The organism is Pseudomonas sp. NPDC098740, from assembly GCF_044760065.1.
Lineage (GTDB): Bacteria > Pseudomonadota > Gammaproteobacteria > Pseudomonadales > Pseudomonadaceae > Aquipseudomonas > Aquipseudomonas rossensis.
Map to the genome: position 1 here is coordinate 2,362 of NZ_JBIWAM010000001.1, position 113,428 is coordinate 115,789.

At 59.0% G+C, this 113,428-nt stretch carries 102 protein-coding genes and 6 pseudogenes (1 of these 108 cut by a window edge); 46 read left to right on the plus strand and 62 right to left on the minus strand.

Going from position 1 to position 113,428, the window contains the following annotated elements; genetic code table 11:
* The 10 genes from ACIQU2_RS00015 to ACIQU2_RS00060 all read right to left on the minus strand — a co-directional run.
* A partial coding sequence (locus ACIQU2_RS00015; protein ID WP_403137492.1) for an NADH-quinone oxidoreductase subunit A occupies positions 1 to 386 on the minus strand: 386 nt, incomplete at its 3' end.
* Between the two features lie 649 nt (positions 387 to 1,035).
* Complete coding sequence (gene aceA / locus ACIQU2_RS00020) at positions 1,036 to 2,361, minus strand: isocitrate lyase (RefSeq protein ID WP_282377694.1); 1,326 nt, start codon at positions 2,359 to 2,361, stop codon at positions 1,036 to 1,038.
* 475 nt (positions 2,362 to 2,836) lie between these two features.
* Complete coding sequence (locus ACIQU2_RS00025) at positions 2,837 to 3,598, minus strand: secretin N-terminal domain-containing protein (protein WP_403137494.1); 762 nt, start codon at positions 3,596 to 3,598, stop codon at positions 2,837 to 2,839.
* 163 nt (positions 3,599 to 3,761) lie between these two features.
* Complete coding sequence (locus tag ACIQU2_RS00030) at positions 3,762 to 4,187, minus strand: GNAT family N-acetyltransferase (RefSeq protein WP_017339601.1); 426 nt, start codon at positions 4,185 to 4,187, stop codon at positions 3,762 to 3,764.
* Complete coding sequence (locus tag ACIQU2_RS00035) at positions 4,180 to 5,349, minus strand: JmjC domain-containing protein (RefSeq protein ID WP_403137498.1); 1,170 nt, start codon at positions 5,347 to 5,349, stop codon at positions 4,180 to 4,182. The genes ACIQU2_RS00030 and ACIQU2_RS00035 overlap by 8 nt, the downstream gene beginning before the upstream one ends.
* An 86-nt stretch (positions 5,350 to 5,435) precedes the next feature.
* Positions 5,436 to 6,806, minus strand: coding sequence for an adenylosuccinate lyase (gene purB / locus ACIQU2_RS00040; RefSeq protein WP_027925117.1), 1,371 nt, complete (start codon positions 6,804 to 6,806; stop codon positions 5,436 to 5,438).
* 126 nt (positions 6,807 to 6,932) lie between these two features.
* Positions 6,933 to 7,556, minus strand: coding sequence for a high frequency lysogenization protein HflD (gene hflD / locus ACIQU2_RS00045; protein WP_347805483.1), 624 nt, complete (start codon positions 7,554 to 7,556; stop codon positions 6,933 to 6,935).
* On the minus strand, positions 7,553 to 8,698 hold the full coding sequence (gene mnmA, locus ACIQU2_RS00050) for a tRNA 2-thiouridine(34) synthase MnmA (protein ID WP_403137501.1): 1,146 nt from the start codon (positions 8,696 to 8,698) through the stop codon (positions 7,553 to 7,555). The genes hflD and mnmA overlap by 4 nt, the downstream gene beginning before the upstream one ends.
* A 59-nt stretch (positions 8,699 to 8,757) precedes the next feature.
* Positions 8,758 to 9,204, minus strand: coding sequence for an NUDIX hydrolase (locus tag ACIQU2_RS00055; protein ID WP_347805481.1), 447 nt, complete (start codon positions 9,202 to 9,204; stop codon positions 8,758 to 8,760).
* A gap of 212 nt (positions 9,205 to 9,416) precedes the next feature.
* Positions 9,417 to 11,642: an NADP-dependent isocitrate dehydrogenase gene (locus tag ACIQU2_RS00060; RefSeq protein WP_403137502.1), complete on the minus strand. Its 2,226-nt coding sequence runs from the start codon at positions 11,640 to 11,642 to the stop codon at positions 9,417 to 9,419.
* Positions 11,643 to 12,138: 496 nt separating this feature from the next.
* On the opposite strand from ACIQU2_RS00060, the gene icd reads away from it, so the two are divergent.
* Positions 12,139 to 13,395, plus strand: a complete 1,257-nt coding sequence (gene icd / locus ACIQU2_RS00065; protein WP_008146904.1) for an NADP-dependent isocitrate dehydrogenase — start codon at positions 12,139 to 12,141, stop codon at positions 13,393 to 13,395.
* Positions 13,396 to 13,456: 61 nt separating this feature from the next.
* On the opposite strand, the gene ACIQU2_RS00070 is transcribed toward icd, so the two are convergent.
* Positions 13,457 to 13,738 (minus strand): cold shock domain-containing protein, encoded by a 282-nt coding sequence (locus tag ACIQU2_RS00070; protein WP_403137503.1) that lies wholly within the window; start codon positions 13,736 to 13,738, stop codon positions 13,457 to 13,459.
* Between the two features lie 225 nt (positions 13,739 to 13,963).
* Here ACIQU2_RS00070 and clpS point away from each other — a divergent pair, with 225 nt between their 5' ends.
* Entirely contained in the window at positions 13,964 to 14,326 is a 363-nt protein-coding gene (clpS, locus tag ACIQU2_RS00075) for an ATP-dependent Clp protease adapter ClpS (protein ID WP_046032480.1), read from the plus strand.
* A 30-nt stretch (positions 14,327 to 14,356) separates the two neighbouring features.
* On the plus strand, positions 14,357 to 16,627 hold the full coding sequence (clpA, locus tag ACIQU2_RS00080; RefSeq protein WP_347805478.1) for an ATP-dependent Clp protease ATP-binding subunit ClpA: 2,271 nt from the start codon (positions 14,357 to 14,359) through the stop codon (positions 16,625 to 16,627).
* 182 nt (positions 16,628 to 16,809) lie between these two features.
* Here the strand turns inward: clpA and infA are convergent.
* The 4 genes and pseudogenes from infA to trxB all read right to left on the minus strand — a co-directional run bounded on the left by infA (position 16,810) and on the right by trxB (position 19,607).
* A pseudogene (infA, locus tag ACIQU2_RS00085) lies at positions 16,810 to 17,027 on the minus strand (translation initiation factor IF-1).
* Between the two features lie 111 nt (positions 17,028 to 17,138).
* Entirely contained in the window at positions 17,139 to 17,846 is a 708-nt protein-coding gene (locus ACIQU2_RS00090) for an arginyltransferase (RefSeq protein WP_347805477.1), read from the minus strand.
* Between the two features lie 56 nt (positions 17,847 to 17,902).
* The gene (aat, locus tag ACIQU2_RS00095) at positions 17,903 to 18,583 is read right to left on the minus strand and encodes a leucyl/phenylalanyl-tRNA--protein transferase (protein WP_403137506.1); all 681 of its coding nucleotides are present in this window, start codon (positions 18,581 to 18,583) and stop codon (positions 17,903 to 17,905) included.
* Positions 18,584 to 18,647: 64 nt separating this feature from the next.
* Positions 18,648 to 19,607: a thioredoxin-disulfide reductase gene (gene trxB, locus ACIQU2_RS00100; RefSeq protein WP_403137509.1), complete on the minus strand. Its 960-nt coding sequence runs from the start codon at positions 19,605 to 19,607 to the stop codon at positions 18,648 to 18,650.
* A gap of 38 nt (positions 19,608 to 19,645) precedes the next feature.
* Between trxB and ACIQU2_RS00105 the strand changes: the two genes are divergently transcribed.
* The 7 genes from ACIQU2_RS00105 to cysG all read left to right on the plus strand — a co-directional run bounded on the left by ACIQU2_RS00105 (position 19,646) and on the right by cysG (position 27,566).
* Entirely contained in the window at positions 19,646 to 19,918 is a 273-nt protein-coding gene (locus tag ACIQU2_RS00105; protein ID WP_347803457.1) for a hypothetical protein, read from the plus strand.
* Positions 19,915 to 22,317, plus strand: coding sequence for a DNA translocase FtsK (locus tag ACIQU2_RS00110; RefSeq protein ID WP_403137512.1), 2,403 nt, complete (start codon positions 19,915 to 19,917; stop codon positions 22,315 to 22,317). Before ACIQU2_RS00105 ends, ACIQU2_RS00110 begins: the two co-directional genes overlap by 4 nt.
* Before the next feature lie 65 nt (positions 22,318 to 22,382).
* A complete protein-coding gene (gene lolA / locus ACIQU2_RS00115; protein ID WP_008154853.1) occupies positions 22,383 to 23,006 on the plus strand; it encodes an outer membrane lipoprotein chaperone LolA in 624 nt (207 codons plus the stop codon).
* Positions 23,007 to 23,178: 172 nt separating this feature from the next.
* Positions 23,179 to 24,501 carry a replication-associated recombination protein A gene (locus tag ACIQU2_RS00120; protein WP_403137516.1) on the plus strand — a complete coding sequence of 441 codons (1,323 nt, stop codon included), beginning with the start codon at positions 23,179 to 23,181 and terminating at the stop codon, positions 24,499 to 24,501.
* A complete protein-coding gene (gene crcB, locus ACIQU2_RS00125; protein ID WP_403137518.1) occupies positions 24,501 to 24,875 on the plus strand; it encodes a fluoride efflux transporter CrcB in 375 nt (124 codons plus the stop codon). The genes ACIQU2_RS00120 and crcB overlap by 1 nt, the downstream gene beginning before the upstream one ends.
* Before the next feature lie 15 nt (positions 24,876 to 24,890).
* The gene (gene serS, locus ACIQU2_RS00130; RefSeq protein ID WP_347803454.1) at positions 24,891 to 26,171 is read left to right on the plus strand and encodes a serine--tRNA ligase; all 1,281 of its coding nucleotides are present in this window, start codon (positions 24,891 to 24,893) and stop codon (positions 26,169 to 26,171) included.
* The gene (gene cysG / locus ACIQU2_RS00135; RefSeq protein ID WP_347803453.1) at positions 26,172 to 27,566 is read left to right on the plus strand and encodes a siroheme synthase CysG; all 1,395 of its coding nucleotides are present in this window, start codon (positions 26,172 to 26,174) and stop codon (positions 27,564 to 27,566) included.
* Between the two features lie 121 nt (positions 27,567 to 27,687).
* On the opposite strand, the gene ACIQU2_RS00140 is transcribed toward cysG, so the two are convergent.
* The 9 genes from ACIQU2_RS00140 to ACIQU2_RS00180 all read right to left on the minus strand — a co-directional run bounded on the left by ACIQU2_RS00140 (position 27,688) and on the right by ACIQU2_RS00180 (position 32,702).
* Entirely contained in the window at positions 27,688 to 28,695 is a 1,008-nt protein-coding gene (locus ACIQU2_RS00140) for a glutathione S-transferase family protein (protein ID WP_403137522.1), read from the minus strand.
* A 90-nt stretch (positions 28,696 to 28,785) separates the two neighbouring features.
* Positions 28,786 to 29,787 carry a glycosyl transferase family protein gene (locus tag ACIQU2_RS00145; protein ID WP_403137524.1) on the minus strand — a complete coding sequence of 334 codons (1,002 nt, stop codon included), beginning with the start codon at positions 29,785 to 29,787 and terminating at the stop codon, positions 28,786 to 28,788.
* A complete protein-coding gene (locus ACIQU2_RS00150; protein ID WP_347803450.1) occupies positions 29,784 to 30,119 on the minus strand; it encodes a TusE/DsrC/DsvC family sulfur relay protein in 336 nt (111 codons plus the stop codon). The genes ACIQU2_RS00145 and ACIQU2_RS00150 overlap by 4 nt, the downstream gene beginning before the upstream one ends.
* The gene (tusB, locus tag ACIQU2_RS00155) at positions 30,116 to 30,409 is read right to left on the minus strand and encodes a sulfurtransferase complex subunit TusB (RefSeq protein WP_403137528.1); all 294 of its coding nucleotides are present in this window, start codon (positions 30,407 to 30,409) and stop codon (positions 30,116 to 30,118) included. The genes ACIQU2_RS00150 and tusB overlap by 4 nt, the downstream gene beginning before the upstream one ends.
* Positions 30,409 to 30,771 (minus strand): sulfurtransferase complex subunit TusC, encoded by a 363-nt coding sequence (tusC, locus tag ACIQU2_RS00160; protein ID WP_403137530.1) that lies wholly within the window; start codon positions 30,769 to 30,771, stop codon positions 30,409 to 30,411. Before tusC ends, tusB begins: the two co-directional genes overlap by 1 nt.
* Position 30,772: 1 nt before the next feature.
* Positions 30,773 to 31,165: a sulfurtransferase complex subunit TusD gene (gene tusD / locus ACIQU2_RS00165; RefSeq protein WP_223430577.1), complete on the minus strand. Its 393-nt coding sequence runs from the start codon at positions 31,163 to 31,165 to the stop codon at positions 30,773 to 30,775.
* A gap of 198 nt (positions 31,166 to 31,363) precedes the next feature.
* Positions 31,364 to 32,068, minus strand: a complete 705-nt coding sequence (locus ACIQU2_RS00170; RefSeq protein ID WP_403137532.1) for a YoaK family protein — start codon at positions 32,066 to 32,068, stop codon at positions 31,364 to 31,366.
* A gap of 35 nt (positions 32,069 to 32,103) precedes the next feature.
* Complete coding sequence (locus ACIQU2_RS00175) at positions 32,104 to 32,433, minus strand: DUF6388 family protein (protein WP_403137533.1); 330 nt, start codon at positions 32,431 to 32,433, stop codon at positions 32,104 to 32,106.
* A gap of 20 nt (positions 32,434 to 32,453) precedes the next feature.
* Positions 32,454 to 32,702: a hypothetical protein gene (locus ACIQU2_RS00180; RefSeq protein ID WP_008154823.1), complete on the minus strand. Its 249-nt coding sequence runs from the start codon at positions 32,700 to 32,702 to the stop codon at positions 32,454 to 32,456.
* A gap of 160 nt (positions 32,703 to 32,862) precedes the next feature.
* Here ACIQU2_RS00180 and ACIQU2_RS00185 point away from each other — a divergent pair, with 160 nt between their 5' ends.
* Positions 32,863 to 33,213: a hypothetical protein gene (locus tag ACIQU2_RS00185; protein ID WP_403137535.1), complete on the plus strand. Its 351-nt coding sequence runs from the start codon at positions 32,863 to 32,865 to the stop codon at positions 33,211 to 33,213.
* Between the two features lie 156 nt (positions 33,214 to 33,369).
* Here ACIQU2_RS00185 and ACIQU2_RS00190 read toward each other — a convergent pair whose 3' ends face one another.
* Positions 33,370 to 33,801: a GNAT family N-acetyltransferase gene (locus ACIQU2_RS00190; RefSeq protein ID WP_347803444.1), complete on the minus strand. Its 432-nt coding sequence runs from the start codon at positions 33,799 to 33,801 to the stop codon at positions 33,370 to 33,372.
* A 150-nt stretch (positions 33,802 to 33,951) separates the two neighbouring features.
* Here ACIQU2_RS00190 and ACIQU2_RS00195 point away from each other — a divergent pair, with 150 nt between their 5' ends.
* Both ACIQU2_RS00195 and ACIQU2_RS00200 read left to right on the plus strand, forming a co-directional pair.
* Positions 33,952 to 34,389, plus strand: a complete 438-nt coding sequence (locus ACIQU2_RS00195; protein ID WP_403137538.1) for a hemerythrin domain-containing protein — start codon at positions 33,952 to 33,954, stop codon at positions 34,387 to 34,389.
* A 61-nt stretch (positions 34,390 to 34,450) separates the two neighbouring features.
* Positions 34,451 to 35,044: an NUDIX domain-containing protein gene (locus ACIQU2_RS00200; RefSeq protein ID WP_403137541.1), complete on the plus strand. Its 594-nt coding sequence runs from the start codon at positions 34,451 to 34,453 to the stop codon at positions 35,042 to 35,044.
* A gap of 182 nt (positions 35,045 to 35,226) precedes the next feature.
* Here the strand turns inward: ACIQU2_RS00200 and ACIQU2_RS00205 are convergent, their stop codons facing one another.
* Positions 35,227 to 35,742 (minus strand): methylated-DNA--[protein]-cysteine S-methyltransferase, encoded by a 516-nt coding sequence (locus ACIQU2_RS00205; protein WP_403137543.1) that lies wholly within the window; start codon positions 35,740 to 35,742, stop codon positions 35,227 to 35,229.
* Positions 35,743 to 35,892: 150 nt separating this feature from the next.
* Here ACIQU2_RS00205 and ggt point away from each other — a divergent pair, with 150 nt between their 5' ends.
* Together ggt and ACIQU2_RS00215 are read left to right on the plus strand one after the other, a co-directional pair.
* The gene (gene ggt, locus ACIQU2_RS00210) at positions 35,893 to 37,620 is read left to right on the plus strand and encodes a gamma-glutamyltransferase (protein ID WP_347803440.1); all 1,728 of its coding nucleotides are present in this window, start codon (positions 35,893 to 35,895) and stop codon (positions 37,618 to 37,620) included.
* 255 nt (positions 37,621 to 37,875) lie between these two features.
* Positions 37,876 to 38,409, plus strand: coding sequence for a cysteine hydrolase family protein (locus ACIQU2_RS00215; protein WP_347803439.1), 534 nt, complete (start codon positions 37,876 to 37,878; stop codon positions 38,407 to 38,409).
* 30 nt (positions 38,410 to 38,439) lie between these two features.
* On the opposite strand, the gene ACIQU2_RS00220 is transcribed toward ACIQU2_RS00215, so the two are convergent.
* Complete coding sequence (locus ACIQU2_RS00220; protein ID WP_140894216.1) at positions 38,440 to 39,342, minus strand: LysR family transcriptional regulator; 903 nt, start codon at positions 39,340 to 39,342, stop codon at positions 38,440 to 38,442.
* Between the two features lie 147 nt (positions 39,343 to 39,489).
* Here ACIQU2_RS00220 and ACIQU2_RS00225 point away from each other — a divergent pair, with 147 nt between their 5' ends.
* Positions 39,490 to 40,989, plus strand: a complete 1,500-nt coding sequence (locus tag ACIQU2_RS00225; RefSeq protein WP_347803438.1) for a cytosine permease — start codon at positions 39,490 to 39,492, stop codon at positions 40,987 to 40,989.
* On the plus strand, positions 40,986 to 41,831 hold the full coding sequence (locus ACIQU2_RS00230; protein WP_403137547.1) for a nitrilase family protein: 846 nt from the start codon (positions 40,986 to 40,988) through the stop codon (positions 41,829 to 41,831). The genes ACIQU2_RS00225 and ACIQU2_RS00230 overlap by 4 nt, the downstream gene beginning before the upstream one ends.
* Positions 41,832 to 42,008: 177 nt before the next feature.
* Here ACIQU2_RS00230 and ACIQU2_RS00235 read toward each other — a convergent pair whose 3' ends face one another.
* The 3 genes from ACIQU2_RS00235 to ACIQU2_RS00245 are packed head-to-tail and all read right to left on the minus strand — an operon-like array spanning position 42,009 to position 46,422.
* Positions 42,009 to 43,337, minus strand: coding sequence for a TolC family outer membrane protein (locus ACIQU2_RS00235; RefSeq protein WP_403137550.1), 1,329 nt, complete (start codon positions 43,335 to 43,337; stop codon positions 42,009 to 42,011).
* Position 43,338: 1 nt separating this feature from the next.
* A complete protein-coding gene (locus tag ACIQU2_RS00240) occupies positions 43,339 to 44,679 on the minus strand; it encodes an HlyD family type I secretion periplasmic adaptor subunit (RefSeq protein ID WP_347803435.1) in 1,341 nt (446 codons plus the stop codon).
* 6 nt (positions 44,680 to 44,685) lie between these two features.
* Positions 44,686 to 46,422, minus strand: a complete 1,737-nt coding sequence (locus tag ACIQU2_RS00245) for a type I secretion system permease/ATPase (RefSeq protein ID WP_403137554.1) — start codon at positions 46,420 to 46,422, stop codon at positions 44,686 to 44,688.
* Between the two features lie 682 nt (positions 46,423 to 47,104).
* Here ACIQU2_RS00245 and ACIQU2_RS00250 point away from each other — a divergent pair.
* Positions 47,105 to 57,982 carry a peroxidase family protein gene (locus ACIQU2_RS00250; protein ID WP_403137556.1) on the plus strand — a complete coding sequence of 3,626 codons (10,878 nt, stop codon included), beginning with the start codon at positions 47,105 to 47,107 and terminating at the stop codon, positions 57,980 to 57,982.
* A 741-nt stretch (positions 57,983 to 58,723) separates the two neighbouring features.
* Entirely contained in the window at positions 58,724 to 59,419 is a 696-nt protein-coding gene (locus ACIQU2_RS00255; RefSeq protein ID WP_403137558.1) for a tRNA (adenine(22)-N(1))-methyltransferase, read from the plus strand.
* 488 nt (positions 59,420 to 59,907) lie between these two features.
* Here ACIQU2_RS00255 and ACIQU2_RS00260 read toward each other — a convergent pair whose 3' ends face one another.
* Positions 59,908 to 60,576 carry a polysaccharide lyase family 7 protein gene (locus tag ACIQU2_RS00260; RefSeq protein WP_347803432.1) on the minus strand — a complete coding sequence of 223 codons (669 nt, stop codon included), beginning with the start codon at positions 60,574 to 60,576 and terminating at the stop codon, positions 59,908 to 59,910.
* A 338-nt stretch (positions 60,577 to 60,914) separates the two neighbouring features.
* Between ACIQU2_RS00260 and ACIQU2_RS00265 the strand changes: the two genes are divergently transcribed.
* Entirely contained in the window at positions 60,915 to 62,006 is a 1,092-nt protein-coding gene (locus tag ACIQU2_RS00265) for a DUF3616 domain-containing protein (RefSeq protein ID WP_347803431.1), read from the plus strand.
* A gap of 28 nt (positions 62,007 to 62,034) precedes the next feature.
* The gene (locus tag ACIQU2_RS00270) at positions 62,035 to 62,319 is read left to right on the plus strand and encodes a LysE family transporter (RefSeq protein WP_403137560.1); all 285 of its coding nucleotides are present in this window, start codon (positions 62,035 to 62,037) and stop codon (positions 62,317 to 62,319) included.
* 341 nt (positions 62,320 to 62,660) lie between these two features.
* Here ACIQU2_RS00270 and ACIQU2_RS00275 read toward each other — a convergent pair whose 3' ends face one another.
* Positions 62,661 to 63,083, minus strand: a complete 423-nt coding sequence (locus tag ACIQU2_RS00275) for an MAPEG family protein (protein ID WP_403137562.1) — start codon at positions 63,081 to 63,083, stop codon at positions 62,661 to 62,663.
* Positions 63,084 to 63,164: 81 nt separating this feature from the next.
* Positions 63,165 to 64,118 (minus strand): diiron oxygenase, encoded by a 954-nt coding sequence (locus ACIQU2_RS00280; RefSeq protein WP_403137565.1) that lies wholly within the window; start codon positions 64,116 to 64,118, stop codon positions 63,165 to 63,167.
* 199 nt (positions 64,119 to 64,317) lie between these two features.
* Here ACIQU2_RS00280 and ACIQU2_RS00285 point away from each other — a divergent pair, with 199 nt between their 5' ends.
* The 5 genes from ACIQU2_RS00285 to ACIQU2_RS00305 all read left to right on the plus strand — a co-directional run bounded on the left by ACIQU2_RS00285 (position 64,318) and on the right by ACIQU2_RS00305 (position 68,545).
* Positions 64,318 to 65,043: an AraC family transcriptional regulator gene (locus ACIQU2_RS00285; RefSeq protein WP_403137568.1), complete on the plus strand. Its 726-nt coding sequence runs from the start codon at positions 64,318 to 64,320 to the stop codon at positions 65,041 to 65,043.
* Between the two features lie 156 nt (positions 65,044 to 65,199).
* Positions 65,200 to 65,946 (plus strand): tetratricopeptide repeat protein, encoded by a 747-nt coding sequence (locus ACIQU2_RS00290; protein ID WP_403137570.1) that lies wholly within the window; start codon positions 65,200 to 65,202, stop codon positions 65,944 to 65,946.
* A gap of 279 nt (positions 65,947 to 66,225) precedes the next feature.
* Positions 66,226 to 67,374, plus strand: a complete 1,149-nt coding sequence (yiaY, locus tag ACIQU2_RS00295) for an L-threonine dehydrogenase (RefSeq protein ID WP_403137573.1) — start codon at positions 66,226 to 66,228, stop codon at positions 67,372 to 67,374.
* A 180-nt stretch (positions 67,375 to 67,554) separates the two neighbouring features.
* Positions 67,555 to 67,884 carry a DHCW motif cupin fold protein gene (locus tag ACIQU2_RS00300; protein ID WP_403137574.1) on the plus strand — a complete coding sequence of 110 codons (330 nt, stop codon included), beginning with the start codon at positions 67,555 to 67,557 and terminating at the stop codon, positions 67,882 to 67,884.
* An 82-nt stretch (positions 67,885 to 67,966) separates the two neighbouring features.
* Complete coding sequence (locus ACIQU2_RS00305; RefSeq protein ID WP_403137576.1) at positions 67,967 to 68,545, plus strand: DUF4157 domain-containing protein; 579 nt, start codon at positions 67,967 to 67,969, stop codon at positions 68,543 to 68,545.
* Here the strand turns inward: ACIQU2_RS00305 and ACIQU2_RS00310 are convergent.
* Together ACIQU2_RS00310 and ACIQU2_RS00315 are read right to left on the minus strand one after the other, a co-directional pair.
* A complete protein-coding gene (locus tag ACIQU2_RS00310; protein ID WP_403137578.1) occupies positions 68,514 to 69,224 on the minus strand; it encodes a class I SAM-dependent methyltransferase in 711 nt (236 codons plus the stop codon). The genes ACIQU2_RS00305 and ACIQU2_RS00310 overlap by 32 nt on opposite strands.
* 177 nt (positions 69,225 to 69,401) lie before the next feature.
* Positions 69,402 to 69,701 carry a hypothetical protein gene (locus ACIQU2_RS00315; protein WP_403137580.1) on the minus strand — a complete coding sequence of 100 codons (300 nt, stop codon included), beginning with the start codon at positions 69,699 to 69,701 and terminating at the stop codon, positions 69,402 to 69,404.
* Positions 69,702 to 70,009: 308 nt separating this feature from the next.
* Between ACIQU2_RS00315 and ACIQU2_RS00320 the strand changes: the two genes are divergently transcribed.
* The 6 genes from ACIQU2_RS00320 (at position 70,010) to ACIQU2_RS00345 (ending at position 77,886) form a co-directional block, all read left to right on the plus strand.
* The gene (locus ACIQU2_RS00320) at positions 70,010 to 71,032 is read left to right on the plus strand and encodes a helix-turn-helix transcriptional regulator (protein ID WP_347806540.1); all 1,023 of its coding nucleotides are present in this window, start codon (positions 70,010 to 70,012) and stop codon (positions 71,030 to 71,032) included.
* A 315-nt stretch (positions 71,033 to 71,347) separates the two neighbouring features.
* The gene (locus tag ACIQU2_RS00325; protein WP_403137583.1) at positions 71,348 to 73,216 is read left to right on the plus strand and encodes an amidohydrolase; all 1,869 of its coding nucleotides are present in this window, start codon (positions 71,348 to 71,350) and stop codon (positions 73,214 to 73,216) included.
* 18 nt (positions 73,217 to 73,234) lie between these two features.
* Positions 73,235 to 74,977: an amidohydrolase gene (locus ACIQU2_RS00330; RefSeq protein ID WP_403137586.1), complete on the plus strand. Its 1,743-nt coding sequence runs from the start codon at positions 73,235 to 73,237 to the stop codon at positions 74,975 to 74,977.
* A gap of 110 nt (positions 74,978 to 75,087) precedes the next feature.
* Positions 75,088 to 75,828 carry a TorF family putative porin gene (locus ACIQU2_RS00335; RefSeq protein WP_403137590.1) on the plus strand — a complete coding sequence of 247 codons (741 nt, stop codon included), beginning with the start codon at positions 75,088 to 75,090 and terminating at the stop codon, positions 75,826 to 75,828.
* 50 nt (positions 75,829 to 75,878) lie between these two features.
* Entirely contained in the window at positions 75,879 to 77,282 is a 1,404-nt protein-coding gene (locus ACIQU2_RS00340) for a purine-cytosine permease family protein (protein WP_403137593.1), read from the plus strand.
* A 145-nt stretch (positions 77,283 to 77,427) separates the two neighbouring features.
* A complete protein-coding gene (locus ACIQU2_RS00345) occupies positions 77,428 to 77,886 on the plus strand; it encodes a GNAT family N-acetyltransferase (protein WP_403137596.1) in 459 nt (152 codons plus the stop codon).
* Positions 77,887 to 77,901: 15 nt separating this feature from the next.
* Here the strand turns inward: ACIQU2_RS00345 and ACIQU2_RS00350 are convergent, their stop codons facing one another.
* From ACIQU2_RS00350 to ACIQU2_RS00360, 3 genes are all read right to left on the minus strand, one after another.
* Positions 77,902 to 78,762: a phosphotransferase gene (locus ACIQU2_RS00350; RefSeq protein ID WP_403137599.1), complete on the minus strand. Its 861-nt coding sequence runs from the start codon at positions 78,760 to 78,762 to the stop codon at positions 77,902 to 77,904.
* A 218-nt stretch (positions 78,763 to 78,980) separates the two neighbouring features.
* Positions 78,981 to 79,322 carry a hypothetical protein gene (locus ACIQU2_RS00355; protein WP_403137601.1) on the minus strand — a complete coding sequence of 114 codons (342 nt, stop codon included), beginning with the start codon at positions 79,320 to 79,322 and terminating at the stop codon, positions 78,981 to 78,983.
* A gap of 1,012 nt (positions 79,323 to 80,334) precedes the next feature.
* Positions 80,335 to 81,243 carry an MBL fold metallo-hydrolase gene (locus tag ACIQU2_RS00360; protein ID WP_403137603.1) on the minus strand — a complete coding sequence of 303 codons (909 nt, stop codon included), beginning with the start codon at positions 81,241 to 81,243 and terminating at the stop codon, positions 80,335 to 80,337.
* A 159-nt stretch (positions 81,244 to 81,402) separates the two neighbouring features.
* On the opposite strand from ACIQU2_RS00360, the gene ACIQU2_RS00365 reads away from it, so the two are divergent.
* Positions 81,403 to 82,398 carry a GlxA family transcriptional regulator gene (locus tag ACIQU2_RS00365; protein ID WP_403137605.1) on the plus strand — a complete coding sequence of 332 codons (996 nt, stop codon included), beginning with the start codon at positions 81,403 to 81,405 and terminating at the stop codon, positions 82,396 to 82,398.
* Positions 82,399 to 82,566: 168 nt separating this feature from the next.
* Here ACIQU2_RS00365 and ACIQU2_RS00370 read toward each other — a convergent pair whose 3' ends face one another.
* From ACIQU2_RS00370 to ACIQU2_RS00385, 4 genes and pseudogenes are all read right to left on the minus strand, one after another.
* Positions 82,567 to 83,043, minus strand: coding sequence for a hypothetical protein (locus ACIQU2_RS00370; RefSeq protein ID WP_403137608.1), 477 nt, complete (start codon positions 83,041 to 83,043; stop codon positions 82,567 to 82,569).
* Between the two features lie 75 nt (positions 83,044 to 83,118).
* Complete coding sequence (locus ACIQU2_RS00375) at positions 83,119 to 83,466, minus strand: DUF6572 domain-containing protein (RefSeq protein ID WP_403137609.1); 348 nt, start codon at positions 83,464 to 83,466, stop codon at positions 83,119 to 83,121.
* A 27-nt stretch (positions 83,467 to 83,493) separates the two neighbouring features.
* The gene (locus tag ACIQU2_RS00380) at positions 83,494 to 83,886 is read right to left on the minus strand and encodes a hypothetical protein (protein WP_129436842.1); all 393 of its coding nucleotides are present in this window, start codon (positions 83,884 to 83,886) and stop codon (positions 83,494 to 83,496) included.
* Positions 83,873 to 85,007: pseudogene (locus ACIQU2_RS00385) on the minus strand (polymorphic toxin type 44 domain-containing protein). Before ACIQU2_RS00385 ends, ACIQU2_RS00380 begins: the two are co-directional and overlap by 14 nt.
* 702 nt (positions 85,008 to 85,709) lie before the next feature.
* On the opposite strand from ACIQU2_RS00385, the gene ACIQU2_RS00390 reads away from it, so the two are divergent.
* Both ACIQU2_RS00390 and ACIQU2_RS00395 read left to right on the plus strand, forming a co-directional pair.
* Positions 85,710 to 86,069, plus strand: coding sequence for a DUF6124 family protein (locus ACIQU2_RS00390; protein WP_403137611.1), 360 nt, complete (start codon positions 85,710 to 85,712; stop codon positions 86,067 to 86,069).
* A gap of 212 nt (positions 86,070 to 86,281) precedes the next feature.
* A pseudogene (locus tag ACIQU2_RS00395) lies at positions 86,282 to 86,437 on the plus strand (cysteine hydrolase); the annotation flags it as partial.
* 298 nt (positions 86,438 to 86,735) lie between these two features.
* Here the strand turns inward: ACIQU2_RS00395 and cls are convergent.
* Together cls and ACIQU2_RS00405 are read right to left on the minus strand one after the other, a co-directional pair.
* Positions 86,736 to 88,031 carry a cardiolipin synthase gene (gene cls / locus ACIQU2_RS00400; protein WP_347805670.1) on the minus strand — a complete coding sequence of 432 codons (1,296 nt, stop codon included), beginning with the start codon at positions 88,029 to 88,031 and terminating at the stop codon, positions 86,736 to 86,738.
* Positions 88,032 to 88,224: 193 nt separating this feature from the next.
* Positions 88,225 to 88,785, minus strand: a complete 561-nt coding sequence (locus ACIQU2_RS00405; RefSeq protein ID WP_403137614.1) for a YSC84-related protein — start codon at positions 88,783 to 88,785, stop codon at positions 88,225 to 88,227.
* 325 nt (positions 88,786 to 89,110) lie between these two features.
* On the opposite strand from ACIQU2_RS00405, the gene ACIQU2_RS00410 reads away from it, so the two are divergent.
* The gene (locus ACIQU2_RS00410) at positions 89,111 to 89,680 is read left to right on the plus strand and encodes a DJ-1/PfpI family protein (protein WP_403137616.1); all 570 of its coding nucleotides are present in this window, start codon (positions 89,111 to 89,113) and stop codon (positions 89,678 to 89,680) included.
* A 340-nt stretch (positions 89,681 to 90,020) separates the two neighbouring features.
* Here ACIQU2_RS00410 and ACIQU2_RS00415 read toward each other — a convergent pair.
* Positions 90,021 to 90,182 (minus strand): annotated as a pseudogene (locus ACIQU2_RS00415) (alanine--glyoxylate aminotransferase family protein); the annotation flags it as partial.
* A gap of 88 nt (positions 90,183 to 90,270) precedes the next feature.
* Between ACIQU2_RS00415 and solA the strand changes: the two are divergent.
* Positions 90,271 to 91,449 carry an N-methyl-L-tryptophan oxidase gene (gene solA / locus ACIQU2_RS00420; protein ID WP_403137619.1) on the plus strand — a complete coding sequence of 393 codons (1,179 nt, stop codon included), beginning with the start codon at positions 90,271 to 90,273 and terminating at the stop codon, positions 91,447 to 91,449.
* Here the strand turns inward: solA and ACIQU2_RS00425 are convergent.
* Entirely contained in the window at positions 91,439 to 91,741 is a 303-nt protein-coding gene (locus ACIQU2_RS00425) for a hypothetical protein (RefSeq protein WP_347806118.1), read from the minus strand. The genes solA and ACIQU2_RS00425 overlap by 11 nt on opposite strands.
* Before the next feature lie 113 nt (positions 91,742 to 91,854).
* On the opposite strand from ACIQU2_RS00425, the gene ACIQU2_RS00430 reads away from it, so the two are divergent.
* Positions 91,855 to 92,244 carry a c-type cytochrome gene (locus ACIQU2_RS00430; RefSeq protein ID WP_403137622.1) on the plus strand — a complete coding sequence of 130 codons (390 nt, stop codon included), beginning with the start codon at positions 91,855 to 91,857 and terminating at the stop codon, positions 92,242 to 92,244.
* A gap of 96 nt (positions 92,245 to 92,340) precedes the next feature.
* Complete coding sequence (locus ACIQU2_RS00435) at positions 92,341 to 93,402, plus strand: sterol desaturase family protein (protein WP_347806116.1); 1,062 nt, start codon at positions 92,341 to 92,343, stop codon at positions 93,400 to 93,402.
* A 64-nt stretch (positions 93,403 to 93,466) separates the two neighbouring features.
* Here the strand turns inward: ACIQU2_RS00435 and ACIQU2_RS00440 are convergent, their stop codons facing one another.
* The 4 genes from ACIQU2_RS00440 to ACIQU2_RS00455 all read right to left on the minus strand — a co-directional run bounded on the left by ACIQU2_RS00440 (position 93,467) and on the right by ACIQU2_RS00455 (position 97,065).
* Complete coding sequence (locus tag ACIQU2_RS00440) at positions 93,467 to 95,182, minus strand: amidase (RefSeq protein ID WP_403137625.1); 1,716 nt, start codon at positions 95,180 to 95,182, stop codon at positions 93,467 to 93,469.
* A 181-nt stretch (positions 95,183 to 95,363) separates the two neighbouring features.
* Positions 95,364 to 95,792: a nuclear transport factor 2 family protein gene (locus tag ACIQU2_RS00445; RefSeq protein WP_403137627.1), complete on the minus strand. Its 429-nt coding sequence runs from the start codon at positions 95,790 to 95,792 to the stop codon at positions 95,364 to 95,366.
* A 145-nt stretch (positions 95,793 to 95,937) separates the two neighbouring features.
* A complete protein-coding gene (locus tag ACIQU2_RS00450; protein ID WP_403137630.1) occupies positions 95,938 to 96,510 on the minus strand; it encodes a chorismate mutase in 573 nt (190 codons plus the stop codon).
* Positions 96,511 to 96,663: 153 nt separating this feature from the next.
* Positions 96,664 to 97,065, minus strand: a complete 402-nt coding sequence (locus ACIQU2_RS00455) for a hypothetical protein (protein ID WP_403137632.1) — start codon at positions 97,063 to 97,065, stop codon at positions 96,664 to 96,666.
* Positions 97,066 to 97,302: 237 nt separating this feature from the next.
* Between ACIQU2_RS00455 and ACIQU2_RS00460 the strand changes: the two genes are divergently transcribed.
* Together ACIQU2_RS00460 and ACIQU2_RS00465 are read left to right on the plus strand one after the other, a co-directional pair.
* Positions 97,303 to 98,976 (plus strand): tetratricopeptide repeat protein, encoded by a 1,674-nt coding sequence (locus ACIQU2_RS00460; protein WP_403137634.1) that lies wholly within the window; start codon positions 97,303 to 97,305, stop codon positions 98,974 to 98,976.
* Between the two features lie 25 nt (positions 98,977 to 99,001).
* Positions 99,002 to 99,267 (plus strand): annotated as a pseudogene (locus ACIQU2_RS00465) (cupin domain-containing protein); the annotation flags it as partial.
* Between the two features lie 90 nt (positions 99,268 to 99,357).
* Here ACIQU2_RS00465 and ACIQU2_RS00470 read toward each other — a convergent pair.
* The 4 genes from ACIQU2_RS00470 to ACIQU2_RS00485 form a co-directional block, all read right to left on the minus strand.
* Positions 99,358 to 99,708, minus strand: a complete 351-nt coding sequence (locus tag ACIQU2_RS00470; RefSeq protein ID WP_403137636.1) for a DUF6966 domain-containing protein — start codon at positions 99,706 to 99,708, stop codon at positions 99,358 to 99,360.
* 724 nt (positions 99,709 to 100,432) lie between these two features.
* Entirely contained in the window at positions 100,433 to 101,602 is a 1,170-nt protein-coding gene (locus tag ACIQU2_RS00475; protein WP_403137639.1) for an aminotransferase class V-fold PLP-dependent enzyme, read from the minus strand.
* Between the two features lie 332 nt (positions 101,603 to 101,934).
* Positions 101,935 to 103,401, minus strand: coding sequence for an FAD-binding oxidoreductase (locus ACIQU2_RS00480; RefSeq protein ID WP_403137641.1), 1,467 nt, complete (start codon positions 103,399 to 103,401; stop codon positions 101,935 to 101,937).
* On the minus strand, positions 103,398 to 104,066 hold the full coding sequence (locus tag ACIQU2_RS00485; RefSeq protein ID WP_347805259.1) for a YebB family permuted papain-like enzyme: 669 nt from the start codon (positions 104,064 to 104,066) through the stop codon (positions 103,398 to 103,400). The genes ACIQU2_RS00480 and ACIQU2_RS00485 overlap by 4 nt, the downstream gene beginning before the upstream one ends.
* A 115-nt stretch (positions 104,067 to 104,181) precedes the next feature.
* On the opposite strand from ACIQU2_RS00485, the gene ACIQU2_RS00490 reads away from it, so the two are divergent.
* On the plus strand, positions 104,182 to 104,916 hold the full coding sequence (locus ACIQU2_RS00490) for a helix-turn-helix transcriptional regulator (protein WP_347805260.1): 735 nt from the start codon (positions 104,182 to 104,184) through the stop codon (positions 104,914 to 104,916).
* Between the two features lie 149 nt (positions 104,917 to 105,065).
* Here the strand turns inward: ACIQU2_RS00490 and ACIQU2_RS00495 are convergent, their stop codons facing one another.
* From ACIQU2_RS00495 to ACIQU2_RS00505, 3 genes are all read right to left on the minus strand, one after another.
* Positions 105,066 to 105,443, minus strand: a complete 378-nt coding sequence (locus tag ACIQU2_RS00495; RefSeq protein WP_347805262.1) for a DUF6678 family protein — start codon at positions 105,441 to 105,443, stop codon at positions 105,066 to 105,068.
* 106 nt (positions 105,444 to 105,549) lie between these two features.
* On the minus strand, positions 105,550 to 105,768 hold the full coding sequence (locus tag ACIQU2_RS00500; protein WP_403137644.1) for a hypothetical protein: 219 nt from the start codon (positions 105,766 to 105,768) through the stop codon (positions 105,550 to 105,552).
* Positions 105,769 to 105,842: 74 nt separating this feature from the next.
* Complete coding sequence (locus ACIQU2_RS00505) at positions 105,843 to 106,337, minus strand: PaaI family thioesterase (RefSeq protein ID WP_150656206.1); 495 nt, start codon at positions 106,335 to 106,337, stop codon at positions 105,843 to 105,845.
* Between the two features lie 191 nt (positions 106,338 to 106,528).
* Between ACIQU2_RS00505 and ACIQU2_RS00510 the strand changes: the two are divergent.
* Positions 106,529 to 106,880 (plus strand): annotated as a pseudogene (locus ACIQU2_RS00510) (MFS transporter); the annotation flags it as partial.
* Positions 106,881 to 106,888: 8 nt separating this feature from the next.
* Here ACIQU2_RS00510 and ACIQU2_RS00515 read toward each other — a convergent pair.
* Entirely contained in the window at positions 106,889 to 107,743 is an 855-nt protein-coding gene (locus ACIQU2_RS00515) for a LysR substrate-binding domain-containing protein (RefSeq protein ID WP_403137646.1), read from the minus strand.
* A gap of 147 nt (positions 107,744 to 107,890) precedes the next feature.
* On the opposite strand from ACIQU2_RS00515, the gene ACIQU2_RS00520 reads away from it, so the two are divergent.
* The 3 genes from ACIQU2_RS00520 to ACIQU2_RS00530 are packed head-to-tail and all read left to right on the plus strand — an operon-like array spanning position 107,891 to position 110,961.
* Positions 107,891 to 108,943 carry an agmatine/peptidylarginine deiminase gene (locus tag ACIQU2_RS00520; protein WP_403137648.1) on the plus strand — a complete coding sequence of 351 codons (1,053 nt, stop codon included), beginning with the start codon at positions 107,891 to 107,893 and terminating at the stop codon, positions 108,941 to 108,943.
* A gap of 4 nt (positions 108,944 to 108,947) precedes the next feature.
* A complete protein-coding gene (aguB, locus tag ACIQU2_RS00525; RefSeq protein ID WP_403137650.1) occupies positions 108,948 to 109,856 on the plus strand; it encodes an N-carbamoylputrescine amidase in 909 nt (302 codons plus the stop codon).
* A gap of 1 nt (position 109,857) precedes the next feature.
* A complete protein-coding gene (locus ACIQU2_RS00530; protein WP_403137652.1) occupies positions 109,858 to 110,961 on the plus strand; it encodes an extracellular solute-binding protein in 1,104 nt (367 codons plus the stop codon).
* A 2-nt stretch (positions 110,962 to 110,963) separates the two neighbouring features.
* Here the strand turns inward: ACIQU2_RS00530 and phnE are convergent, their stop codons facing one another.
* The 4 genes in view from phnE to ACIQU2_RS00550 are tightly spaced (each overlapping or abutting the next) and all read right to left on the minus strand, a layout consistent with a single transcriptional unit that may run on beyond the window.
* On the minus strand, positions 110,964 to 111,731 hold the full coding sequence (phnE, locus tag ACIQU2_RS00535) for a phosphonate ABC transporter, permease protein PhnE (RefSeq protein ID WP_347805269.1): 768 nt from the start codon (positions 111,729 to 111,731) through the stop codon (positions 110,964 to 110,966).
* Positions 111,728 to 112,555 carry an ABC transporter permease subunit gene (locus ACIQU2_RS00540; RefSeq protein ID WP_347805270.1) on the minus strand — a complete coding sequence of 276 codons (828 nt, stop codon included), beginning with the start codon at positions 112,553 to 112,555 and terminating at the stop codon, positions 111,728 to 111,730. Before ACIQU2_RS00540 ends, phnE begins: the two co-directional genes overlap by 4 nt.
* Positions 112,549 to 113,346: a phosphonate ABC transporter ATP-binding protein gene (locus ACIQU2_RS00545; RefSeq protein WP_403137655.1), complete on the minus strand. Its 798-nt coding sequence runs from the start codon at positions 113,344 to 113,346 to the stop codon at positions 112,549 to 112,551. Before ACIQU2_RS00545 ends, ACIQU2_RS00540 begins: the two co-directional genes overlap by 7 nt.
* Positions 113,343 to 113,428, minus strand: partial view of a putative selenate ABC transporter substrate-binding protein gene (locus tag ACIQU2_RS00550; protein WP_347805272.1) — the end only. The gene runs 766 nt beyond the window's last position; 86 of the gene's 852 nt are visible here — the last part of the coding sequence; its start codon lies off the right edge, out of view; its stop codon occupies positions 113,343 to 113,345. The genes ACIQU2_RS00545 and ACIQU2_RS00550 overlap by 4 nt, the downstream gene beginning before the upstream one ends.

Here is a 113,428-nt window from a genome sequence, read left to right on the forward strand (position 1 = left end):
CGACGAGCTTCCTGAGCCCAGTGAAGGGCGCCGACTCGGAATAGGTAGACAAGGCCTGCCAACAGAATTGCTATGAAAACGAGAGCTTCGACGAATCCGGTCCAGCCGCTTTCGCGGACGGACACAGACCATGCAAAGAGAAAAAGGGCTTCGATATCGAAGATCACGAAGAGCATCGCGACCAGATAGAATTTTGCAGAGAGCCGCAGACGGGCGCCACCTGTAGGCAGCATGCCGGATTCGAACGGTTCGTTTTTGCTGCGGCCCCAGGCTTTTGACCCGAGGAGGCTGGAGACGCCGAGCATGAAGGCACAAAGGCCGACGACGCCCAGAAGGAAAATGGCAAAGCCCCAGTTGTGGGCCATGAGTCCTGTCGCTTCGGGCATGCTGGTAATCCTTAACAGAGAGCAAAGGTCTCTGAGCTTGAAAAGAAACAAAGCAGTGACGATATGTCGCAGCAATCAATCCCGCTGATTTTATGGCACAACACCGTGCAAGTAAAATTCCTATAGCGAAATTATTTATAGGAATAAGGACATAGCGCACCTCCAAAGCCCCGCAGCCCATGCGGTTCGGGCATTAGCCGGCATTTCATCAATTATGTTTTGTAGGGAATGTAACGAACATAGTTGTGGCTAAATGATAATCAATATTGTTTGGAGTGGTTTTTAAACTGTTCAACGGGGTGAGAGTCGGGAAGTTGTCTTATATGCGCGTAACAACAAGTAGCGAGCGGGGTCGTTTTACCTTCTTTTCATGATCGAGAAATTGCTCCGGATCAATGATTTTCGCGGGATTTTGAGGTCCATACAGTCCTTGTGGGAGCCGGGCTTGCCCGCGATTGCGGTGTGTCAGGCGCTGCAGATGTCGGTTGGAAGACCGCCATCGCGGGCAAGCCCGCTCCCACAGGGATTGATGGTGTTTGTGAAATCACAGGCAAAAAAAACGCCCCGAACCAGTCGGGGCGTCAGATGTGCGACGTTGCGGTTAGCTTTCTATTCGGTCCGCAACGGCCGTTTGCTCAGGCGAATCGGATCAGTGGAACTGTTCTTCTTCAGTCGAACCGGTCAGTGCGGTTACCGAAGACGAGCCACCTTGAATCACAGTGGTCATGTCGTCGAAGTAGCCGGTGCCCACTTCCTGCTGGTGAGCCACGAAGGTGTAACCCTTGGCAGCGTCAGCGAACTCTTGCTCTTGCAGCTTCACGTAGGCAGTCATGTCGTTACGGGCGTAGTCGTGCGCCAGGTTGAACATGCTGTGCCACATGTTGTGAATGCCGGCCAGGGTGATGAACTGGTGCTTGTAACCCATGGCAGACAGTTCGCGCTGGAACTTGGCGATGGTCGCGTCGTCCAGGTTTTTCTTCCAGTTGAAGGAAGGCGAGCAGTTGTACGACAGCAGTTGGTCCGGGTATTCCTTTTTGATCGCTTCAGCGAAGCGACGAGCCTCGTCCAGATCCGGCTTGGCGGTTTCGCACCAGATCAGGTCGGCGTACGGCGCGTAGGCCAGGCCGCGGGAGATTGCCTGGTCGAGACCAGCGCGCACTTTGTAGAAACCTTCCTGAGTACGTTCGCCAGTCACGAACTCTTTGTCGTACGGGTCGCAATCGGAAGTCAGCAGGTCGGCCGCGTTAGCGTCGGTACGGGCCAGAATGATGGTCGGAGTACCGGCAACGTCAGCAGCCAGGCGAGCAGCGGTCAGCTTCTGTACAGCTTCCTGGGTAGGAACCAGTACCTTGCCGCCCATGTGGCCGCATTTTTTCACGGAAGCCAGTTGGTCTTCGAAGTGAACGCCGGCAGCGCCTGCTTCGATCATGCTCTTCATCAGTTCGTAAGCGTTCAGTACGCCGCCGAAACCGGCTTCGGCGTCCGCCACGATTGGAGCGAAGTAGTCGATGTAGCCTTCGTCACCCGGGCCTTTGCCGGCTTTCCACTGGATCTGGTCAGCACGACGGAACGAGTTGTTGATGCGCTTGACCACGGTTGGAACCGAATCCACCGGGTACAGCGACTGGTCCGGGTACATCGATTCGGCGGAGTTGTTGTCCGCAGCGACTTGCCAGCCCGACAGGTAGATCGCCTGGATACCGGCTTTAACTTGTTGTACAGCCTGGCCGCCGGTCAGGGCGCCCATGCAGTTGACGAAATCTTTCTCAGGACGGAAGGACGGCTTGGCGCCCTGGGTCACCAGGTTCCAAAGCTTCTCGGCGCCCAATTTTGCAAAGGTGTGCTCAGGTTGAACCGAGCCACGCAGGCGGACGACGTCAGCAGCGGAGTAAGCGCGTGTCACGCCTTTCCAGCGTGGGTTTTCAGCCCAATCTTTTTCGAGGGCTGCAATTTGCTGTTCGCGTGTCAGTGCCATGGAGATAAACCTCGTCGCGTCTTTTACGGAAAGTTGTTCTGCGGTGGAAAATTCATGCGCTCGCTGACCAGAAGCTTAGATGGTCAAGTCGGATTCGGCGGGGATGGCGACGGGATGAACGATGGGCTCGAGGGGAAGTGAGCAGGTAAGGGCGAACTGGCGAGCGCATTCGGGCGTCGTGGGCCTTGGTGCGAACTTCAGTGTGGAGCCGGGTTACCTAATTACGCTTCCGTCCCTCGGGACAACTTCGTTCCAGTCGGCAACCTCGTCAAACACACCTTGTGGGCGGTACAGACACGAAGCGGCTCGCGGGGTAGATGCGAACGGCGCTTCGAAGGCCCTTGCCAGGACCCCTGATTAGCGGGAGCGAGGCCATCATGCCTTCGCTTTTTTGTATCGTCAAACGTTTTGTAGTGCTTATTTTTAAGCACTACATCTTTGGTCTAATACGACTAATCAGTCAGTTTTCGGTGGTTTAGTCCAAAGTATCGACTTTCACCCGCAGGGTCATGTCGTCACGGCCCTGAGTCGAGTAGCTGCGGGTCTGGCCCTGTTTGTCGGCCTGAGTCTGGCGGTTTACGCCAGCCAGGGTGATCCATTCACCCAGTCGCCCCGTGACAGTTGTGTCGGTACTTTGCACATTCACTACATCGGGACGTTCCTGGCTCACGCGGTCACGATTGGCACTGATCGCCAGGTGAACGATGTCGCCGGTGACGCTGGCGGTGACGTAGAAACCCTGGGTGACGTTGCGGTATTCGGTCTGGCTTCGCAGATCGCCGTAGGAATCGGTCTGAGTGCTGGTGAGCGGGACGCTCTGGCCGACCTGGATCAGTGCCGGCGCCCCTTCGCTGGCCTGGATCTGCTGAATCCCGCCGTCACGGCTGTCGGTGCTGCGATTGATGATGCGAGTCTGGCTCGGTTTGGCGCCATTTACCGAGTAACCCTGATCGCCCTGGAAGTTGTTTCCGTTAGTGTCGACGGTGATCAGCAGGCGCTTGGGTTGGGTATCGAGTTGGGCGATAAGGGCTTTAAGTTCGTCGATCTTGCGCTGATCGGCATTGACAATTAGCTGGTTGCCGTAGGAGCTGACCTGGCCATCCTTGCCGATGAAATCCTGGGCCATCGGCAGCATGTCGGCACTGGTGTGGTAGTTCAGTGGCACGATCTCGGTGGCGGCCATGACCGACAAGCTGCAGCTCAGCAGCAGCGTGGTGAGTAGGGTGCGTAGGGACATATCCGTTATCTCCGACATCTTGAAGTGTTGATATTGCCAGTTTGTCGGCCCGGCGTGGGGCAAGTTGAATCGTAGACAGCAAAACGCCCCGGCATCCGAAGGCGGCGGGGCGTTTTGTGGTGTTCTTTGTGGCGAGGGGGGCAAGCCCCCTCGCCACAGGGTGTCAGGCCGAGTGCCGTACCATGTCCACATGCGGAATGCCTGCTTCCAGGAATTCCTCACTGACCAGGCTGAAGCCCAGGCGCTCATAGAACGCCGTGGCTTGTACCTGTGCGCTGAGCATCTGCTGCTTGAGCCCGCGCTTTTCGGCTTCACCGATCACCGCTTGCATCAGCGCATCGCCGACTTTCAATCCGCGCCAGTCTTTCAGTACCGATACCCGGCCGACGTGGCCGTCGGGCAGCAGGCGAGCGGTGCCAATCGGAAAGTCGCCTTCGAAGGCCAGAAAATGCACCGCAGTTGCGTCATCAGCATCCCATTCCAGCTCAGGCGGAACGGATTGCTCGGCGATGAACACCGTCTCACGAATGCGCCGGATCTCGGCGTTGTCCTTTTGCCAGTCTGCGACACGTACGTGAATTTTATTCATCAGCAAACCCCAGGCTTCCTTGCTTGATCAGTTCACACAGCAGGCCGCGACCGTCTTCGTCGCTCAGCCAATCGCCGAGATTGTCGACGTGCAGCGCATCCGCGGCGCAAATCATCTTCAGCAGCTCACGCAGTTTGCCTGGCAGGTAACGGCTCTGGCCGCTGGCGAACAGCAGCAGGTCGTCATCGACTTCGGACCAGGCCAGGCGCGCGCTCGGGTTGCGAATCAGTACAGCGCCTTGCTCAAGGCTGGCGAGCAGGTCGTCTTCTTCGATCTCTTCCGGACCCACCACCAGTTCCGGGTAGCGCGGCTCGGTCATGAATTGGCCGAACCAGGTCAGCAGCAGGCGCTCGTCGCTCATGTGCTCGGCGAGCAGGCCTTTCAAGCGATCAAGGGCGTCGTGCTGGATCTGATGTGGATCGGCCGCAGGCAGGGCGTCGGCGTCGGTGTAACGCTCTTCGTCCGGCAGGAACTGGCTGAGAAAATCGGTGAAGTGGGTCAGCACTTCAGCGGCGCTCGGCGCGCGGAAACCGACCGAGTAGGTCAGGCAGTCATCAACGGCAACGCCGCAATGGGCCAGGCGCGGCGGCAGGTAGAGCATGTCGCCCGGTTCCAGAACCCATTCGTCGGTGGCCTCGAAGTCGGCGAGGATGCGCAGGTCGGCGTGTTGCAGCAGCTTGCTCTCGGAATCGCACATCTGGCCGATTTTCCAGTTGCGCTTGCCGTGACCTTGCAGCAGGAATACGTCGTAGTTATCGAAGTGCGGACCGACGCTGCCACCCGGGGCGGCGAAGCTGATCATCACATCGTCGATACGCCAGCTCGGCAGGAAGCGGAAACTCTCCAGCAGCTCGGCGACTTCCGGTACGAATTGGTCGACCGCTTGAACCAGCAGGGTCCAGTCGCGTTCCGGCAGTTTGCTGAATTCGTCTTCGGCGAACGGGCCGCGGCGCAATTCCCAAGGGCGCTCGCCGTGCTCGATCACCAGGCGCGATTCGACTTCTTCTTCCAGCGCCAGGCCGGCCAGTTCGTCGGCGTCGATCGGGCTTTCGAATTCAGGAATCGCCTGACGGATCAGCAGGGGTTTTTTCTGCCAGTAGTCGCGCAGGAATTCGCGCGCCGTGATGCCGCCCAGAAGTTGAAGAGGAATGTCAGGATTCATGTGTAACCTATTGAAAAAAAGCACTTTTCAGACGGGAAAAAAAACGCCCGGCGCTGCCGGGCGTCTCAAAAGGATAAAGCGGTCGATCAGATGCGTTTGGCTTGCTCTACAGCGTTGCCGATGTAGTTCGCCGGGGTGAGCAGTTTCAGCTCTGCCTTGGCGGCGGCTGGCATGTCCAGGCCGTCGATGAAAGTTTGCAGTGCTTCAGGGCTGATGCCCTTGCCACGGGTCAACTCTTTCAGTTTTTCGTACGGGTTTTCGATGTTGTAGCGACGCATCACGGTCTGGATTGGCTCGGCCAATACTTCCCAGCACGCATCCAGGTCAGCAGCGATTTTCTGAGCGTTGAGCTCGAGTTTGCTGATGCCTTTGAGGCTGGCTTCGTACGCGATCACGCTGTGGGCGAAGCCGACACCGAGGTTTCGCAGTACGGTGGAGTCGGTCAGGTCGCGCTGCCAGCGGGAGATCGGCAGCTTGCTCGCCAGGTGCTGGAACAGTGCGTTGGCGATGCCCAGGTTGCCTTCGGAGTTCTCGAAGTCGATCGGGTTGACCTTGTGCGGCATGGTCGACGAACCGATTTCGCCAGCGATGGTGCGCTGCTTGAAATAACCCAGGGAGATGTAGCCCCAGATGTCGCGGTCGAAGTCGATCAGGATGGTGTTGAAGCGCGCGATCGCGTCGAACAGCTCGGCGATGTAGTCGTGCGGTTCGATCTGCGTGGTGTACGGGTTGAAGCCCAGGCCCAGCTCGTCTTCGATGAAGGCGCGGGCGTTCTCTTCCCAATCGATCTCAGGGTAGGCCGACAGGTGAGCGTTGTAATTGCCGACAGCGCCGTTGATCTTGCCCAGCAGCGGAACGGCCGCGACTTGAGCGATTTGACGCTCCAGACGGTAAACCACGTTCGCCAGCTCTTTGCCCAGAGTGGTCGGCGAAGCCGGTTGGCCGTGGGTGCGCGACAGCATCGGCACGTCGGCGAATCGGATGGCCAGTTCGCGGATGGCTTCGGCGGTTTGGCGCATCAGCGGCAGCATCACGTCATCACGGCCTTCGCGCAGCATCAGGGCGTGGGACAGGTTGTTGATGTCTTCGCTGGTGCAGGCAAAGTGGATGAATTCGCTGACAGCAGCCAGTTCCGGCAGCTTGGCCGCTTGCTCTTTGAGCAGGTATTCGATGGCTTTGACGTCGTGGTTGGTGGTGCGCTCGATCTCTTTGACACGCTCGGCGTGCTCCAGAGCGAAGTTTTCCGCCAGGGTGTTCAGCACAGCGTTGGCTTCGGCGGAGAACGCCGGCACTTCGCTGATACCAGGGTGAGCGGCCAGGCGCTGGAGCCAGCGCACTTCAACCAGAACGCGAGCACGGATCAGGCCGTATTCGCTGAAAATTGGGCGCAGGGCCTGGGTTTTGCCGGCGTAGCGGCCGTCAACAGGGGAAACCGCAGTGAGCGAAGAAAGCTGCATGGGGTGTTCTCGGACAGTCGGGCAACGAAATGGGGCGCGTATCATACATGAAAAAATCCGCCGGTCCGTTGCCAACTGACCAGCGTCTTACGCGTTACAAATTACAAAAGGTCTTGCGGGCGCGGTTCAGCTGCTGCGCATCAGCGGGTAAAGCTCTTTCAGCAACTTGCGACGGCTGATCACCAGCTGCCAGCGATGACCGCCCAACTGCCGCCACAGGCGCGCCGATCGAATACCGGCCAGCAACAGGGCGCGGATTTTCGAAGCGTTGCTCGGTTGTTGCAGGTTGCGCATGTCGCCATGGACCTGAATTCGCTGGCGCAGGGTGCTCAGGGTGTCCTGGTACAGCGCACCGCAGGCCGCAATCACGTTTTCGTGAGCCGGGCCGAAGTGCTCGACCTGGGACTGAATTTGCGGCAAGCGCTTGCCGATCTCATCCAGCATATCGTTGCGCTTGGCCAGTTGACGCTCCAGACCGAGCATCGCCAGGGCGTAACGCAGCGGTTCGCGCTGAAGGGTGCTCGGGTCGCGTTCAAGGGCGCCGATCAATGCACGGTAACCTTCACGCAGATTGATGTCGTCGCCGCCGTAGACTTCCAGCGTGTCCTTGGGATCACGAATCAGCAGGCTGCCGAGCATGCAGGTCAGGCCGGCTTCTGTGGTCTGGCCGGTCTTGGCGATCTTGTCGACCAACACGGCGGCGAGGAACACGCCGCCCAGTGCCGTCAGTTGCTCCTGAGTCGGGCTCATTGCTGCTCGCCTTGAGGAGTGCCTTTGCTGGTCCACGGCTCCGCGACTTCGATCACGCCGCCGCCGAGGCAGATTTCACCGTCGTAGAACACCACGGACTGGCCTGGGGTGACCGCGCGTTGCGGGTCATCGAAGGTTGCGCGGTAGCCGGTGGCGGTTTTTTCCAGCGTGCACTGCTGGTCGCTTTGGCGATAGCGGACTTTAGCGGTCAGCCGGCGCGGTTCGCTCAGGTCGATCGGGTTGACCCAATAGATGTCTGAAGCGAGCAGGGCGCGGGAGAACAGATACGGATGGTCATTGCCCTGGCCAACGATCAATTCGTTGTGTTCCAGGTCTTTGATCAGCACGTACCAAGGCTCGTCACTAGCGTCTTTCAAGCCACCAATGCCCAGGCCCTGACGCTGGCCGATGGTGTGATACATCAAGCCGTGGTGACGGCCGATAACTTCACCTTCGGTGGTCTTGATCTCGCCCGGTTGGGCCGGCAGGTACTGCTTGAGGAAGTCGCTGAAACGGCGTTCGCCGATAAAACAGATCCCGGTGGAATCCTTTTTCTTCGCGGTGGCCAGGTCGTGTTTCCCGGCAATCGCGCGTACTTCGGGTTTTTCCAGCTCACCAACCGGGAACAGGGTCTTGGCGATCTGTTCGCCGCCGACGGCGTGCAGGAAGTAGCTCTGGTCCTTGTTCGGGTCCAGGCCCTTGAGCAGTTCGGTGCGGCCATCAATATCACGGCGACGCACGTAGTGACCGGTGGCGATCAGGTCGGCGCCAAGCATCATGGCGTAGTCGAGGAACGCCTTGAACTTGATCTCGCGGTTGCACAGGATGTCCGGGTTCGGCGTGCGACCGGCCTTGTATTCGGCCAGGAAGTGCTCGAACACGTTGTCCCAGTACTCGGCGGCGAAGTTGGCGGTGTGCAGCTTGATGCCAATCTTGTCGCACACGGCCTGGGCGTCCGCCAGGTCATCCATGGCGGTGCAGTATTCCGTTCCATCGTCTTCTTCCCAGTTCTTCATGAACAGGCCTTCCACCTCATAACCCTGCTCGATCAGCAAGAGAGCGGAAACGGAAGAGTCCACGCCGCCGGACATGCCGACAATGACGCGCTTCTTTTGTGTGTCAGAAGGGGCTGGATCACGCATAGGGATTCAATGAGTGTCTTGAAAAAGGACGCGATTCTAACAGGCCGAAGCCCGCAAGGCTAAAGAGAAGGGCGGATCAGTTCGAGGCCGAAGAGTTTGCCGTCCAGATAATCATCAATACAGCGGATGATCAGCTCACTGCGCCAGTTTGCGCGCTGTGCCAGCAGTTCGTCACGCGTCAGCCATTTTGCGCCGACAATGCCGTCGTCCAGCTGATAGTCGGGGTGATGTTTGATCGGTTTTGCGGTGAAACAGACCCGCTGATAAGTCACGCCGTTGCTCGGAGCGGTGTAGAGGTAAATGCCCACCACGCCAGTCGGCTCGACGTCCCAGCCGGTTTCTTCGAGGGTTTCACGCACCGCGGCCTCGATCAGGGTTTCGTCCGGGTCGAGGTGGCCGGCGGGCTGGTTGAGCACCGTTCGTCCGCCCTTGGATTCTTCGACCATCAGGAAGCGGCCGTTGTCTTCGACGATGGTCGCGACGGTGATGTGGGGTAGCCAATCCATAAAGCTTCCTCGATTTCCAATGTTGAAACCCGATCCTGTGGGAGCTGGCTTGCCTGCGATGGCATCACCTCGGTGTATCAGGCATACCGCAGTGATGCCATCGCAGGCAAGCCAGCTCCCACAATTGATTCGGTTTCTACAGGTAAATATGTGTGAAAGGTGGAAACAGAAACCCCGGCGCAGGGCCGGGGCTTCTTTGCATCCTTACAACCTTAAACCAGCGCAGCGATCGCGGCGTTGAAGGTGTTGCTTGGGCGCATGGCCTTGCTGATTAGCTCGGCATTGGCGTGGTAGTAGCCGCCGATGTCCACTGGCTTGCCCTGAACGGCGTTGAGCTCGGCAACGATGGTTGCTTCGTTCTCGGTCAGGGTCTTGGCCAGCTGGCCGAACTGCGCTTGCAGTGCAGCGTCTTCAGTCTGTGCAGTCAGGGCTTGAGCCCAGTACAGCGCCAGGTAGAAGTGGCTGCCGCGGTTGTCGATGTTGCCGACTTTACGCGATGGCGACTTGTTGTTGTCCAGGAACTGGCCCGTGGCTTGATCCAGGGTCTTGGCCAGCACCAGCGCTTTAGGGTTGTTGTAGGTAACACCCAGGTGCTCGAGGGAAGCGGCCAGGGCCAGGAACTCGCCCAGAGAATCCCAGCGCAGGAAGTTCTCTTCCAGCAGCTGCTGAACGTGCTTCGGTGCCGAACCGCCAGCGCCGGTTTCGAACAGGCCGCCGCCGTTCATCAAAGGAACGATCGACAGCATCTTGGCGCTGGTGCCCAGTTCCATGATCGGGAACAGGTCAGTCAGGTAGTCGCGCAGTACGTTGCCGGTCACCGAGATGGTGTCCTTGCCTTCGCGGGTGCGACCCAGAGTGAAGGCCATCGCGTCGACGGGCGACATGATGCGGATGTCCAGGCCGGAGGTGTCGTGATCCTTCAGGTAAGCCTGAACCTTCTCGATTACAACGCCGTCGTGGGCACGCATTGGGTCCAGCCAGAAGATCGCTGGAGTTGCGCTTGCGCGAGCACGATTGACAGCCAGTTTGACCCAATCCTGGATCGGCGCGTCTTTGGTCTGGCACATGCGGAAGATGTCGCCGGCTTCAACCGACTGTTCCAGCAGAGTGCGGCCAGCGCCATCGGAAACCCGAACTACGCCGTTGGCCTTGATCTGGAAAGTCTTGTCGTGCGAGCCGTACTCTTCGGCTTTTTTCGCCATCAGGCCAACGTTTGGCACGCTGCCCATGGTGGTTGGATCGAATGCGCCGTGCAGCTTGCAGTCTTCGATTACCGCCTGGTAGATGGTGGCGTAGCAGCGATCCGGGATCACAGCCTTGGTGTCGTGCAACTGACCGTCAGTGCCCCACATTTTGCCGGAGTCACGGATCATCGCCGGCATCGAGGCGTCGACGATAACGTCGCTCGGCACGTGCAGGTTGGTGATGCCTTTGTCGGAGTTGACCATGGCCAACGACGGACGAACGGCGTAGACCGCCTGGATGTCCGCTTCGATCTGCGCTTGTTGCTCGGCCGGCAGGGCTTTGATGCGAGCGTACAGGTCGCCGATGCCGTTGTTCAGGTTGAAGCCGATCTGTGCCAGCACGTCAGCGTGCTTGGCCAGTGCGTCTTTATAGAACTCGGCAACGATCTGGCCGAACATGATCGGGTCGGAGACCTTCATCATGGTGGCTTTGAGGTGAACCGACAGCAGCACGCCTTTTTGCTTGGCGTCTTCGATCTCGGCAGCGATGAAGCTGCGCAGAGCGTTTTTGCTCATGACCGCACAATCGAGGATCTCACCGGCTTGCACGGTGGTTTTTTCTTTCAGGACGGTGGTGGTGCCGTCTTGAGCGATCAGTTCGATTTTGACGGCGTCAGCAGCGTCGATCAGGGCAGCTTTTTCGCTGCCGTAGAAATCGCCGGTGCTCATGTGCGCTACATGGGACTTGGAGTCCGCAGCCCAGGCGCCCATTTTGTGCGGGTGCTTGCGCGCGTAGTTCTTGACCGACAGCGGTGCACGACGATCGGAGTTGCCTTCGCGCAGAACCGGGTTCACGGCGCTGCCCTTGATCTTGTCGTAACGCGACTTGGCGAGCTTGTCGGCGTCGCTGGTCACGGTTTCCGGGTAGTCAGGCAGTGCGAAGCCCTGGGCTTGCAGTTCCTTGATCGCGGCTTGCAGTTGCGGAACCGAGGCGCTGATGTTCGGCAACTTGATGATGTTGGCTTCAGGCGTAACGGCCAGGTCGCCCAGTTCGGCGAGGTGGTCGGCTACGGCTTTGTCACCCAGTTGCTCGGGGAAGCTGGCCAGAATACGCCCTGCAAGAGAGATATCGCGGGTTTCCACGGCGATATCAGCGGAGGCGGTGAAGGCCTCTACGATAGGCAGCAGTGAATAGGTGGCGAGGGCGGGAGCTTCGTCGGTGAAGGTATAGATGATCTTCGAGCGGGTGGGCATATTCGGATTAACTCTCTCTTCTTTGCTAAAGCGTGCGCAGAAAAACTCGAGGGGCGCCGGGTAAGCGCGTTCGTTCAAAGTCATCCATGAGCCGAATGTCGAGATTTCTTCGCGGTGATGTTGGGTGCATCAGTCGAGCGTCAAGCGGGTGGACTGCGGTAACAGTCCGGCTTTTTCGGGCCGAGGGTCTCGTCATAGAGCGGTCGGCCGTCGTGACTCTGTGGTCAGCGGGCGGCATTATACATAGGTAGCTGGCAATCTGCCGATGGTTCATAGGTAACGATTATCGTCCATTGGTCTAAAGGTCGCAGGGGCGAGTGGGGCGTAGAGTCTTGCACCGTGCTTGAGTTTGGCGCTTTTCCCTTTGCTTTCAGGCTTGTACGTCGCGAACTGTGCAGCTTTGCGGCAGATGGTTGGAACATAGGGTTTGCGTGCCGATTTAACTGGGGTACGCTCGAACGAAGCCAGATGTTCAATCCAAACAATGGAGTTCAGCATGGGATACAAGAAGATTCAGGTTCCAGCAGTCGGCGACAAAATCACCGTCAACGCGGACCATTCTCTCAATGTTCCTAACAACCCGATCATCCCCTTCATCGAAGGTGATGGTATTGGCGTTGATATCAGCCCGGTCATGATCAAGGTTGTCGATGCTGCTGTTAAGAAGGCTTACGGCGGCGAGCGCAAAATTTCCTGGATGGAAGTCTACGCCGGGGAGAAAGCGACTCAGGTTTACGATCAGGACACCTGGCTACCCCAGGAAACCCTGGACGCAGTTAAAGATTACGTGGTTTCCATCAAGGGCCCTCTGACCACCCCGGTCGGTGGCGGCATCCGTTCCCTGAACGTGGCCCTGCGTCAGCAACTCGACCTTTATGTCTGCCTGCGCCCTGTGCGTTGGTTCGAAGGCGTGCCTAGCCCGGTCAAGAAGCCAGGTGACGTCGACATGACGATCTTCCGTGAGAACTCGGAAGACATCTACGCCGGTATCGAGTGGAAAGCCGGTTCGCCGGAAGCGACCAAGGTCATCAAGTTCCTTAAAGATGAAATGGGCGTCACCAAGATCCGTTTCGACGAAAACTGCGGTATCGGCATCAAGCCGGTTTCGCTGCAAGGCACCAAGCGTCTGGCGCGAAAAGCTCTGCAGTATGTGGTCGACAACGACCGCGACTCGCTGACCATCGTGCACAAAGGCAACATCATGAAGTTCACCGAAGGTGCCTTCAAGGAGTGGGCCTACGAAGTGGCAGCTGAAGAATTCGGCGCGACCCTGCTCGATGGCGGTCCGTGGATGCAGTTCAAAAACCCGAAAACCGGAAAGAACGTCATCGTCAAGGATGCCATCGCCGACGCCATGCTCCAGCAGATCCTGCTGCGCCCGGCCGAATACGATGTGATCGCGACCCTGAACCTGAACGGCGACTACCTCTCCGACGCCCTGGCGGCGGAAGTGGGGGGTATCGGTATCGCACCGGGTGCGAACCTGTCTGACACCATTGCGATGTTCGAAGCGACCCACGGTACTGCGCCGAAGTACGCTGGCAAGGACCAGGTCAACCCGGGTTCCCTGATTCTGTCCGCAGAGATGATGCTGCGCCACATGGGCTGGACCGAAGCGGCTGATCTGATCATCAAGGGCACCAACGGCGCGATTTCGGCCAAGACCGTGACCTACGACTTCGAACGTCTGATGGAAGGCGCGAAACTGCTGTCTTCGTCCGCGTTCGGTGATGCGCTGATTTCGCATATGTAAGCGAATAGGCATTAAAAAACCGCCTTCGGGCGGTTTTTTTATGACTGGATGACGGGTTGCGTCAGCTCGACACTGTTTCCTGTTGGGTGGTAGGTGCGGTCTGTTCCTTCTCGATAGCAGCAGACGTAATCTTCACTGCATGCAACCCTTTGGGTCCCTGGATGATCTCGAAATTTACATCTTGCCCGGCTTTGAGAGTCTTGTACCCGTCCATCTCAATGGCCGAATAGTGGGCAAAGAAATCAATTAGATGACCGTCTTCATCACGGCCTTCTCTGGCATCGGTGTTAATGAAACCGAACCCCTTGGCATTGTTGAACCATTTCACCTTACCGACTGACATACCCATATCCCTCTGCAACAGACTCCATCACTGGAGTATCATCCAGTTCATCCGCAGTCATTTCCTGGAAATAAGATTGACTCCGCGGACCTTTTTTACCCACTGTGGGCTCTATTGGTTGTAACACCGTTTTCCCGATAGTCAAGGTGACCGGGCAGTCGGAGTTGAAATCGACGATGGCCGCCCCCACCACTGTATTCGCACAACTGACGAACCTTTCTTTCCATGCATGCAATCAGCCAGATTCGACTAACATTCAATCAGGATCGCCCTGATTCACACGACGACGATTCCGCAGGCATTGCTGTTCAGGAGGCAAAGCCTGCTTTACAGGCGCCGCCGATGTACAAGGTGGTTTTGTTTAATGATGACTACACACCGATGGATTTCGTCGTCGAAGTGCTCGAGGTGTTTTTTAACCTGAATCGCGAGCTGGCGACCAAGGTCATGCTGGCCGTCCACACAGAAGGACGGGCAGTATGTGGAGTGTTTACCCGCGACATCGCCGAGACTAAGGCCATGCAGGTCAACCAGTACGCCAGGGAAAGCCAGCATCCGCTACTCTGTGAAATCGAGAAGGACGGTTAATCGCCGACCACTTGGGTATGAGGTGAAGCTATGTTAAACCGCGAGCTCGAAGTCACCCTCAATCTTGCCTTCAAGGAGGCCCGTTCGAAGCGTCATGAATTCATGACCGTCGAGCACCTCCTGCTGGCCCTATTGGACAATGAGGCTGCCGCCACCGTTTTGCGTGCCTGCGGCGCAAACCTCGACAAACTCAAGCACGATCTGCAGGAGTTCATCGACTCCACCACGCCATTGATCCCCGTTCATGACGAGGATCGTGAGACCCAGCCAACCCTGGGCTTCCAGCGTGTTCTGCAACGTGCTGTCTTTCACGTACAGAGCTCGGGCAAACGCGAAGTGACTGGCGCCAACGTACTGGTCGCGATCTTCAGTGAGCAAGAGAGTCAGGCAGTGTTCCTGCTGAAACAGCAGAGCGTTGCGCGCATCGATGTCGTCAATTACATCGCTCATGGCATTTCCAAAGTGCCGGGGCATGGCGATCACTCTGAAGGTGAGCAAGATATGCAGGACGACGAGGGCGGTGAGTCTTCTTCTTCAAGCAATCCTCTGGATGCTTATGCCAGCAACCTCAACGAACTCGCGCGCCAGGGTCGTATCGATCCATTGGTAGGCCGTGAGCTGGAAGTCGAGCGTGTCGCGCAGATCCTGGCGCGTCGTCGCAAAAACAATCCGTTGCTGGTGGGTGAGGCGGGCGTGGGTAAAACCGCGATTGCCGAAGGCCTGGCCAAGCGCATTGTCGACAACCAGGTGCCGGACTTGCTGGCCAACAGCGTGGTGTATTCCCTCGATCTGGGGGCCTTGCTGGCCGGGACCAAATACCGCGGCGATTTTGAGAAACGCTTCAAGGCGTTGCTCAATGAGCTGAAAAAACGTCCGCAGGCGATCCTGTTTATCGACGAGATCCACACCATCATTGGTGCGGGTGCCGCGTCCGGTGGGGTCATGGACGCCTCGAACCTGCTCAAGCCGCTGCTGTCGTCGGGTGATATCCGTTGCATAGGCTCGACCACGTTCCAGGAATTCCGCGGGATCTTCGAGAAGGACCGTGCTTTGGCCCGGCGCTTCCAGAAGGTCGACGTGTCGGAACCTTCGGTGGAAGACACCATTGGCATCCTGCGCGGTCTGAAAGGGCGTTTCGAAGCGCACCACGGCATTGAATACAGTGATGAAGCCCTGCGTGCAGCGGCTGAGCTGGCCTCGCGCTACATCAATGACCGGCACATGCCGGACAAGGCCATTGACGTCATCGACGAAGCGGGTGCCTACCAGCGTCTGCAACCGATCGAGAAACGCGTGAAACGCATCGAAGTGCCTCAGGTCGAGGACATCGTTGCGAAAATCGCGCGGATTCCGCCTAAGCACGTCAACAGCTCCGACAGAGAGCTGCTGCGTAACCTTGAGCGTGACCTGAAGCTAACGGTATTTGGCCAGGATGCCGCGATCGACTCGCTGTCGACCGCGATCAAACTGTCCCGTGCCGGCCTCAAGTCGCCTGACAAGCCAGTCGGTTCGTTTCTGTTCGCAGGGCCTACCGGTGTCGGTAAAACCGAAGCGGCGCGTCAGCTGGCCAAGGCGTTGGGGATCGAGCTGGTTCGCTTCGACATGTCCGAGTACATGGAACGCCACACCGTATCGCGTCTGATCGGTGCACCTCCAGGCTATGTCGGGTTCGATCAGGGCGGTCTGCTCACCGAAGCCATCACCAAGCAGCCTCACTGCGTGCTGTTGCTCGATGAGATCGAGAAGGCGCATCCGGAAGTCTTCAACCTGCTGCTGCAGGTGATGGACCACGGTACGCTGACCGATAACAACGGGCGCAAGGCGGACTTCCGTAACGTGATCGTCATCATGACGACCAACGCCGGTGCCGAAACGGCAGCTCGCGCTTCGATCGGTTTCACCCATCAGGACCACTCGTCCGATGCGATGGAAGTGATCAAGAAGAGCTTCACGCCAGAGTTCCGCAACCGTCTGGACACCATTATCCAGTTTGGTCGCCTCAGCCATGAGGTCATCAAAAGTGTGGTGGACAAGTTCCTTACCGAGCTTCAGGCGCAGCTGGAAGACAAGCGTGTGCAGCTGGAAGTGACGGACGCGGCGCGCAGCTGGCTGGCAGCGGGTGGCTACGACACGGCAATGGGTGCTCGACCAATGGCGCGTTTGATTCAGGACAAGATCAAGCGTCCGCTGGCGGAAGAGATCCTCTTTGGCGAACTGGCCGACCATGGTGGTGTGGTTCACATCGATCTCAAGGACGGCGAGCTGACCTTCGACTTCGAGACCACGGCTGAAATGGCCTGACAGTTATCGCAAGAAAGTAAAAGGCGCCGAAAGGCGCCTTTTGCTTTCTGCTGAATTTTGAAAGCTTGGCACATCCCCTGTGGGAGCGAGCAAGCTCGCTCCCACAGGGGATGGTGTTGATCCATCAAATCGCAGACAAACAAAAACGCCCGGCATAAACCGGGCGTTTTGTATTGACTTGATTAGCGAGCGCGGTAAGTGATGCGCCCTTTGCTCAAGTCATAGGGCGTCAGCTCGACGCGCACTTTGTCGCCGGTAAGAATACGAATGTAGTTCTTGCGCATCTTGCCGGAGATATGCGCGGTACGACGTGCCCATTTTCCAACTCCACACGAAACATGGTGTTGGGCAGGGTGTCGACGACAGTGCCTTCCATTTCGAAGCTGTCTTCTTTCGACATGCAGTAAAGCCCTCGGTGTCCAATGAATGGCCCGGTGCAACTGCGCCAGGCAAAAGCGGCGTGCATTGTGCCCGAAAAATGGGGTTTAAGCCAAGGGGTTTACGGCTTGCTCTAGTTCAGGATGACCCAGCGCTGATTAATCAGCAGTTCGATAGGGCGATATTGAGTCTTGTAACTCATCTTTTTGCAGTTTTTGATCCAGTAGCCCAGATAGACGGCTTCCAGCCCCAGACGCTGAGCCTCGGCGATTTGCCAGAGAATCGCATAACGCCCCAGGCTGCGGCGTTCTTCAGCGGGCTCGTAGAAGGTGTAGACCGCCGACAGACCGTTCGGCAGCAAGTCGGTGACGGCCACCGCTACCAGTCGTCCTTCGAGGCGGAATTCGTAGAATCGGGAAAACGGCAGGTCACGTACCAGGAACGTCGCAAACTGATCGCGACTCGGCGGGTACATATCGCCATCGGCGTGACGCTGTTCGATATACCGCTGATAAAGGTCGAAATACTCTTCGCTGAATAGCGGCCTGGCAGGGCGGACCTGCAGGTCGACGTTGCGTTTGAAGATGCGTTTCTGCTGGCGGTTGGGCGAAAATTGCGCCACAGGGATGCGCGCCGGTACGCACGCATTGCAATTCTGGCAATGAGGCCGGTAAAGATGATCGCCGCTACGACGGAAACCCATTTCAGACAGGTCTGCATAGACATGCACATCCATGGGCTGACTAGGGTCGAGGAACAAGGTCGTGGCCTGCTCCTCGGGCAGATAACTGCAAGAGTGGGGCTGAGTGGCATAGAACTTCAAACGCGCCAACTCGGTCATGATCAACCCTCGGGATAAGCTTTTGATTAAGTGTAAGCCACTCGCGTAAAAGTCGCTCAGCAAACCCAGGCGGCGCTGTCCGGCTGATCCAGATGCTGCGCAAGGTAGTCGGCAAACTCGCTGCGAGGAATCGCTCGGGCGCCGAGGCTGTGCAGATGGTCGGTCGGCATCTGGCAGTCGATCAGCACAAAGCCTGAGTCTTTCAGATGTCGGACCAGTGTGGCAAAACCATATTTCGAGGCGTTGTCGGCGCGGCTGAACATGGACTCGCCGAAAAACAGCTGACCCATCGCCAGGCCATAGAGCCCGCCGACCAGTTCGCCCTGGTCCCAGACTTCCACCGAATGGGCGTAGCCACGCCTGTGCAGCTCGAGGTAGGCGTTCTGCATGGCTTCTGTGATCCAGGTGCCGTCGGCGTAATCCCGAGGCGCGGCGCAAGCGCGGATGACCGCGGCAAAATCCTGATCAAAGGTCACTTGATAGCGTTGCTGGCGCAGCAGTTTGTTCAGGCTGCGGGAGACATGCAGTTCGTCGGGAAACAGTACGGTGCGCGGATCCGGCGACCACCAGAGAATCGGCTGGCCTTCCGAGAACCACGGAAAACAGCCGTGGCGATAGGCCTGAATCAGACGATCGGCGGACAGATCCCCGCCCGCGGCCAACAGCCCGTTGGGATCGCGCATGGCTTTTTCCAGGGGCGGGAAGGTCAGGGTATTGCGTTGTAACCAAGTCAGCATGGCATCCGGGCTTGCAGAAGGGGAGGGCAGTGGTGGGCGGGTGGGCCCGCCGTGAAGTGTGCCGTCAAACGACTGGAATGTCGTCGAGATACTTCTCGGCGTCCAGCGCGGCCATGCAGCCGGCCCCGGCAGACGTCACGGCCTGGCGGTAAACGTGATCGGCCACGTCACCGGCGGCGAACACGCCCGGGATTTCGGTGCTGGTAGCATCGCCTTCGCTGCCGCCCTTGACCAGCAGATAGCCGTTACGCATTTTCAGCTGGCCCTCGAACAGGTCGGTGTTGGGCTTGTGGCCGATAGCGATGAACACGCCTGTCAGCGGCAATTCACTGATCTCGCCAGTGTGGCTGTCCCGCAGGCGGGCGCCGGTCACGCCGCTGGCATCACCCAGCACTTCATCCAGATTCTGGTTCCAGTGCAGGCGGATATTGCCTTTGGCGGCTTTTTCGAAGAGCTTGTCCTGAAGAATCTTCTCCGAGCGCAACTTGTCGCGCCGGTGAATCAGGTGAACTTCCTTGGCGATGTTTGACAGGTACAGCGCTTCTTCAACTGCCGTGTTGCCGCCGCCAACGACTGCGACCACCTGATTGCGGTAGAAGAAACCGTCGCACGTCGCGCAAGCTGAAACCCCTCTGCCGGCAAATGTCTCTTCCGATGGCAGCCCCAGGTATTGCGCCGAGGCGCCGGTGGCGATAATCAGCGCGTCACAGGTGTAAGTGCCGCTGTCGCCGATGAGTTCGAACGGGCGCTGTTGCAACTTGGCAGTGTGAATGTGGTCGTAGACGATCTCTGTGTGAAAGCGCTCGGCGTGTTTTTGCATGCGTTCCATCAGCACCGGGCCGGTGAGGCCTTCAACATCACCGGGCCAGTTGTCGACTTCGACGGTGGTGGTGAGCTGGCCACCTGCCTGTATGCCGGTAATGACAACGGGATTGAGGTTGGCGCGGGCGGCATAAACGGCTGCGCTGTAACCGGCAGGGCCGGAACCCAGAATGATCAGGCGGGAATGCTTCGCTTCGCTCATAAAAACACCTCATAAGCCTTTGTCACAAAAGAGAATGCATGCTCAAATTGAACCGCGCGTTATGTGCTGTTGGCTATGCTACACCTTGGTTTTCAAGCATGGCATCGGACGAACAAACCCGTACAATGCCTGCCTGTTACAGTGTTTGTAATAAAATAAGCGCCGCGCGCCGTGTTTATAAAAACCGGAGCGTAGTGTTAAAAGTAGTCTCAGTTACGCCTGTTCACTTTTTTACCTGCCTGGATTGGGCAGTTTTTTATAGTCATTCAACAGATGGACGCGCCATGGGCGCAGGAAAAGAAGCGTTTTGAAGAAATCCACCGCAGCACCCAAAACAGTCGTTCCGCTCTGGCGCCAGCAATTGCACTACCGGCTCAAGGAAGGTGCATTGATCGCCATCGGCGGCTTGTGCCTGTTCCTGATGATGGCCTTGTTGACCTACGGCAAGGACGATCCGGGCTGGAGCCATAACAGCAAGATCGACGATGTGCAGAACTTCGGCGGACCGGTCGGCTCTTACAGCGCCGATATCCTGTTCATGGTGTTGGGTTACTTCGCCTACATCTTCCCGCTGTTGCTGGCGATCAAGGCATATCAAATCTTCCGTCAACGCCACGAGCAGTGGGAGTGGAGCGGCTGGCTGTTCTCCTGGCGCCTGATCGGCCTGGTGTTTCTGGTGCTGTCGGGCGCGGCCCTGGCCCATATCCATTTCCACGCCGCGACCGGTCTGCCGGCCGGGGCTGGCGGCGCTTTGGGCGAAAGCCTCGGTGATCTGGCCAGGAACGCCCTGAATATCCAGGGCAGTACGCTGTTGTTCATCGCGTTGTTCCTGTTTGGCCTGACGGTGTTCACCGACCTGTCGTGGTTCAAAGTGATGGACCTCACCGGCAAGATCACCCTCGACCTGTTCGAATTGTTCCAGGGCGCGGCCAACCGCTGGTGGGCCGCCCGCAGTGAACGCAAGCAACTGGTCGCCCAATTGCGTGAAGTCGACGACCGCGTCAATGACGTGGTGGCGCCGACCGTCACCGACAAACGCGAGCAGGCCAAGGTCAAGGAACGCCTGATCGAACGCGAGCAAGCCTTGAGCAAACACATGTCGGACCGTGAGAAGCAGGTGCCGCCGGTGATTGCCCCAGCGCCGCCCAAGCCATCGGCGCCCAGCAAGCGCGTGGAAAAAGAGAAGCAGGCGCCGTTGTTCGTCGACAGCGCCGTCGAAGGCACCTTGCCGCCGATCTCGATTCTCGACCCGGCAGAAAAGAAACAACTCAATTACTCGCCTGAATCCCTGGCGGCGGTTGGCCACTTGCTGGAAATCAAGCTCAAGGAATTCGGCGTCGAAGTCTCGGTGGACTCGATTCACCCGGGCCCGGTGATTACCCGTTACGAAATCCAGCCCGCGGCCGGCGTCAAGGTCAGCCGCATCTCCAATCTGGCGAAAGACCTGGCACGTTCCCTGGCCGTGACCAGCGTGCGCGTGGTGGAAGTGATTCCGGGCAAGACCACCGTCGGTATCGAGATTCCTAACGAAGACCGCCAGATCGTGCGCTTCTCCGAAGTGCTGTCGACCCCCGAATACGACAACTTCAAGTCGCCGGTTACTTTGGCCCTGGGTCACGACATTGGTGGCAAGCCGGTTATCACCGACCTGGCGAAAATGCCTCACTTGCTGGTAGCCGGTACGACCGGTTCCGGTAAATCGGTGGGCGTGAACGCGATGATCCTGTCGATCCTGTTCAAGTCCGGCCCGGAAGACGCCAAGCTGATCATGATCGACCCGAAAATGCTTGAACTGTCGATCTACGAAGGCATTCCGCACCTGTTGTGCCCGGTCGTGACCGACATGAAGGACGCCGCCAACGCCCTGCGCTGGAGCGTGGCGGAGATGGAGCGTCGCTACAAACTGATGGCGAAAATGGGCGTGCGTAACCTGTCGGGCTTCAATGCCAAGGTCAAGGAAGCCCAGGACGCCGGTACGCCGTTGACCGATCCGTTGTACAAGCGCGAAAGCATTCACGACGAGGCGCCGCTGCTGACCAAGCTGCCGACGATTGTCGTGGTGGTGGACGAATTCGCCGACATGATGATGATCGTCGGCAAGAAGGTTGAAGAACTGATCGCCCGTATCGCCCAGAAGGCGCGTGCGGCCGGTATCCACTTGATCCTCGCGACCCAGCGGCCGTCGGTTGATGTGATCACCGGTCTGATCAAGGCCAACATTCCGACGCGTATGGCGTTCCAGGTGTCGAGCAAGATCGACTCGCGAACCATCATCGACCAGGGCGGTGCCGAACAGCTGTTGGGCCACGGTGACATGCTTTACATGCCGCCGGGCACCAGTCTGCCGATTCGTGTCCACGGTGCCTTTGTGTCCGATGACGAAGTTCACCGGGTGGTCGAAGCCTGGAAACTGCGCGGCGCGCCGGAATACAACGACGAGATTCTCGCCGGTGTCGAAGAGCCGGGTAGTGGCTTTGAAGGCGGCAGCGGTGGCGACGAAGACAGTGAATCCGACGCGCTCTACGACGAAGCTGTGCAGTTCGTACTGGAAAGCCGTCGAGCGTCCATTTCTGCGGTTCAGCGCAAGCTGAAAATCGGCTACAACCGCGCCGCGCGCATGATCGAAGCCATGGAGATGGCCGGGGTCGTGACGTCCATGAACACCAACGGTTCGCGTGAAGTCCTGGCGCCTGGCCCGGTGCGCGACTGAATTGATTGAAACGCGGTGGCGTAATGACGCGCCATCGCACCCCCACGAATGTTATGAGGACTCCCATGCGTCTTATCCGCATGCTGTTGCTGCCGGTTTTGGCTTTGACCACGCTCTCGGCCCACGCCGATGACAAGGACGTGGCGCGTCTGACCCAATTGCTGGAAAAATCCCAGACCCTGACCGCGCGTTTCTCCCAGCTGACCCTCGACGGCAGCGGCACCCAGTTGCAGGAAACTGCGGGTGAAATGTCCTTGCAGCGTCCTGGCTTGTTTTACTGGCACACCAACGCGCCGGCCGAACAAACGATGGTCTCCGACGGCAAGAAGGTGACGTTGTGGGATCCGGACCTGGAACAGGCCACCATCAAGAACCTCGATCAGCGCCTGACCCAGACCCCGGCGTTGCTGCTGTCCGGTGACGTGTCCAAGATCAGCCAGAGCTTCGACATCAGCGCCAAGGAAGCCGGTGGCGTGATCGACTTCACCTTGAAGCCGAAAACCAAGGACACCCTGTTCGACAGTCTTCGCCTGTCGTTCCGTAACGGCCTGGTCAATGACATGCAGATGATCGACAGCGTCGGTCAGCGCACCAACATCCTGTTCACCGGCGTGAAAGCCAACGAGCCGATTCCGGCGTCCAAGTTCAAGTTCGACATCCCGAAGGGTGCCGATGTGATCCAGGAATAAGAGCAGACGCAAAGCCCTGTGGGAGCGAGCTTGCTCGCGATAGCGTCGGGTCAGTCAACATTGATGTTGAATGTAATGCCGCCATCGCGAGCAAGCTCGCTCCCACAGGAACGGTGGTGTTCAATCCCTTGACTGATCGGCATCAGGACCCAGTGAGGTTTCATAAGTAGTGATGGACCTGTTTCGCAGTGCCCCGATAGCTCAACCTTTGGCAGCACGCCTGCGTGCCGCCAATCTGGACGAGTACGTCGGTCAGGAACACGTGCTCGCTCGCGGCAAGCCTTTGCGCGAAGCGCTGGAGCAGGGTGCCTTGCACTCGATGATTTTCTGGGGCCCGCCGGGTGTGGGCAAGACCACCCTGGCGCGGCTGCTGGCGGAAGTCTCGGATGCGCACTTCGAAACGGTTTCGGCGGTACTGGCCGGCGTGAAGGAAATCCGTCAGGCGGTGGAAATCGCCAAGCAGCAGGCCGGGCAGTACGGCAAGCGGACCATCCTGTTCGTCGATGAAGTGCACCGCTTCAACAAGTCCCAGCAGGATGCGTTCCTGCCATACGTCGAAGACGGCACGCTGATTTTCATCGGCGCAACCACTGAAAACCCCTCGTTTGAACTCAACAACGCGTTGCTCTCCCGAGCCCGAGTCTACGTGCTCAAAAGCCTTGATGAAGCGGCACTGCGCAAACTGGTGCATCGAGCGCTGACTGAAGAACGTGGTTTGGGCAAGCGGCAACTGACCCTCAGCGATGAAGGTTTCCAGATGCTGCTGTCGGCCGCCGATGGTGATGGCCGGCGTCTGTTGAACTTGTTGGAAAACGCCTCGGACCTGGCTGAAGACAGCAGCGAGATCGGCGTCGACCTGCTGCAAAGCCTGCTCGGTGATACCCGTCGGCGTTTCGACAAGGGCGGTGAAGCGTTTTACGACCAGATATCTGCGCTGCATAAATCCGTGCGCGGCTCCAACCCCGATGGTGCGCTGTATTGGTTTGCACGGATGATCGACGGCGGTTGCGATCCGTTGTACCTGGCCCGGCGGGTGGTGCGCATGGCCAGCGAAGACATCGGCAACGCCGACCCTCGCGCCTTGAGCCTGTGCCTGGCGGCGTGGGAAGTGCAGGAGCGCCTCGGCAGCCCGGAAGGCGAATTGGCGGTGGCTCAGGCCATTACCTATCTGGCCTGCGCGCCGAAAAGCAATGCGGTGTACATGGGTTTCAAAGCCGCCATGCGCAGCGCCACCGAACACGGTTCGCTGGAAGTGCCGCTGCACCTGCGCAACGCGCCGACCAAGCTGATGAAGCAACTGGGTTATGGCGACGAATACCGTTACGCCCACGATGAGCCGGACGCTTACGCTGCTGGCGAAGACTATTTCCCGGAAGAACTCGAGCCACAACCGTTCTATCAGCCGGTGCCGCGTGGCCTGGAGCTGAAGATCGGCGAGAAACTCAATCACCTCGCGCAACTTGACCGTCTCAGCCCCCGGCAGCGGAGAAAATAGTGATTCCTTTGATCGTTGCCGTTTCTGTGGGCGGAATCGCCGGAACGCTTTTGCGCTTTGCCACCGGTAATTGGATCAACGCTAATTGGCCACGGCACTTCTATACCGCAACGCTGGCCGTTAATATCGTCGGCTGTTTGCTGATCGGCGTTCTATACGGTCTGTTTTTGATCCGCCCGGAAGTGCCGATTGAGGTGCGCGCCGGGTTGATGGTCGGCTTCCTCGGGGGGCTGACGACTTTTTCATCCTTTTCACTGGATACGGTGCGCCTGCTGGAAACCGGGCAAATGCCGCTGGCCTTCGGCTATGCTGCCATCAGCGTATTCGGCGGGCTGCTCGCTACCTGGGCTGGCCTGTCCTTGACCAAACTTTGATAACGAGAGACCGACATGCTCGATTCCAAACTGTTACGTAGCAACCTTCAGGACGTAGCGGACCGCCTGGCATCCCGTGGCTACACGCTGGATGTTGCGCGCATCGAAGCGCTGGAAGAACAGCGCAAGACCGTCCAGACCCGCACCGAAGCGCTGCAGGCTGACCGTAATGCGCGCTCCAAATCCATCGGCCAGGCCAAGCAGCGCGGCGAAGACATCGCACCGCTGATGGCTGACGTCGAGCGCATGGCGAACGAGTTGAGTGACGGTAAAGTCGAGCTGGACGGGATCCAGACCGATCTGGACTCGATTCTGCTCGGCATCCCGAACCTGCCACACGAATCTGTACCCATCGGCGGCGACGAGGACGGCAACGTCGAAGTGCGCCGCTGGGGCACCCCGACCGCGTTCGATTTCCCGGTTCAGGATCACGTCGCCCTGGGCGAGAAATTCGGTTGGCTCGACTTCGAAACCGCCGCCAAGCTGTCCGGCGCCCGTTTCGCCCTGTTGCGTGGTCCGATTGCTCGTATGCACCGCGCCCTGGCGCAGTTCATGATCAACCTGCACACCAGCGAACACGGTTACGAAGAGGCCTACACGCCTTATCTGGTTCAAGCGCCGGCGCTGCAAGGCACGGGTCAGCTGCCGAAGTTCGAAGAAGACCTGTTCAAGATCACTCGCGAAGGCGAAGCCGATCTGTACCTGATTCCGACCGCCGAAGTGTCGCTGACCAACATCGTCGCTGGCGAAATTGTCGATTCGAAACTGCTGCCGATCAAGTTCGTCGCCCACACCCCATGCTTCCGCAGTGAAGCCGGCGCGTCGGGTCGCGATACGCGCGGCATGATCCGTCAGCACCAGTTCGACAAGGTTGAAATGGTCCAGATCGTTGAACCGTCGACCTCGATGGAAGCGCTGGAAGGCCTGACGGCCAACGCTGAAAAAGTCCTGCAATTGCTCGAGCTGCCCTATCGCACCATTGCGCTGTGCACTGGCGACATGGGCTTCAGCGCGGTCAAGACCTACGACCTGGAAGTGTGGATCCCGAGCCAGGACAAATACCGCGAGATTTCGTCGTGCTCCAACTGCGGTGATTTCCAGGCCCGCCGTATGCAAGCGCGTTTCCGCAATCCGGAAACCGGCAAGCCTGAACTGGTTCACACCTTGAACGGTTCCGGCCTGGCGGTCGGTCGTACGCTGGTGGCGGTGCTGGAAAACTACCAGCAAGCCGACGGTTCGATCCGTGTGCCGGACGTGCTGAAACCGTACATGGGTGGCCTTGAGGTCATCGGCTAAATGGACTATCTGCCGCTGTTCCATAACCTTCGCGGCAGTCGTGTCTTGGTCGTCGGCGGGGGGGAGATTGCCTTGCGCAAATCCCGCCTGCTGGCCGAAGCCGGTGCGCTGCTGCGGGTGGTCGCACCTGACATCGAACCGCAACTGCGCGAACTGGTTGCCGGCAGCGGTGGCGAGTGTCTGGTGCGAGGCTACGTTGAGTCGGACCTGGACGGTTGCGGGCTGATCATCGCCGCCACCGATGACGAACCGCTGAACGCACAAGTCTCCGCTGATGCCCATCGGCGTTGTGTGCCGGTCAATGTGGTGGACGCGCCAGCCTTGTGCAGCGTGATCTTCCCGGCGATCGTCGACCGTTCTCCTTTGATCGTAGCGGTCTCCAGCGGCGGCGATGCGCCGGTGCTGGCGCGGTTGATCCGCGCCAAACTGGAAACCTGGATTCCTTCCACCTACGGTCAACTGGCCGGCCTGGCAGCGCGTTTTCGCAGCCAGGTCAAACACCTGTTCCCGGATGTGCAGCAGCGTCGGGCGTTCTGGGAAGATGTGTTCCAGGGCCCGATTGCCGACCGGCAACTGGCCGGGCAGGGCGCCGAAGCCGAGCGCTTGATGCTGGCGAAAATTGCCGGTGAAGCGCCGGATGCAACGGGCGAAGTCTACTTGGTGGGCGCCGGCCCGGGTGATCCCGACCTGCTGACCTTCCGTGCCTTGCGTCTGATGCAGCAAGCCGATGTGGTGCTGTATGACCGCTTGGTGGCGCCAGCAATTCTGGATTTGTGCCGTCGCGATGCCGAGCGGATTTACGTCGGCAAGCGTCGCGCCGATCACGCTGTGCCACAAGATCAGATCAACCAGCAATTGGTGGATTTGGCCAAACAAGGCAAGCGGGTCGTGCGGTTGAAGGGCGGTGATCCGTTCATCTTCGGTCGCGGCGGTGAAGAGATCGAAGAACTGGCGGCCCATGGCATCCCGTTCCAGGTGGTGCCGGGTATCACCGCGGCCAGCGGTTGCGCGGCGTATGCCGGGATTCCGCTGACGCACCGTGACTACGCGCAGTCTGTGCGTTTTGTCACCGGGCACCTCAAGGACGGTTCCACCGATTTGCCGTGGGCCGACCTGGTCGCGCCGGCGCAAACCCTGGTGTTTTACATGGGGCTGGTGGGTTTGCCGATCATCTGCGAGCAGTTGATCAAGCATGGTCGCGCGGCGGATACGCCGGCGGCGTTGATCCAGCAGGGCACCACGGTCAATCAGCGGGTGTTTACCGGCACGTTGGCAGATTTGCCAAGTCTGGTGGCGGAGCATGAAGTGCATGCGCCGACGCTGGTGATCGTTGGGGAAGTGGTGCAATTGCGCGAGAAACTGGCGTGGTTCGAGGGCGCTCAGGCGCAAGTCTAGAGACCGCGTCGCGCCCATCGCGAGCAAGCTCGCTCCCACATTTGATTTGTGTCGTTCACAAATCCCCTGTGGGAGCGAGCTTGCTCGCGATGGGGCCCTCAAAACCGCCCAGTATTTCAGATCAGGCCTGGCTCTTGAGCCAAACCCCTTTCCCGCTCAACCGCTCGCGATCATGCGGCGCTGTGAAATCCTGCGCCGGTCCTTTCGGCACAATCCCCGTCGGATTGATGGTCTTGTGGCTGCCATAGTAATGATTCTTGATGTGCTCAAAGTCCACCGTCTCGGCAATCCCCGGCCACTGATAAATCTCTCGTAGCCAGTTCGACAGGTTCGGATAATCGGCAATCCGCCGCAGGTTGCACTTGAAGTGGCCGTGATACACGGCATCAAAGCGAACCAACGTGGTGAACAGCCGAATATCCGCTTCCGTCAGGTATTCCCCGGCCAGGTAACGGTTCTCGCCTAACAGCAACTCCAGCCGATCCAGTTCGGCAAACACATCATCGAACGCCTCGTCATAAGCCTTCTGCGACGTGGCAAACCCGGCGCGATACACGCCATTGTTCACCGCCGGATAAATCCGTTCGTTCAGCGCATCGATCTCGCCCCGCAGCGGCGCCGGGTAGAAATCCAGGTCATTACCCGTCAAATCATCGAAGGCGCCATTGAACATGCGGATGATCTCCGCCGATTCATTGTTGACGATGCGATTCTGCTGTTTGTCCCAGAGCACCGGCACCGTGACGCGGCCGGTGTAGTCGGCGGTATCGGCGGTGTAGCGCTGGTGCATGAAATGGAAATGATCGAGCTTGTCCCCGGTCGATCCGAGGTTCTGGTCGAAGGTCCAGCCGTTTTCCAGCATCAGCCAACTGACCACCGAGACGTCGATGAGGCTTTCGAGGCCTTTGAGTTTGCGCAGGATCAGCGTGCGGTGAGCCCATGGACAGGCGAGGGACACGTAGAGGTGATAACGGCCGGACTCGGCCGCAAAGCCTCCGACACCTGTCGGGCCAGGCTTGCCGTCGACGGTCAGCCAGTTGCGACGCTGCGCTTGTTCACGCTGGAACGCGCCGTCCTTGCCGCTTTCGTACCACTGGTCATGCCAGCGACCTTCAACTAACAAACCCATGTTCAAGACTCCTCAACCAATAAGCGTTGGAGAGGAGTCTATTCGCATAGGTTCGATAAAAAAGCGCAAAGATTGGGCGCTTATGATCGGTTAAATCGATTTGTCCCGAGCATCCCAATACTGCTGGGCGGTTTCGAAAGCGTGTGCGCGGGTTTGGCCGAGGCCGCGCAAGGCCAGGGCCATGGTCGAGATCAGCGCCATTTGCGGATAGCTGTCGACTACGTCGCCACGCCACACGGCTTTCAAATGCTCGGGATCGAGGGTGGCCGGTTTGACGTGGCGTTGTGCCGACAACTGCGGCCATTCCTCGTCCCAGCTTTCGCCGCCAGTGGTGCCGTACAAGTGACTGTCAGCGTCCGGGTTGATCTCGATTTCGCCGCCGTCGCCTTTCACCACGATCGCGGTATCGCCGAGCAAGCCGCTGGCATCGCGATGCACAGCCTGGTAACCGGGGTGGAAAATGCTTTGCAGGCCACAGCGAGCGCCCAGCGGATTGAGAATCCGCGCCAGGGAGTGGATCGGCGAACGCAGGCCCAATGTATTGCGCAGGTCGATCATTCGTTGCAGATGCGGTGCCCAATCCACCAGCGGCATGAAGGCCAGACCGCCGTTATCGAGCGCCACACCCACTTGCTGCCAGTCGCGGCACAACGGAATCTTCAATTCATCCAGCAATTGCTCGCTATAGAGCCGACCCGCCGTGTGCGCGCCGCCGCCGTGCATAAAGATGCGCAGACCATTTTGCGCCAGGCACTTGGCCGCCAGCAGATACCATGGCAGATGGCGTTTCTTGCCGGCATACGTCGGCCAGTCCAGATCGACGGCCAGTGCCGGCGGATTCAGGCGCTCGCGCAACGCTTCGGTGAACCCGGCCATTTCCTCAGCGCTTTCTTCCTTGTGCCGCAACAGCATCAGGAATGCGCCGAGCTGGGTGTCTTCGACCTTGTGGTCGAGCACCATGCCCATGGCTTCGCGGGCTTCTTCGCGGGTCAAGTCGCGGGCGCCGCGTTTGCCTTTGCCGAGGATGCGCACGAACTGCGCGAACGGGTGTTCGGCTGGGGTTTCGAGGGTCAGCGCTGGGTAGTCGGTCATAAGCAATTCGTCGGTTTGGGCAGGCCCGCCAGTTTCGCGGCGAGTTTGGCAGGGGTGCCTTTGAACAGTCGGTTCAGGTGCAGGCTGTTGCCCTTTTCCGGGCCCAGCTTCGTTGCTGTGTACTTGATCAGCGGACGGGTGGCCGGCGACAGCTGGAATTCGGCGTAGAAGCTGCGCAGCAGTTCGAGGATTTCCCAGTGTTCGGGGCTCAACTCGATGTCTTCGGCGGCTGCCAGGGCGCTGGCCACCTCAAAGGACCAGTCGCTCAGTTCTACCAGGAAACCGTCCTTGTCCACCTCGATGGCGCGTGCGCCGACCGTCAGGGATTTCATAGCCAACTGTTGACCTTGTCGTAGTGAATCGACAGCTCGACGAAGGCCGGGTAATCGATGGCCTTGGCTGTGTTAGGAATCTCCAGCGCGCGAGCCTGGGCGTCTTCGGCCAGTACGAACAGTTTCAGAGTGCGGGCGTTCAGCGCGTTGAACGGCGCGGTGCCTGGTTGCAACGCATAAACCGCGTCGCCAGTCAGCAGCAGCGCATCGTCAGCGCCGATCACGCGCAGGCAACTGGTCAGGCGATCGTCGCCGAACGGGGAATGAGACAACACATGCAAAGTCGACATCAGAGGGTGATCACCTGGTCGTAACGGTCAATAAGTGCGGTGATTTCACGGGCGGCCAGCACCTGAGCTTCGTCCAGCGACAAACCGGCCGGGTCCAGGCCCCGTTCCGCAACGCTGTCGCCACAGACAAACAGCTCGTCGACACCGAACATCGGCAAGGCTTGCAGATTCGCGCTCAGATCCTTCTGCTGGAGGGCCTTGGCGTCCTGTTTCGCGGCGAGCTGGAACACCCCGTCATCGAGAAACAGCAGGCCGATGGGCAGATCGAACGCGCCGCCGGCCAGCACGATGTCCAGCGTTTCCCGCGCACTCGGCCCGGACCAGGGCGCCTGACGGCTGATAATCAGCAAGGATTTAGGCATCTCACGCGCCTCCGAAACAGATCAGGCGGTCGGCGTCCTGCACCGCGTCATGCAACTGGCCCAGGCCAGACAATTCCCACGGCGCGCCCACCGCAACGGCTTCACGCTGATAGCGCCCGGCTTCTTCTTCGTTCAACACGCCACGGCGCAGGGCGGCTGCGATGCACACGACGCCGTCCAGTTGATGCTCGGTGACGAAGTTGCGCCATTGCTTGGGCAAATCCTGCTCATCCTGCGGCGTGACCACGCTTGCGGAAGCGTTGTAGACGCCGTCCTGATAGAAAAACAGCCGGACAATCTCATGCCCACCGGCCAACGCAGCCTGAGCAAACAGCAGGGCGCGGCGCGAGGAGGGCGCATGGGCGGCGGAAAACAGCGCGATGGCGAACTTCATGGCGGACTCGATCAGTAAAACTGCGGCCATGATAAAGCTTTATCGCCGGGGCGGCTAAATCGATGTTGTCTGTGCGGCCCCCATCGCGAGCAAGCTCGCTCCCACACGTTTTGCGGTGAAGCCACAATCTTCGGCATCACACAAACCCCTGTGGGAGCGAGCTTGCTCGCGATGGGGCCCGCACAGGCCACACAAGATTCAGCGCGGCATGTAACCCAACTGCCAGCGTCGCGGGATTTTCAGCGACAGCAGCCCGATGGCGCCGGCCAGCAGACCGCTGACAAACAAGGCCCTGAGCCCCAAATGATGTTCCAGCACGGCGCCGAGTACCGCGCCGGCAAACATTCCGGTCCAGGGGATCAGTTGCACGCGCCAACCGTTGCGCCGTTCGCCGAGCATCCAGCGTCCCAGGCCACGGCCGAAGCGCGACAGGGCGCCGGTGACGTAGGTCAGGCCGACCGGCAGTCCGTTCACTTCTTCCACGGCGGCATTGAGCATGCCCATGGCGATGATCGCCGCCAGTAGCGCTGGCAATTGTTCGTCGTAGGGCCAGGCAGCGGCGCCGCAGAGCAGCGTGGCGATGCACAGCAGCAAGGGCAGCGCCCGACGACCGCCGAGGCGGCTGACGATAATCCCCAAGGCGTTGCCGACGATGAAGGTGCCGACGAGGATCACCAGGCGCAAGGTCAGGCTCAGGTCGCCGTCGCTGATGGCGACGGCGAGGCGGGTGGTATTGCCGCTCATGAACGAGACGAAATCACCGCTGGCCATGAAGCCGATGGCGTCGGTCATGCCCGCGAGCACCGAGAGGCTGGCCACCAGCGACATGCCGATGCGTCCGCGCCATTTGCGGGTATGCAGATGGCCTGGGCTCGCGCGGTCAGTGGAGAGGGATGGCAACATCAGCGAAGGTCGTCCTCAGGCAGCGACCGAAATGGTCACTTACTCAATCCATATAACTCGCAATACTCCAGCCAGTCCATGCCGGCCATCTCGGCCACTTCCTTGTGCACTTCCAGGCGCTGTGCCTGATAGTCCTCGGGCGTCGCGGCGGTCAGTTGCAGCGTCAGCTCCCAGGCAAACAATCCCAGGCGCTCGGCCTCGGCTTCAAAGGCTTCATGCAAGCGTTCGTCGCGGTACTGCGCCGCGGTCTCGCCCTTGGCCTGAGCCAACAGCGGGTTGAGGTTGTCGAGTTCGACGCGCAGTTCAGGGCGCTCATCGAGAAACTTCTTCAGCGCTTGCTCGTGTTGCTGTTCGGTTGCCGCCATGGTCGCTCCTTGAGGCTGGATTACGAAGACTGCTTCTTGCTGGCCTTGGCCGCTGCTGCCAGGCACTCGAGGGCAAACTGCTCGGGATACGTCATTTGAATCGGCGTGGTTTCACCTTTGACGGTTCTTTCGCCGTCGAGGATGTAACGAATCCGCTTGTCGGTGACGCCAATTCGCTTGGCAATCCAGGACGGCGTCTGACCGATCTGGCTGATCAGCTTGTCGGCATATTCAGCGGTCGGTTTGTAATATTCGGCGTTGGGTGTCATGACCTTTCCAGAAAACAAGCCCGGAAAACGGGCGATGCGGGGTTAATGGCGCGACAGGGTGCGCGAATCGTCACTCGGTGTCGCGGTATAAATGAAGTAAAGCAGAACGATACGCCGTGCCGCGGTGATACAGTCCGCTTTTTCTTGATGAGCGAACGCAATGCGAATTCTGATGGTGGCGCTGGCCGTAACGTTGCTGGCGGGATGCGCGGGCTCGGCGATGAACGACGCCCGCACTGGAACCCCGAACAAAACCCTGACTTCGGACAAACCGGAAAAAGTCGTCGCCCAGTGTGTGCAGTTTTCCTGGCAGGATGAGGCGGTGTTCGGTGTCGATGCTGGAGCGTATTTGCAGCCTGGCGAGAAGGGCGGCACCACCGTTTACACGCGCTCGGCGGAGTCCTTTGTGGACGTGAAGACTGACGCTTCCGCCACCGTGCTGAATTATTACGCGCAGCATGACGACTTTGTCGCCAAGCGCCGACTGGCGGCGTTGGCGACTTGCCTCTGATCCTTTGGACTGACGCATACCCACTGTGGGAGCGAGCTTGCTCGCGATAGCGGTTTTCCATTCAACATTGATGTCGACTGACCTGCCGCTATCGCGAGCAAGCTCGCTCCCACAATTGTTCGGGGTTGATCACATCAATGGGGCTGCTCCCACAAGTTATGCGTCGTTGAGCAGGCGCTTCTGGAAAAAGAAGCGCTTGTGGCCAGGCGGGTAGTCAGCGATTTGGCCTAGCTCGCTGTAGCCGAGCTTCCTGTAGAACTCCGGCGCCTGGAAGTCGAAGGTGTCGAGCCAGATTCCGATGCATTTCTTTTCCCGTGCCAGGTCTTCAGCCATCTGCATCAGCTTCGTGCCCATGCCCTGTCCCCGGGCCTGCTCCGGTACCGACAGCAGGTCGATGTACAACCATTGGTAAAACACTCGACCGTGAAGCCCGCCGAGAATCTCGCCGTTTTCATTACGCACCAACAAGGCAATGGGCTCTTGCGTCGAGACACCGGCCTTTGCGGAGTTATAGGCGCGCAACGGCAGCAGGATTGCCTGGCGCTCTTCATCCGTGGGGTTTTGCGACCGTTCGATTCGCAGGGTCATCAGCTATTTCCTTATGGTTTGAGTGGAAAACATTTCCAAGACTATCGCGGCACCTGGTCGTTGTTCCAGCCTTCAGGTGGAACCGTCGTTCGGGTGCAGATGTCTAGCCTAAACAGCGTCATTCCTGAACGCGGCCTATGAGGACAATCCGTGAATATTTTCGAAGCCTTGCGCGAAAGCCACGACCGCCAACGCACCTACGCCGATGCGCTGATCCAGACCAGCGGCGACACACCCGAGCGGGCCGAGGCTTACAAGCGGTTCAAGTCCGAACTTCAGGCCCACGAAACCGCTGAAGAACGCCATTTCTACATCCCGCTGATGGAGTTCGATAACGGCGTCGACCTCAGCCGCCATGCGATTGCCGAACACCACGAGATGGACGAAATGATGGAGGAGCTGGACGAAACCGAGATGTCCAGTCCGGCTTGGCTGGCGGCCGCGAAGAAGCTCGCCGAGAAGGTCAATCACCACATGGATGAGGAAGAGCAGAAGTTCTTCCAGATGGCCGGCAAGTTGCTCGACGACAAACAGAAAGAGACGCTGGCGGGGCAATATGTGAAGGAATACAAGGCCCAGCTTTCTTAGCGCCAGGTTTTCGTTTTCGCCTAACATGTGCGCCTTCCGACGAAAAAAGGGATGCGTTGTCATGTCGAACACAGCCGAGCGGGTCAACCTCATCGAGTCTCAGGTGTTGTCCCACGACTGGTACCTGCTCAAGAAAATCACCTTCGATTACCTGCGCAACAATGGCGAATGGCAACGCCAGACCCGCGAGGTCTATGACCGTGGCAACGGCGCGGCGATTCTGCTGTTCAACCGTGACAAGAAAACCGTGGTGTTGACCCGGCAATTCCGATTGCCGGTGTTCGTCAACGGCCACGATGGCTTGCTGATCGAAGTGGCGGCGGGGCTGCTCGAAGGTGCGGCGCCTGAGGAGCGCATCCGCGAAGAAGCCGAGGAAGAAACCGGTTATCGCGTGCACCATGTGCACAAGGTGTTCGAGGCCTACATGAGCCCCGGCTCGGTGACTGAAAAGCTGCACTTCTTCATCGCTGAGTACGATGCCGCTTCCAAGGTCAGTGATGGCGGCGGACTGGAGGAGGAGACCGAGGAGCTGGAAGTGCTGGAGTGGAGATTCGACGACGCACTTGAGGCGTTTTATCGCGGGGAAATCTGCGATGCGAAGACCATCATGCTGTTGCAGTATGCGGCGATGAAAAACATTTTCGTCGCGGGCTAATCAATGTAGCAGCTGTCGAGCCTGCGAGGCTGCATCCGGTTTGGGCCGCATTCGGACGAAGCAGTCGTAAAACCATTCACTGCGCTGTTCCGGATAAACCGTGGCGCCTGAGTTTGCGACTGCTGCGCAGTCGGACGCAGCCTCGCAGGCTCGGCAGCTGCTACAGGTCGCGTTACGGCTGATCAGAACAAATCGCCCGTCCTGCCGGCCCCTGACCATTCGCAACCTTCCAGCGTCAGCAACTGCTCCTTCGCCTCAAGTCCACCGGCAAACCCGGTGAGTTTCCCCGAAGCGCCAATCACCCGATGGCACGGCGCAACAATCGAAATCGGATTCTTGCCATTCGCGGCGCCCACTGCCCGAACCGCACTGGGATTGCCGATCTGCCGGGCAATCTCGCTATAGCTGCGGGTCTCGCCAAACGGAATGGTCAGCAGCGCTGCCCAGACCTTCTTCTGAAATTCCGTCCCGGCAAAATCCAGTTCCAGGTCGAAACGATTGCGCGTGCCCGCAAAGTATTCCCGCAGCTGCTGAGCGGTGCGCATCAGGATCGGACTATCCGGCGCCTCGCGCATCGGCCCAAGCCGCACTCGGTCGGGTTTGTCGTTTTCCCAGAGGATGGCTGCCAGTCGTGAGCCGTTCGCGACCAGCTTCAGCTCGCCCACCGGCGAGACGAGGGTGATGAAGGTGTAACTCATGCCGGTGGACTCCGTAAAAGTGCTGAGCAGAGGGCAAGCATACTGCCTCGACGGGGAGGCGCAATACGCAATCCCAGCCATACTTGCCTCTGCTCTTGAAGCCTTCCCTCTGTTTGTGTACAGAGCCTAAAAACAAAAAGAGACCGACTCATGAAGTTCGAACCTTTTGCCAAATCGCTGATTGCGACCTCATTGGCGCTCAGCTGCCTCAGTGCTTATGCGGCCTCCGTGGCGCCGGTTGCGGCCGAAAACGGTATGGTCGTCACCGCCCAGCATCTGGCCAGTCACGTGGGCGTCGATGTGCTCAAGAACGGCGGCAACGCCGTCGATGCCGCGGTAGCGGTCGGTTATGCGCTGGCGGTGGTTTATCCCGCGGCGGGTAACCTGGGCGGCGGCGGTTTCATGACCATTCAGTTGGCGGACGGGCGCAAGACCTTCCTCGACTTCCGTGAAAAAGCACCGCTGGCCGCCACCGCCGACATGTACCTCGACAAGGAGGGCAACGTCGTCCCTGACCTGAGCACCCGTGGCCATCTGGCGGTCGGCGTGCCGGGCACCGTGTCCGGGATGGAACTGGCGCTGTCGAAATACGGCACCAAACCCCGCAAGGAAGTCATCGCCCCGGCCATCAAGCTCGCCGAAGACGGATTTGAGCTGGAGCAGGGCGATGTCGAGTTACTGGAGTACGCCACCGACGTCTTCAAAAAGGACATGCGCGATTCCGGCTCGATCTTCCTGAGCAACGGCGAGCCGATGCAGGTGGGGCAAAAACTGGTGCAGAAGGATCTGGCCAAAACCCTCCTGGAAATTTCCGAAAAGGGCGAAGACGGCTTCTACAAAGGCTGGGTGGCCGACGCCATCGTCACCTCCAGTCAGGCTAACAAGGGCATCATCACCCAGGCCGACCTCGACAAATACAAGACTCGTGAACTGGCCCCGATCGAGTGCGATTACCGCGGCTACCACGTCGTCTCGGCCCCACCGCCAAGCTCCGGTGGCGTGGTGATCTGCGAGATCATGAACATTCTCGAAGGCTATCCGATGAAAGACCTGGGCTATCACTCGGCCCAGGGCATGCACTATCAGATCGAAGCGATGCGCCACGCTTACGTGGACCGCAACAGCTACCTGGGCGACCCGGATTTCGTGAAAAACCCGATCGACCATCTGCTGGATAAAAACTACGCCACCAAAATCCGTACCGCCATCGATCCGCAAAAGGCCGGTGTGTCCCGCGAGATCAAACCCGGTGTGGCCCCACACGAAGGCAGTAACACCACCCATTACTCCATCGTCGACAAGTGGGGCAACGCGGTCTCGGTGACGTACACCCTGAACGACTGGTTCGGCGCTGGCGTCATGGCCAGCAAAACCGGGGTCATTCTCAACGACGAGATGGATGACTTTACCTCGAAAATCGGCGTGCCGAACATGTACGGCCTGGTGCAAGGGGAGGCCAATGTCATCGCTCCCGGCAAGGCACCGCTGTCGTCCATGAGCCCGACCATCGTCACCAAGGACGGCAAAGTCGTAATGGTCGTCGGCACCCCCGGTGGCAGTCGCATCATCTCCGCCACCTTGCTGACCATCCTCAACGTGATCGACTACGGGATGAACATCCAGGAAGCGGTCGATGCACCCCGCTTCCACCAGCAGTGGTTGCCGGAAGAGACCAACCTGGAGACCTTCACTACCAGTCCCGATACGGTGAAGATGCTCGAAAGTTGGGGGCACAAGTTTGCCGGCCCACAGGACGCCAACCATGTGGCGGCGATTCTGGTCGGCGCACCGTCGCTGGAAGGCAAGCCGGTGGGCAAGAACCGCTTCTATGGGGCGAACGATCCACGTCGTAATACCGGGTTGTCGCTCGGTTATTGATGCAGGTCTGAGGCCATCCCAATTCTTGAGGGTGGCCCCCGATCCCGTAGCAGCTGCCGAGCCTGCGAGGCTGCGTTCGACTGCGTAGCAGTCGTAAATCGGTTGACCGCGTTCATTCAGGTAGACCACATTTGTGGGATTACGACCGCTTCGCGCTCGAACGCAGCCTCGCAGGCTCGGCAGCTGCTACAAGTTAAAAGGGGAACGGATTCTAAATCCGTTGCCGATTCACCGACCTATCAAGGGAGGAAGCTCATGGCTACCGCACTGCTGATCATCGATGTCCAGCAATCCCTGTGCACTGGCAAATACGAATGTTTTGAGATCACGCGCGTTATCGAGAACATCAACGACCTCAGTGCCAAGGCTCGCGAAGCAGGCATCCCGGTCATCCTCATCCAGCACGAAGAAAAGGGCGACCCGCTGCAACACGGTTCCGAAGGCTGGCAACTGGCCGAAAGCCTGATGACGTCGCCGCAAGACCTTCGCGTGCGAAAAACCAATCGAGACTCGTTCTACCGGACCCACTTGCAAGCCCAATTGCAGGATCTGGGCACCGACCGCCTAATCATCTGCGGGCTGCAAACCGACTATTGCGTCAACGCCACTGTCCGCCAGGCCCTGAACCTGGGCTATGACGTAGTGCTCGCCGCCGATGCGCATTCCACCGTCGACAACGGCAACCTCGCCGCCGAAGACATCATCACCGAGCACAACGCAGACCTGGCGCACTTGACGGGGCCCGTGGCGCGGATCGACGTTATCCCGACCAGCGAAATCCGGATCTGAAACTGGTGAGGGGCCTGCTCCCGTTGACGCTTACACGGCCCCGAAAATGTCGATCAATTCAGTCAAAAAAGCACTCACCAAATCCCGCTGACGCGCGGAATGCCTGACCGCCGCATGAAAGCCGACCTCATAGCGCAACAGCTCAGGATTCAGCGGATGCAACTGCCCCAGTTGTTCATGCTTCGCCGCATAGTGCTGCGGCAGAAAGCCCAAATGCTGGCCCGACAGAATGAGCAGGGCGGCGCCGTCCATGCTGTCAGTGAGCACCGTCAGGCGTTCTATCGAAGTAGGCGCCGGCATTTCCGGCAAGGGATGGCTGGGCCATACCCAATCGTAATCGCTGACGTCATCCCGGGTCAGTTCGCCCACTTGCTCAAACAGCGGGTGAGTGGGGGCGCAATAGGCGATCTGGGTTTCCTGGAACAACGCAAAGTAATCAATGTTGGGCAGGCGGTGCCAGAAATAGCCGATCGCCAGATCGATATGGCCGTTGATGATTTTCTCTTCCAGCAGCGATGACGACAGCTCTGTGAAATGGAAATACAGCCCTTCATGTCGGGACCGTAATCGCGCAATGGCCAAGGCGATTTTCTTGTTGGCAACCGGATCGATTTGACCGAGCAGGCCGATGTTGATGTTGCCTGACACCTTGCGATTGATGTGCTGGACTTCAACCCGGAACCCTTCGGCCGCCGCCAGTAATCGGCGCGCCGCCTCGACAAACTGGCTGCCCTTGGGCGTCACCGAAAATCCGCCGCGCCCGCGTTCGCAAAGACGAAACCCCACCCGCGCTTCCAGCGTCGCCAATTGCGCACTGATGGTGGGTTGCGTGGTGTTGAGCGCCGTTTGCGCGGCCGAGATCCCGCCCGCCTCAACGACGGTCAGAAATACCCGGATCAAACGCAGATCCAGCTCCGATACAGTTCCCAGCATGCGTGCTCCCGATACTCACTTACATAGGCGTGGATCTATGTGAACAGTTTGCCTGCGATATTTTACAGCCCTGACCAACGCCCTACATTGCAATGAAACCGGCGCCTTGCCCATAAAAACAACAATCACCAGCATAGGAATACTCATATGTCAGGGTCCCCTCATTCTGCGCACGCCATCGAGGCGAGCAGCGGGTTGGCCATCGAAGGCCACTCGATCGATTACATTCCGGAAAACGAACGTCACGCCAAGCTCAGCAGCCAGGGCCCTTTCTGGTTTCTAGGCAACTTCCACTTCTTCACCATCTCCATCGGTTTTGTCGGCCCAAGCCTGGGTTTGTCGGCGCTGTGGACGATGTTGGCCGGTGCGCTGGGCATCATGTTCGGCACCATTTTCATGGCGTTTCATGGCTCGCAAGGTCCGGAAATGGGTCTGCCGCAAATGATCCAGTCGCGTGCGCAGTTTGGTTATCGCGGGGTGATCCTGGCCTTGATGGCGACGATGTTTGTGTTCGTCGGTTTCAACGTGGTGAACATCTCGCTGATCATGAACGGCCTCGAACACGTGTTTGGCATCGACCCGACCATCGTTGCCGTCGCCGTGGTGCTGATCGGCGCGCTGCTGTCGATTTACGGCCACGACTTGATGCACAAAGCCTTCAAGTGGGCGTTGCTGGCCACGTTGCCGCTGTATGCGCTGGTCACCATCGCCTTGATGTTCGGCGCAGGCCAGGAGGGCGTCACCCCGGCGACCGACCTGGGTTTCAGCTGGATTGCCTTTGCCACACTGTTTGCCATCGGCGCGAGCTACAACATTTCCTATGCGCCTTATGTCTCTGACTATTCCCGTTACCTGCCGAAAAACACCAGCCGGCCAAAACTGATCGCCGCCGTATTCATCGGCGCCTCGTTGTCGGGCGGCTGGATGATCGGCCTCGGGGCCTGGCTTGCGCAGCAGTTGAAAGCGGCGGATGCGCTGGTGGCGCTGAATCAGGTTGGCTCTTCGATGATTCCAGGCCTGGGTAATGTGTTGGTGATTGTCTCGGTGGCGGGCTTTCTGCCGATCATCGCGCTCAACACCTACAGCGCCATGCTGACGTTGCTGACGGGTGTGGATTCGATCAAAAAAATCACACCGACACCTCGTGCCCGAGTGATGTCGATCTCCGCGATCAGCGTCATTCTGTTGACCTGTGTGCTGTCGATCAAAGGCGATGGCATCGCCCTGTTGAACACCTTCCTCGTGCTGCTCCTGTACTTCCTCGTACCGTGGACCGCGGTCAATCTGGTGGACTACTTCTTCGTGCGCAAAGGCCGCTACGCGATCCCGCATTTCTTCACGCCGAAGGGCATTTACGGCGCCTGGCAATTTCGCGGCATCGTCTCTTATCTGATTGGCTTCGCCGCCATGGTGCCGTTCTTCTACATCTTTGATGCGGCGGCCGGCAAAGAGGTGTTCGTCGGGCCGCTGGCGCGGATGCTGGAAGGCGTGGATATCGCCTGGCTGGTTGGCCTGGTGGTCTCGGGCCTGACGTATTACCTCCTCAGCCGTTCGATAGACCTTGAGTACGAACGCCGGATTATCGACTCGATTACTGAGAGCGACATTGTTTCCATGGCTCATCAGTCTGTGGAGGAGGGGCGTTGAACAGCACAAAAAGTACCGTGGTCGCTTGCTGCCAACTGGCGCCGAAAATAGGCGACCTCGCTTACAACCGGAAGCTGACCGAACGGGCGATTCGCTCGGCGGCTTACCAGGGCGCCCAGGTGGTGGTGCTACCTGAACTGGTCCAGAGCGGCTACTTGTTTGCCGACCGCAGCGAAGCCCTGTCCCTGGCGGAAACCGTCGAAGGGCCGACCTTGCTTCTGTGGACGGCGCTGGCCCGGGAATTGAACATCGTCGTGGTGGGTGGATTCTGCGAGCGGTTAGCCGGCGATGAACTGGCCAACAGCGCGGCGATGATCGATGCCCAAGGCCTGCGCGCCGTGTACCGCAAGGCGCACCTCTGGGATGGCGAGAACGAAATCTTCAGCGCCGGCAACGACGCGCCGCCGGTTGTAGAAACCGTTCATGGACGAATCGGCATGCTGATTTGCTACGACCTGGAATTCCCCGAGTGGGTGCGACTCCCGGCGCTGGCCGGTGCGGACCTGCTCTGCGCACCGGTCAATTGGCCCGATGGGCCACGGCCGCAAACCGAGCGTCCGGCCGAAGTTGTGCGAGTCCAGGCCAACGCCTCGGTCAACCGAATGTTCATCGCCGCGTGTGATCGGCATGGTCATGAACGAGGGGTCAGTTGGGTGCAAGGCTCGGTGATCGTCGATGCCGATGGCTACCCTGTGGCGGAGCCGGCGGAGCAGGGTGGCGAGCAGATTTTGCTGGCGACGCTGAATCTTGCTGAGGCGCGGAATAAGCGAATCAGTGCGCGTAATGATTTGCATCGGGATCGGCGGTCGGAATTGTATGGGTTGAATAGTGTGGTTGAGTAATGCAGGCGGGCGTTTTCTGACGGTGGGGTAGAACGGGTGTGTGCTTTCGGCCCGTAGCGGACTGTAATGCAGGGCGATAAGTGCGAAGCGGCGCATCCTCGAAGGTGGGCGAAGGGCACGCTGTTGCGTGCCCGGGTTCTGCCGACCACCTTGTAAAAATTGCCGCGCAGGTGAAAGTTAGTTGGTGACCAGCAGTTCCGGGCCGAGGTAGTCGTTGATGTGGTCGATATCGTCGTCGCCCAGACTGCCCACCGAAGAGGCCAGGCGCAGGCGCGACATCAAGTAGCGCAGCTTGGCCTCGAACAGATCGTGGCGCGCAACGAAGAGCAGCTCTTCGGCATTGAGGACGTCCGAGTTGGTGCTGGTGCCTCCTTCTTTGAAGCCCTTGCGTGTCGAAGTCAGTGAGCGTTCGTTGGACTCCACTGCCTTCTCCAGCGCGTGAATACGTTGGGCGCCGCTCTCTACGCCGCGATACTCACGGGTGGTACCGGTGATGACTTCCTGGCGCGTGGCGTCGAGCTCGTCCAGGGCCTTATAGCTATTGGCACTGGCCTGGCGTGTCAACGCGCTGGTGCCGCCACCGCTGTACAACGGGAAGTTTACTTCCAGCCCGATTGAGCCGTAGCGGTTGCGTTGATTGAGCTCGGAGATTGATTGGCTATCGCCCGCGGTGTAGCCGGCAACGAAATCCAGTGTCGGCCAGTGGCCGGCCCTGGCGCGCTTTACTTCTTCTTCGGCAAGGTCGCTGCTATGACGGCGCGCATGGATCAGCGGGCTGTCGCTCTGGGCTTTGACCAACCAGTCCTGCAGGTTGCTCGGTAGCAGCGGTGGCGTATTGAAGCTCGGACGCAAGGTGGTCAGGGATTCGGGGGTTTCTCCGATGTACTCCTCAAGCTTGCGGCGCGCATTGACCAGGTTGTCCTGCGCTTCGATCAGCTCAACCGCGGCGAGGTCGCGGCGAGCGGCCGACTCGTCGATGTCGGTGACGGTGCCGGCCCCCAACTCCATGCGCCGATTCGCCGAGGCGAGTTGCTCGTCGAAGGCGCTCAGCTTGGACTTGGCAAGGGTGATGGTTTCGCTGGCCAGGAGCACATCGAAATAGCTTTCGGCCAGGCGCACCGCGGCGTCCTGGCTCTTGGCATCGAACACCGCGACGCTGTAGTCGGCACGCTGCTTGCCTTGGCGGTACTCGGCCATTTTCTGTTTGTTGAACAGCGGTTGGCGCAAGCGCACGTTAGCGCCCTTGGAGTCGTAGTCGAGATCCCTTTCGACGCCGCTCTGGCGCTGGGTGCCATTGACCTTGTTGTCGTAGGCCGAGGCACTGATCTGCGGTAGCAAACCCGCCATGCCGATGGCGCGGTTTTCCACACCGGCCTCCTTTTCATGCACGGCGGCGCGATAGACGGGGCCTTGGTACTGCAACAGATCCCAGGCTTGTTTGAGGTCCATGGCGCAGGTCGGGAGGGACAGCGCCAGCAGGCAGAAGAACAGGCAATGACGGTCCATTTCATTGTTCCTTGAAGGAGCTGTCGACACGCTCAAGCATTGGTTTGAGAAGGTAGCTCATCATGCTGCGCTCGCCAGTCTTGATGGTGACGCTGGCGGGCATACCGGGACGAATGTGATTGCTGCCAAGAAGGCTCATGCCATCGGGCGTGACTTCTACCTGAGCCAGGTAGAACGGTTCCTTGCTTTCCTCGTCGAGCAGGCGGTCGGCGGAGACGGTCTTCACGCGGCCGGGGATGTTGGGCGTCTGGGCGTGGTTGAAGGCCGGGAAGGCGATGTCCACGGCCAGGCCGGGGACCATTTTGTCGATGGCCTGCACGGGAATCATCGCGTCGACTTGCAGCGGTTCATTGTCCGGAACGATTTCCATGATCTTGAAGCCGGGCTGAATGATCCCGCCGATGGTCGCAATGCTCAGGGACTGGACCATGCCATCGATCGGCGACCGAATCACCGTGTGGGTCACTTCATAGTCCAGCGCACGCAAGCGGTCGGCCAGGGTGGTGTTTTCCTTGGCGGTGTCGGTGAGCTGCGATTCGACTTCCTTCTGGTAATCGTGCTGGCGCTGCAGGATGCGCAGCTTGATTTCGGTGGTCTGGCTACGTATGCGAGCGATGTTATTGAGGTTCTCGGCCTGGCCGGCGGAGAGGTCGGCATTGCTGCGTTCAAGCTCAAGCAGGCGGTTGCGCGGGACATAGCCTTCGGCCGCCAGCGCGCGGGTGCCTTTTAGTTCCTGGTTGAGGAAGTTGATCTGCGAGGCGCGGGCGCCATAGACCTGCTGCAGGCCCTTGAGCTGCACCGCCGACGCCGCGAGGTTTTCCTGCAGGATGCTGATTTCGCCAGCGAGGCCGGCGCGCCGGGTGTCCAGCAGGCGTTGTTGCAGATTCATGGCGGCCACCAGGCGGTGGTCATTCCCGAAGCGCTTGAGCAATTCGGGATCGTAGTTCACCACATCGCGGCCGTCGCGTTCCGCTTCCAGGCGGTTTTCCACCGTCTTGCTGACGATGTACTGGGCGCTGACCGCACCCTGTTCGGACGCGGCACGCAGCGAGTCGAGGCGGACCACCTCCTGGCCTTTTTTCACTGTGTCGCCTTCGCGAACAAGAATGGCCTCCACGGTGCCGCCGCTCAGATGCTGCACGGCTTTGCGATTGCTGGTGACTTTTACCGTGCCTGTCGCTACCACGCCGGCATCCAGGGGCGCCAGCCAGGACCACAGGAGGAAACCGCCGAAGCCGGCGAGCATCAGCAACATGCCCCAGCGCACGGGTTTACCGACGTCCAGATCCACTTCGTTCTTGGGATCGGCGAGAATCATGTCGGTGTGTTGGCTCATTTGCATGATCGATTACTCCCGTGCTTTGACGGAGGCCAGCGGAGTTGATGCGCCTGCAGGCATCACACTGGCCTTGCGCAGCGCTGCGAATACTTCGTCGCGAGTGCCGAGCATCTGCACGCCGCCGTCGCGCAGCATCAGCACCTTATCGACGGCGCAGAGCACATTGGGACGGTGGGAAATCAGAATGACGGTGGCGCCGCGGTTTTTGAGTTGGGTCAGCGCATCGACCAAGGCCTTTTCACCGACGTCGTCGAGGTTGGCGTTCGGCTCATCCAGCACAATCAGATTGGGTTCTCCGTACAGCGCGCGGGCCAAGGCGATGCGTTGCTTCTGGCCACCGGAAAGCGGGCTGCCATCGGTGCCCAGACGGGTCTCATAACCCTGCGCCAAACGCAGGATCATCTCGTGCACTCCAGTCGTCCTGGCGGCGCGGATGACCGCGTCGCTGTCCACTTCGCCAAAGCGCGCAATGTTGTCGGCGATGGTGCCCTCGAACAGCTCCACGTCCTGTGGCAGGTAACCGAGCCAGGGGCCAAGTTCGCCCTTGTTCCAGGTGAATATGTCTGCGCCGTCCAGGCGCACCTTGCCGGCCTGTGCCGGCCAGACGCCGACCAACAGGCGGGCGAGGGTGGATTTGCCCGAGGCGGATGGACCGATAATGCCAAGGCTTTCGCCGGGGGAAAGGTTGAAGCTCACCCCGCGCAGAATCGTGTTGCCGGTGCCGGGGGCACCGGCATACACATTCTCCACCGCCAGCATGCCCACCGGCCGCTGCAGCGACATGCTCGGTGGCCGGCGCGGATAGTCGTTCAGCATGTCGTTCAACCGGCCCCAGGCCGAACGGCAGCCAAGCAGTTGCTTCCACGACGCGATGACTTGTTCCACCGGGCCCAGCGCGCGGCCGGTGAGGATCGAGCAAGCAATCATCATCCCGGGGGTGATCTTGCCTTCGATCGCCAGCAGCGCGCCGGCGCCGAGGATCAGCGACTGCAAAGTGATACGCACGAAGCGCCCGGTGCTGCTGATCAGGGCGGCACGGTCGGAGGCCAGGGTCTGCATTTCCAGAATGCGCAAATGGCTTTGGTACCAGCGTTTGCCGATCGACGGCAGCATGCCCATGGCCTCGATGACCTCGGCGTTGCGCAGGTTGTTGTTGGCGTAGCTGGCGGAGGAGAGGGCGGCCTGATTGGCTTCGGCCAGCGGCTTTTGCGTCGCCTTCTCGGTGAGATAAGCCAGGCCCACCAGAATCAGCGAGCCGATCAGCGTGAGCAGTCCGAGCAGCGGGTGGATCAGATAGGCGACCAGCAGGTAGATCGGCGTCCATGGCGCATCAAAGAAAGCGAACAGGCCATTGCCGGTGAGGAACTGACGCACCTGCGCGAGATCTTGCAGGGCCTGGGCCGGATTACCTCCGGCGCGGCTCAGGTTGCGCTCGAATGCGGCGGTGAAAATGCGTCGATTGAGGTCCATGTCGAGGCAGTTGCCGACCCGGATCAACACGCGGGTGCGGAACATTTCCAGTGTGGCCATCAGCAAGAACAGGCCTATCACCAGAATGGTCAACATCGTCAACGTTGTGACGTTGCGACTTACCAAGGCCCGATCATAGACCTGCAACATATAAATAGCTGGCGTCAACATCATGACGTTGATGACGCCGCTGAACCCTGCCAGCGAGTAAAAACTGCGGCGGAGTCGAAAAAGCGCGTCAGCCAGTTCTGATCGAATGCTCGATTGTTTGTGCATTTGGGTGACCCCTCTTCGAAAAGCCGTTAGCCCTTGCGGCATAGCAGCTAAAAGATGTAGTCCGCAGGCAGCTGATCGATACGCAGGGTGGTCGCTCTAGGGCGGATCTCCTGCAAATCTCTGCGTTGCTTCCATAGCCAGCAGCGTAGGTGGCGTCGACATAATCTGAAATAACATTTCGCTCTAACAGTGCGAAGAACTGCCTATAAGTCCCACAAAAACAACTAGTTATAAGGCCAATCACCAGTCGTCAGTTTTACGTGTCGTAAAATTGACAATTTTTCGCTATGCAACTTTAGTCTCTGTCAATGAGGGAACCGCGCGTCTGGAGCCTGTCAACTTTTTGGCAACGCAAGGCGCGATGATTTTCCCGAGGGAGCACAGCATGTCGATCATTTCGTTCTTCTGCAGAGTGAAGGGGCTGTTCAGCAAGTTCGCCTTTACTTCAAGTTTCCATGGCCCACCCAGGGCTCGGACTCGCTCTGCCTAATCGCTCAGCGAGCCATTCTTTCGCGAATTCCAGGCGCGCATCCCGGAGGGGCCGTGTAACGGCTCTGCCTTCCCGCGCCAGCGCTCGCCCAAAAAAAAAGAACCAACACACTGCGCAAGCCAGCACCGGACTGGGCGTGGGAGGATTCTTATCGTCCCGTGCCCTTCCCCAAAGAGATCGAGGGCAATCAAAATGGCCAATTTCAACAAGTCGGACCTGGAATTCATCCTCAAACAAATCTTTATCGCAGAAGCCCATGCCGACGGCGCCAGCCTCAGTGATTTGCTACCCAACAGTCAGGTGCCATTCGGCCTGCGCACCGTCGATGGCAGCTACAACAACCTGGTCGCCGGACAAACCGAATTTGGCGCCGCGGACAATTCTTTCCTGCGCCTGCTGGATGCCTCTTATAGAGCGGCCTATGCCGGGACCGGGTCGGTGATCGACCCGCAGCCACGGATTATCAGTAACCTGATCAATGATCAGACCGCCAGCAACCCGGCCGCGGTTGCGGCGAACGGCGGTGCCGACCCGGTGATCAGCCCAGGTTTCGATGGTGTGTTTGGCACGGCCGACGACAAGGAAGTGTTCTTCATCCCCAACCAGTCGCCGGACGTTGGTCTGACCGCCGGCTTCAACTCGTGGATGACCTTCTTTGGCCAGTTCTTCGACCACGGCCTCGACCTGCTCAGCAAGAGCAGTACCGACATTGTGTTTATTCCGCTGCAGCCAGACGATCCGTTGTTCGTGCCGGGCAGTCCGACCAACTTCATGGTGCTGTCACGTGCTGTGCGTACGGCCGGCGCGGACGGAGTTCTCGGCACTAGCGATGATGGCCAGCCCAACACCACCTCGCCGTTCGTGGACCAAAGCCAAACTTACAGCTCGCATCCCTCGCATCAGGTGTTCCTGCGCGAGTATGTCCTCAACGCGGCAGGTGACCCTGTTGCAACGGGACGCTTGATTACCAACCGCGATCTCGGCGCCGATGGCAAGTACGGCACGGCCGATGATGGCGACGGCGAAAATGGCGGCATGGCGACCTGGGCAGTGGTCAAGGCCCAGGCCCGTGACATTCTCGGCATCAACCTGACCGACGCCGATGTGCACAGCGTGCCGCTGCTGGCAACCGATGCGTATGGCAACTTCATGCGGGGCTCGAGCGGCATGCCGCAGGTGGTGATGCGCATCAGTAACGGCGCTGACAATATCGCCGGGACGGCTGATGACGTCACGCAACTGGTCGAAGGCAACCGGGATGCTCCGATCAGTCTGGCCAGCGCCGTGAGCACCGGGCATGGCTTCCTCGACGACATCGCCCACAATGCCGCGCCGGTAGCCGTCGGCGGGGTTCTGCAGGCGGATGCTGACGCCGATATCGGCAATGCGCAGCCCGTTGGCGCGGGCGGCAAAAACCTGACCTACGACAACGAACTGCTCGACGCTCACTACATTGCCGGCGATGGCCGGGCGAACGAGAACATCGGTCTGACCGCCGTGCACCATGTGTTCCACTCCGAGCACAACCGCCTGGTCCAGCAATCCAAGGACACCATCCTTGCTGCCGGCGATCTGGCGTTTCTCAATGAGTGGCTGGTGGACGATGTGGCCGCGATACCGACCACACTCGCCGAAATCGCAGCATTGGTGTGGGACGGCGAACGGCTGTTCCAGGCCGCCAAGTTCGGCACCGAGATGCAGTACCAGCACCTGGTGTTCGAGGAGTTCGCGCGGACCGTTCAGCCGCAGATCGACGAATTCCTTGCCCCCAACGGCTATGACACCTCGATCAATCCGGCCATCCTCGCCGAGTTCGCCCACGTGGTGTACCGCTTTGGTCACTCGATGTTGACGGAGACTGTCGATCGCTTCGACCCCGAGTTCAATCCGCTCCTCACTGACCCGAACAACCCGGACTCGCAACTCGGTCTGATCGCGGCCTTCCTCAACCCGTTGGCGTTCGCCGGCAGCGGGGCTACCGCGGACGAAGCGGCAGGAGCGATCATTCGCGGTGTGACCCGCCAGCTCGGCAACGAGATCGATGAGTTCGTCACCGAAGCGTTGCGCAACAATCTGCTCGGTCTGCCGCTCGATTTGCCGGCCCTGAACCTGGCGCGTGGTCGCGACACTGGCATCCCCACGTTGAATGAGGCGCGGCGTGAGTTCTACCAATCAACCGGTGACAGCCAACTCAAGCCGTACATCAGTTGGGCTGACTGGGCGGACAACCTCAAACACCCCGAGTCGTTGGTCAACTTCATCGCGGCCTATGGCACGCATGACACCATTACGGCCGCGACTACGCTGGCAGGCAAACGCGATGCTGCCCTGGCGCTGGTGTTCGGTGGTGCCGGTTCGCCGGCTGACCGCCTGGACTTCCTCAACGGCAGCGGTGCCTGGGCCAACGTAACGAAGGCCGGCAGGGACGGGGTACTGGGTACCGCAGATGACCTGACGGGTGTAACGATCACGGGCGTCGACGACATCGACTTCTGGGTCGGTGGCCTCGCCGAGCAGAAGATGCCGTTCGGCGGGATGCTCGGCTCGTCGTTCAACTTCGTGTTTGAGACCCAGATGGAGGCGTTGCAGAACGGTGACCGCTTCTACTATCTGTCGCGCGTCGCGGGCCTGAACTTCGGCACCGAGTTGGAAAACAACTCCTTGGCCAAGCTGATCATGCTCAATACCGATGTCACCCACCTGTCGAACACCGTGTTCCTGACGCCGACGTTCACCCTCGAAGTGAATCAGGCCAATCAGTTCACTAACCTTGGCGTGGACGGCAAAGCCGATCCGACGGGCGGCCTGATGATCAACGGCGTGGAAATCGTGCCGCTGGTGATCCGCGACAACCCCAACACTGTTGGCGCGGACAGTAATTATCTGCAGTACACCGGTGAAGACCATGTCGTCCTGGGCGGTACCGCCGGTAATGACATCATCATCTCCGGTGACGGTGATGACACCCTTTACGGCGACGGCGGCAACGACCGCCTCGAAGGCGGCGCCGGGAACGATGCGGTACTGGGCGGCGCGGGCGATGACATCATTACCGACTCGTTCGGCGACAACCGTCTGGAAGGCAATGCCGGCAACGATGTGATCGTGGCTGGCAGCATGCTGGCTGGAGGCAACCTGATCCTGGGGGGCGATGGCCAGGACTTCATCATCACCACCGAAGACGTCAGCATCACCTTCGGCGGTCAGGGTGACGATTTCATCCTCGGTGCCAAGACCAACCTGCCAGCCACCGGCAACGAAGGCGATGACTGGATCGAGAAAGGCACCCAGGACGGCGCGCCTGGCGATAACGCCTCGCCGTTGCTCAATGACGATACGATCGGCAACGACATCTTTGTCGGTGGTGGTGGCTTCGACGAAATGATCGGCGAGGGTGGGGACGACATCTTTGTCGGCAGCGATGCCCAGGACAATATGGACGGTATGTCCGGTTTCGACTGGGTAACCCACAAAAATGACCGGGTCGGCGTGACCGTTGACCTGACCATGGCTGCGCTGGCGCAGCCACACGGCAACGCACCAAACCAGAACAACGGGCCGTTCAATCCGGTCGGCGCCTCGCCGGCCTCGATCCTCGACCGTTTTGCCGAGGTCGAAGGCTTGTCTGGTTCGCAATTCGGCGATGTGCTCAAGGGCGATAATGTTAACGCGGTCACTATCGTCGACCACGGTGGCACCACGGGCAGTGCGCTGACCAATGTGGCGCTGATCCGTGGACTGGAGCAGTTTCTGGCCGACGCCGGTTTGCCGACCACCGGCTTTGCCACGGGCAACATCATCCTGGGTGGCAATGGCAGTGACCTGATCGAGGGCCGAGGTGGTGATGATCTGATCGATGGCGACAAATGGCTCAACGTCAGGATTGCGGTCTATGACGCCGGTGACGTCAATCATACCGGCCCCGAGATCGCCAGCTTCGACAGCATGGTCGACATGATTCCGTTCATGATCGATGGCACGTACAACCCGGGTCAGCTCAAGGCCGTGCGGGAAATCCTGCCCGGCACCTCGACGGGCGGGGCGGCCTTTGACACCGCCATTTTCTCCGGGCTTCAGTCCGAGTATGTGGTGACGCTTGACACCCGTGGCACGGCCAATGTGGCGGACGATGTCTGGACGGTGACCGATACCGAAGTGGGTCGCGACGGTACCGATACCCTGTTGCATATCGAACGCCTGCAGTTCGCCGATACCCAGCAAGTGCTGGTGCCGGGGCTGAATGCGCAACCGGTCGGCAGACCAACCGTCACGGATGCAAACGGCGGCGCAATCACAGTGGGCGACACGCTGACGGTGAACGTGGCCGGGGTGCGCGATGCCAACAACATCGCGGTGGGTAATCTGCAGGGTTTTATCAACAACGCCTCGGTGTCCTACTATTGGCAGTTTGAAGCCGACCCGGGCACCGGCATTTTCGAAGACATCATTCTGCTGCCTGCCGGTGACCTGGCATTCCAGAGCGCAGACGGCACCGCCTTCAAGGTCTCGCCTGATCTGGCCGGGCTGTCACTGAGGGTCAAGGCGATCTATCAGGATGGTCATGGCACGACTGAAGTGCTGTTCTCGCAGCCGACTGCCGTGGTGGAACCCGGCGCGCCGGTTGTGCCGACGGCCCAGACACCCGTTGTCAATGCTACCGCGGGCGGCGAGGGCCTTCACATGGTCCGCTCCGACCTCAACTTCATCCTTGATCAGATCAAGATTGCCGAGGCTGACGCGGCCGGTCAGGACATCCTTTCGCTGATCCCGAATATCCGCGCGCCGTTGGGCCTGCGTTCGGTCGATGGCTCGAACAACAACCTGATGAACCACAACGGCATCAACAACACCGAGTTTGGCGCCGCCGATAACGTCTTTCCGCGCGTGACCGATCCGGTCTTCAATCCCGCGGAAGGTGCGCCTGCCGGTTTCTTCGGCCCCGGCTCGCCGGCCATTCCGGGATCGTCGTATCAGCAGACCAGCGGCTACGTGTTTGACTCGCAACCGCGCACCATCAGTAATCTGATCGTCGACCAGACGTCGAACAACCCGGCGGCCTATGCCACGGCTTACGACCCGGGTGCGGACGGTGTGCTCAACTTCGGCGCGGAGGATAACGACGACGTGCTCAAGGATGGCACACGGATAGTCGCCAGCCCCGGCATGGATGGTCAGTTCGGTACTGCCGACGACCACGATGTGTACCTGTTCGAGAACACCACGGCGGATGCGGGGTTGTCCGCGCCGTTCAACGCCTGGATGACCTTCTTCGGGCAGTTCTTCGATCATGGGCTGGACCTGCTGACCAAAGGCGGTTCGGGCACCATCTTCATTCCGCTGCAACCGGATGATCCGCTGTATGTGCCCGGCGGCCACACTAACTTCATGGTGCTGACCCGTGCGACCAACCAGCCAGGGGCGGATGGCGTTCTCGGCACGGCCGACGACATCCATGAGCACACCAACACCACGTCGCCATTCGTGGACCAAAACCAGACCTACAGCTCGCACCCATCACACCAGGTGTTCCTGCGCAGTTATGAGCTTACCGACAATGGCCCCATCGCGACCGGCAGGCTGATCACTAACCGTGACCTGGGGGCGGATGGCAAGTTTGGGACTTCAGACGACACCGAAATCGGTGGTATGGCGACCTGGAAGGTGGTCAAGGCGCAGGCCAACGACATTCTGGGTATCCACCTTACCGATGCCGACGTCGATAACTCGCCGCTGTTGGCGACCGACGCCTATGGCAATTTCATCAAGGGGCCGAACGGCTTCCCGATGGTCGTGATGAAGGGGGTTGACGGTCTGGGCGGCACGGCTGATGACGTTCTGGTCGAAGGCAATCCGCTTTCCCCCATTAGCCTGACCAATGCGGTGCGCACCGGACACCAGTTCCTCGCCGACATTGCCCACAATGCAGCGCCGGTGTTCAGCAGTGGCGTGCTCGTGCCTGACGCGGATTACGATATTGGCAACGCAGTGCCGTTCAATCCGCACACCGGGGCCAACCTGGCCTACGACAACGAGTTGCTCGATGCGCATTACATTGCTGGCGACGGCCGGGTCAACGAGAACATCGGCCTGACCGCGGTGCATGCGATCTTCCACTCCGAGCACAATCGGCTGGTCGCGCAGACCAAGGACACCGTGCTCGATTCGGGTGACCTGGCCTTCCTCAACGAGTGGCTACTGACTCCGGTGAGCGTGTTGCCCGCCAACCAGACGGAGATCGATGCGCTGGTGTGGAATGGCGAGCGCTTGTTCCAGGCTGCCAAGTTCGGCACCGAGATGCAGTATCAGCACCTGGTGTTCGAGGAGTTTGCCCGGACCATCCAGCCTAACGTCGACCTGTTCTTCGCACCGACCCAGGTCTATGACGTTGACCTCGATGCCTCTATCGTCGCCGAGTTCGCCCACACCGTGTACCGGTTTGGCCACTCGATGCTGACCGAGACCGTCGATCGCTTCGACGTCGATTTCAACGTGGTCGGCGATCCGAACAGTGCTGATCCTGATCAGCAACTCGGCCTGATCGCGGCGTTCCTCAACCCGTTGGCGTACGCCGCCAGTGGGGTAACGCCCGAGGATGCGACCAGTGCGATCGTGCGTGGGATGACTCGGCAAGCCGGTAACGAAATCGACGAGTTCGTCACCGAGGCGCTGCGCAGTAACCTGCTAGGCCTGCCGCTTGACCTGCCGGCGATCAATATCGCCCGTGGCCGCGACGTGGGGATTCCTTCGCTCAATGCGGTCCGCCGCGACATCTACAGCCAAACCGGTGATACCCAACTCAAGCCGTACACCAGCTGGGTCGACCTGGTGCAGCACCTCAAACATCCAGAGTCGTTGATCAACTTCATCGCGGCCTATGGCACTCATGACACGATCACGGCGGCGACCACGCTGGAAGGCAAACGCGCTGCAGCCCTGGCGCTGGTATTTGGTGGTACGGGTGCGCCGGCTGACCGTCTGGACTTCCTCAACGGCACTGGCACTTGGGCCAACGTGACGCGGGCTGGCAAGGATGGGCTGCTGGGTACTGCCGACGATCTGAAGGGTGTGACTGTCACGGGGGTCGATGCCATCGATCTGTGGATCGGCGGCCTGGCCGAAGAGAAAACTCCGTTCGGCGGCATGTTGGGCTCGACGTTCAACTTCGTGTTCGAGAACCAGCTGGAAAAACTGCAGGACGGTGACCGCTTCTACTACCTGGAGCGCACCGCTGGCCTGTCGATGAACGCCGAACTGGAAAGCAACTCGTTCGCCAAGCTGATCATGGCCAACACCTCGGCCACGCACTTGCCGGGCCTGGTGTTCTCGGACCCTGGGTTCTATCTGGAAAGGGACCAGAGCAAGCAGTACAACGATGGCCTGGGCAACGCCGATCCGCTTGGCGAGAACGGCGAGCAGGTGGTGTTCCGCGACAACCCGCTGACCGCGGGGCCGGACGCCAACTACATCAAATACACAGGTGAAGAGCACATCGTGCTGGGCGGCACCAACAATGCCGACATCCTCATCGCCAGTGAAGGCGATGACACGGTCTGGGGCGACGGCGGCAACGATCGCATCGAAGGCGGTGACGGCAACGACCAACTGCGCGGTGGTGCCGGCGACGACATCATCAGCGACCGCGGCGGCGACGATAACATCCAGGGTGGCGACGGCAACGACGTGCTGCACGGTGGCAACGGCGTCAACCTGATCATTGGCGGGTTCGGTAATGACTTCATCGTGACTGGTGAAGACGCTTCCGAGGCCATCGGTGGCCACGGCAACGACTTCATCCTGGGCAGCAAAGCCAACGAACAGGACATGGGTAACGAAGGCGACGACTGGATCGAGAAGGGCACTTCGGACGGTGCGCCTGGCGACAACTTCGACCCGCTCGGCAACGACCCTATAATCGGCCACGATGTGTTCATCGGCGGTAACGAGAACGATAAGTTCAACGGCGAAGGCGGCGACGACATCATGGTCGGCAGTCTCGGCCTGGGTGACCGCTATATCGGCGGCTCAGGCTATGACTGGGCAACCTTCAAGGGGCTCGCACAGGGCGTGACCATCGATTTCACCGACCGCTTTTTCAATGTTCCGTCGGTACCGGGTTCGGGTGCTTCGGCGCAGGTGCGTTTCGACATCATGGAAGGTCTGTCGGGTTCGTCCCACGGTGACTTCCTGCGCGGTGACAACGAAGATGCCACCTCGCTGCCCACTGCGGGTGCAACCGGCAGTGTGCTGACCAACATCAACCTGATCGACGGCCTCGCTGATCTGCTGCCCGCCGGAGCGACGTTCTTCGACGGCGGCAACATCATCCTCGGCGGTAGCGGCAGCGACCTGATCGAAGGTCGCGGTGGTGACGACATCATCGACGGTGACAAGTGGTTGAACGTACGCATCAGCGTACGGGCGAACGCTGATGGCACTGGCGCGGAAATCGCCACGTTCAACAGCATGGAGCCACTGGTGCCGTTTATGCTGAACGGTACTTACAACCCGGGCCAGTTGGTCATCGTGCGGGAGATTCTGACCGGCACCGACAGCTTCGACACCGCTCTGTTCTCCGGTACTGCGGGGGAATACGGCGTCGAGATCGATGGCGACACGGTCATTGTGACCGACTCGGTGGCGGGGCGTGATGGCGTCGATCGCCTGACGGGCATCGAGCGACTGCAGTTCGCTGACGTTGCGCAATCGTCCGGAGTGGGCACCGCTCAAAACAACGACCCATCGGGTCATCTGGCAATCCTCGATGCTGCCACCGGTGTGCGTGACGATACGCCTGTCGCCGGCCAGTTGTTGCGCGTCAGTGATCGGGCGGTACACGACGCGGACAACCAAAGCGTGACCAATCCGACCGGCGCGGTGACCGGTGGGGTGGCTTACTACTGGCAGGTTGAAACCATTGCCGGCTCGGGCATCTATGACGACATCACCTTCGTCGCCGCTGGCGAGGCATCGCGGGCGAGCGGCACCACCTACCGGGTGACGGACGATGTGGCGGGTCTGAACATCCGCGTCCGGGCGGTGTACCAGGATGCCAAGGGTACGCTGGAGATCGTCGACTCGTCCGGGAACAGTACACCGACCGAAGGGCCGACCATAACCGGGCTTACCGTGCAAAACCAGCTGTTGACCGCTGCCCCGGCGAGCATCATTGACCTCGATGGTCTGAGCAATCCGCAGTTCACCTACCAGTGGCAGGCGAACGACGGGCTGGGCTTCGTCAACATCGCCGGCGCTACCGCTAGCACGTTCGCGCTTGGCCAGGCTCAGGTCGGCCAGGAAGTGCGCGTGGTGATGGGTTACGTGGATAACTTCGGTGTGGCCGAAAGCGTTTCATCCAACATCCTGGGGCCGGTGGACAACGTCAACGATGCACCGACTGAAGGGCCGACCGTAACCGGGCTTGCCGTGCAGAACCAGCTGTTGACCGCTGACCCGGCGAGCATCATCGACGTCGATGGCCTGAGCAATCCGCAGTTCACCTACCAGTGGCAGGCGAGCAACGGGCTTGGTTTTGTCAACATCGACGGCGCTACCGGTAGCACGTTCGCGCTTGGCCAGGATCAGGTCGGCCAGGCAGTGCGCGTGGTGGTCGGTTACGTGGATGACTTCGGTGCGGCCGAAAGCGTTTCCTCCAACATCCTGGGGCCGGTGGCTAACGTCAACGATGCACCGACAGGCGCGTTGCTGATCAGCGATACGACACCGGATCAAGGGCAGGTGCTGACCGCGCTGACGGCTGGGATTGCCGATCTGGATGGGCTGGGCACCTTCAGCTTCCAGTGGCAGCAAGGTGTCGGCGCGTCCTTTACCGACATCAACGGCGCCACCGCAACGACCTTCACCCCTGGTGCGGCGCAGGTCAATCTGCAACTGCGAGTGATCGTGCGCTACACCGATGGCTTCGGTACGCTGGAGTCGGTGACCTCGGCGGCGACGGTGGCGGTTGCGGCACTGGGCGTGGTGCTGCAGGGCAACGATTTGGCGAACACCCTCACCGGCACCTTAGGAAACGATGTGCTGCTTGGCCTGGGCGGGAACGATACGCTGAATGGCCTGGCCGGTATCGACCAGTTGTTTGGCGGCACTGGCAACGACATCCTCAACGGCGGAGACGACAACGACGTCCTCAATGGCGAGGACGGCAACGACACCCTCAACGGTGGGCTCGGCGCGGATGCCATGACCGGCGGTGCCGGCAACGACACGTTTGTGGTCGACAACGTCGGTGACCTTGTCACTGAGGCGCTGGGTGGTGGTACCGATCTGGTGCAAACCAGCCTGACGAGCTACCAGCTCGGTGCCAACGTCGAGAACCTGACCTATACGGGCGCCGGTAACTTCACCGGTACCGGAAACGCGCAGGCCAACATCATCACCGGCGGGGTGGGTAACGACCTCCTCAATGGCGGTGCAGGTGCTGACCGGATGCTGGGGGGAGCCGGCAACGATACCTACGTTGTCGATGCAGCCTTAGACGTGCTGGTCGAGGTGGCGGGTGGCGGTACGGACACCGCGCAGACTTCGCTGGCCAGCTACACGCTGGGCGCTAATGTCGAGAATCTGACCTACACCGGAGTCGGCAACTTCGTCGGCAACGGTAACGGGTTGAACAACGTCATCACCGGCGGGGTGGGTAATGACACCCTCAATGGTGGTGGCGGCAACGACCAACTGTTCGGTGGCATTGGCACGGATACCCTGAACGGTGGCACTGGCAATGACTTTATCGATGGCGGTACTGGCAACGATACGGTCACTGGCGGTGCCGGCAACGACATGATGGTTGCCAGCAATGGCAACGATATCTTCATGTTCGCAGCGGGCTTCGGGACCGATCAGATCATCGGCTTCGATGCCGACGCGGTGGGAGGCCAGGACCGGCTCGATATTTCCGCGTTCGGCGTCACTGCTGCGACCTTTGCCGGCAGCGTCATCATCACCGATGTCGGTGCGGATACCTTGCTCAGCTACGCAGGACCTGACTCCATCCGCCTGGTCGGTGTGGCCGATGCAACAACCGTCACTGCCTCAGACTTCATTCTCGCCACTTGAGGTCCTGATCAGTACTGTCGCAGACGCGTGAAAAGGGAGGGGAGGGCATGGATGCCCTCCCTTTTTTTTACAAAACTGGCTGTTTGTTGAGCTGAAAATGGGTGAACCACCGTCCTCGGCCTGCTCACCCTGTTTCTGTTAATCGGTTTTCGACACACCCGCCACCTGTCACCCAAACGTGATGAATGCTTCCCACTGACTCTTAACTGCTGAACAAGCTGATAAGACTCCAGGCTGCCCCTATCGCAAAAATGAAAAGAATGAGTACCAGCGTGAGGATTAGCGGTTCGACGCGCATGAAAGTGACTCCTCAGAAGGGCGAGCAATGCGCGCCTGATCTGCGGCGCAGGTGTTTTTCAAGGCAACGGTTGCAGGTATACGGAGTGCCCCAGGAAAGTTGTTTTTCCCGTGGTAACAGCGCTTCAAACTCTCAATTCATGCGCTAGTGAACCCACAGCATTCTCTATGCCAAAAAACTAAACAGCCTATAATTCCCCGCCGGCGGGGCAGCCTGATTCTGTGGCTGGTTCTCCATCAAAAAAGTTGAAACAGGATGCGGGTTATACAGCCCATTTATGGGGGATTTCTCTCGACGTGGGTATGGCAATATTGCAGGTAGCTTTGGTTGGTATTGGAGGACGGTTCTGGCGCGCTCTGTCCGCTTATGGCTGAGGTACGTGCTTGCGCCTTTCGCGACCTGCTGATATCGACCTGATGCGGACACTGAAAAAGGAACTGCAGTTGAACGAACAGACATTGTCCATGCGCCTGGAGCGCGTGGCAGCGCATGTGCCAGCAGATGCGCGCCTGGCCGATATCGGCTCGGATCACGGCTACCTGCCGGTGGCGTTGATGCGCCGTGGCGCCATCGCGGCGGCGGTGGCCGGAGAGGTGGCATTGACGCCGTTCCGCTCGGCCGAACGCACCGTGCGCGAGAACGGCCTGGACCAGCGGATCACCGTGCGCCTGGCCAATGGTCTGGCGGCGATCGAGCCGGGAGACGGGATCACGGCGATCAGCATCTGCGGCATGGGCGGCGAGACGATCCGCGACATCCTCGACAGCGACAAGGCACGTCTGAGCGGCCAGGAGCGCCTGATTCTGCAGCCCAACGGCGGCGAGCAGCCACTGCGCCAATGGCTGATGGAAAATGGCTACCGCATCCTCTGCGAGGAACTGCTGCGGGAAAATGGCTTCGACTACGAAATCATCGTCGCCGAGCGCGCCGGGCCGGTGATGTACACCGCCCAGGAGCTTTACTTCGGCCCGCTGCAGATGCAGGCACGCAGCCCGGCGTTCCTGATCAAGTGGCAGCGCATGCTGCGCGAGAAGCAGAAAACCCTCACCCACTTCGCCCGTGCGCGGCAGGCCGTGCCCGAGGAGAAAGTGCAAGACATCGCCCGGCAGGCCCGGTGGATCACCGAGCTGCTGGCTTGAGCCCGGTCCAGAGTTTGTACGAAAAAGTCGCCGAGCGGCAATCAGGCGAACCGAAAACAGGCGAGGAACGGCCGGGGTCGCGCTCGACTTTACTGTTTGTAAATGAGCATCCGATCGGACTCGATGCTGGATGTACTGCTTGAAATTGTTATCCGCGTCATTTGCTACCCAGCAGGCCGGGCGTTCATCAAGGTCGCAATATTGGGATGGCGACCGGATAGAACGGTATGGTGTGCGGAAACACCAGAAAACGAGTCCATCACCGAGCGGGGAACCGCAAGGTGTGTTTGTACTCGAGTCGATGCAGTTCAGGCAGTACACATTAGGCTGAGCAAGCCAGCTTTTTGGCCGTTAGCTTCGAGGGCATCTGCCGCCTGCGCGGTTGAGTTCACTGACAGCTAGTCACTTGGTAGCCGATCGACGAGGAAATCCACTAAAGTCTTCACCCTTCGGATCGGCGTGCCAACGGTAGTGACCTAAAGAAGCGACTAAATTTTGTGATGGATCTCCAGCATCCTGAACGTCACTTTTCCGCCCTCGGTGGGATAGCCGGTGTTGTCCTGCACATACGCACCCGCTTTGAAATACAGTGGTTTGGTCTTCCAGCTCGGGTCGATGGTGGTTCTCCAGTTGTATCCTGCTGCGCTAATGCCCAGCGCGCCCTTCGGGCTGAGGTGGATCTGGTAGGAAAAATTGCTGTTGAGCGGCACACCCGTCGCAATGGTAATCACCTGGCCTTCTTCATCGTCGGGACGCATGCGCACCTTGGCGACAATGTTTCCCGTCGAAGTCGACGTTTTGTACTGGTATTCCAGCTTCACCATGGGGCTGTTGCTGTCCTTGTTGTGAATCTGGCCAATCACGATCTTGCCGGTGCTCGGAACCTGATTGACGGCCAGATTCGCCCGCAAGGTGTTATCCGCCGCTGAATACTGCCAGTTGCGCAGCGTTCCATCGCTATAGGTTTCCCGCAACTCGCTACGCGGGTAAATGGCGTTGGCCGTCCTGGAACCGGTCACAGGTGCCCAGAAGGAAAGGGTAGCGGCTTCAGAACTGAAATACTGGCCCTTGAACCCTTGCGCCAGTCGAGGCGTTTCTATGGTGGCCGGTGGGCTGCCTTCAGGGATGCTTAAATTCCAGGTGGCGAGGTCGATCATGTCAAGAATCCTGTATGCGGGGACTGTTACAGCCACAGTTGCGCTCGAACCCGCGCTATTGAGCTGTGTCAGTTGGGTCTGCTGATTAGGAAATTCGTATGGCGGTAGATTGACGTCAAATGTTCGTCGATGGAGTTATTGCAGGCTTTGTGCCCACGGGGGTAACCGTTAGTCGGCTATTTTGGGAGTTGACGGAACTATTGCGGGTTGGCTTAGCAACGGCAGCGAACAGCGGTGGACCGGTCGGCCAGGACGAGTGCATGCACTGGACGAAGAACACGCGCAGAATCTGGTTCTGAATAACCGGCGCGCCGCGCCATAAAGACAGGAGACCGCTCATGAGCGACCGAAGCAATTTTGCGCTGTTGAGCTTTGATCCGGCGTTTGCGTCGTTGCGCGATGGCCTTTCGGTCGCTCTGCAGATTGACGACACACTCTGGGTGGCGAACGACGAAACCACGAGCCTGGAACGCCTGAAAATCCAGGATGCTGCGCCCGGCGGTGGCGTAAGGTGCGACGAGCACCATTCATTTCCACTCCTGGAATATCTGGATCTGCCCCTACCGAAACAAGACGCCGAGATCGATATCGAGGGCTTGGCCTATGTCCATGACAGTGGTTACCTCTGGGTGGTGGGCTCCCATAGCCTGAAGCGCAAGAAGGCCGAGGCCGGCACTTCTGCACAGAAGAATATCAAGCGCCTGTCGACGGTAGAGGCGGACGGCAATCGCTTTCTGCTGGCCCGCATCCCTGTGGTGCAGCAGAACGACAGCTATGTACTCGCCAGGAAAGTGGATGCCGATGGACGTACGGCGGCGCAGTTGCAGGGCAACGAAGTCGGTAACGACCTGACCGCGGCCATTGCTGAAGATCCTCAGCTACGCGACTTCCTGCGTATCCCGGGTAAGGACAACGGCTTCGATATCGAAGGGTTGGTGGTGATCGGCTCGCGCCTTCTGCTGGGGCTGCGTGGACCGGTTCTACGCGGCTGGGCCGTGTTGCTGGAGATCGAACCCGAGCTGAACGACGCCTCGTCTGACACGCTGGTGCTGAAGAAGATCGGTCCGGATGGGCGCCGCTACCGCAAGCACTTTTTCGCGCTCAATGGCCTGGGCTTGCGTGACCTGTGCACCCGCGGTGACGATCTGCTGATCCTGGCGGGCCCCACCATGGAGCAGGACGGTCCGGTAACGGTCTTCCGCTGGCGCGGCGGTTTCGCGTCCGACGAGGAAAGCGTGGTCTTCACCGATCAATTGGAGAAGGTGCTGGAGGTGCCTTTCGGGCAAGGCAACGATCACGCTGAGGGCATGTGTCTGTTCCAATCGGGCGAGCAGCCTGGGGAGGCTCTGCTGATCGTCTACGACTCTGCGGCGCAGAGTCGTAAACACGGCGATACGGATGTGGAAGGGGACCTGTTCATCCTGGATTAGCCACGCACATCGACGTCAACGCGGCCTGTTGATCAGTTTGCCTGGGCTGCTGGTCGCCATCCTCGGACTTGCCGCACTGGCCCTGCAGTTCGAGTCGGTCTTCATCGCGGTGAAATGGCTCGGCGTTGCCTTTATCCTGTTCATCGCCTGGAACTTATGGTCAAAGAACACCGAACAAATGCAGGCACCTCCAAAGCGCTCAGCAGGCGCGGGCCTTCTCGCCGAAACCGTGCTGACTCTGAGTAATCCAAAAGCCGTCGTATTTTTCGGCGCGGTGTTGCCCCATGCATTTGATCTGACGGCTCTGTCCTAGCCAGAAGTCATCTTCATTACCGCGCTCGGCATCGGGATCGATCTCACCGTCCAATTGACTTACCTCGTTACCCCGTCGCGAATCAAGCGGGCCATCCAGTCACCGAAGGCAATGAAGCGTCTGAATAGAACGTCAGCAGGCGTAATGACGGGTTGTGCGGGTTGGGTGGACGTTTGCTGATGGCGGATTTAAGACGCAACCAGTGACCGCTAATGGCCGTTTTCTGCCGATCGCGTCGTAGATAGTCTGGATCGAATCTAACCACTGACTCGCCAGGGGCGCGTCCGAGCGAAATGTTGATTTGCAGGACCAGGCCTGAGTTCATCCCTCTATTTGAGTATTCATGCGCCGTAACAAGCGGCTATAACAATGAGTGCGAGAAAACAGACCAACTGCACGCAAAAGAAGGTAAATCGAACCGCCACGAACGTATCGGTTTGCACATGGGATACGTGAACCAGAGGCTGGCACACGCGAGCGATCAGGACGATTATGGACAAGTAGCTCACTGCAGGGCCGTCGACACCAAGGGCTGAAATCACGAACACGATGACGCCAAAGACAGGCAGATTTTCCACACAGTTCGCGTGTGCTCTTGTCCCGCGCCGATACCAATCCTCGCCTTCGAGCTGATCGCTTCGGAAAGAAGCAATCGGAACATTCGAGAACAAGATTCTGACCCATCGATACACCCCGACGGTTGCCATCAACAACAGTAAAGTCCAGGTCGCAAATCCAAGCAGCATCCACATCGAAATCGTCATGGCTGCCATCCTCAATCAATCTTTTTCAGCACGTCATTCCACAGCCGCGCGGCCGATGCGTGGTCGGCCGCGGCCTGTCGATCAATGGCTCATGATGGGTGCCAGTGCGGTCTGAACCCTGGACATCTGTGCTGGCGTTGTCATGCACGTAAGCAGCCGGCCAAAGTGTGGATGCTGCACGCCCGAGATAATGTATTGCCAGCGGTAGGCGCTCAGCACGGAGGCTTTGATTTGCGCTGTCTCATCGACACTGAACGATCGTGAAGCATTTCGAATAAAGTAGTCGGCATCGGATGCCGATTGTGCCTGCAGGATTGCGTCGACCGCCGCCACCAGCGCAATCAGATCGTTCACTGCCTGGTCGCGGGCGGCCGGGGAGAGTTTCGCGTGCTCCGCCTCCCACTCCAGTTCATCGAGTACGACGTGCCGGCTTTCATCCTGCCAGTGAAATTTGAAGACATCCTTGAAGAGTGGGCACAACTCCTCGCGCGGGGCGATGCTTCGCACGTAGTGCGTCTGAACAAACAGCTCGATATGACAGGTCAGCGCCAGCACCGACCAGGTGCTGGCCGCCAGTACCGCGCGCGCCACATCGTTTGGATCGGCAACTGGACGATATCCCGCTGGCAATTGCGTACCCATCATCGTCTCAATGCGCCGGAACAGCTCCTGATGCTTGATCTCGTCGTTGGAAAAGCGCACCAGCGCTTCTAGTGCGAGCTGATCGTCAAATACATGGGCCCCACCTTGATCGAGCATTTTGGCACTGATAAAACGCTCGACCAGGCCAAAGATATACGTATAGGTTCGGCCCTGAATCTGGCTAAGCAGGCGCGCCTCGTCCGCGGCGAGAAAGGTCAGGCGGTTGATCCGCGATAGTCCGTCGGGCAAGAAATTGCGCGAGAAGTCCAAGCTGCGGTCCTGTAGCAAATCGCGATCGATCTGCCATTCCGCTTTCTTCGATGAGCTGACGATTTGAGCATAACGGGCGGCGTTGCCGGAATCTGAGCGGGGTAGGGTAGCTGCGGTATTCATATTGATCTCCGGCTTCCGTGGTCGAGTTGGAATGGGCCAATTACGGTTAACGCGGGAGTCAATGACCATCGGTGAAGCGTCTGGGGATCGTCTCGATCACTGTGTCCGCGTTGGTGCTAATCTGGGCCTCGCAGTTCAGGCGGTGAATGACCAGTGCGCCTGATTACGTGCTCTGGACTCCGGAAAGGAGGGCTGGCAATTGTTGGATGTGCTATCTGATGTATTGCGTGTGATTCGGCTGTCTGGAGGGGGCTTCCTCGAGGCGGAGTTCACTGCGCCCTGGTGCATCAGTGGAAGAATCTCTGCAGACGATTGCAAACCGTTCCTGGCGGCACCTCGACATATCATTGCGTCGCATTTTGTCGCGGCGGGGCACATGCAACTACGAATCGACGATGGCGCCACCCTCGACGTACGGGCAGGCGAACTTATTCTGCTTCCTCGCAATGACGTTCATACTTTTGGCAGTGATCTAAGCATTGCGCCCATGTCGGCGCGCGAAGTTATTCAGATCGCCAAGCTATCCGAATTGCTGTTCGTCGAAGCCGTCAGCCAGTATGTCGCGAGCCTCCCGGCTGAACGGCGCGGGTGGCTGGCGGGTTTGCGAGATCCGCATATCGGGCGTGCATTGGCGCTGCTCCATGCTCGTCCAACCGAGGGCTGGACGGCAGAAGCCCTGGCGCTTGAAGTGGGCATGTCGCGTTCGGTATTCGCGGAGCGATTCACGGCATTGGTCGGACAGCCACCGATGCAATACCTGACGCTCTGGCGTATGCACGTGGCGGCTCAACACCTGCGCGAAGGTCGCGGTAATGTGGCGCAAATCGGCTTTGCAGTTGGCTACGAATCCGAAGCTGCGTTCAGTCGCGCATTCAAACGCCAGTTCGGCACATCACCCGGCACCTGGCGCAGACAATCAGCATGAGAAGGCTGCGGATTCCACGCCATCCGCAGTGCCCGTTGCAGCGGGAACTTCAGGGTACTGGCCAGGTCAATAGGGGCCCTGTATCGGAGATGCCGAGCAGCGCTGGTGGCCTGTTTTACGGCAGTGCCGTCCGAGATCAGTCGAGTCCTCCCCCTGATGCCAACCAAGAGTTTTCTACCGAGTCTCATCCTGGCGTTCTGCGCCGTCGCGTCGCTTTGCTCGGTTGCTGCCGAGCGAAAGGCGCCCTCGCAAAGTAACAGCGCATCAACCACGCTAATCGAAACTGCGTCGCGGCAGTATGAAAATGGCCAGTTGGACCAAGCCGCTGCCACGCTGGAGCGTGCCCTGCATATCCAGCCGAACAATCCCGCGACGCTGCATTATCTCGGTGTGTTGCGTCTTCAGCAGGGGCAGTACCAGCAGGCAGAAACGTTGGCGGCGCGCTCGAACATGCGGGTTGGTCGCAACGTCGAGTTACGCAACCGCAACTTCCAATTGATCCAGGCGGCGCAGCAGGCCAAGGCTTCGAGTACCTCACCCAACGCCAAAGAGGGCCTGGTCGCAGTACAGAAGGGGCTCGAAGAGGAGGCCAAAAGGCGTCGCGAAGCAGAAATGGCCGCTGCTGAACAAGCCGACGCTGGCAACTTCACTAGCGCAAAGGCAGAGAGGGTATCGGACTCGCCGACGGCTGGCAGGCTACGGCCCGAAGGAGAATTGCCTGTGGCTTCCATCGAGCCAGAGCCCGCGTACGATGAGGTTGCGATTCCCCGCGGCCATTGGCCGCCTCCGGGTAAATGCCGAATCTGGTTTCCTGATCGCCCGCCCGGGCATCAGCCCAAACCCGGCAAATGCAAGAAGCTGCGAGATCGGGTTCCATCAGGAGCCTACCTGGTGCGCGGTTGAGGGGCATTACCTCCCAGTACTAAAGGAGGTGCCAATGAAAGCTAAAGGACCATTCCAGTCTGGCGTCATAGGGTTAGGCTCAATCCCATGATCAAAAGATACCGGCTGCGATGGCCCATCCACCTCTGCATCTTAAAACACTGTTCGCCTGAACACTTGATGCAGCACGTCTCCCGCTGAACTCCGTCAATGATGACAGTCAGCCCCGCCTCACAGCCTGCGATATGACTAGAAGACCTCACCTGATTTCCGGGTTTCCAGAATAAAAGAGGATTTATCATGAGCAGCACCTTCTTCATTCCATCCGTGAACATGATGGGCATTGGCAGTCTCGACGAAGCGATGCTCGCAATCCGCAAATATGGTTTCCGTAAAGCCTTGATCGTCACTGATGCAGGCCTGGCCAAAGCCGGCGTGGCCGCCAAGGTAGCCAGCCTTCTGGCCCTGCAGGACATCAACTCCACCCTGTTTGATGGCGCCAAACCGAATCCGACGGTCAGCAATGTCGAGAAAGGCCTCGAGCTGCTGGGTCGCAGCGACTGTGATTTCATTATTTCCCTGGGCGGCGGTTCACCCCATGACTGCGCCAAGGGTATTGCCCTGTGCGCCGCCAACGGCGGGCACATCAGTGATTACGAAGGCGTGGATCAATCCGCCAAGCCACAGATGCCGTTGATCGCGATCAATACCACCGCTGGCACGGCGAGTGAAATGACCCGTTTCTGCATCATTACCGACGAAGTCCGGCACGTGAAAATGGCCATCGTGGACCGTAACGTCACCCCACTGTTGTCGGTCAACGATCCTTCGCTGATGGCAGGCATGCCCAAAGGCCTGACCGCTGCTACCGGCATGGACGCGCTGACCCATGCTATCGAAGCCTACGTGTCGACTGCGGCAACGCCGATCACCGATGCCTGTGCACTCAAGGCCGTGGAATTGATCTCGGCCAACCTGCGCACTGCCGTTGCCCAGGGTGACGACATGACTGCCCGGGAAAATATGGCCTACGCGCAATTTCTTGCCGGCATGGCCTTCAACAATGCTTCGCTGGGCTATGTCCACGCCATGGCGCACCAACTGGGTGGGTTCTACGACCTGCCCCACGGCGTCTGTAATGCGATCCTGCTGCCCCATGTCGCCAGCTTCAACGCCAGCGTATGCCCGGCCCGGTTTAAAGACATCGCCAACGCAATGGGTGTCGACACCCAGTATCTGGATGCGGAAGAAGGCGCCGCCGCGGCCATCACCGCTATCCGTAAACTGTCTTCGGATGTCGGAATTCCGAGCGGCCTCGCCGAACTGGGCGCCAAGGCGGACGATATCCCGATCCTGGCAACCAATGCCATGAAGGATGCCTGCGGCTTTACCAATCCGCGTCCTGCCAATCAGGACGAGATCGAGCAGATTTTCCATACCGCGATGTAACCGATGTGAAGTGACGCCAGCCAGATCAAAAGCCCCGCCTTCGGTTGAAGTGCGGGGCTTTTTTTTGGTTCTTCACGGGTTACTCGAGCCTGTATCTCATAAATGCGGGGCATCTGTGTCTATCGAAAGTAGTACTGGATGGGTACGGTCCACAGACACTCCTTCATTGATGAGGCAACGATGGATCTAACGGCTGTTCCGTTTGGTACGACCGATTGGTCGACTGTCGAACCTGTACAGTATGTTGGACAGACGGGTACCGCCTTTTGGCGAACCTGCCAGTTTGGTTCGACGCGTGTACGGATGGTTGAATACAGTCCCGGATATCTGGCCGATCACTGGTGCTGGAGAGGTCATATCCTGTTGTGCCTGGAAGGCGAGTTGCACACGGAGCTGGAGGATGGTCGTCAGTTCACGCTCACCGCCGGGATGAGCTATCAGGTGGGCAGCAACGCAGAGGGGCATCGATCTTTCAGCACCACCGGTGCCAAGTTGTTCGTCGTGGATTAGCTCTGGGACTACGCTAAAGCCATGCGGATCGTCGATCAATCGGGACCCACTGTTCGCGCTGCGTCCGTCCCTGGAGCGCCCAATGCCGTCCATCATCATGCCTCTCGTGGCGCTGTTTGTTCTTTGCCTGGCTCTTGAAGTGCCAGCCCAGACCAACGCCTGCCCAGCTGGCGAGACACAAGTGTGCCTGGACGGCTGCATCTGCCTGCCAGGCCTGGTGCCTGATGGCATCTACCAGATCGCGGCACCGGCCCTGGCGCTGTGGCTGACCCAAGCCCGCGCTGATGCGGCCAGCGCCGGCATCCAACCCATTCCGCCGCACATCCGGGAACAACTGCTGCGCTGGTACGACCCCAGCGTCCTCGACGCCGCGCGCTACAAAGTGAGCGACAACGGCCAATTCGGCGCCGCCACTGCCATGCTGCAAAATCCCGATGTCGGTGCCGTGACGCTGATCGACATCATCCTCTTCCGGGACGCTCAAACCGCAGAACAGGACGTCGCGCTCTGGGCTCACGAATTAAAGCATGTGCAGCAATATCAGGAGTGGGGGGTAGAAGGATTTGCCCAGCGGTATACACAGGATTTCAATGCTGTGGAGGCGCCGGCTTATGCCATACAGGCTGAGGTCAGGCGGTTGGTGCGGGAAGGGAATTACTGACGAGTAGCGAACCCCGTTGCTCGGCCACCAACAGCAATGACTGCGGCACAGGACTTTGCGGGTGCTGCGGCTCCTGCAGGGCGGCCAGCTGAAAACCGGCCATGTCCAGTGCATTGAGCCAACTGGACAAGGAGCGGAAATACCACGGCATGGGTTGCCATTGCCCCTTGAACCCAGTGAAGGTCTCTTCCCGCCAGCCATCCTGATAGTCGCCCGCCGCCGCGGTCCACGGATGCAGCGTCTGAATCACCAGCGCGCCGCCAGGGGCGAGCAGGGCGTTCATGGCGGCGAGCAGAGGGATGATGTCCTGGTGCAGCAGGGCGAAGTTGGCGCAGATCAGGTCGTAGTCGCGGCCGATGTCCACCTTTGCTTCCACCAACTCTTCATAGCTCGCCAGATGCACCGGCGAAGAGCCCGCCGCCTGCGCAGCCTCGAGCAGCGTCGCATCGCCATCCACACCGACCGCCTCGATGCCCCGTTCAGCCAGCGCGCGCAACAGCCAGCCCTCGCCGCAGCCCAGGTCGAGCACGCGCTCGGGCTGGCGGCCCAGCACCGCCAGCAGGATCGCCTGGTCGGTGACCTTGAGGCGGCTGTCGATGGCGCCGGTGCGGATGGCTTCGATCCAGGATTGGGCGTTGTGGTGCCAGCTTTCGAGGAGGGTGGATTCGGGGGCAGGCATTTCGATGTCCAGCGTTGTGGGGTGGATGGAAGGATAGGACAAGTGCGGGTGGGTCGCAGACGCTTTACCAGGTGTCGTGCTCGACATCCAGGTTTCCACACGCGTGTTGAAGTGGTCTTGTGTCGCGATAGCCCTACCAGCCTTTCACTCCGCTCATCAAGGGGGCTTGAAGCTCTATTAATTTTTGCACTCCGCCAACACCACTTTGCAGGTATTGGGCGTGCCACCGGATCGGCCGGCATAGCGTATGCAATTATCCAGGGATTTTTTGCGAGCCATGTTCAAGGTGGAGCCCCACGCCAGGCCGCCCTCGCCGGCAGTGGGTAGCGCTTTTGCATAGCAGCTGCCGCCTATGCTTGAGGCTGAGTAGCGAGCTGTCGCAGCTTTGCCTGCACATCCCGCTGCCAGCGCCAGGTTGATGGCGAGCAGGGAGGGCAGGACCCATGACGAGCATTGGCGTGCTGTTTTTCCGGTCATCCCATTTCCCCTGTATCAAGAGGTTAGAGGCATGTTTGTGGTCGTGCTTCATTCAGATTAGACGGTGTTGTGCCTGCCCCTGGGTCTGTTTAGCGGAATTAGCGCATTTGGGTCATTCTTGCTGACAGCCGGAGTAAACCGTACGACAGCGAGCGGCGATCCGTTTGCGCACAGCGTGGCCTTCCGGCAGCTATTGCCAAAAGCTACCAGTCCAGAATTCTCCCGCAACAACACCGCTCGCTGGACGCCATAACCGCGCCTATGGCATCGTCGAAAAAATACGCCATGTAGTAAACAGGATAAAAATAATGGAGGAGGGTGATGAGGTCGGCGCCAAGGCGTCGATGGCCACGCTGACAGCGTTCAATCGTTGCGTGTTGCACCTGGGGCGGCTTGCTCGAGATCGCGGCGCCTCCCAATTCATCGCCGACGGCTTGCAGGCCTTCCGCCAACTGGTGCCCTTCGCTTCGGCATGGTGGGGCGAGATGTCGACGTCAGGCGCCAGCACACCCCCTCAAAGCTGGATGCACGGGCGGATCAATCTGCCCGAGTCATTTGCCGTCGAATGGCACAAGAGTGCGGGTGACGACAAATTCTCCCATGACACTTTGAGTCGACCCGGTGAGGTGGTGCGCGACAGCGGGTTCACCGACCCTAATGAAGAAGTGGACGCGTTCGCTCGGCGCCACGACCTCTACCACGTGATGTGCATCACCTTCGAGTTACCCGAAAGCGGCTTGATGTTCTTCGTCTGTCTCTACCGTGGCGGTGATGCTTGTGCGTTCAATGACAGTGAGGACGGGTTGTTTTCGGCGTTCTGCGACCATCTGCTGCAGCTGTGGCGGTTCCAGGTGCAGGACATGATTCGCTTCGACACGGGCAGCGGGGCGACTGACTTCGGGGTCGCCCGGATGGACGGCAGTCTGCTGTACGTCGGCGCAAGTCTATGCGCCGCCATTCAGCGCGAGTTGCCCGGCTGGAGTGGTTCAATGCTTCCCGTTGATGTAATCGCGCAACTGCAAAAAGCGCCGTGTGTGATTCGCCTCGGTCGTTGTGCGTTGACGCTGAGTCCTAACGCCGAGCACGTCATCCTGTCACTCGAAACACAGGCGCGCGGGGCGGTGCTGGCGCCACGGGAGCGCACGGCTGCGATGCTGTTCGCCGCCGGCCATTCCTATAAGGAAATTGCCAAGATCCTTGCACTGAGTCCGGCCACAGTGCGCACCTATCTGCGCAACTGCTACTTGCAGCTCGGCGTGAAGAGCAAAGTGGAACTGGGTTCTGTCCTGCGATCATCGACCTCGCTTGCGGAAACTGCACGTCGTAATTAAGCAGCGCCATAACGCATACCTTGTAGCAGCTGCCGAAGGCTGCGTTCGGCTGCGCAGCAGTCGTGAAGTCAGACTATGCGGTGCACCAGACTCACCGCGCACTCAAGGTTTACGACTGCTGCGCAGCCGAACGCAGCCTTCGGCAGCTGCTACAAAGTATGCGTTGCTGCTCAACTGACCGGTATTTGCCTGACCCCTCCTCATTTGTGGAGGTCCGTACTTCTGCTGCGCTCTATATCGTGTGCCCTGCATATCAGGGGCTTGCGACCGTCCGTTCGGGCCACTTCCAAAACTATAAAAATAGAGGTGAGGCAGTTGAAATTTTCCAGGCTATTTATCGCCGTTGCCGCGACAACGGCATTTTCCTGTGTGGCGCTGGTGGGGTGTCAGACACACGCTTCGACAGGTGCCGACATGGTCATGCGCAACGGCTATGTCTACACCGTCGACGGCAAGAATTCCGTGCAGCAGGCGATCGCCGTCACGGGGGGGAAGATCGTTTATGTCGGCAGCGATGAAGGGGTTTCCTCTTACATCGGCACGCAGACACAGCTGATCGATCTGGCAGGTCGCATGGTGATGCCGGGCTTCGTTGATGCGCACATGCATCCGGGGGATGGCGGTCGCGCCATGACCTTGTGCGACCTGAAATACCAGACGATGACCCGCAAGGTTTTCCAGGAAACCATTCAGGCGTGCCTGGATGCCGACAAGGACAAAGGCCCCGATGTCTGGCTCGAAGTGGGCAGCTGGGACCGCATTGGCATGACCGGACTCGACGGTGACCCCGATAAATCGACACTGGACGCGCTCAAGACCAACCGTCCGATTCAAGTCCGTTCCACCGACTTCCATACGGTGCTGACCAACTCTCGTGGCCTGGCGGTCGCCGGCATCAACAAGCACACGGCCAATCCCGGTGATGGCAAGTACGTGCGCGACAGCGCCGGCAACCCGAACGGCATCTGCGAAGACGGAGCCGCCGAGGCCATGGCCGCCGTGGTGCCGCCCGCCACCGACGCAGAGAAACTCAATCAGACCCGTGCGGCGCTCGACGCCATGCGCCAGCAAGGCATCACCAGTTTCTTCGATGCCTTGTCGGGGCCGGAAAACGGCAAAGCGTTTACCACCCTGCAGCAATCGGGTGAGCTGACGGCCCGGGCCTTGTTGGCGATCAAACTTGACCCTGGGGCCGCCACGGCAGACCCGGCGAAGACCATCGCCGACGCCAAGGCGTTGGCTGATACCTACGACCAGGGCGAAGCAAACGTTGCACCGGGCGTGAGCATGCGCCACGTCAAATTGTTCATGGACGGCATCATCAACGCGCCGGCGGACACGGGTGCAATGTTGACGCCGTACCTGCGCAACGCTGGCACCGACACGGCGCCGAAGTGGACACCCGGCAAGAACACCGGTGAGCTTTACTTCCCGCCGAAGGTGCTCAACCCGTTGCTGCTGAAGGCCGTTCAGGCCGGCCTCGATCCGCACCTTCATGCCACCGGAGACCGCGCGGTGCGTGACTCACTGAACGGTATCGAATACGTGCGCCAGCAACTGCCTGGCAATGGCTTCCGCCCGGCCATTACTCACAACGAGTCGGTGGACCCTGCCGACTATGCGCGTTTCAAGGCGCTCGACGTGACCGCCAACATGTCCTTCCAGTGGGCCCAGCAGGCGCCCTCTACGGTCGAGGGTACCAACGAGCATCTGGGGGCTGCGCGATTTGCCCGCATGGAGCCCTCCGGCAGCATCGCTCGTGCCGGCGGCCGCGTGGCGTATGGCAGCGACTGGCCCGTCGACCCGCTCGACGAGTTCCTGGCGCTGAAAATCGGTGTCACCCGCTCAGGTGATCCGCTGAACCCGCACAGCTACGGCCCCAAGTATGCGGGGAGGCTGAATGCCGACCCGGCGCTGTCGCGCACTGAAGTGTTGCGCACCATCACCATGAACGCTGCGGAGCAGCTGAAACTGGACGCTGTCGTCGGTTCGGTCGAGGTCGGCAAGTTCGCGGACCTGATCGTACTGGACAAGAACTTCATGCAGGTCCCCGAGGAGGAATTGGCTCGAAATAACGTGCTGCTGACGGTAGTGGGCGGCCAGGTCGTGTGGGCCAAGGCGCCGTTCGTTGGCCTTGATCCGAAGGCGTTGTCCCAGGCATCAGCCGCCCGCCCAGCCCAATAAAAACAAGAGAGTGTTCCGATGCAGCGATTTATTCCAAACCTGTTAGCCGCAGCCCTGGTCTTTTCTTCGGTGCAAGCCATGGCCGCCGCTGACCTTGTGTTGTTCAACGGCAAGGTCTTCACCGCCGAACCCGGTCAGGGGCTGGTCCAGGCCGTGGCCGTGCAAGACGACAAGATTCTCAAAGTGGGCAGTAATGCCGAGATCAACGCCCTGGCCGACACCCGCACGCAACGGATCGATCTGGCGGGCAAGGTGCTGATGCCGGGAATGATTGATACCCACAGTCACCCGGTGGTTGCGGCCTTCGACAGCATGGGGGCCAACCTGCTGGATGAAGTCAAGCCGTTGCCGGAGCTTGAACAGTGGATTATCGAACAGGATCAGGCGGGCATTGCGCGTGCCGGTGACGTGATCAGCATCGCCGGGGTCAGTTCGGCCTATTGGGACAAGAGCCGTGAGCTGGGCCAGCGCTTCAATCAGGGACGCTGGGCGGATCAACCGGTGGTCCTCAGCGGGATCGACGGGCACACCGGCTGGGCCAATAACGCCATGCTCAAGCGCCTGAAGATCGACGCGACATTGGTAAAAGGACTCTCGGAACAGGACCGCAGCTTTGTGGGTCACGATGCGGATTTCATTCCCAATGGCTATTTTGCCGAGTCGCGCTGGGACCAGGTGCGCAGCCAGATCCCCGCGCCCAGCGACGAGGTCATGTTGAAAGCCGCCCGCGAGGCGGTGAAGGTCAATAATCAATACGGCGTCACCGCCTGGATGGACGCGGCGGCGAATGCCGGCAGTGGCGATTCGTTGTTCGATTTCAAGGCAACCGAGCAGAGTTACGGCGTGCTGCCGCTTTACCGCGAACTGGCAGAGAAGGGCGAGCTCAATGCGCACGTCGCCGCGCTGCTGTTGGCCAACCCGAAAAGCCGACCGGCCGACCTGGAAGTGCTGGCCAAGGTCATGAAAAAATTCGAGGGTGTGCCCAACCTGAGTTTTCCTGGTATCAAGGTATTCGCTGACGGCGTTCTCGAGTTTCCGGGGCAGACCGCAGCGGTCATCGTTCCCTTCAAGAACAGCCATAAAAACGGTCAACTGCTGATCGACCCCGCGCACTTCGGTGAGTTGGTCGTGGCAGCGGAGAAGCGCGACTGGATTGTGCACATGCATGCGGTCGGCGACCGTGCGGTGCGTGAATCACTCAATGGTTTTGCCTACGCGCGCAAACTCAACCCGACACAGGTGGCTCATAGCATCAGCCACCTGCAACTGGTCAACCCGAAAGAGTTTCCGCGCTTCAAGCAACTTGGCGTGATCGCTTCCATGCAATTGCTGTGGGCCACCGGCGAGAGTTACACCGTCGAGCTCGTCAAACCCTATATCAGCGCGTTTGCCTACGGTTATCAGTATCCCGCCAAGTCCCTGCATAACGCCGGCGCGGTCATCGCCGGTGGCAGTGACTGGCCGGTATCCAGCCCCAATCCATGGAACGCCATCGCTCAGGCCAGCACGCGCAAAGGGCCATTGGGCGTGTTGAATGTTAAGGAAAGCATCGATCGCCAGACCATGTTCTACGCCTACACGCTCAATGCCGCCAAGGCCCTGCGCCTGGAGCAGCAGATTGGTTCGCTGACGCCCGGCAAACAGGCCGATTTGATCATCCTCGACCGCGATGTCTTCAAGGTCAGCGACGACGAACTGTTCGACACCAAGGTCCTGAAGACCTTCTTCGCCGGCAAAGAGGTGTACGCGCCCGCGTCCTGACCCTCCCTTCACCCGCACCGCGCAAAAGACGCCTGGCTCCTCGTATGACGAGGGGCTCGGCATCGCCATGGCTGAAATAACCCGCACCTCCATAACAATAAGAGACTTGTATGAACGCACGCTCAGTATTGACCCTTGCCACTCTTGTATTGGCACCCCTGACCACCCAGGCACTGACACTCAACGATGACTTCAGCCTGGACATGACCCTGGGTGTTTTCAGCGACTACCGCACCCGTGGCATTTCGCAAACCCTGGGTGATCCGGCGGCTCAGGCCGGCGCCACGCTGGTGCACAGCAGCGGCCTGTACGTTGGCGCCTGGACCTCGAATGTCGATTTCGGCGGCGAGTTCAAGACGCGGCAGGAACTCGAGTATTACGCGGGCTACTACTGGCAGGCGACCGAGGCCATCAGCCTCGATCTGGGGTACATCAAGTACGACTATCCAAAAGAGGGCCAATTCAACCTGAGTGAGGTCTACGCCGTCCTTGACGTTTATGGCGTGAAGCTCGGCGCTAACTACTCAAACGATACGCCGAACTTCTTTGGCGAGGACCAGGACACCCTTTACACCTACCTCAGCTACAAAATCGAATTGCCGGCCGAAATCGGCCTGGACCTGCGCGTGGGTCGCAACGATGTCAAAGACCCGGCTTTCTGGTCCGCCAGCGGTGAAAGTCGTGATGCCTACAGCGAGTGGGAAGCCAAGTTGACCCGTGACTTCGTGGGCGTGACCTGGGGCCTTAGCTACATTGATACCGACCTGTCGAAAAGCGAATGCACGAGCTGGTACGGCTATGGTGATCTGTGCACGGCCACTGTGGTTGCCAGTGCCAGCAAGGCGTTCTAAGCGTTCGAGCCCACACCCTAAAAACAAGCGCCTCAAAGGAAAACACCGTAATGACCAAGGTCAGCGATAGTCAGCAGCGAAGTCCCCTGATCGAGACACGTTCGATCGATTACATCCCCGAGGCCGAGCGGCATGGCAGCCTCTACAGCCAGTTCACCCTGTGGCTCGGCGCCAACCTGCAGATCACGGCGATCGTCACCGGCGCCCTGGCCGTGGTGCTGGGCGGCGATGTGTTCTGGTCGCTTATCGGCTTGCTGATCGGCCAGGTGCTCGGCGGCGCAGTGGTTGCCCTGCACGCGGCGCAAGGACCGAAGCTTGGGCTGCCGCAGATGATCTCCAGTCGTGTGCAGTTCGGGGTCTATGGGGCGGCCATCCCGATTGTGCTGGTGTGCCTGATGTACCTCGGTTTCAGCGCCACCGGCGCCGTGTTGTCGGGGCAGGCGATTGCTCAGTTGATCCATGTCAGCGACAGCGCGGGCATCCTGATTTTCGCCTCCTGCATCGCGTTTCTGACGATCTTCGGTTACCGGGTCATCCACCTGGTCGGCCGGGTGGCCAGCGTGCTGGGCATCATCGCCTTCGTCTATCTGTTTACCCGGTTGATGACCCTCAACGATATCGGCCTGTTGCTGGAAAACCGTCACTTCGGCTGGAGTACTTTCCTGCTGGCGGTGTCGTTGTCCGCGTCCTGGCAGATCGCCTTTGGCCCTTATGTGGCTGACTACTCACGCTACCTGCCGAGCAAAACCTCTTCGTGGAAGACGTTCGCTGCCGTCGGGCTTGGAACGGTGCTGGGCGCCCAGGCGTCCATGGTGCTGGGGGTGTTTGCAGCAGCGTTGGCCGGTGCGAACTTCCGCGGTCACGAGGTGGCGACCATCGTCGGGTTGGGCAGTACCGGTGTGATGGCGTCCCTGCTTTACCTGAGCGTGGTGTTCGGCAAGGTCACGGTGTCCACGCTTAACGCTTATGGCAGCTTCATGTGCGTGGCCACCATCATCAGTGGTTTGCGCAGTCGTCTGGAGATTTCCGCCCGGCAGCGGATGGTGTTTGTGTTGGTGATTGTCGCGGCATCCACTACGCTCGCGCTGCTGGGGCAGTACTCGTTTCTCAACACCTTCAAGTACTTCATCCTGTTTTTGCTGACCTTCTTCACACCGTGGAGCGCGATCAATCTGGTGGATTACTACTTCATCAACAAAGAGCGCTATGACATCCCTGCGTTGTCCGACCCGGCGGGCCGTTATGGTCGCTGGAACATGCGCGGGATCAGCGTGTATGTCATCGGTGTATTGATCCAGTTGCCCTTCGTCGATACGCACTTCTACTCCGGGCCGATGGTCGCGCAGCTCGGCGGTGTCGATATTTCCTGGATCGTTGGTCTGGTGGTGCCGGGGATTCTTTATTACGGGCTGGCCAGGACATCAATGCCGGCGCTGGCCCCTGAGCGGAGCTGAAAGACCTTAAAGATGGGTGAGCCCAAAAAGATCGCAACCTGCGGCAGCCCCTGTATCCCTTGTAGGAGCTGCCGCAGGCTGCGATCTTTTGATCTACATTTCCCTTTTTCCGCTCATCCAATCAATCCGCAAGGAGACGATCAACATGGACATCCAGGCCCTGCGCGCCGACGCATCCCACCTCGATAAAATCGCCAGCCTCTTCGACGCTTATCGAGGCTTCTACGGCCAGCCGTCGAACCTGCCGCAGTCTCGCAACTTCATTGCCGAGCGCATTGCCCGGGACGAATCCGCGATTTTCTTCGCCCAGGCCCCCAGCGGCGAGGCGCTGGGTTTCGTCCAGTTGTTCCCGACGTTCTCCTCCATCGACGCGCACCGCACCTGGCTGCTTGGCGACCTCTTCACAACCCCCGCCGCCCGAGGGCAAGGGGTGGGCACGTTGCTGATGAACACCGCGCGAGCCTTTGCATTGTTGACCGGTGCCAAAGGCCTGTTGCTGGAAACGGCCACGGACAATGTCGGCGCGCAACGGTTGTACGAATCCCTGGGTTATGTGCGCGACACGGGTTACTACACTTACTGCCTCGACTTGAAGCAACGCTGAGCCAACCGCTGCCGGTTACCTCAACTCGTGCAGGAATGCAGCTTGGGCCTTGGGGCAGGTGAGGATGCGGTAACGCGTGCTCCGGGAAACACCACGGTCTCGAAAGCGCTCATACACCGCCTGGAAAACTTCACGGTTCAATGCTGGGTGCTGATGCTTCAGGTAGCGTTCACAGCACTCGTTATAGTGTTCAACCGATATGAACGTGTTGAACCAGAAGCGATAGAAGTAACCCAGTAGAAAACCCAGGCTGAAGTCGTGATCCAGCACCGAATGCGCACAGCATTCGAAATCGATCAGGCGCAGCCTGCCATCGGGGCCAATCAGGATGTTCTTGGGGTGCGGGTCCATGTGCACAAACCCCTCGACCAGTGTCTGCCCAAACAGTTGGAAAATGTCCAACAGCAGCGTTTGCGCCTGCTCGGGTTGGGCGATGAGTCGTTCATCGACGCTGCAATGGTTGTCGAAAAAACTGACCAGCAAATATTCTTCCTTGAGAAACGGAAACCGTCCGACATGGCCGAATGCAGCCACTCTGGGCGATGATTCCGACTTGGCGGACACAACGGACAGATTGATGAATTCGTTGGTCAGGTCATGCAGCCCGAACACACGCTTGAGGCCCAGGAAGTTCTGCAGCTGCTTTTTCCAGTGGGTCAGGCGGTTGTGTTTCAACACCCATTTGCGCTCACCTTCGAGCAGGAACACGCTGCGGGTTTCCTCGGGAATATCCAGCAACGCATGTTGATCCGGCTCGGCAAAAAAACGCTGAAGCACCGTCACCAGTTCGTTCTGATCAGACGGATCGAAATGGAAGGTGACGTCAGCAATCTTTTGCTGATTCAGAGGGGAAGTAAGGTGTCTGAGGTGACGCATGTAAAGTCCCTGCTAAATGCTTTGCGGTCCATAAAACGCCGACAATCGAGCGCGACGCTTTGTCGTTATCGGCAGGACTCTGCATACCCTTACTCACAGAGTTGATTTTTTACCTCTGGGTTGGCTGCACGTACGTCGCATCGGTGCTTTCCGATACGCCAAAGGTTGACTTGCCGTAGGCCAACAGGACGGCACCGTGTGGGTGGTTGAGGCGGTATTTACCGGCGACTTTGGCCAGCACCTGACCCAACGGGCAGTCGGTGCCGGAGCGTGGCCTTGGAGCGGGTCCAGCCGGGGCTGACTTCGACCAGCAGCAAGTCGCCTAGGTCTTTGGGTTGGGTGAATGTGGCCATGGGCTGTTCTGGTTGGCGGGCGGTGTCGGCGAGGCTGTCGATGGCCCACGACGGGGCGACCTGGTCGGCGGTGTCTTTGTTGAATTGGCCGATGAGCCATTCGCGGAAGCGGCGCCAGAGGTCGGCGCTGAGGTAGTGGCCGTGGTCGCTGAATTCGATGACGCCTTGCTCGTCGTCGGCGAGTTCTATGGGGCGTAGGCCTTTCACCGATGGTGGTTGCGCGCCGAGAAATCCGACGTGGCGTAGGTAGTAGACGCCGGGCACGGGGTTGTTGGCGGCGTCTGGGTGGTAGAAGGAGGCGGAGATTTTTTTGTAGCTGCCTTTGGCGACTTGTTCGGCGAAGGTCGACTTGTTGGGGTTCGGCGATCAGGCCTTGGGCGGTGGCGGATAGGGATTTGACCCAGCCGGCGGCCGGGGCGCCGTGCTGGGGATGGCCGATGACCATGGGGGCTTCGTGGAGCGATGGGTTGTAGGCTGCGACGGTGGCGGTTAGGTCGGATTCGGTGAAGTTGAAGCTGGTGCCACACATGGCGGTGTGGGTGCCGGGTTTGAAGATGTGGAGGGGTTTCATGGTTGAGCGCTGCACTGGAGGAATGTGCAGAGCGTGGGCTTGAAAGTGGCTTGGGGTTTTTAATCGGGTTTAAAGGGTTTGGGTGGGAGTGCCAGGCGAGATTCGCGGCGGGTGTGATGGTTTTGATGAGCGAGATGAGATGGGAAGTGATGATGAGGGGAGCCAGTGCTGCGCAATGCGGCAGGCTGGCTTTATAAAGCATTTACGTCGTGTTCTTTGCTCAACCGTGACCCGCGACACGCAGTGTACCGTTGCTTGTGCCTTCTAAGACGACTGTGTAAAGCCTTCGGGTCTGGTCTTGGTCTGAGCTATAGCTAACGGGGTGAGCCATTGGTTTCAGTGGTGGAAACTGGCCGATTACTGCTGGTTACAATGGACGGCTGTTGACCCGAAGCGGGCCGTGATGGAGGGCACGAGTCGGCCACAACCGGACCTTCTGACCTGACCTCCAGCATCGCCAAAAGCAGACTTTTGGGCCGTCGGTTTCTCGTCACTTTTAAAACTTATGCAGAACCCCGAGACAGAGCAATGAACGGAGGGAAGTGGTCATGCCGTAGAAGGCAATGCAAGCAGTCTTGAGGTGTTTGGTCGATGAAGTCATTTGTAGAGTCTGAGAGGCTGCCTAAATTTTTAGGCAGCCTTGTTTCATCAGAACTTCATGGACTCACCATCCTCAGGAATCATCACCCGATCCTGAATTTTGTTTTCTTGCACAAAAGCGCGTAATTCCTTACGGCTGAGCGACATGTGGTTCACGACATCCATGTGTACGGCAACGATGGCCGCATTGGGCGCTGCCTTGGTGGCCTGCAGTGTGTCTTGCTTGCCCATGATGATGGGATGCTCCTCAAAACCGCTCATGAGAGCGCTGCCCGTGTTCAGGATCACCACGTCTGGCTTGTGCTGCTTCAATGCTTGATCCACTTCCGGGCGCCATACGGTGTCGCCGGCGACATAGACCGTTTTGGCTTTGGGAGCAGAAAACACGACGCCCATGACGGGGCCCATCGCTTCAGCACGTTCAGGGTCTGCAAACCACAAATCACTGCCGTGCTGGCCGCCGGTCTTGCTCAGCTTCACGCCGTTGAACGTGGTTGTGCCCTTGAGGACACGCACATCCTTAAAGCCTTGACCCCGAATTGTTTTGGCATCGACTTCGTTTTGCACAAACACAGGCATGTTCTTGGGAATCTGCTTTTGCGCAGCTTCATCCCAGTGGTCCGTGTGGGTGTGGGTCACCACGACGGCTTCGACGCTGTTCAACACCTCATCAACCGAGAAAGGCAGGTCTACCAATGGGTTGCGCAATTCACTGCGGTAGGTGCCTGGAAAGCCTGGGAACTCACTCTTGGCTGAGAGCATGGGATCGACCAGAAACGTGGTGCCAGAGAAGTCGATCTTGACGGTAGCGTTGCGAATTTGCTGGACTTGGACTGCGTTCGCCACAGACGTGGACGCTGCCGGGTCGCTGGTGCTGGAGTAGGCGGTGCCGCAGGCGAGGAGCATAGCGATGCCACTCAGGACAATGCCGCTGCGCAAAGGGTTCAAGACTTTCATGGGGTTTTCCTTTTCAATAATTTGCTGATTGCGCGCAATGGAGGTTTCGTTTGTGCGTTGGGGTCAATTTTGCGGATCGGCAGAATTTTGCACCATTGGCCCAAATGACAATTACAGATATAATTGGGCCATTTTTTTTCACTTATTTCTGGAGACTCCATGCAGCCCGTCCGTGTCGCAGTGCTTGCTTTCGAAGGTGTCAGCCTCTTTCACCTCTCGGTGCCTGGCATCGTGTTCGGCGTGGCGCCGGCACCCAGCGGACTGCCTCCGTACGAAGTGCGGTACTGCGCGCCGACGCCTGGCCGTGTTCGTTGCGACCAAGGCATGGAGATTGAGGTGCCTGGCGGCCTCGACGCCATGGAGGATGCCGACCTTGTCATCGTTCCTGCTTGGAACCATCCCGAAAACGTTGCCCCCGCTGTCCTGTCGAACGCCCTGCGCAAAGCCCACGCTCGCGGTGCCCAGGTGGTCGGCCTGTGCCTGGGCGCCTTCGTGCTGGGTGATGCAGGCTTATTGGACGGGCGGCGCGCGACGACCCATTGGGCCTGCCGCGACCTCTTCGCCAAGCGCTTTCCGCTGGCGAACTTTCTCCCTGACGTGCTGTATGTGGACGACGCCAACGTCATTACGTCTGCAGGGACGGTTGCGGCGATTGACTGCTGCTTGAACCTTGTGCGTCAGCGCCATGGCGCTGACGTTGCCAACCGCGTGGCGAGGCTGCTGGTGACACCACCGCACCGCCAGGGCGGACAAGCGCAATACATAGAGCAGCCGGTGCCTGCACTGCCCAGCGAGAACCGTTTACCCGGCGTGCTGGAGTGGGCACGCGAGCATTTGTCGGAGCCGCTGTCGCTGGATGTATTGGCCGACATAGCGCGCATGAGCCGGAGAACCTTCACCCGACGGTTTCGTGAGGCTACGGGCACCACCTTCGTCAGGTGGCTGGCTGCCGAGCGTATTGCGAGGGCACAGCAGTTACTGGAAACCACGGATTTGTCGATTGAGCGCGTTGCGAGCGAGGTAGGCTTTGGCACCGCGCTGTCACTGCGTCAACACTTTGCAAGCCAGCTGCACACGTCACCCTCTGCATACAGGCGGCTCTTCTGTGAAGGCCAACAAGGCTCTTTGGACGCCTCAATCACAAGAGAGTATTGACCGCCCATCCATGCCTGTGAACAGTCAGCCATCAGTGTCATCTATGGATGGGTATGGCCGCTTTGGCGAAAGACGTATGTCTCTTGTGGGTCGTTTTCAGCCGGTCGCAACAGGCAGTAATCGGCCAAGAGCAGTCACCCAGCGACTACAAAACCAGGGCCGATTCAGCTATAGCAAAACATCTCTGTCATTCAACGCGATTTCTATCACCTGCTCTGGCGATAATCTCTGCGAGTAACTGACATCGTTGAAGTATTCGTCTGGCCAGAAAATCAAATCGGAGATGCGTTCACTGGGTATATTGATTGCCAGCATGTTCAGCCAAAAATCGATGTCTTGTTCAGCCCCATCGCTCTCCATTACCCTTCGAGCCAGCTCTATAAGTTCACCCCTCGTTACATCTGCTACGGGCCGCTCAAACGGTGCTGCTAAGATCTTGCGAACCCAAGTCTCATGGCCTTGGCCGCCATAAATACCCTGAAAGTCGATGAACCCAAGCTCTGTCATCGCCTCTCGGTTGAATTCCGACAACTGGCTCAGCGTCTGCTCAGGATGTCCGCAATCAATTTCTTCAGCGAGTTTCGTTAGTCGAACAACCATGGATTCATCAAGTGCAGGCGGCGTTAACTCAGTACGAAGCTCCATTTCATCTCCCAATTCGCTTGCTGTTCCTTGAATCTCTGCGAAGCCGAAAACGTTCAGACAGTGACATTGGCGTGATCACATATTACGTATTGCTTCGTCCGCTTTAAGCTCGAATTCAAAACCGATGCCCACTTCTTCTAGAGTCTCTGTGACACGGCCAATGAAGAGCTCTGCTTGCTCTGGTAACTCATACAGGCCAAGAACACGAATGATGGGATGTTTACCCAGTGCACCGGGAATTTCGGTGTAAATCTCATCGCTTTCGATGAAGGCGATGTATGTGTTGATTTTCTCTTGCAGCAAGAGCAAGTGTTCGCCTTGTTCAGCTTTACCACCCCATTCAAGGTGGTCAGTGATAACGAGCACTAGCTCTCGCTTGGGAATTGCCCAGAAATCGATCACACGTGGATTTGTTATGGACATTTATGCCCCCTATGGCTTGGCTAAATCCTACTTACAAACTTTCAATCGCTCTCCATCAGTGCCACTGCCTTCACTGGTGTCAATCTCGCCGTTACGGTCAATATGAATTTCCGTTGTCGGCCATTGGGGCGTAATGCTGACGCAACGGTTCAGGCCCTTCGCATTCCACCAGTCGAGACGCATGAAGAACTCATCGTCAGGAAAGATATGTCCTACATCACCCGTGGTCTTTCCGGGCAGCAGTTCACCGCGAACGATGGTGTGCTGTGTGTTCAGGACGTAACTAATTTTCTTGGTGCCGTCTTTTGAGTAGAAAACGACAACTCGCGGTATAGCTACGTACCAGCACACCACAGCACCAATGAGAAACAGCCCTATCCACCGCCCAATATGTCGTGGTCGCTTTTCACTTGCAGGCATGTTTTTGAACCCCTGTACCCCAGTCAGCAATTGGCACTGCCAACACCTTGTCCATGATGATTTATGCAGTGACACCGCCGTTCGGATACTCCTTGTAGAGTTCCATTCCGAGGATGATCGACACCCTATCAGGAGCATCGTCCCATGCTCGCATCCCTTCGACGCCTTCCGTCCTTCGTGGGCCATCAAACCTCTTAGGGTCTTTGAGGAAGCGCCAACTGTCTGAGCCTATTTGCTCAACTCCAGCGCCGTCCAATTGCACGCTGTCAGAGAGTCCACCGGCTAAGCCGACATACCCATAATGGATGTTCGACCAGATGTCGTAGTAGAAGTCATACGCCCCTTGTTTGTGCCAAGGTGCACCAAACAGTTTGGCCAATTTGGGCTTGTGATCCCAATCCTGACCCTGACCCACCTGTTTCGTCCAGATGGCGAAAGCCATCGCCTTTTTTCCAAGTGCCATGTTGTAAAACTGGGGGTCTTGCCCTAGGCGCAGGTAGAGCGGAAGCTCCATAAATTTCTTGGTTTCCGCCTCAGGATCGAAGCTGTTTAGTTCTTTCATTTCCAAGACTGCTGGGTCTTTGATATTGCGGTTCATCTCATCGGCGATGTAATCGGCCAGTTGCTCCATCATGTCAGGGTCTTTGCACGTAGTAGGTGCTTCCGGCTCTGTCTTCGCTTCGGGTTTTTCGGTGCTGGCTTGCGGATCTACCAAGGCATTCGCCGCCAGAGCCTTCTCTTTCAAATTTGGATCAGCGAGCAAGGTCGCCATCTTTTCATCGTCCACGGTGCCATCTGGGCGGAAAGCTCCCAGTGCCATGAAGTTGATGATGGTTGCACCGCCAGCATCGCCCATGACAAACCCGCCACCTACATCGCCTGACCCGGTGATGATGGCCGCCATGGCTGGTAGGACTGCCAAGGTGGGCCATAGGACGGCCATTCACTTGAATCGATGGAAACCCTGTGGTGATTACGGCGCCACAACCACATGTATCGCCAACACGTGCGGAGCCCATAAAGTTGATATTTACGTCGCCACTGGCGGAGGCAATCGGGGTGGTGCCATGGCCGGGCAAAGGGCAGACATGCTTGTCACCCAGTCGTGCAGAAGAAATCATGTATCGTCCTTGAGTCGTTGCGAGGAGTTCCAGCTTGGGGCTGGGGTAGTCTGACTTTATCGGGAAGCTCAAACAATGGCTGCAAGACAAATCCCAAAAGTCTTGCTGAAAACCTTCCGTGTTCCGTGTCAGTTGCTTTCTATAAACGATACCGGGTCGTGGTGAATCGCCCCTAGTTTCGTAGACACATCCGACTGACTCCTTTTGGCCGGAATCAGACTGATTCAAGAGTTCGCGCTACCCACCACACCTGCGACGCTCAACCTTAAAAATGTCGGATGCGTCCACGATTTTCTCAAGGTTTCACCTCGCGCAAGAAGCGTGCATCAGATTATTAAACATCTCCACAGGGTGTTTGTTTAAGCGCCATCAAGGTTACGTCCTGAAAGCTACAAAACCTTGCGCCGTTGCCTACGGCTGCGCCAGAATCCGCCGGCTTGTGTGACGTGAGCCTTGGTTCTATCGTTTCCGTGTCGCTGATAATTCAGCGGTCGGGCTTGGAAACTCGACGGGTAAACGACACGAAGGCACCTCTTCATAACGTACTTTTTCGCACTATGTGCATTCCGTTATGGCGGCTGTGCGCGGGAGACCTTATAGGTCTGCCGGGCTCGTTTACCCTGGTTTTCCAACCTGCGTACAGCTGCCACCCCTTCGCTTGGAAACGAACGTGGCAGCTCCACCAGTAAACGAGGATTTACCATGTTCAAGGTCACACCCAACCCACCGGACACCGATCCGGTTTCCCCGTACGAACCCGATTCAAAAAAACTCAACGAAGCCGCCGAGCGGGCTCTCAATTACCACTTCCCGTCAATTGCCGACATCAAAGCCACCCCGCGAACACGCAGCACCCTGTTTTACGTGGACCCAGAGGCCACGACCGAAACCCTGGCGGTTTTTCTGGTCGAAACCCTGGCCGCGATTGATGTGATGGTCCACGAGTTGGTGGACCTCTTGGAGGGTTGTTCGCGCTATTCCCTGTTGGGCATTTCCAACAGCGTCATGGTGGCTGAAATCACGGCAAACCGATTGCTGGATAAAATTGAACCACCTGCGTAAGTGCGGTCTGCTGGGGTGAGTGGGTAACTGACGTTGGGCTGGGCAGTTGTTCCCTTTTGGGGGCCGCTGCGCAGCCCTGCGGGAGCAAGGTCCTTCGCCACAGGTTCTCGGTGTTTGTTGCCGCTGCTGGCCGGTGATTGGGTTTTGTGTCAGGTCTGGGATGCCGCGTCATCGTTCATCGCGAGCAAGCTCGCTCCCACAGGTATTGCGGCAACTTCATGCCCGAGTACAAGCCCTACATCTTCGACGGCAAAACCATCATTGCTTCACCGCACAAGGTTTACGGCCCGGAAACCAATGACCTGGCGCTGCAGCTGCGCAAGTACGGTGTGTCGCAAATCATATTGGCGGGCATGGCGGCGAACCTGTGGAGTTTCTAAAGGCCAAATAGGTCAGGCGCGACCAGGCTGTGCCTCGCGATACGGGGTGCAGCCTTGCCAATGCGAGACGGTCTTCGACTCTATGCAAACCCGAGAAACGACAGGATAACCACGACAATCACAATTACCCCGACGATGTAGATGATGTTGTTCATGAATTCCACCTCTCAACCTGAATTGGATGGCGACGCGAGGGTGTTACCAATACAAGGTAGTGCACCTTTACTCGCAATTCCATTGCGCAACACACATAGCTCCGTTCCTCATTCGCGACGCGCCACTCGACTTACAGCCAGTATTCCCAGAGTCGTCCCATCTGCTCCTTGGCTCTTACTGCGAACGAGCGGCGCTGCCACTTTTCCAGCTTGATTTCGTTCGACTTGGCCAGATCAGCCATGAATGCCGCCTGCATCTTTTTTGCAAATTCGGTGCCCAGCACAACGACGTTGACTTCATCGTTGTGCAGGAAGCTGCGCCAGTCGAGGTTGGTGGAGCCGACAGTCGACCACACGCCATCGATGACGGCAGTCTTGACGTGGAGTAGCGCGCCACGGCGTTCGTAAAGCTTGACGTTGGCCTCCAGCAGCTCGCTGTAGTAGGCGCGTCCGGCATGGAACACCAGCCACGAATCGGTGCTGCTGGGCAGCACCAGCTTGACGTCGACGCCACGTGCTGCCGCCTCCTTGAGTGCCGCGAGTAACTGCGGATCGGGTACAAAGTAGGCGTTAGTCAGCCATATCTCGGTCTGCGCGCTTTGCAGCGCCGAAATCAACGTCGCATAGATCTGGCTGAACGGCTCATCGGGCGAGCTGCCGATGGCGCGAATCACTTCGGTGCCTTTGCGCTCCAGTGGCGGAAAGTAGTCGCGAGCCGCGAGTGGTTCACCTTTCTGGGCAGTCCAGGTTCCGATGAACAGCTTCTGCAGGTCCGCAACCACGGGCCCCTCGATGCGCAAGTCGGTATCGCGCCAGGGCAAATCACCCGTTGGGCGAGTCTTCGAGTGAGTGCTGAACGAGCCCCCCGAATAGACGCTGCTGATGTTGATCCCGCCGAGAAAGGCAATACGGCCGTCCACTATCAGCAGCTTTCGGTGGTCGCGCTGGTTCACGTCCCAGCCCACTTTGGCCGTCACCGGATTGATGGGGTTGTACTCCAGCACTTTGATACCCGCATCGGTCAATCGAGAGAAAAACGCTGAGGGTGTTCCAAGGGTTCCGACGCTGTCACGGATCAGATTGACCTGTACGCCTTTGTGTTGCTGAGCGATCAGTGCGGCGGCGAAACGCTGACCGACTTCATCATCGTCGAGGATGTAGGTCTCCATGTTGATGTGGTCGCGCGCAGCTTCAATGGCTTTGATCATCGACTGGTAAGTGGTGGGACCGTCCTGCAGCAAGTCGACCTTGTTTCCTTCCGTTAGCGGGCTACCGGAGATGGATTCTTCGATTGCGAGGTGCACATCGAAGATGTCGGTCTCTGCGCCGGTGGACTTAAGTCGGTCGAGAATGGCTTTGCTGCGCTCGGCTGACAGAGGTCCGTTTATCCCGTCGAGTTGCACTGGCGCAGAGGGAGCGCGAGCCATGTCGGGCACTATCCTCGGCAAAGCACTGGAGCCAATCACAAATGTCAGGAGCACAGCCACGCATAGCACCAGAGCAATACATGCACCCTTACATCTGGTTAGAAGATTCATTAGGCCCCCTCTTGGCGAAGACGGTGATAGCGCTCTGTCCAGGCGTCTTGCGGACTACGCAAGGCGCCTTGATGGACGAGTTTCAGCGCTTGATAAGGGAGATCTTCGTGCCCTCGATGCTGACCCCGGCCATTAACCCTTGCTGGTCGAATATGAACGCGTAGGCATCGTCCTTGAGAGTCGAGCTCGACAGATTCTTCGCCACCCCTTCGTCAACCACGACAACGGTTGGCCCCACGCCGACTTCCCAGCCCTTGGTCTCACGTACATAGTTCACGGCTTTGTCAGTCATCAGGAACACCGCATAACCGTACGATTGGGCGCCTGCCTGCAGCCCCCATGACCCGGTTACGGAGTTGTAATAACTATCCACTTTTGCGCCCTTCATCAGCACGCCTTCGCCATAGCTGCCACCGAACACAAGGCCAGCCTTGATGATTTTCGGGAAGACAAGCACGGCTTTGGCATTGCGCGAAATGGTTTCGGCAAATGGAGTGGCCTTGTAAAGCGTTTGCAACGCTTGCCGGGAGTCGGCATCCAGATCCTCGGCGGTTGCCGCACCTGCATTGTTCAGGAGGCTCGCTGATGCCAATGAGGCTGTCGCGAGGAAGATCGATAGGAAGAAGCGCATTGACTGAGTCATTTTCGTACTCCGGTAAGGGAGCAGGGGATGGGAGCAGCAGTCAGCGCCTGCACCAGACAGGATCCGAACCTACTGAACGTTATCCGGCGCACCCTGATGTGTGTGAATTGCAAAGCTTCGCTTTTGAATGAACCAGGCCCAAGGCCTTTGATCAGTCGCGATGCCATCAGATGTTTGGACCACTGTGCAACGGCCAGGTTCGTCGTCAGAGGCTGCTTTTGGCCGAAAGCAGATGTTCGCGACCGACCGCTTCCGACCCAAAGCAGCCCTTGATGTATGTTTGTTGTCGCCATATGTTATTGGCATTCATGGAGGATTCTGACTGATGGCACGCGTGGGATTGATACTGACACCCGGTTTTGCGGACTGGGAATATGCTTTCATTGCTGGAACTGCGTCTCCGTTTTACGGGATCGACGTCAGGTTTTTCGCTTCTGCTACGGGGCAGTTCCGCTCGCAGGGTGGATTGGCTGTAACTGTCGATAGCAGTTTGCAACAATGTCTGGACTGGAAACCGGACGTTGTTGTCGTCATTGGAGGAATGGTCTGGGAACGTGCAGAAGCACCGGATATTCGAGAATTTCTTCATGCTAGTCGTTCAAGTGGAGCGACAATTGCCGGTATCTGTGGGGGAACGCTGGCACTTGCGAGGGCCGGGCTTCTCGACACGGTTCCTCATACCTCGAACAGCGCTGACTTCTTACAACAGAATGCCGTAGGTTATGAGGGGCGCACGCTTTATCGAAGCAGTCCAGTGGCTGTGGTTGCAGACCGCATCATAACTGCTCCAGGCCCTGCACCCGTTAGCTTCACCTGCGCAGTGTTCGAAGGTGCCGGGCTATCTTCAGAGATCACTTCTCAGTTCAGGTCAATGTTGGCAGCGGAACATCGGTGACTGCTTCGTCCTACAAAACAGCCGATCAGGTGATGTGTTCGAGTGGCCGCTCATGGCCGATTTCTGCTTGTCGCCATCGTCAGCTTTGGGTCGATCCAAGTCATACAGCCGCCAATCATCCGCTCCGTGAAAGGCTTCGTTGGAAACCTTTTCTGATAGCGCTGAAGGGCGCACGTGTCAGTAAGACGCGTGCACGGGCTTTCCCTTATGGTTCTAACGTGACGTCCGGGCGACCAGCGTCATATTCGTCGAAGATCAGCGCCATGGGCCGGCAGTGCCCAGGGCAGGATGCCTTCCTAGAATTCACAAGTTCGGTATGTGGTGCGGGCAAGATGAGGGCTTAGTTAACCATCACCTCGTCCAGTGCCTGCTCGAGGGTGCTGACCGTGCGCTCGATATTGTGCAGCTTTTCGAGTCCGAACAGACCGATGCGGAAGGTCTGGAAGTCGGCCGGTTCGTCGAATTGCACCGGCACTCCGGCGGCGATCTGTAGGCCGTGGTCGGTACTGAAAAGCCCTGGCAACCCAAAGGAGCAATCCTTGGCCTATGCTGGTGGCTTTTCAACGAGTCGGTTTTCGGCGGGGGCATAGATGGATCATCGATGTGAAGTAGCGGTTCTCGGCATGGGCGCAATGGGCGCCGCCACCCTGTATCAACTGGCGAAATCCGGCGTCAAGGTGATTGGTGTCGACCGCCACCATCCTCCCCACGATCAAGGTTCAAGTCATGGCGATACGCGCATCACCCGGCTCTCGGTCGGGGAAGGCGCCGAGTATCTGCCCATCGTCCGTAACGCTCACCGAATCTGGCGCGAGCTCGAAGCGCTGTCCGGTGAGTCATTGTTCGAGCAGTGTGGCGTGCTGGTCATGACCTCCAGCCCCACGTATGACACTGACGATGAAAGTGACTTCACCCACAGCACCCTTCATCTCGCGAACACCTATGACATCGAGCACGAGGTGTTGTCGGCCCAACAGATTCGTCAGCGATTCCCGCAGTTTTCACCGGTGCTGGACACGGCTGTCGGCTACTTCGAGCCGGGCGGCGGTTATGTCCGGCCCGAGCGTTGCATTGCGGTACAGCTCAAACTCGCCGAGGAACTGGGTGCGACGCTGCTGAAGGGCGAAGCCATTACGCAAATTACCTCGGACGAGCAGGGTGTCACCGTCATTACCGATCAGCGAACCATCCTCGCCGACAAGGTCGTGATCAGCGCTGGCATGTGGACCAAGGGCTTGCTCGGCGAGCCTTTCGACCGGTTGTTGAGGGTGTGTCGTCAGAAGCAGTTCTGGTTCGAACTGGAGGAGAGCGCCCGGTTCGCACCGGTGTCACCGACCTTTATTTGCTCTCACGGGCCAGGCGATGAAGACTCTCTCTATGGTTTTCCACCGTTGCCCGGCGAGGGCAGCCTGAAGGTCGGCACCGAGCAATACAGCGAAGAGTCTTCACCCGACACGCTGGACAGAACCGTCAGCGACGCCGAAGCGCGGGAGATGTTCGACACCCATGTGCGCGGCAAGATGGCAGGCGTCAGCTCGCGGGTCGTCAAGTCGGCGGTGTGTGCTTACACCGTCACACCGGACGGCAATTTCATCATCGACGAGCACCCGACACTGAAAAACACCCTGGTGGTGTCCGCCTGTTCGGGGCACGGCTTCAAGCATTCCGCTGCGCTGGGCGAGGCGCTGGCGCAGTGGTGCGTGCAGGGCAGCAGTGATCTGGATTTGTCGGCGTTTTCGTTGAAGCGGTTTGAAGGCGTTATCGAGTGAGCGCAGTGCTCAGGCGCTCGATCTGCGCCAGCTCCCAGGCGCTGAGCAAGCTGATCGGGTCGGTGCCGTAACGTTGCCAACTGTCGAACACGCCCTCGCGACCGTCCGGGCTTTGGCAACGTTGGCAGTGGCGCAGGTGATTGCCGTCGAAGTCGAGGGTCAGACGCCAGCCCTCGATATCGACCTGTACCTGGCCCGGCTCGGGTTGTTCGTCGAGGCGCTTTAGAAGCCGAACTTCCAGCGCGGCGTCGCGCAATTGCTGGTAAACCTCGCGGGCGGTCAGGGGCGGCACAGGTGTCTCCGGTGAGTTTGTGGCTTGCGTAGAATCGGGGTGCACAGGATAGACGATCATGGTGAAATCTCCGCGAACTTGTGCTGTGAACACCTACTGATCTGGAGCCCTACGTGAAGAAAGCCGCCGTACTCACCTTCGCCCTGGTGCTCAATGCAGGGGTGTTCAGCACGCAAGCACACGCGGCCGGCGATGCTGAAGCGGGTGCGACACTGTTCAAGCGGATATGCGGTGGCTGCCATCAGGTCGGGGAGTCGGCACGCGGTTCATTCGGGCCGCAGCTCAATGGCATTTTTGGACGCCCTTCGGGCAGCACCACGGATTACCAATATTCCGATGCGATGAAATCAGCCGGTATCGTCTGGACCCGCGAAACACTGACCGCGTACCTCGAAGCTCCAAAAGAAGTGGTACCCGGCACCCGCATGATTTTCTGGGGGCTCAGTGACCCGGAAAAAATCGACAACCTGTTGGCGTACCTTCAGACGTTTCAGCCGCAGTAGGACTTTGCGACTTTCGAGGGCATTCGCCAGGCGCGGAGCACCCGGTGGTTCTGATCTGATTTACAATTCCCCCTTTTGGCGGAGGGGCAGCCGTTCATGGATGTACTCGCGTTTCTGTATGACAACCTGATCAAGTGGGTGATCGAGCCTGTCACGGATCAGTTTCTTGGCATTTTCGATCTGAACGGCCGCTTCAGCGTCGTGTTTCTTTGCTTGTCCTACAGCATCGCCTACAGCCTGTACCGTTTCAGAAAATATCGCGGGCTGACCGACGCACGTTCTTTCTGGCAGTTCATCGGCGGGCGCCGGGTTCATTTTCATCCTTCGGCGTTGCTGGATTACCGGTACTACTTCGTGCGGGGCATCCTGAAGGTCGCGCTGGTGTTGCCCATTGTTGGCCTGGTCGACCCGTACGTCCTGCGTTCCGGCGACTACATCTCGTTTTTCAACAATCTTTGGGGCGCGCGCGCGCAGGTGGGGGAGAACCTTTCACTCTCCTTGCTCTACGGGCTGGGCGTGTTTCTGGTGCAAGACTTCATCCATTACTGGGGCCATCGCGCCTTTCATTCCCGGTATCTGTGGGCGTTCCACAAAGTCCATCATTCCGCGCCCGTCCTGGTGCCAGCGACGGCGAGCCGGATTCACTTTGTGGAAAAAATAGTCGAAAAACTGACTGACACCGTCTGCCTCGGCGCTTTTGCCGGTGTCTTCTGGTACGCCTGTGGTGGGGAGATCAGCCGGTACACCTTGTTCGGTGTGACGTATATGGTCTTGATCCTCAATGCGTTGGCGGCCAATTTGCGTCACAGCCATGTCTGGCTTTCTTTCGGGCCCGTGGTCGAGCATGTACTGAACAGCCCGGCGCAGCACCAGATTCACCACAGTGACGCGCCCCGACACTTCAACAAGAACTTCGGTACCAACCTGTCACTCTGGGACTGGATGTTCGGTACGCTCTACGTCACGCACTCGACGCCCGAGCCTATTCAGTTTGGCACCGGAAAACAGGATCACGACCGTTACCTGACGCTCTATAGCCTGATCGTCACGCCCTTTGTGGACATCGCCCGCAAGATCCCCACCAGACGTGCCATGGAATTGTCCGTCGCGTCTCGTCGAAAAACGCCCTTTGACACTTTCCGCCGACGCTGGCGCTGAATTCCGGGGCGACGTTCAACCAGTGGATGGGATTGGAGCGTGTAACGCCCCAATCCCGCCCTTTCTATTGTTGGCCAACCGGCAAGGGTGGGGTTCGAGGCGGGATCAATCGTTTTGTCCCGATCGACTCGAACGCCGAAGCCAGGCGCAGCAGCGTCGAATCGTCATAGGCACGACCGGCAAATGTGAGCCCGACGGGCATGCCGATGTCTGGCATGACGCCCATCGGCACAGTGACCGTGGGGACGCCCAGGTGCCGGATGGCAAGATTGCCGTTGGCGACCCAGATGCCGTTACTCCACGCGATATCCGCAGACTTCGGATCGACATCGGCATTCGCCGGACCCACGTCGGCGACCGTCGGGAATAGCACCGCATCGAGTCCCAGCCGATCCATCCAGTCCTCAAGATCGATGCGACGCGTCTGTTCAAGTCCGCGCAGTCCGTCAGGAACGGTGGAGATCTGGTCCCACGGTGTGATGCCGCGCTCGGCCATCTTCACGTACTCGTCCATACCTGCGGCAAGGTCGTCCTCCCGGTTGGGGAGCGTGCCCGGGTCGTGGGGGAAAATCAGCGGTCCGTCGACATCGGCCAGGCGGTTCAACTTGGGATCGCCATTAGCCCGCAGAAAATCATCGAACGCCCAGGCCGACAGATCCCACAACTCATGATGCAGGAACTCTTTGGACACCAGGCCCCGCGTAAACACCGTCGGCGCACCCGGGCGATCACCCTCACAATTGGAGACCAACGGGAAATCGACCTCGACCACTTCCGCACCGGCAGCTTCGAGTGCTTTGCGAGCCTCTTCCCAGAGCCCTATCACGGAAGGACGGGTGATGATTCGCTGCCCCGTCGGACCACCGATGCCAGGCGCATCGCTCGTACCCGCTTCGGGATCCGCGTTGATGTACATGCGCGGAACACCAAAGCGCTTTCCTGCCAGTGCATCGGACTTCACCGCCAATTCGGCATAGGAACCGGGGCGCACCGAAGCGACACTCGGAATCGGCACCCACGGTTGCATCCGCCACAGATCGCCCCGTGTGTCGGGATCATCCGCCACCACCACGTCGAGCACTTCGAGCAGGTCGGCCATCGTTCTGGCAAACGGCACGACAACGTCCATCGTCGGCGTCAACGGCCAGTTGCCGCGCACCGAGATCACCCCGCGCGAAGGCGTGTAGGCACACAAACCATTGTTTGATGCAGGACCGCGTCCGCTCGACCAGGTTTCTTCCGCGAGGCCGAATGCCGCGAAACTGGCGGCGGTTGCGGTACCGGCGCCGTTCGATGAACCCGAGGCGAAGGGAGCGGTGAGATAGTCAGCGTTGTACGGGCTTTCCGCGCGGCCATACACCCCGCGCTGCATGCCGCCGTTTGCCATCGGCGGCATATTGGTTTTGCCCAGGCAGATCGCGCCAGCGGCGCGAAGCCGTTCGATCGTGAACGCATCGCGATAAGCAATCAGGTTCGCGAAGGCCGGACTTCCAGAGGCAGCGGTGAGCCCTTTCACCAGGTAACTGTCCTTGGCCGTATAGGGAATGCCATCGAGCGGACCCAGCGTCTCGCCCTTGGCCCGACGAGCATCGGACGCCTGCGCCTCGTTCAGCGCCTCGGGGTTTCGAACCACCACCGCGTTGAGGGCGGTGGGCGTGTCGGGAGCGTCGTAGGCATCGATCCTGGCGAGATAGGCCTGGACCAGATCAACCGCAGTGGTTCGACCCGATTCGAGCGCAGCACGCAATTCGGCAATGGAAACTTCGGTGACCTCGATCATGCTGCTACCACCGTCTGCTGATGGGCGACGCGATGAATGTTTCCATCGCGCTGAATGTTGGGCTCAGGGACATCATTAATCTCAAAAAAGGTATTCATCGGTGTTCTCGTTGCGCTGCTTTTCGCGCTCTATTTAACACCAAGCCGGGAGCAGAGGCATCGCCCAAGGCGATGCAACGTCTTCAGGCTTTGCTGGCCGCCAGGTAAGCGCCAAGGCGTTGTCCCATTTGCTCGCCCAAGGCTTGCAGGCCACTCAAGGGACGGACCATCACTTCAAACTCAACGATTTTTCCTTGTTCGTTGAACCGGATCATATCGATGCCCTTTAACGCTTTCCCGCCGACGTTGGCGCTGAACTCCAGGACGACGCTCAGGCCGTCTGCGGTCGACAGTTCCCGGTGGTAGACAAAATCCTCAAATACCTCGATGACCGTGTTGAGAATCATCGATACCACGGCTGCACCCGGGTAAGGCGTGTGAGCCATCGGGGAGCGGAAGATCGCCTGTGGGTCCAGCAAACCGGGCAAGGCGCTCAAGTCGCCCTTGCTGATCATATCGTGCCACTGGCTCAGAGATTCTGCGGCTTTGGGATGCAGTTTCAGTTCAGACATTTTCAACTCCTGTATTTTTATTGTTTGGCAAACGCTTCGGTGTTGCTCATGCAATGGTTCACGGCTGCGGATTTCTAAAGAGAACTTCAGTGCGTTAATGGTGACCATTGACGCAAGCAGGGATGCTAGAACGTGATTTACCCTGTCATCGATCAGCGACGCACAATTCCCCGGTGGCGCGGATCAGTGCCTGACCATGCAGACCGTCCTTGATCAGGCTGGATCGTTCTTTGGCTAGCCAGTCCGCGCATTGCGGGTCTTTGCGGTAGGGCGCGAAGTCGGCGTATTGCTGCAACAGGCGGTTTTGCAGCTCGTCGAGCTGTGGCCGGATTTGATTGGCGAGGTCTGGCCGCGGCGTGTCAGGCGCTTTGCCAGCCGCTCGCCATTGGGCCACCAGCCCGTACTGCACCAGCTTGTTGGCTTCAATCTGTGCGGCGATCAATTCGGCGAACTCGTCGGGGTCCAGTTTGCGCTCAACGGCCAGCTTCCTGGCGTTGGCGATGACTTGTGCTTCCCGGGCACTGTCCTGGATCGGTTTGCCACTGTCCCACTTGGTCAGCGCCACAAGATCAGCAATGCTCAGACGTTCGTTCAACGTTACCAGCAGCGGTTGCAAGCTATCGGGCGCCGGGGAGGGCGCTCTGGCCTGTGCGCTGCTGGCGAGTAAACCGAGGACGGCGCAGATCAGCAGTTGCGGTAAATGTGGGGAACGGGGCATCGGCAAACCTCATTGGGTACGGGACTCACAATCAGGTGTTATGTATCACAGGTACGGAGGAGGCATTAAGCAGGGATCGATTTATTTTGTGCACGAAAAAGCCCGGCTTGTCAGGCCGGGCTTTTCGTTGAGTACTGCGGTAAAGCTATTCATTTATGCAGCGCGGTTTTCGATCAGACGGTCGGAACCACCCTCAGCGACGCGGTTTTCGATCAGACGGTCGGAGCCACCTTCAGCGACGCGGTTTTCGATCAGACGATCGGAGCCACCTTCAGCGACGCGGTTTTCAATCAGACGATCGGAGCCACCTTCGGCGACGCGGTTTTCGATCAGACGATCCGAACCACCTTCAGCGACGCGATTTTCAATCAGACGGTCGGAACCACCTTCAGCCACACGATTTTCGATCAAACGATCCGAACCACCCTCAGCCACACGACTTTCAATCAGACGATCCGAGCCGCCTTCAGCGACAACCGGGTGAGCAGAGGTAGCGGCGAAAGCGTTAACTGCAAAAACCGAGAAAGCGATGCTGAGGAGGATTTGGCGTTTCATGATGGTGTGCTCCGGGGTGTAGTTGTTGGGTATGGCGCTGATGTTACGCCGCGGATTTTTTAAGAGAACTTCATTAAGTTGATGGTGACTATCGACGCCGGCAATGATCCTCCTGTCGTCGGCTGTACCGCTCAGCCAGAACCGCGGGGGTATGCTGGACCTCTTGAACTGTCGAGGCTCTCCAGGTCCGCAAGGATTTCCTGCGAGGTTCCCTGCTCTGGTCGAGAGGTTAAATCGATGCACGACTATTACGATTTGGGCACCTACAGCCGCCCGGTGACGACCCACTCGTCCCAGACCCAGCGCTGGTTCGATCGTGGCTTGGTATGGTGCTACGGCTACAACCACGACGAATCCATACGCTGTTTCCACAAGGCGATCGAACACGACCGTGATTGCGCGATGGCCTACTGGGGCATCGCTTACGCTTCAGGTCCCAACTACAACAAGCGTTGGGATGCCTTCATCGAACAGGAGTTGAAAGAGGCCGTGGCCCAGGCCCGGCTCGCGACGCAAACCGCGCTGGCGCATATCGACAGCGCAACACCGGTGGAACAGGCGCTGATCCGCACGCTGGAACAACGCTACCAGGCCGATCAGGCCACCAGCCTCGACCAACTCTTCACCTGGAACGATGCCTATGCGGCGTCCATGCGCGATGTCTACAAAGCCTTTCCCGAAGATCCCGATGTCGTTGCGCTATTTGCCGAAGCGTTGATCGACCGCACACCCTGGCAATTGTGGGACCTGAAAACGGGTAAACCGGCGCCGGGCGCTGACACGCTTGAAACGGTGGCCGTGCTGGAACGGGCGCTACGGCGGATGGAACAGCACGGCGATGCGCCGCACCCCGGCGTGCTGCACATGTACGTCCACACCCTGGAAATGTCGCCCTACCCGGAACGGGCATTGCGCGCCGGCGATGTCCTGCGTGACCTGGTGCCGGATGCGGGACATTTGCGCCATATGCCGTCGCACATCGACGTGCTCTGTGGTGATTACCGTGGGGCCATGGTCACCAATAGCCGGGCGATTCCGGCCGACAGTAAATACCTGGAACAGGAAGGACCACTCAACTTCTACACCTTGTATCGATGCCACAACTATCACTTCAAACTCTATTCGGCGATGTTCCTCGGGCAATACCAACCGGCCCTGGAAGCCGCCGATCAACTGATGTCGACCATCAGGGAAGAACTGCTGCGCGTGGAGCAACCGCCCATGGCAGACTGGCTGGAAGGCTTCGTATCGATGAAGGTCCACGTGCAGATTCGCTTCGGCAAATGGCAGGACATCCTCGCCACGCCGCTGCCGAACGACCAGGCGCTGTACTGCGTGACCACGGCGATGCTGCATTACGCCAGAGGTGTGGCGCATGCGGCCACCGGGTATATCGCCGCCGCAGAAGCCGAACAGCGTCTATTCCTCGAAGCCTGGACCCGAGTGCCGGACACACGCTACCTCTTCAACAATAAATGCACCGACATTCTGGCGGTTGCCGCAGGCATGCTGCGCGGGGAAATCGAGTACCGTAAAGGCAATTACGACGACGCCTTCGCCCACTTGCGCCAGGCACTCTCTCTGGACGACAACCTGCCTTACGACGAGCCATGGGGCTGGATGCAACCGGTCAGGCATGCGTTGGGCGCGTTGCTTTTGGAGCAAGGCAGGGTAGAAGAAGCGTTGCAGGCTTATCGTGCTGATCTGGGATTGGACAACACACTCAGCCGTGCGTCCTGGCATCTGGACAATGTGTGGAGCCTGCACGGCTATGTGGAATGTCTGAAACGGCTGGGTCTGGATGCCGAGGCTGCTGCTGCGCAGACGCGCCTTGATCTGGCCATGGCCCGGGCGGATGTGGAGATTAGGGCTTCGTGTTTTTGCCGTGTTGGGGCGGGGTGTTGTCAGTGATGCCCGAAAGCGCCGGAGATTGCCTATGGATCGTTTGTCTACGTTGTTGTCGCAGTTCGGTGTGCGCGCAGCCTGTTTTACAACGGCAAGCTGTGCGGCCTGGCGTCATACGATGACGCTGACCAGCGCGGGCATATTCACCTGCTGCAGGCAGGTAGCGTCACTTTGCAAGGGACGGATCGCAAGGACTTGCTGCTCACCCAACCCAGTCTGATTTTTCTGCCACGCCCAAGCCGGCATCAACTGTTCGCCGGTGAGCCCGAGGGGGCTCAACTCTTGTGTGCGTCGATGAACCATGGATGTGTTCAACGCTCCCATGCTCGGTTTCGGGCAAAGCGACAGGCTCTCCATATCAGATTGCAGGAATTAAATGGGGACAGATCAATTTTGCTGCGTACGTTTTATGGCACTTGCGAGCGCTGCGGCTTCGCTGCGTAACGCATCAAATCTTGTGTTCAACTCGATATACCCGGGCTTCCAGGCCCAAACACCATCGACGTGGTGTTGCCCAAGGATCAGGTCATTGAGCGAGCCCATTCCGCCAAAGGCTGACAGCAAGTATTCAACCCCGTAGTAATCAGAGTTCATCAAGTGTGCCTTGGCTTTGCGCATCCACTGGCTCCAGTCAGTGGCTCCATCGCTTTCAAGTACGATGGCGAGCTGATCCAGAACGTCAGTCATTTGACCCATTTTGAGTTCATCCAAACTGTGGAACGATGGATTTTCGGCCATTGAGCAGTTGACCGTACGATAACCTCCGCTTCAGTCATTTGCGCACACAATCCTTGATTTCGCTCGGAGCTGGCAAGTGCGACGACGCCTGCAAATGAGCAGACGGCCCTCGCACTCATATCCCGGGTCGCCAAACCCGAAATCGCCATTTTGGGCGACGAGATGGACTATAGGCCTCATCAGAACGGCGGGAAAGGTGAGGGATTCCGAGGTTTGTGTAGGAATTTTTATGATGCTCCTAGGACCGTTACGCCCCTTCCGCGGGCGACTGCTATCGGTCGAGGCTGTGTAAAAACGCAAACACCGTTTTGAAGTGTGCGTTGCTACGTAAAATCTGCCCGCATTTGGTTAGTCAGCTAACCTGAAATTTGAGTAGGAGCGCGGTTTTCGTTCCGGTTCAGACTGAGAAACCTACTCAAAAACGTTTTTACACAGCCTCGGCCATGAGCGGTCGGTTGTGACCGTCTGCGGTGGGTTGTGGATTCAACCGGTCGCCATCGTCAGCTTTGGCTCGATCCAAGTCATTCAGCCGCCAATCCTCCGCCCCGTGAAAGGCTTCGTTGGAAACCTTTTCTGATAGCGCTGAAGGGCGCACGTGTCAGTAAGACGCGTGCACGGGCTTTCCCTTATGGTTCTAACATGACGTCCGGGCGACCAGCGTCATATTCGTTGAAGATCAGCGCCATGGGCCGGCAGTGCCCTGGGCAGGATGCCTTCCTAGAATTCACAAGTTCGGTATCTGCTGCGGGCACGATGAGGGCTGGTTAACCATCACCTCGTCCAGTGCCTGCTCGAGGGTGCTGACCGTGCGCTCGATATTGTGCAGCTTTTCGAGTCCGAACAGACCGATGCGGAAGGTCTGGAAGTCGGCCGGCTCGTCGCATTGCAACGGCACTCCGGCGGCGATCTGTAGGCCGTGGTTGGCAAATTTCTTACCGCTCTTGATGTCGGCATCATCGGTGTAGCTCACCACTACGCCAGGGGCCTGAAAGCCGGCTGCGGCCACGCTTTTGATGCCTTTGCCGGTCAACATTGCGCGCACCCGATCGCCCAGAGCCTGTTGTTCGCCGCGGACCTTGTCGAAACCGTAGGCTTGCGTCTCTTTCATCACTTCGTTAAATCGCGCGAGGGAATCGCTGGGCATGGTCGCATGGTAGGCATGTCCGCCCTGTTCGTAGGCCTGCATGATCTGAAGCCACTTTTTCAGGTCGCAGGCGAAGCTGCTGCTATGCGTCTGTTCGATGCGCTCGAGGGCCAAAGAACTGAGCATCACCAGGGCGCAGCAAGGGGAGGCGCTCCAGCCTTTCTGCGGTGCGCTGATCAGCAGGTCGACTGCGCATTTCTGCATATCAATCCAAAGCGTGCCTGAGGCGATGCAGTCCAGCACGAACAGGCCACCCACCGCATGCACGGCGTCGCCGACGGCCCGCAGGTACTCGTCGGGCAGGATAATCCCTGATGAGGTTTCAACGTGGGGGGCGAAGACAATCTGCGGCTTCTGCGCCTGAATGGCTGCCAGCACTTCGTCCAGAGGGGGTGGGGCGTAGGCAGCCTGGCGACCAGTGTCGACCGGTCGGGCTTTCAGCACCGTGGTGGCCGCCGGGATGTTGCCCATCTCAAGGATCTGGCTCCAGCGATAACTGAACCAGCCGTTGCGTATCACCAGGCATTGCTGGTCGGTGGCAAACTGTCGCGCCACCGCTTCCATGCCGAATGTGCCGCTGCCCGGGACCACCGCAACAGCCTGGGCGTTGTAGACCTGTTTCAGGGTCCTGGAAATGTTCTTCATCACGCCTTGAAATGACTGCGACATGTGGTTGAGCGAGCGGTCGGTGTAGACCACTGAGTACTCGACCAGCCCCTCGGGATCGATACTGGGATATAGCTTTGACATGGGGTGACTCCTTTGGCAGAGATCTCAGTGGTATCGACCCTGCCCTAAGCCTTGGCAAATGACAAGATTGCTCGGGATTGAATTGCGACTTCTGTCGAGCGGCTGGCATCATCAGGTCGATTACTGGACGTAGCAATGCTCGCAGGTGGCTGCTGAGTTGTGGGAGGGTGGGCCTTAAAGGTTCCTACCTCCTTACGTTCGGTCGATAACGACCAGTTACGAAGGGCAGCAGCCGACCCAAAGCTGCCTCACAGCTTGCCAAATAACGGACGCTCAATGGACAAGGGCATCACACACATCGGGTTCAGGTTTCCATTGCCATGGGCCTTGCGCTACCCCGTGTAGTACTTGTCCCAGAGCTTGTTCCGGAATCGCTTGTCCGGATCGAATTGCGCCTTGAGTGCGAACAGGCGTGGCGCGTTGGGGTAGGCACGTGAGAACTGCTCCCGCGTCGCATGCAGCTGATAGGGCAGATAATAGGTACCCCCAAGCGACAGCGCGGCGTCGATAAGTTCGCGCGTCCACGTGCCGACTTCCTCGCGGTCAACCACGGAAACGTGTTGCCAGTAATAGAGTACGAGCGAAAACACTTCTTCGCGTGCCCAAGACAGACACGAGTCGGGGTCGCCCGGCGCGTGCCGGATGGAGATGTTGACGGCGTCAACGCGGTGCGCCTGCAGGATGGCGGCCATTTGCTGTACGAACGCGTTGAGCTGGGCTACCGGCACAAAATACTCCTGCAGCACGTAGGTGCTGTTCCGGGTCGCGATAGGCCCGAGCGAGGCTACGTCCGCACTGGCCTCGTAATTGCGCCGTACAACCGAGTGGCTCAGGTATCGCAGCGGATCGACCACTTCCTTGCGAATCAACGGGCCGCCGGGGAGTTTGGCCACACTCCACATTACGGTCTGGTCGAATTTGTACGATTGCCCCGGCGCGACCAGCCTGTCTGCGACTGTCAGCTCTTTGTCCGTGGTGCGCCAGGTGACGGAAGTGGCCTGGTCAAAGTAGGGTGGTGCCAGATCGGCGTTGTGCAGGATAGCCTGTTCGTTCCCGCGGACCTGGTTATTGAAAAATTTCGGGTAATCGGCAACTGACATGTGGTGCACCTGACGTTCCATCGTGACGTTGGACGCAAGGTCCAATTCGACCTCGGTGATGACCCCCAGCGCGCCATAGCCACCGATGGCAGCGTGGAACAAGTCGGCATTTTCGGTGCGAGACGCTTCTATTACCGAACCGTCGGCGAGCACCAGCTGCAGGGAACGCACCGAGTTGATCACCGGACCGGCGCCGACATAACGTCCATGAGCATTGACCGACAGCGCCCCGCCGACGGTGAAGTTGGCATAGCTCTGCATGATTTTTACCGAGAGGTCGTGTGGGTCGATGACCGACTGCAGGTCGCGCCACCGCATCCCTGCTTGCACGCGTATGACCCTGTTCTCAGGCGAGTAACGGATTACCCGATTGAACTGACGCATATCGAGGTGCAGGCTGTCTTCTGTGGCAATCTGTCCTCCCATGCTATAGCGGCCACCACCGATACTGACCGGGCCTGACCACATAGCGAGCGCCTGTCGAATTTCGTCGGTGGTACGCGGGGCGAACAGGCGATTAACCCAAATCGGGTTGAGCAGCGTCACATCGTTAACCAAGACGCCCGAAGGTGCCGCCCATACCGACCAGGGTGACAGCACACTGACTGCAATCCCGGCCATGCCAGCCTGGAGTAGATTGCGCCGGGTGAGATTATGCGACGGCTCTGAAGGGGAGTACGGTCGCGTGTTGTCGATCATATTGCGCTACCCCCCTGTGAATCGAAAATGACGCGCACATTCGGACTTCGAAGCAGGCTCGCTGGAGTGACGGTACACCGTTGCCACGGAATTCGGCCGAAATACCACAACCGCCAAAAGGATAGATTCGTCTCGGCGTTATGTCGCAGCAACGTTGCGAACGTCTCCACCTCACCGAGCTGAATGTTCGTCGCTTCATCGATGACTTCACGGACGAAGCGAGAACAGAACTGGCGCCGCGAGCGTATGTTGAACCCGGTGTCATAGAAAGTGCCTAGCCGACGAACAACGGCTGTCTTTAGCACCCTGCGATGCGTGTCGTTGAGCGGCGCGATTAGCCTCGCGACTACACAGCGTCCGTGGTCGGAGCGCTCCAGGAAGTGCGTCAGCAATGTTGTTCGCGCAAACGGAAACGTGCTTTCCGCAATCAATGGATCATCGCCGCAGTTGTCGACGACCACTCCCACATGGTTCGTCCATGAGTTCGTCGCGCTGGCGACCTCCATGAAGGGGCGCGCGGTGACACGGATGAACACCAGGTCTCCGATATGCAAATCGCCCACCGGCGGCCTACCCGGCGCTGTGGCATTGAGTACCGTGACGTGCGACCCCACACCCACGCGCACCGAACGAATTATTCTGATCATCCCGTTCCTGATGGACATGCTCGCCTCCTAGCTCTTCTGAGAGTTCAGCATGAGAGGGTGGTCGCATAATTCGCAACTTGTTCGTTTATATTTCGTTAAACTGATACCTTTGGTATCGAATATCAATACGTTAATGACGCAGATTACCCGGCTCATTTTGACCATAAAGCAGCGTCTCAAGGCAGCAGGTATGACCTATCGCGACGTTGCACAAGCGCTCGACCTATCGGAGCCCAGCGTGAAGCGCCTGCTGGCTAGCGGGCGTCTGACGGTTGAGCGCCTCGCCCAGCTCTGTGATCTGCTGGGTCTGACGATGGCGGAATTGCTTCAGGAGGCGGAGTTGTCGGCACCGCGCCTGCAAATGCTAAAGCGTGAACAGGAAGCGCAACTTGTATCAAACGAGAAGTTGTTGCTGGTGGCCGTATGTGCGCTGAATCATTGGTCGCTGGAAGAAATAGTGTCTGCCTACCGCCTGTCGAAAGCCGAGTGCATCAAGAACCTGCTGGTGTTGGAGCGGATGGGCCTGGCAAACCTGAAACCGGGAAACCGCATCAGGCTGCTCGTAGCGCGAGACTTTGATTGGCTGTCGGATGGCCCTATCCGGAAATTCTTTCTGCAGCAGGGATTACCCGATTTTTTGGGAAGCCGGTTCGACGTTCCTGACGAGACCATGGACTTTGCTCATGGCATGTTGACGAAGTCTGCGTACGCCCAGTTGCAGGTCGAAATGCACAGGTTGCGTAGCAAACTGGCAGCGCTTCACAACGAATCGTTGACCGCCCCTTTGTCCGAGAAACGCGGAACTGCGCTCCTACTGGCAATGCGTGTATGGGAACCACAGGCGTTCAGAAAGCTTAAGCGGATATAGCCGACCAGCAGGGATAACGCAGGGAGATCTTCGCGCCAGACGTCCGCTATCCGGCAGCGATTGCGAAGGACCGGTTTTGGCCGATGTCTGCCTGTCGCCAAGGGCTGCAATGGACTGTGGACTCAACCGGTCAAGCAAACACAGAAAACTCAGTCCCAAAGAGGCTGGATGCCAGGTCTTGTGTAACCCCAAACACATGGCGTTCCCTCCTCTAGAGAAAAGGGGAGGTTGTACTTTCTTAGCGTGGACAACAGCCAATCAAGTGAAACTGCTCTGAGTTCGATCCACTCAATTTCTGCTACCGGATGGATGTGATAATGCCAGTCGCGATCCCAGCCTGTGCAGTAGTCGCTTGGAGCCAAAGTACTGTGCAATCTGAATTCCGGGCTCATTTCCGGAGCGCTAAGCATTGCTTCGATCAGCTCAGCCCATTTAGTGTTATTCATCACTGGCAAAATCATGTCGTCAGACAGCAGTTTGCGAATTTTCGCTTTTGCGATCTCGTCGGGTTCGGGCAATTGATGCATAAGATCCGCGCTCTGATATGGAGTGAGTACAATCTAAGCTCGATGCCGGGCTCCTGTAATCGGCTGGTTTCGACCCAGGCCGATTCCAGCCCTTCAGGAAGAGAGGCTATTTGATCTGAAACAGGCGTGAAATCGTGACCAACGCTTTCTCCCCGTCAGCCTCATAGAGGCCAAACAAGGACGCTTGGTCGGTGAGGCGATGCAGGCGGAAATAGTTATAGAAGGCTTGACCCAGGCGCTGCTTCTCGAACATTCCCTGATTCCAAAGGCCGAAAGATTCGTTATAGGCGGCCGCCTCGATTTCCAGCCCCGGTGTGCTGTCCATTTGAACCTCACTTGATGGTGAGCTCTGGCGGGTCCTGCCAAACCGCCAATGGGTGGTGCTTGAGTGGAGGCAACCTACCGACTATGAGCAACAGCTGCCAGTTGCTCGGTATCTACGCGAACAAAAATGGAGTCTCCGATAGCCGTCAGCACATCCCCCGCATAGACCTCGCAGATGACGCGAGTTTTGCGTCCGACTTCACCTTCGACTTTCGCACGCAGGGTCAGCGGTACACCCATCGGTGTCGGTTTGATGAACTTGATGCCAAGGTTGCCAGTGACGCAATTGATGCGGGGGAGGCTCCCGACTTCGCGGTGTTCCGTGCGGTAGTGATAAGCCATCGCCGTCCAGTTTGAATGGCAGTCAACCAGCATCGCTGTCAGTCCGCCGTAAACCAGATCCGGCCAGCCGCAATACTTGGCATCAGGCAAGTGCTCGGCCATGACATGCACGCCGTCCTCATGCCAGAAGCTCTTGATGTGAAGCCCGTGCGGATTACTGCTGCCGCAGCCGTAACAAACGCCTTCAGGTGCGGCGGTGTCTTGCAGGGAGGTATCGAGCCTGGACATACCGTGGTCATCCTCAAAAATGTGAACTAAACCTGTCGGATTTTAACGCTGCAATCGGCCGCGGTCACTCGGGCAAGCCGGCCAGCCGCAGTCCATCCGCGAGCCGCGCGAGATCCTCGGGCCGTTGGATGGGCAGCCAGTTCTTCAAGTTGGAGACGTGCAACGATGGTTCCAGCTCGTGCAGGCGCTGTGGCTTCCTCTTTCTATCGATCACGCTGATCGCTTTCAGCGACCTCAACAGCCGCAAACGCCAATGCCGTGGTCCTCGGCGCCAATGTCACCCCAGGAGGAGCTGCGGTCATCGAACGGCTGACGACCACGACAGCCATGCTGGCGGTGAAAGGGATGGATGCAGCGGCCGCCGGTCGGGCAGCGGTGAGCCTTCTGGGCCGCGTCGTATCAGGTCAGGCCACTGTGATTGCCTTCGACACAGCGTTCATCGCTGTTGCCCTGCTTTTTGTAGTCGCCGCCCCCATGCTGGTTGCCATCAAGATCGGACTCTCGAAATACGCGAAAGTACGCGCTGCGCGAACCGTAGCGTGAGGCTTCACTCAGTCCAGGTTACCCACCAGCCACTCACTGAAGCTTCGCGCCAGCGCATTGTTCTCACTGTCACGATGGGTCAGCATGGCCCAGTTCGGGCCGCGAATGGTTTGCTCCACCAAGGGTTGCAACAATCCTTCGGCGCGCGCCTGCCGGCTCAATAACTGGCTGACCAGGGCGATACCGAGCCCCGCGCACGCGGCGTCCAGCAGCAGGCCCGGGTCGGAGAAATTCAGCCCCTGATCTTTCTGGCCCACATCGATGCCAGCTTCCACCGCCCAGTGACTCCAATCCATTTCCCGCTCGCCATGAAGGGTGGTGCGCTGTTCCCGTGGCAGCGCCAACAGGTTCGGGTGACACGCCGGGTAGAGGCGGTCGGCGTGCAGCACCTTGAAGCTGCACTCGGCTTGGGAACTGATGTCATCGCGCACGGCGAGGTCGATGGTCTGGGTGGTCATGTCCGGGACTTCATCGGTACTGAAAATCCACAGATCAACGTCCGGGTGCTCGCGGCGAAAATCCCCCAAGCGGGGCAGCAGCCAATGACGGGCGAACGCCGGGGTGGTGTTGAGGACCAGTTGGTTGGGTTTCTGGTACTGCCCAAGGCGGCGAATGCCGACGGCCAGTTGTTGCAGCAACGCCTGGGTGGTGCTGAGCAGGTCGTGACCGGCATCGGTCAGGCTGACACTGCGTCCACTGCGAAAGAACAAGGGTTGTTCAAGGTACGCCTCAAGACTGCGGATCTGCTGACTGATCGCAGATTGGGTGAGGTGCAACTCGGCGGCCGCCTTGTGGAAGCTGCCCAGCCGGGCGGCGGCTTCAAAGCCGCGAAGGGTGCTGAGTGGCGGCCAGTGCTTGAGCATATTGATAAGTTCCTCTAATCATTTGTCTGCAAAATTCATCGTTTGTTTGCCTGATTTTACGGCCGTAGCATGCATGCCAGGACCACCCAAGCAGTTTTGTTGAACACAATGGCTTAACTAAAAGGGCTTTTTATCATGCAGCATGTCATGCAGCAGAATGAAATTCGAAACAGCGGTTGGATGATGCCGGCCGAGTGGGTCAGGCACGCCGCCACGTGGATGGTCTGGCCGCACAACACGGCACTCTGGGAGTCCGGTTGGGGCGTGACATTGCCTCTGGTGCAAGAGGACTTCGCTCGCGTGGCCAACGCCATCGCCCGTTTCGAACCGGTGAAACTGGTCGTCGACCCTTCTGCTATCGCCAGTGCCAAAGCGCTATGTGGGCCGAACATCGAATTGATCGAGCTGGCGGTGAACGACAGCTGGTGCCGGGACTCCGGTCCGAGTTTCGTCTGCCATCCGCAACAAGGCCTGGCCGGGGTGAGCTGGCGCTTCAATGCGTGGGGCGGCAAGTCGGCTCATGATCTGGACGAAAGCCTGGCTCGTCGCACACTCAATCACTTGGGAGTGGAATGCTTTGGTACCGCGCTGAGCAATGAAGGCGGGGCCATCCATGTGGACGGCGAGGGCACGCTGATCACCACCGAGTCGGTGTTGCTCAACCCCAATCGCAACCCGGGCATGAACAAGGCGGAGATGGAGGAAATCTTCACGCGTCTGCTGGGCGTGAAGAAGACGATCTGGCTGCCGGGTGATCCGGACTATGTGACCGGTGACATGACTGACGGCCACGTCGATGGCGTGTGCGCGTTCGCCCGCCCTGGGGTTTTGCTGGTGGACGCCACCCACGACCAGCACTCGGTGTATGCCGAAGTGGCCCGGGAAAACCGTCGTGCCCTGGAGCTGGCCACCGATGCCCAAGGCCGACAGTTCGAGCTGATCGAATTGTATGAAGCCAGCGATGCCGTGGACACCGAAGCTGAAGTGTTCTGTGCCTCCTACACCAATTTTTACATCGCCAACGACGCCATCATCATGCCGGCCTACGGCATTGATGCCGACAACGTGGCGGCCGCCGTACTGCGGCAGGCATTCCCGGGACGCGAGGTGGTGCAGGTGCGGATCAATCACCTGGCCCATGGCGGTGGCGGTGTGCATTGCATCACCCAGCAACAGCCCGCCTGGCCGGTGGAGGGCTGATGCCATGACGCTTCTGACCATCGCCACCACCCAGATGCCCTGCACCTGGGACCTGCAACACAACCTCGATCAGGCCGAGCAACGGGTGCGCGAGGCCGCGGCCAAAGGCGCCCAGGTCATCCTGTTGCAGGAGCTGTTTGCCACGCCGTATTTCTGCATCGAGCAAAGCCACAAGCACCTGGCGCTGGCCGAAGAATATCGATCCAGCCCGGCACTCAAGCGTTTTGCTGCATTGGCCAAAGAGTTGGGGGTCGTGCTGCCGCTGAGCTGGTTCGAGAAGGCCGGCAATGCTTACTTCAATTCGTTGAGCGTGGCCGATGCCGATGGGCGCCTGCTGGGTGTGTATCGCAAGACCCACATTCCCAACGCCATCGGCTATCAGGAGAAGGAATACTTCAGCCCCGGCGATACCGGTTTTCGTGTCTGGGACACGGCGTTCGGGCGCCTGGGTGTGGGGATCTGCTGGGATCAGTGGTTCCCCGAGACTGCGCGCTGCCTGGCGTTGATGGGCGCTGAAGTCTTGCTGTTTCCCACCGCCATCGGTTCTGAGCCTGGCTGCGCGACGCTGGATTCCCGCGACCACTGGCAGATGACCATGCGCGGCCACGCAGCCGCCAACCTGCTGCCGCTGGTGGCTGCCAACCGCATCGGCCGCGAAGTGGCCACCACCGATCCTGCCCTGCAAATGAGCTTCTACGGCTCGTCCTTTATCTGCAACCACAAGGGCAAGCTGCTCGCCGAGGCCGACCGCGACAGCACCGGCGTGCTGGTGCAAAGCCTGGACCTGGCCGCCATGCGCGAAGAGCGCTTGAGCTGGGGCATTTACCGCGATCGCCGTCCGGACATGTACGGCGCACTGTTGACTCAGGACGGTCGTCACCTCAATGCACGCTGGAACACTCAAGGGGCTTGATATGCACACGATCAAAAAGCTGTTGAGCGGCGCCATGGGCCTGGCGCTGGGCTGTGCCTTGCCGTCGCTGCACGCGGAAGAAAAAACCCTCAGGATGTACAACTGGGCCGACTATTTTGCCGAGGACACGCTGGCCAAATTCACCGCCGAAACCGGGATCAAAGTGATCTACGACGTCATGGATGGCAGCGAGACGCTTGAAGCCAAAATGCTCGCCGGCGGCAGCGGTTATGACCTGATCTTCCCGGGCGACACCGTCGCCGAACGCTTGACGCGCGCCGGCAGCCTGCAACCGCTGGACCGGTCAAAACTCACGGCCCTAAATGACGTCGAACCCGGCTTGCAGAAGTTGCGAACGCATTACGAGTATTCGCGCCAGGCCACCGTCCCCTACACCTGGGGCACCATTGGTCTGACCTACAATGCCGAGCAGATCAAACAGCGCGTGCCGGATGCCCCGGTCAACAGCCTGGACATGTTGTTCAAACCGGAACTGGCTGCCAAATTTGCCGACTGCGGTATTTCGATGATCGACTCGCCCGACGAAGTGCTGGCAGTCGTGCTCAATTATCTGGGCCGGGAGCCACGCAGCGCGAAGCCCGAGGACCTGGCAGCGGCGAGTGAAATGTTGCTGAAACTTCGGCCGTACATCCGCAAGTTCCAGTCGCAGCCGGTCACCGACCTGGTGAACGGCAACCTGTGCCTGTCGCTCGGTTACAGCGGGGACATGACACAGGCGCAACGGACGGCGGATTCCGCCGGCAAAAACACCACGTTCCAATACCGTATTCCCCGTGAAGGCACCACGGTGTGGATGGACACCATGGCGATTCCGGTCGACGCCAGACATCCGGAGTACGCCTATGCGTTCATCAACTTCGTCATGCGCCCGCAGAACATGGCCGCCATCAGTAACTTCACCGGCTACCCCACCTCCAATGCCAAGGCACGTGCGAGCGTCGATGCGACCATGCGCAACAACCCGGATATTTACCTCGATGAGGCCACTTATGCGCGGCTGATTCCGGGCAAGGACATTCCCCAGCCCGATATGCGGGCGCGCATGCGCACCTGGACCAAGTTCAAAACCGCCACCGCGAAGTGACGTCAGGCCTTGACCCAGCGTTGACGGCTCCAGCTGCTCAATGTGTCGACGGCAAATACCAGCAACAGCATGGCCAGAATGACCGTGCTGGCTTGAGCTTCCTGGAACAGACTGAGGCTGACATAGAGCATTTGCCCCAAACCACCGGCGCCGACGAAGCCGAGCACGCTGGCCATGCGGATATTGTTTTCCCAGCGGTACAGGATGTAGGCCAGTAGTTGTGGCAACAGGTTGGGCAGTGATCCGTAACAGAACGCCCATATGGCATTGCTGCCCTGCAGGCGGATGGCTTCGGCCGGTTCGTGTGGGGTGTTTTCCAGCGCTTCGGCGAACAACCGGCCGAGCACGCCGGTGGTGTGCAAGGCCAAGGCCAGGGTGCCGGCATTGGGGCCGAGCCCGGCGGCCAGGACCATCAGCGCAGCCCACACCAGTTCCGGAACCGCGCGCAAAGCGTTGAGCACCAGACGCGACGCGCTCTGCAAAGGCCAGCCGAAGCGCCCGGCCGCGGGCAATGCCAACAGCAGGCCGAATACCGCCGCGAGCAGAGTGCCAAGGGCGGACATGGCGATGGTTTCCAGGGCGCCGTGGCCGATGGCTTGCAGGTGGCCTGAGCTCAGGTCCGGGCTGAGAAAACGCTGCGCATATGCGCCCATCTGCTTCAGGTTACCGCTGCCACCCAGTTCGCCGAGGTCGATGCTCAAGTAGATGAACGAGGCGACCACCGCTGCGCCGATACACAGAAGCAGCACCAGGTTGATCAGGCGATTCATGCCAGCCTCCAGCGCAGCAGGCGGCTGAGTTGATCGGCGAGCAGTACCAGAACAAGAAACGTCAGTAACAAACTGGCCACTTCACCGCCGGCGAACATGCGCAACGACAGGTCCATTTGCTGGCCCAGACCACCGGCACCGACGAAGCCCATCACCACCGAGGCGCGGATTGCGCATTCCCAGCGGTACACCGTGTACGACAGCAGTTCCGCAGCGACATTGGGCAGGATCCCGTAGAAAAAGGCTGTGAGCCGACCGCTGCCAGCCTGCAATAGCGCGTGGGCCGGGCGCTGGTCGACCGACTCGAAAATTTCCGCGTAGACCTTGCCCAGCATGCCGCTGTAGGTAATGGCGATGGCCAGTACCCCGGCCGTCGGGCCGAGGCCGACGGCGCGCACGAACAAAAGCGCCCAGACGATTTCCGGCACGCTGCGCAGGAAGATCAGTAAACCGCGTATCGGCCAACGCAGCAGTTGGCCCCAATAGCTGGGGTGGCCGGCACGGGAGGCAGCAGACAGCGACAGAGCCCGACTGGCCAGCAGGCTGGCGGGGACGGCCAACAACAACGCCAGGGCCATGCCGGCCGTGGCGATGGCCAGGGTCTGCAAGGTGGCTTGCACTAACAGCTCAATGAATTCCTCGCCATGGGCCGGTGGCCAGAAGGCTGAGACAAACCGGCCCATCTCGCTCTGACTGTCACTCGCCACCAGTACACTGAGGTCCAACTCGCTGAAGTGAATGCCCGGCCACAGCAAGGCGAGGGCCAGCAAGGTGAGCAGCAGGCGGGGTCGGGTGGCCGGATCTCGGGTATCACGGGTCAGCATCGGGGAATCTGCACACTCAAGGGCGCCGGAGCAATCGGTGGAGATTGCAGTTGTTCGTTGGCGTAGAGCTTGTCGAGCAGCTCGCGGTCGACTTCGCTGGCCGCAAGGTCGAACAGGATCTGTCCGTCACGCAAGCCGATGATCCGCGAAAAGTGCGCCAGGGCCAGCTCCACCGCATGCAGGCTGGCGACCAGTGTGACGTTGTGCTGCCGGGCATGGCGGCAGAGCACCGACAGCGTGTGCTCGGCCAACACCGGATCCATGGCCGATACCGGCTCATCGGCCAGCAACACCTCGGGCGCTTGATACAACACGCGGGCAATGCCCACGCGCTGTAGCTGTCCACCGGACAGTTGCTGACATTGCGCGAACAACTTGTCGCTGAGGTCGAGCCTGGCCAATGCCGCGCGTGCGCCCGGAATATCCACCGGATGCAGCAAGTTCAGCAGACTTTTGCCCAGACCCCACTGACCCAGTTTTCCAGCCAGAACCGCGGTGACCACGCGCTGGCGCGGTGGTAGCGGCGGCGCTTGATGGATAAGGCCGATGCGCGCGCGCAGACGCTGACGCTGGCGGGCAGACAGCTGCCAGGCTCGCTCGCCGAGCACCTGCAGCTCACCGTTGTCCGGTCGCAGGGCGGTGGCCAGCAGGTTGAGCAGGCTCGACTTGCCCGCGCCGGACGGGCCGATGATGGCGACCTGTTCGCTGGCACCGATGTGCAGGTCCACGCCGCGCAGCGCCTGGACGCCGTTGGTGTGGGTAAGGCTGACCTGGGTCAGACGCAACGTCATTTGAGCAGATCGGCGGCGCGTGCGGCTTCCTCGATGCCCTTGTAGTTCTCGGGTTTGGTTTCGATGAATCGGCTGGCGGCCT

Excerpts from the sequence above, each read along its gene's own strand:
- tusD (WP_223430577.1), bottom strand. The coding sequence starts at position 31,165 with ATGAAGTTCGCCATCGCGCTGTTTTCCGCCGCCCATGCGCCCTCCTCG.
- ACIQU2_RS00340 (WP_403137593.1), top strand. The coding sequence starts at position 75,879 with ATGACCAAGGTCAGCGATAGTCAGCAGCGAAGTCCCCTGATCGAGACA.
- ACIQU2_RS00480 (WP_403137641.1), bottom strand. The coding sequence starts at position 103,401 with ATGATCGACAACACGCGACCGTACTCCCCTTCAGAGCCGTCGCATAAT.
- ACIQU2_RS00070 (WP_403137503.1), bottom strand. The coding sequence starts at position 13,738 with ATGTCAGTCGGTAAGGTGAAATGGTTCAACAATGCCAAGGGGTTCGGT.
- tusC (WP_403137530.1), bottom strand. The coding sequence starts at position 30,771 with ATGCCTAAATCCTTGCTGATTATCAGCCGTCAGGCGCCCTGGTCCGGG.
- clpS (WP_046032480.1), top strand. The coding sequence starts at position 13,964 with ATGCATGCAATCAGCCAGATTCGACTAACATTCAATCAGGATCGCCCT.
- ACIQU2_RS00455 (WP_403137632.1), bottom strand. The coding sequence starts at position 97,065 with ATGAAACGCCAAATCCTCCTCAGCATCGCTTTCTCGGTTTTTGCAGTT.
- ACIQU2_RS00030 (WP_017339601.1), bottom strand. The coding sequence starts at position 4,187 with ATGAATAAAATTCACGTACGTGTCGCAGACTGGCAAAAGGACAACGCC.
- ACIQU2_RS00265 (WP_347803431.1), top strand. The coding sequence starts at position 60,915 with ATGAGCGACCGAAGCAATTTTGCGCTGTTGAGCTTTGATCCGGCGTTT.
- ACIQU2_RS00180 (WP_008154823.1), bottom strand. The coding sequence starts at position 32,702 with ATGACACCCAACGCCGAATATTACAAACCGACCGCTGAATATGCCGAC.
- ACIQU2_RS00240 (WP_347803435.1), bottom strand. The coding sequence starts at position 44,679 with ATGCAAATGAGCCAACACACCGACATGATTCTCGCCGATCCCAAGAAC.
- ACIQU2_RS00410 (WP_403137616.1), top strand. The coding sequence starts at position 89,111 with ATGGCACGCGTGGGATTGATACTGACACCCGGTTTTGCGGACTGGGAA.
- ACIQU2_RS00105 (WP_347803457.1), top strand. The coding sequence starts at position 19,646 with ATGCTCAAATTGAACCGCGCGTTATGTGCTGTTGGCTATGCTACACCT.
- serS (WP_347803454.1), top strand. The coding sequence starts at position 24,891 with ATGCTCGATTCCAAACTGTTACGTAGCAACCTTCAGGACGTAGCGGAC.
- ACIQU2_RS00170 (WP_403137532.1), bottom strand. The coding sequence starts at position 32,068 with ATGTTGCCATCCCTCTCCACTGACCGCGCGAGCCCAGGCCATCTGCAT.
- trxB (WP_403137509.1), bottom strand. The coding sequence starts at position 19,607 with ATGAGCGAAGCGAAGCATTCCCGCCTGATCATTCTGGGTTCCGGCCCT.
- ACIQU2_RS00505 (WP_150656206.1), bottom strand. The coding sequence starts at position 106,337 with ATGTCCAGGCTCGATACCTCCCTGCAAGACACCGCCGCACCTGAAGGC.
- ACIQU2_RS00220 (WP_140894216.1), bottom strand. The coding sequence starts at position 39,342 with ATGCTGGGAACTGTATCGGAGCTGGATCTGCGTTTGATCCGGGTATTT.
- ACIQU2_RS00120 (WP_403137516.1), top strand. The coding sequence starts at position 23,179 with ATGGACCTGTTTCGCAGTGCCCCGATAGCTCAACCTTTGGCAGCACGC.
- ACIQU2_RS00390 (WP_403137611.1), top strand. The coding sequence starts at position 85,710 with ATGTTCAAGGTCACACCCAACCCACCGGACACCGATCCGGTTTCCCCG.
- ACIQU2_RS00375 (WP_403137609.1), bottom strand. The coding sequence starts at position 83,466 with ATGTCCATAACAAATCCACGTGTGATCGATTTCTGGGCAATTCCCAAG.
- ACIQU2_RS00445 (WP_403137627.1), bottom strand. The coding sequence starts at position 95,792 with ATGTCTGAACTGAAACTGCATCCCAAAGCCGCAGAATCTCTGAGCCAG.
- ACIQU2_RS00330 (WP_403137586.1), top strand. The coding sequence starts at position 73,235 with ATGCAGCGATTTATTCCAAACCTGTTAGCCGCAGCCCTGGTCTTTTCT.
- ACIQU2_RS00545 (WP_403137655.1), bottom strand. The coding sequence starts at position 113,346 with ATGACGTTGCGTCTGACCCAGGTCAGCCTTACCCACACCAACGGCGTC.
- ACIQU2_RS00360 (WP_403137603.1), bottom strand. The coding sequence starts at position 81,243 with ATGAAAGTCTTGAACCCTTTGCGCAGCGGCATTGTCCTGAGTGGCATC.
- aguB (WP_403137650.1), top strand. The coding sequence starts at position 108,948 with ATGACGCTTCTGACCATCGCCACCACCCAGATGCCCTGCACCTGGGAC.
- ACIQU2_RS00450 (WP_403137630.1), bottom strand. The coding sequence starts at position 96,510 with ATGCCCCGTTCCCCACATTTACCGCAACTGCTGATCTGCGCCGTCCTC.
- ACIQU2_RS00490 (WP_347805260.1), top strand. The coding sequence starts at position 104,182 with ATGACGCAGATTACCCGGCTCATTTTGACCATAAAGCAGCGTCTCAAG.
- hflD (WP_347805483.1), bottom strand. The coding sequence starts at position 7,556 with ATGAGCCCGACTCAGGAGCAACTGACGGCACTGGGCGGCGTGTTCCTC.
- ACIQU2_RS00260 (WP_347803432.1), bottom strand. The coding sequence starts at position 60,576 with ATGATCGACCTCGCCACCTGGAATTTAAGCATCCCTGAAGGCAGCCCA.
- ACIQU2_RS00440 (WP_403137625.1), bottom strand. The coding sequence starts at position 95,182 with ATGATCGAGGTCACCGAAGTTTCCATTGCCGAATTGCGTGCTGCGCTC.
- ACIQU2_RS00200 (WP_403137541.1), top strand. The coding sequence starts at position 34,451 with ATGTCGAACACAGCCGAGCGGGTCAACCTCATCGAGTCTCAGGTGTTG.
- yiaY (WP_403137573.1), top strand. The coding sequence starts at position 66,226 with ATGAGCAGCACCTTCTTCATTCCATCCGTGAACATGATGGGCATTGGC.
- ACIQU2_RS00495 (WP_347805262.1), bottom strand. The coding sequence starts at position 105,443 with ATGCATCAATTGCCCGAACCCGACGAGATCGCAAAAGCGAAAATTCGC.
- ACIQU2_RS00300 (WP_403137574.1), top strand. The coding sequence starts at position 67,555 with ATGGATCTAACGGCTGTTCCGTTTGGTACGACCGATTGGTCGACTGTC.
- icd (WP_008146904.1), top strand. The coding sequence starts at position 12,139 with ATGGGATACAAGAAGATTCAGGTTCCAGCAGTCGGCGACAAAATCACC.
- cls (WP_347805670.1), bottom strand. The coding sequence starts at position 88,031 with ATGGCTCGCGCTCCCTCTGCGCCAGTGCAACTCGACGGGATAAACGGA.
- ACIQU2_RS00140 (WP_403137522.1), bottom strand. The coding sequence starts at position 28,695 with ATGGGTTTGTTAGTTGAAGGTCGCTGGCATGACCAGTGGTACGAAAGC.
- ACIQU2_RS00185 (WP_403137535.1), top strand. The coding sequence starts at position 32,863 with ATGCGAATTCTGATGGTGGCGCTGGCCGTAACGTTGCTGGCGGGATGC.
- ACIQU2_RS00175 (WP_403137533.1), bottom strand. The coding sequence starts at position 32,433 with ATGGCGGCAACCGAACAGCAACACGAGCAAGCGCTGAAGAAGTTTCTC.
- ACIQU2_RS00215 (WP_347803439.1), top strand. The coding sequence starts at position 37,876 with ATGGCTACCGCACTGCTGATCATCGATGTCCAGCAATCCCTGTGCACT.
- ACIQU2_RS00290 (WP_403137570.1), top strand. The coding sequence starts at position 65,200 with ATGCCAACCAAGAGTTTTCTACCGAGTCTCATCCTGGCGTTCTGCGCC.
- ACIQU2_RS00275 (WP_403137562.1), bottom strand. The coding sequence starts at position 63,083 with ATGACGATTTCGATGTGGATGCTGCTTGGATTTGCGACCTGGACTTTA.
- aceA (WP_282377694.1), bottom strand. The coding sequence starts at position 2,361 with ATGGCACTGACACGCGAACAGCAAATTGCAGCCCTCGAAAAAGATTGG.
- ACIQU2_RS00225 (WP_347803438.1), top strand. The coding sequence starts at position 39,490 with ATGTCAGGGTCCCCTCATTCTGCGCACGCCATCGAGGCGAGCAGCGGG.
- ACIQU2_RS00500 (WP_403137644.1), bottom strand. The coding sequence starts at position 105,768 with ATGGACAGCACACCGGGGCTGGAAATCGAGGCGGCCGCCTATAACGAA.
- ACIQU2_RS00460 (WP_403137634.1), top strand. The coding sequence starts at position 97,303 with ATGCACGACTATTACGATTTGGGCACCTACAGCCGCCCGGTGACGACC.
- ACIQU2_RS00435 (WP_347806116.1), top strand. The coding sequence starts at position 92,341 with ATGGATGTACTCGCGTTTCTGTATGACAACCTGATCAAGTGGGTGATC.
- ACIQU2_RS00475 (WP_403137639.1), bottom strand. The coding sequence starts at position 101,602 with ATGTCAAAGCTATATCCCAGTATCGATCCCGAGGGGCTGGTCGAGTAC.
- ACIQU2_RS00025 (WP_403137494.1), bottom strand. The coding sequence starts at position 3,598 with ATGTCCCTACGCACCCTACTCACCACGCTGCTGCTGAGCTGCAGCTTG.
- phnE (WP_347805269.1), bottom strand. The coding sequence starts at position 111,731 with ATGAATCGCCTGATCAACCTGGTGCTGCTTCTGTGTATCGGCGCAGCG.
- ggt (WP_347803440.1), top strand. The coding sequence starts at position 35,893 with ATGAAGTTCGAACCTTTTGCCAAATCGCTGATTGCGACCTCATTGGCG.
- ACIQU2_RS00320 (WP_347806540.1), top strand. The coding sequence starts at position 70,010 with ATGGAGGAGGGTGATGAGGTCGGCGCCAAGGCGTCGATGGCCACGCTG.
- ACIQU2_RS00145 (WP_403137524.1), bottom strand. The coding sequence starts at position 29,787 with ATGACCGACTACCCAGCGCTGACCCTCGAAACCCCAGCCGAACACCCG.
- ACIQU2_RS00035 (WP_403137498.1), bottom strand. The coding sequence starts at position 5,349 with ATGAATCCTGACATTCCTCTTCAACTTCTGGGCGGCATCACGGCGCGC.
- ACIQU2_RS00515 (WP_403137646.1), bottom strand. The coding sequence starts at position 107,743 with ATGCTCAAGCACTGGCCGCCACTCAGCACCCTTCGCGGCTTTGAAGCC.
- ACIQU2_RS00090 (WP_347805477.1), bottom strand. The coding sequence starts at position 17,846 with ATGACCGAGTTGGCGCGTTTGAAGTTCTATGCCACTCAGCCCCACTCT.
- ACIQU2_RS00485 (WP_347805259.1), bottom strand. The coding sequence starts at position 104,066 with ATGTCCATCAGGAACGGGATGATCAGAATAATTCGTTCGGTGCGCGTG.
- ACIQU2_RS00190 (WP_347803444.1), bottom strand. The coding sequence starts at position 33,801 with ATGACCCTGCGAATCGAACGGTCGCAAAACCCCACGGATGAAGAGCGC.
- ACIQU2_RS00345 (WP_403137596.1), top strand. The coding sequence starts at position 77,428 with ATGGACATCCAGGCCCTGCGCGCCGACGCATCCCACCTCGATAAAATC.
- ACIQU2_RS00250 (WP_403137556.1), top strand. The coding sequence starts at position 47,105 with ATGGCCAATTTCAACAAGTCGGACCTGGAATTCATCCTCAAACAAATC.
- ACIQU2_RS00335 (WP_403137590.1), top strand. The coding sequence starts at position 75,088 with ATGAACGCACGCTCAGTATTGACCCTTGCCACTCTTGTATTGGCACCC.
- ACIQU2_RS00315 (WP_403137580.1), bottom strand. The coding sequence starts at position 69,701 with ATGACCGGAAAAACAGCACGCCAATGCTCGTCATGGGTCCTGCCCTCC.
- ACIQU2_RS00405 (WP_403137614.1), bottom strand. The coding sequence starts at position 88,785 with ATGACTCAGTCAATGCGCTTCTTCCTATCGATCTTCCTCGCGACAGCC.
- mnmA (WP_403137501.1), bottom strand. The coding sequence starts at position 8,698 with ATGCGTGATCCAGCCCCTTCTGACACACAAAAGAAGCGCGTCATTGTC.
- clpA (WP_347805478.1), top strand. The coding sequence starts at position 14,357 with ATGTTAAACCGCGAGCTCGAAGTCACCCTCAATCTTGCCTTCAAGGAG.
- ACIQU2_RS00540 (WP_347805270.1), bottom strand. The coding sequence starts at position 112,555 with ATGCTGACCCGTGATACCCGAGATCCGGCCACCCGACCCCGCCTGCTG.
- ACIQU2_RS00060 (WP_403137502.1), bottom strand. The coding sequence starts at position 11,642 with ATGCCCACCCGCTCGAAGATCATCTATACCTTCACCGACGAAGCTCCC.
- ACIQU2_RS00370 (WP_403137608.1), bottom strand. The coding sequence starts at position 83,043 with ATGGAGCTTCGTACTGAGTTAACGCCGCCTGCACTTGATGAATCCATG.
- ACIQU2_RS00305 (WP_403137576.1), top strand. The coding sequence starts at position 67,967 with ATGCCGTCCATCATCATGCCTCTCGTGGCGCTGTTTGTTCTTTGCCTG.
- ACIQU2_RS00150 (WP_347803450.1), bottom strand. The coding sequence starts at position 30,119 with ATGAAATCCCTGACGGTCGGCGCACGCGCCATCGAGGTGGACAAGGAC.
- ACIQU2_RS00280 (WP_403137565.1), bottom strand. The coding sequence starts at position 64,118 with ATGAATACCGCAGCTACCCTACCCCGCTCAGATTCCGGCAACGCCGCC.
- ACIQU2_RS00205 (WP_403137543.1), bottom strand. The coding sequence starts at position 35,742 with ATGAGTTACACCTTCATCACCCTCGTCTCGCCGGTGGGCGAGCTGAAG.
- ACIQU2_RS00520 (WP_403137648.1), top strand. The coding sequence starts at position 107,891 with ATGCAGCAGAATGAAATTCGAAACAGCGGTTGGATGATGCCGGCCGAG.
- solA (WP_403137619.1), top strand. The coding sequence starts at position 90,271 with ATGGATCATCGATGTGAAGTAGCGGTTCTCGGCATGGGCGCAATGGGC.
- purB (WP_027925117.1), bottom strand. The coding sequence starts at position 6,806 with ATGCAGCTTTCTTCGCTCACTGCGGTTTCCCCTGTTGACGGCCGCTAC.
- ACIQU2_RS00235 (WP_403137550.1), bottom strand. The coding sequence starts at position 43,337 with ATGGACCGTCATTGCCTGTTCTTCTGCCTGCTGGCGCTGTCCCTCCCG.
- ACIQU2_RS00380 (WP_129436842.1), bottom strand. The coding sequence starts at position 83,886 with ATGCCTGCAAGTGAAAAGCGACCACGACATATTGGGCGGTGGATAGGG.
- ACIQU2_RS00365 (WP_403137605.1), top strand. The coding sequence starts at position 81,403 with ATGCAGCCCGTCCGTGTCGCAGTGCTTGCTTTCGAAGGTGTCAGCCTC.
- ACIQU2_RS00350 (WP_403137599.1), bottom strand. The coding sequence starts at position 78,762 with ATGCGTCACCTCAGACACCTTACTTCCCCTCTGAATCAGCAAAAGATT.
- ACIQU2_RS00245 (WP_403137554.1), bottom strand. The coding sequence starts at position 46,422 with ATGCACAAACAATCGAGCATTCGATCAGAACTGGCTGACGCGCTTTTT.
- cysG (WP_347803453.1), top strand. The coding sequence starts at position 26,172 with ATGGACTATCTGCCGCTGTTCCATAACCTTCGCGGCAGTCGTGTCTTG.
- ACIQU2_RS00530 (WP_403137652.1), top strand. The coding sequence starts at position 109,858 with ATGCACACGATCAAAAAGCTGTTGAGCGGCGCCATGGGCCTGGCGCTG.
- tusB (WP_403137528.1), bottom strand. The coding sequence starts at position 30,409 with ATGTCGACTTTGCATGTGTTGTCTCATTCCCCGTTCGGCGACGATCGC.
- ACIQU2_RS00310 (WP_403137578.1), bottom strand. The coding sequence starts at position 69,224 with ATGCCTGCCCCCGAATCCACCCTCCTCGAAAGCTGGCACCACAACGCC.
- aat (WP_403137506.1), bottom strand. The coding sequence starts at position 18,583 with ATGCTGACTTGGTTACAACGCAATACCCTGACCTTCCCGCCCCTGGAA.
- lolA (WP_008154853.1), top strand. The coding sequence starts at position 22,383 with ATGCGTCTTATCCGCATGCTGTTGCTGCCGGTTTTGGCTTTGACCACG.
- ACIQU2_RS00470 (WP_403137636.1), bottom strand. The coding sequence starts at position 99,708 with ATGGCCGAAAATCCATCGTTCCACAGTTTGGATGAACTCAAAATGGGT.
- ACIQU2_RS00055 (WP_347805481.1), bottom strand. The coding sequence starts at position 9,204 with ATGGATTGGCTACCCCACATCACCGTCGCGACCATCGTCGAAGACAAC.